The organism is Fodinibacter luteus (assembly GCF_039541575.1).
Taxonomy (GTDB): domain Bacteria; phylum Actinomycetota; class Actinomycetes; order Actinomycetales; family Dermatophilaceae; genus Fodinibacter; species Fodinibacter luteus.
Genome location: NZ_BAABGM010000020.1, coordinates 1 through 115,343 on the forward strand (window position 1 = coordinate 1; position 115,343 = coordinate 115,343).

Sequence of the window (115,343 nt, forward strand, 5' to 3'; positions counted from 1 at the left end):
CGCACGCCTGCGCGGCCAGGTCGTGGCCGAGCTCGGTGGCCTGCGCGCGCAGGGCGGCGATCCGTTCGCGGAGCGGGCTGGTCGACATACCCCATCATAACCGAACACATGTACGATCAGCAAGACACCGTCCACAGGCGATCTGGCGGGCAGCAGCCGTGCCGTGCCCACCCACCGGCCTCCGGGCATCCCGCTGACGGCACCCGGCCCGCACCGCCGCGAGCCGGACCACGCCAGGCCGGGCACGGTATCCGGGGGTTACACGCTCCCCACCCCCCGGCATCCGCAGCCGGACCACGCCAGCCCGGGCACGGCATCCGGCACGCCCGGCGACACGGACCCGCCGGTTGTCTGGCGTGGTCCGACCCGAGGGCGGAGAATCACGACGTGGCCCACACCCAGAACGCAGCGATCAACCTCCGCCTCGCCCAGCTCGGCCTTTCCCTCCCCGAGGGGTTCGAGGAGACCGAGTCGGCCCGCCTGGCCCGCCCCATCCTGGCCCGCCAGCGCGAGCTGAGCCGCCGGCTGTCCGACCGCCTGTGCGCGGCCGACGGGCGGATCCAGGCCTTCCTCGACGACTACCTCGCCGACACCGGCGAGTGCCCCCAGCTGCCGCGGCGCACCCTCGTGCTCGACGAGCCGGGGTTGGCCCGCGAGCTGTCCCTGCCCTTCGACGGCGACCGCTTCACCTCCCCGCGGCTCAGCAGCTACCGGCTCGCCAACGGCGTGCTGCACAACCCGGCCAACGACCGGCGCACGACCGCCGGGGTGTTCCACATCGCCGAGGGCGGGCTCCCCATCCCCGACGACAAGATCGCCGTTCCCAAGGCGGTCTTCGCACGGCTGCTCGCCCGCGCCTTCGAGCCGCCGGAGGTCGACATGGTGCTGCCGTACTCGGCGAACCAGCCGACGCCGGCCGCGTGCTTCGTCTCGCTCCACCTGCGCCCGCTCGTGTCCCCCGAGGTCCCGGGGTCGGTGCGCGAGAAGCGCATGGAGACCCGGTTCATCGTGCCCGGCGGAACCGTCGCCAACCTCGACTTCGTCGAGGGCATCTTCGGCAACGGCGGCGACCCCTACCTCCCCGAGAACGACGCGTCGCTCGCCCCCGAGACGTGGACCGGCCACACCGGGTGCGTCGTCCTCGCCCCCCACCTCACCCGCGTCACCAAGAAGGAGCTCGGGCTCCCCCACGTCGGCGAGGCGACCGACCGCCAGCAGCGCGACGGCATGTGCTGGGAGCAGGAGGACGAGCTCTACAACGGCGGGCGGGCCTTCAAGATCTGCGCACGCGACACCCGTGGCGTCATCGTCACCGTCATCGCCGACACCTACTTCGGCTACTGCAAGAAGGAGGTCAAGACCCAGATCTCTCACTCCGCCAACCTGTTCGGCAACGCCGAGGAGGAGCACTCGGGCGGCGCCCTCGTCTTCGCCAGCTACAACCTCGGCCAGGAGTACGCCGAGACCTCGGCCGGGGACGACTACAGCCTCGCCGACGTCCTCGCCCGTGACCCGCAGCGGTTCGCGCCCCAGCCCGAGGGGCACGCCCTCGACCTCGAGCAGCCGCACATCGTCCTCGTCCCGGCCAACCCGTCGTACTCGCTGCGCACGATGACCGTGTCCTGGTCCGACGGCGCCGGCGGCGGCGGCGAAGACCGCGGCGCCAGCGGAAGCGACCGCCGCTCGATCCCGCTGCGTGCCGACAAGGTCTACCTCAGCCCGAACGGCTACCGCGTCCGGGTCGCCCAGCAGCCCCACGACCGCTCCTCCTGGAGCCTCATCGGCACCGTGCCCACGGCGACCTCCTGCCACAAGCCTGCGACCGTGTCGGGGGGCGGTAAGTCGGAGATCTCCAAGGCGATCACCGACGCCTTCATCTTCGGCTCGGCGTTCGTCGCGGACTTCGACACCGACATGGATGCCGTCACCGCCATCCTCGACCGGGACTTCTCCCGCCGCTTCCTCGACCCGGCGCGGCACGGCACGGACCTGCGGCCGATCCTGTCCCCCGACCGCTCGGTCGGGTCGGTCATCAAGCTGCTCACGCCGTCGCGCTCGGAGTTCACCGCCGACTACAACGCCTGGCTCACGCGCATCCCCCCGTACGTCAAGGAGCTCGTCTACGTCGTCAAGCGCTCCTACCGCCCGGAGTGGGGCGACGACTGGCGCAGCCACTTCAGCGTCGTCGAGATCGACGGCCGGCAGGGCAACTCGCTGCGGCTCGACGGTGCCAAGGTGACCCTGTCGATGCTGCGCGTCGGCTACAACGTCGACGGGTCGTGGCGCCTGTTCAGCCTGCGCCACGACTTCTCCCCGGCCGTCAAGGTGCAGACCCAGGACGACATCACCGCCTCGACCGTCGTCCCCGGCAGCCAGCTCGGGCTCGACCCGGCGCGCTCGTACAAGCTCGTCGAGAACTGCGAGAACCTCCTCTTCCAGCGCCCCGACGACGCCATCCACCGCGGCTACGACACCCAGGCCGAACGCGACATCGCCACCCCCGGCACGTTCCTGTCCAACTTCGAGCCGCTCACCCGCGCGGATGCCGTCGCGATGCGTGACGACGCCGTCACCTTCACCGCGTTCAGCGACCCGATGGCTCAGCTGCTCAGCAGGTTCGCCGACACCCCCGAGGGCGAGGGGCCGGACTACGTCGTCAGCTCGGCCAACCCGCGGATCGTCGACGGTGCGCCGACGAAGAACCCCCGCTACCTCCAGCGGCGCCCCGACCGCACCGACGCCGCGGCGACGGCGGTCGCCGAGCTCTCCGAACGGCTCGCCCGTCGGATGCCGGCCGCCGCACCGTTGCCGCGCCCCGTCGACGTCGTCGCCGCCGGCCGGCGCAACAACCCGCCCGAGGGGTCGGTGCCGGCCCTGTGCTCGTACGGACCCCTGCACTACATGGAGCCACCCGAGCTGTTCATGGAGTTCATCTCGTCGATGACGGGCAAGTCGCCCTCGACGACGGGTGCGGGGTCCGAGGGCGCCCTCACCAAGGGCCCGTTCAACGCGATGCCCGCGATCATCGACCTCAACGCCTCCCTCCTGTCCTACGTGCTCACCGGGCACGACGGGTGGCTGTCCGCGGCCGGCTACGTCGGCCCGCACGTGCGCGTCGACCACGACTTCTCGCTCCTCGTCCCCGAGCTGTTCTCGCGGATGACGCCGGAGGAGCGCGACGCCCGCAACCTGCTCGCCGAGGGTGCCCTCGAGAAGCTCGACGACTTCGACCACGACGGCCGCCGGGTCGCGGCCAGCAGGCTCGGGTACCGGATGACAGAGAAGATGGCGACGAAGTACTTCGGCCGGATCTTCCTGCACCCCGACGTCGTCTTCACCCCGGAGATGCTGCGCCCCGAGCTGCAGGACGTCGGCGTCTTCGCCGAGTCGATCGCCACGATCGCCGCGACCCACGAGCGGGTGGCCCGGGCGTACTTCAAGGACGGCACCGTCGAGCTCGCGATCCCGCCGCTGCGCGCCCTCCTCGAGATCATGGCCGACGGGGTCACGACCGAGGGCTGGAGCCTGGACTCCCCCGAGTTCCGGGTCCTGTTCACCCGCGACGCCGTGCTCGCCGCCGACTGGTACGCCGCGCGCCTCGACGCCAAGCAGGCCGCCGCGAGCGCCCGGGCGGATGCCGGGCTCGCCGCGATCGAGAAGTTCGTCTCGACGCCGGGCAACGAGGAGCCCTCCGCCCGGCTCGGCATGGCCGCGCGGGTCGAGGCGGCCCGGGTCGAGGCGGAGCGGCTCGCCGCCCCGCAGTTCCGCGAGCAGCTCGTCGGAACGGCGGGCAGCACTCCGCTGTAGGCCCGTACGTGTCCCGCCCATCGTGTGGATGCTCGCGGGAGACGCGCTCCTCGGTGGCATCGGGTACTCGGCGTGGAGACCCGGCGCTCGGGCTCCCGAGCCCACCCCCGGCGGGTGACTGATTGTCGAACCCCTGCCGGGACCGCCCCTCACCCCGCTACCGTCGGCGGCACACCGTCCCCGCCGCGTCCACGCCCGGTGCGGCCCGCCGCTTGGAGGCTCGTCCATGACGACCCACGTGCTCGACGTCGCCCCGTCCCTGCGCCACCCCGTGGAGGTGCGGGTCGTCGACCTCGACGACCCGCTCGAGGGAGCCGAGGCGGTGAGCGTCCCCGTCACCGCCACCGGCGACGTGCCCGAGGTGCTCGGCGTCGACCGCGACGGGCTGGCCCGTGCCGGGTTCCGCCCGGTCGTCGGCTCGGCCCTGGCGTTCCCGGCCTCGGGCACCCCCGTCCTCGTCGCGGTGGGCGTCGGCGAGCTCGCCGACCTGACGACCGCGACGGTGCGCGACGCCGCGGCGGCGTTCGCCACCGCGGTGCCCTACGACGCCCACCTCGCGACCCGCGTGCCCCGCTCGGAGGGGATGACGACGGCAGAGTCGGCGGCGGCGATCGTCGAGGGCGTGCTCCTCGCCCGGTACCGGTTCAGCCTGCGCAGCACCGAGCCGGAGACCGTCGACGTCGCGTCCCTGACCCTCGTCGCCCCCGAGGGTGAGCGGGCCGCGGTCGAGGAGGGTGCCGCGCGAGGGCGGCTCATGGCCCGGGTGGGCATGCTCGGCCGGGACCTCGCCACCTGCCCGGCCGGCATGCTCACGGCCACCGCCATGGCCGACCTCGCCGTCGAGCTCGGACCCGACGCGGGCCTCGAGGTCGAGGTGTTCGACAAGGAGCAGCTGACCGAGATGGGCTGCGGAGGGCTGCTCGGCGTCAACCGCGGCAGCACCCAGCCGCCGAGGATGGTCCGGATGCGCTACACGCCCGAAGGGGAGCCGAGCGGACACCTGGCGCTCGTCGGCAAGGGCATCATGTACGACTCGGGCGGCATCAACCTCAAGCCGAGCGACGCGTCGCACTCGCAGATGAAGAACGACATGTCGGGGGCGGCCGCGATCCTCGCGGCGATGACCGCCCTGCGCGAGGTCGGTTGCCGGGCCCGCGTCACGGCGTACCTCATGTGCACCGACAACATGCCCTCCGGGTCCGCGATGCAGCTCGGCGACGTGCTCACCGCGCGCAACGGCAAGACCGTCGAGGTGATGAACACGGATGCCGAGGGCCGCCTCGTCATGATGGACGGGCTCTCGCTCTCCGTCGAGGACGGCGCCGACGTCATCGTCGACGTGGCGACGCTCACCGGAGCCTGCCTGCGCACCTTCGGCACCGAGGTCGCAGGAGTCATGGGCAACGACGCGGCGGTCGTCGCCCAGGTGCGCGCCGCGGGCGAGCGCACCGACGAGCCGGTCTGGGAGCTGCCGCTCGTGCGGGCCTACCGCTCCCAGCTCGACTCGACGGTCGCGGACATGACCAACCTCGGCGGGCCCAACGCCGGGTCGATCACCGCCGGCCTGTTCCTCGAGGAGTTCGTCGCCGGCACGCCGTGGGCGCACCTCGACATCGCCGGGACCGCCCAGGCGGAGTCCTCACGGCGCTGGGTGCAGAAGGGCCCGACCGGCTTCGCCTCCCGGCTGCTCGTCGAGCTCGCCACCTCGTTCACCGTCACCGGCAAGGGCTCGTGACCTGAGCGACCGGCGACCGGCGACCGGCGACGAGCGGCCCGCGGGGAGCGGGGCGACCGGTGACCCCCGGGGCGAGGGGCGACAGCCGGTGCCTACTGCTCGGTGAGCGTCAGGCCCGTCGTGTCGTCCCCGAGGGTGAGGGTGTCGCCGTCGACGTCGAGGGCCGGTGAGGAGGTGAGGAACGTCGACAGCCACTCGTCCTGGGCCATGAGGGCCTCGTCGCAGGCCATGAGCGTCGAGGCCATCGGGCCCTCGACCTCGAGCGTGTCGCCGTCCCACGTCGCCGCCCCGTTCAGCGTGTTGCACCCGCCCTGAGCCGAGATCCGCCCCTCCTCGAACTGGAGCGTGATCGTGCTGCCCTCGACGATGTCGTGCCCGCGGGCCTCGGTCGAGGCGTAGGTCTTGCCCGCGAGGTCGGCGGTTGCGCTCGAGCACGCCCCGAGGGCGAGGCCGGCGCCGAGGACGGCGAGCAGGGCGATGGTGCGGGTCGTCGGGCGCTGCGTCATGGGGCCTCCTCGTCGGTGCGCCTCACCCTAGTGCCGCCCCGGTTCGGGCCGCTCCGCGTCGGCCGGAACCCCGGGTGTCGGCGGGGCGTGGAAGGATCCGGGCGTTGCGATGACTGGAGGACGAGTTGCGATGACTGGAGGACGAGTTGGCTGACGTCGTGCTGTTCCACCACGTGCAGGGCCTCACCGAGGGCGTGCGGCGGCTCGCCGACGCGATGCGGGCCGGCGGGCACACCGTGCACACCCCCGACTTCTTCGGAGGGGCGACCTTCCCGAGCATCGACGAGGGCTTCGCGGCGGTCCGGGGCCGCGGCGAGGGGGCCCTCCACGCCTGGGCCGACGAGGTCGTCGCCGACCTGCCCGACGGCCTCGTCCTCGCGGGCGTCTCGCTCGGCGTCATGCCGGCGCAGCGGCTCGCCCAGACCCGGCCCGGCGCCCGCGGCGCCGTGCTGCTCGAGGCGTGCGCGCCACCCTCGGCGTTCGGTGGCGGCTGGCCGGCCGGCGTCCCGGTGCAGGTGCACGGCATGGAGCACGACCCCTTCTTCGGGCTCGAGGGCGACATCGAGGCCGCCCACGAGCTCGTCGCCGGGGCCGACGACGGCGAGCTGTTCGTCTACCCCGGTGACGTGCACCTGTTCACCGACTCCTCCCTGCCGTCCCACGACGCGGCCGCCACCGCGCAGGTCCTCGAGCGGGTGCTCGCCCTCCTCGCGAGGGTCTGACCGCCTCCGCCCTGAGCCGAGGCCACCCCCCTTCACCCGCCCGGGGTGATGGGGCAGGCAGGGCCGAGCCACCACCATCGGAAGCATGGCCGCACCCACGTCGCCGCAGGAGGCGCACCCGACCGGCGCCCTCGCCGAGTACGTCCCCGGCCTGGCGACGGTGAGGTCGTACGACCGGCGCTGGCTCGGCAAGGACGTCGTCGCCGGCCTCGTGCTGTCGGCCCTCCTCGTGCCGCAGGGCATGGCGTACGCCGAGCTCGCCGGGCTGCCGGCCGTCACGGGCCTGTACACCTCGATCCTCTGCCTCCTCGGCTACGCGGTCTTCGGCCCGTCGAGGGTGCTCGTCCTGGGACCCGACTCCTCGCTCGGCCCGATGATCGCGGCGACGATCACCCCCCTCGTGCTCGCGGGGGGCGACCCGGAACGGGCCATCGCGTACGCGTCGGTGCTCAGCCTCCTCGTCGGGCTCGTCATGGTGCTCGCCGGCACCGCGCACTTCGGGTTCGTCGCCGACCTGCTCTCGAAGCCGACCCAGATCGGGTACATGAACGGGCTCGCCCTGACGATCATCGTCGGCCAGCTGCCGAAGCTGCTCGGCTTCTCGGTCGACGCCGACGGCCTCATCGCCGAGGCCCGCGCGTTCGTCGAGGGGGTCGCCGACGGGGCGACCAACCCGACCGCGGCGCTGCTCGGCGTGGCCTCGCTCGCCGGCATCCTCGTGCTCTCGCGCGTCGTGCCCAAGCTGCCGGCGGTCCTCGTCGTCGTCGTCATCGCCTCGCTCACCGTCAACCTCCTCGACCTCACCGAGCGCGGGGTCGACACGATCGGCGTCATCCCGCAGGGCTTCCCGCCGCTCACCGTGCCGACCGTGCCGTGGGGCGACCTGCCCGCGCTGCTCCTCGGCGCGGTCGCGATCGCCGTCGTCGCCCTCGCCGACACGATGTCGACGGCGTCGTCGTTCGCCGCCCGCCGGGGCGACCGGGTGCGCGGCGACCAGGAGATGATCGGCATCGGCGCGGCGAACGTGCTCGCCGGGCTCTTCCAGGGCTTCCCGGTGAGCACGAGCGGGTCCCGCACGGCGGTGGCCGACCAGGCCGGGTCGAGGTCCCAGGTGACGGGGGTCGTCGGTGCGGTCGTCATCACCGTCGTCCTCGTGTTCGCGACCGGCGCGATGGAGTACGTGCCCCAACCGGTGCTCGGCGCGATCGTCATCGCCGCTGCGCTCTCCCTCGCCGACCTGCCGGCGACGCGCCGGCTCTGGCACCAGCGGCGCACCGAGTTCACCCTCTCGATCATCGCGCTGCTCGGCGTCGCGCTGCTCGGCGTGCTGCCCGGCATCCTCCTCGCGATCGCGCTGTCGATCCTCAACGTCTTCCGCCGGGTGTGGTGGCCCCACCAGGCCGAACTGGGCCGGGTCGACGGGCTGGACGGCCTGCACGACACCGACCAGTACCCGCACGCCGAGCTCATGCCCGGCCTCGTCGTGTTCCGCTTCGACGCCCCGCTCATCTTCGCGAACTCGCGGATGTTCGGGGATGCCGTACGCGCGATGGTCGAGGAGCAGCCGGACCTGCGGTGGGTGCTCGTCGCGGCCGAGCCGATGACCGACGTCGACACGACGGCGGCCGACATGCTCGTCGAGCTCGACGAGTGGCTCAACGCCCGGGGGGTCTCGCTGGCCTTCGCCGAGGTCAAGGACCCGGTGCGCGCCAAGCTCACGCGCTACGAGCTCGAGCGCACCATCGACCCGACCCACTTCTACCCGACCATCGACGAGGCGGTCGCCGCCTACGCCGCGCAGACCGGCGAGACCTGGCGACCGACGAAGGAGACCCCATGAGTGCCCACGAACCCACCACGGCCCCGGCTGGTCGGGCACCCGACGGGCCCCTCCCCACGCGCGAGCAACGGGTCGCCGCCTGGCTCGCCTTCCTCGCCCTCGCCGCAGGCCTGGCCTACCTCGCCGCCGTCACCCTGAACCGGCTCGACGTGCTGATCCTGTCCGTGCTCGCGCTCTCGGTGGCCGTCGTCGCGGCGTGGTTCGCCGTCTCGCGCCGGGGGACGGCCCGCATCGTGGCCGCCGTCGTCGTCGTGGCGGCCCTCGTCGCCCTCGCGCTCGCCCTCCTGCGCAGCCACAGCATCTGGGTGCTCATCGTCGGCGTCGCCCTCGCGAGCCTGTCGGCGGCCGCGGCGCGCCTGGCCCTCCGGCCGGCACGGCACGACCCCGCGGCCCGGGCCGGCAGCGAGGTGGCGCCGGCGGCCCGGCATGGGGTGCTCATCATGAACCCGTGGTCGGGCGGCGGCAAGGTCGAGCGGTTCGGCCTCGAGGCCCTGTGCCGCGAGCGCGGCATCGAGCCGATCGTCCTCGTGCCGGGGTCCGACCTCCTCGCCCTCGCCGAGGATGCCGTCCGACGCGGGGCCGACGTCATCGGCATGGCTGGGGGCGACGGGTCGCAGGCCCTCGTCGCGTCGGTGGCGAGCCGGGCCGGCATCCCGCTCGTCGTCATCCCGGCGGGCACGCGCAACCACTTCGCGCTCGACCTCGGCCTCGACCGCGCCGACGTCGTGGGCGCCCTCGACGCGTTCACCGACGGCGTCGACACCGTCATCGACCTCGCCGAGGTCAACGGGCGGGTGTTCGTCAACAACGCGTCGATGGGCGTCTACGCGCGGGTCGTGCAGTCCGACGAGTACCGCGACGCGAAGCTGCGCACGACCGCCGCGATGCTGCCCGACCTCCTCGGGCCGGGGGTCACCCCGCTCGACCTCGGCTTCCTCCTGCCGACCGGGGACCGGGCGACGACGGCCCAGCTCGTCCTCGTGTCCAACAACCCCTACCAGCTCTCGCACCTGCGGGGCGCCGCCCTGCGGCCCGACCTCGACCGCGGCGTGCTCGGGGTGGTCTCGGTGCTCATCGAGGGCGCCGCCGACGCGCAGCGGTTCGCCGCGCTCGAGGCCGCCGGCCAGGTGCGTCGCTTCCCCGGCTGGCACGAGTGGACGACGACGGCCTTCGAGGTGGAGTCGTCCGGCCCGGTCGAGGTCGGTGTCGACGGCGAGGCGCTCACGATGGACGCGCCGGTGCGCTTCACGATCCGTCCCGGCGCCCTCACGGTGCGCCTGCCTCGTGCGGCACTCGCCCGGGGGAAGGTCGCGCCGGCCGTGCACGTCGCGTCGGCGCCGACCCTGGCGGCCCTGTGGCACACCGCTCTCGGGCGACCGGTGGACCGGTGAGCACGGGCGGGCCGACGGGCGAGCCGGGGATGCCGGCCGCACCGGACGGGTCGGTGGCGCCCGCGGAGGAGCGGCTCGCGGAGCGCCTCGCGGGGCTGTCGGCCACCGAGCACCCCGTCGCCGTGCGCCTCGCCCCGGTGCTGCGCCGGCTCGGGCACTACGACCGGCTCGTCTACCGCGCCGTGGCACGCACGCACACCCCGGCCCTCGACGAGCCGCTGCGGCGCCTGTCGGACCTCGCGAACTTCAGCAAGCCCTGGTTCGCGGTCGCCGCCCTGCTCGCCGTGGCCGGGGGTCCGACCGGGCGCCGGGCTGCACTCACGGGCGTCGCCGCCATCGGCGCGGCATCCCTGGTCGTCAACCAGCCGATGAAGCAGCTCGGGGGGCGGTCACGGCCCGACCGGGTGCTGCACGAGGTCCCCCGGCCGCGGTGGGTCGAGATGCCGACCTCGACGTCGTTCCCGTCGGGGCACTCCGCCTCGGCGGCTGCGTTCGCGGTGTCGGTCGGTGACGTCGTGCCGGCGCTGCGCGTGCCGCTGCGGATCGCGGCCGGCACCGTGGCGTTCTCGCGGGTCCACACCGGGGTGCACTACCCCGGCGACGTCGCCGTCGGGGTGGTCACCGGCGCCCTGCTCGGACGGCTCGTCTCACGGGTCGGTGCCCGGATCGGCCGGGCCGAGGTCCGCGTCTAGGGTGGCGCGATGGGCGGGGACGGCATCCCGGAGACCGGGACCTGCGACCTGAGCACCCGCGGCCGGCGAACGGGCGAGCTGCGCCGGGTGGAGATCTGGTACGTCGTCGTCGATGATGAGGTCGTCGTGACGGGGACTCCCGGGCCGCGGCACTGGCTCGCCAACCTGCGCGGCGACGCGGACGCGGTGCTTCACCTGCGCGAGCCGCGTCGCGACGTGCCCGTGCGGGTGCGCGAGGTCACCGACGACGAGGAGCGCCGCCGGGTCGCCACCGTGGCGTGGCGGCTGCAGCCGTGGTACGCCGAGCAGGCGTACACCCTCGACGACTGGGTCCGCGGCTCGCCCATGGTCGTGCTGACCCCCCGCTGAGCCTCCCCGCCTGAACGGCCGGCCCCCGTGAGACGGCCGATCGGGCGAACCGCCAGACAGACGGCCGATCGGGCGAACCGCCAGACACGCAGTACTCCGGGCCCGGTGGCCCACCGTGCGGGGACAGGAACCCTGGGGCGACGCACTGCCTGTTGGGCGGCGCACTGCCTGCTCGGCGGCGCGCCCCTGGCATCCCCGAGGGGTGTCACCGTGACGAATGCCCCCAGGGTCCGACACCTTGGGCGATCGGCTCACGGGCCACCTGCGCCGCGGCCTCCTCGGCGGGACACACCGCAAGGTGGGTGAAGACCGCCGTCCGGGCGACGGTCACCACCCACCTTCGGTGGTTCGTCGCGGACCCCCATGAGAGGACTCTCATCGCCCAGAGGCAGACGTCGGCCGCCCCGGGGCAGACGATGGGTGCATGACGCGTCGTCTTGCCCTCGTCTGGGTCGTCGGGGCCGTGGTGGTCGTCCTCGCGCTGACGGCCCTGTCCGGCGCGGCCCGGGCCCGGCCGGACCTCGGGGCGTCACTCGACCTCGACCCCGCACCGACGGTGTCGTCGACGACGTCCCCCGACGGTGTCGATGCCACGGAGGACCCCACGCCCCCGCCGAGTGCCACGACCACACCGTCACCCACCTCGACCCCGGCCACCGCTGCCACGCCGAGCCGCACCAAGGTCGTCAGGCCGGCCGCCACCCCGGTCCCCCGAACCGCCACCGGGACCGGTGACGACGACGGTGCTCGGAGTACCGGCGGAGAGGACGACGACAGCGGCCGATCGACGGGAGGCGGCACTCCTCCTGCCGGTGGCGGTTCCGGTGGGTCCGGCGGCGACGACGACGGGGCGGCCGACGACGGGCCGGCCGACGACGGGGCGTCCGATGACGGGCCGGCCGACGACGGGGCGTCCGATGACGGCGATGACGACGACGGCGATGACGACGACGGGCCGGACGACGACGAACCCGACGACGACGGCGATGACGACTGACCGGCGACCGGGACGGATCCGGGTTCCGCGGCACCTGCGCTGGACCCATCTCACGGCGTCCGTGCGGGCCCGGCTCGTCGGCAGCGTCGCACTCCTCGCCGCCCTCGGGCTGCTCGGCGCCGGGACGGCCGCGCTCCTCGTGGAGCGCGAGCGCATCGAGGCCCGCGTCGAACGATCCCTCGCGCAGGAGGTGGGCGAGTTCACCGAGCTCGCGACGGCCGGCACCGACCCCCGCACGGGAGGCGCGTTCGCCGACGCGGAGGCGGTCATCACGGCATCCCTGGAGCGGAACGTGCCCGACGAGCACGAGACGCTGCTCGGGTACCTGCCCGGCCTGACGATCGTGCCGGTCGACGGGGGCGGGAGCCTCCAGGGCGACGACACCTTCCGTGCGCAGGTGACGAGCGCGACCACCCCGACCTACGGGGAGTACCAGTCCCCGGGGGACGGCCGGGTCGTCTACGCCGTCATGCCGTTCACCAAGGGCGGCGAGCGCAGCCACTTCGTCACGGCGTACTTCGTCGACCTCGAGATGGCCGAGCTGAGCGAGACGATCACGTCGTACGCCGCGGCGGCCGCCCTCGCCTGGGCCGCCCTCGTCGCCGCGGCCCTCGCGCTCGCCCGTCGCGTCCTGCGGCCCCTCGACGAGCTGCGGCGCACCGCCGAGACGATCACCGAGACCGACGTCTCACGCCGCATCGGCGCCACCGGGAACGACGAGGTCGCCGAGCTCGCGCACACCGTCGACGGGATGCTCGACCGGCTCGAGAAGGCGCTCGACGGCCAGCGGCGCATGCTCGACGACGCCGGCCACGAGCTGCGCACGCCGATCACCGTCATCCGCGGCCACCTCGAGCTCATGGACCCGGCGGACGTCGTCGACGTCACGGCCACCCGGTCGCTCGCGATCGACGAGCTCGACCGGATGGCCCGGCTCGTCGAGGACCTCGTCGTGCTCGCCAAGTCCCGTCGACCCGACTTCCTGCGCCGTGGGCCGCACCGCGTGGACACCGTCGTCACCGCGACCTTCGAGAAGGCGGTCGCACTGGCCCCCCGGCAGTGGGCCCTCGACCCCCTCGAGCCGGCCACCGCGTCGATCGACCCGGACCGCGTGACCCAGGCCCTGCTCCAGCTCGCGGACAACGCCGTCGCGGTCACGGGTGAGCACGACACCATCGCCTTCGGGTGCGCGGCCCTCCCCGACACCGTGCGGCTGTACGTGCGGGACACCGGCCCGGGCGTTCCGCCGGCCGACCGGCAGCGCATCTTCGAGCGCTTCGAGTCGGGCCGGGGCACGCGGGACGGGACCGGACTCGGGCTGGCGATCGTCGCGGCGATCGCGGCCGCGCACGGCGGCACGGTCGACGTCGCCTCGGCGACGTCCGGGGGTGGCGCCCTCTTCCTCCTCGACCTGCCGCGCCTGCCGGACGCCGACACGGCCCCTCCGACGGACGAGGAGTATGGTGCGCTTGCCGACCTGCTCGACCGGCATCGGGAGGAGGTGTACGGGTGAGCCGCATCCTCGTCGCCGAGGACGAGCCGCGCATCGCGTCGTTCGTCGCGAAGGGACTCGCGGCGAGCGGCCTCGTGCCGGAGGTCGCCGGCGACGGGCGCTCCGCGCTCGCCCTGGCCCTGACCGGCGACTACGACCTGCTCGTCCTCGACATCGGCCTTCCCGAGGTCGACGGCTTCGAGGTCCTGCGGCGGGTGCGGGAGTCGGGGAGCACGCTGCCGATCATCATCCTCACGGCCCGCGACTCCGCTGCCGACACCATCAACGGGCTGGAGAACGGGGCCGACGACTACATGCCGAAGCCGTTCAGCTTCGGCGAGCTGCTGGCTCGGATCAGGCTGCGGCTCAGGCCGGTCGGGGACTCGGGCGCCAACGTGCTCACCGTCGGCGGCGTGTCCCTCGACCTCCGGACGCGAAGGGTCCGGGCCGGCGGGCGCACCACCGACCTCAGCGCGCGCGAGTTCGTCCTGCTCGAGACCTTCCTCCGGCACCCCGGACAGGTGCTGACGCGTGAGCAGCTGCTCAGCCACGTCTGGGGTTACGACTTCGACCCGGGGTCGAACGTCGTCGACGTGTACGTCCGCTACCTACGGCGCAAGGTGGGCGCGCAGGCCATCGAGACCGTGCGCGGGATGGGGTACCGGCTGCGGGCGTGAGGAAGGGCGGCATCCGCAGGGATGGATGCCGCCCTCCCGCCCCGGGTCAGGTCACAGCCGGGCGCACTGGTCCTCCTTGTTTCCCTGGACGATGTTGCCGGAACCCACCGGCGCCGGGCGGTTCTCCTTGCACTGGAGGTTGCCGTCGACCCGGTTGCCGTAGAGGTACTTCGCGCCGCTCGTGTTCGTGAACAGCTGGATGTCGCCCGTGACGACGTCTCGGCGCAGGTCGAGCGCACCGCCCTGGGTGAGCTGGATGCTGCCGCCGACCCGCGAGTCGTGGACCCGCACGTACCGGTGGCCCTCGGCCTGGACGTTGCCGACGACGCGGATCCGGCTGGCGTACAACGTCGCACCGGTCTCCACCTTGAGCGTGCCCTTGACGAGGGTTCCGGTCAACGTGCAGGTCGCGCCGGCCGGGACACGGACGTTGTCGAGCGTCGTCGCTCCGATCGACCCCCGACAGGTGCGCTCCTCGGCCGACGCGGCCGGGGCTGACACGAGCACCGAGCCGAGGGCGGCGAGGGCGATGAGGGAGGCACGGGTTCTCAGGGACATGGTCGGCTCCTCGTTCGGGCCGGAGCTCGTCTCCGACTCTGCTCCCAAGGCTGGCGACCCGGGATTGGACGACGATGAGGTGAAGATGGCAGCTCTCTCACCCGGGCCGTGCCACCCGACGCGCCGGCACTGCTTTCCACGAGGGTCCGGCCCCCCGGCCGGTGCTGGTCCACGCCGGGCCCACGGTCCTACGCTGGGGGGCGACGTGGAGAGGAGCACGCATGGACACCGAGGGCGGCCGCACCGTGCTCATCCTCGAGGACGACCCCCTCATCGCCTCCTTCATGGCGAAGGCCCTCGGGAAGAAGGCCTACGACGTCGTGTGCGTCGACCGCGGCGCCGCCGCCCTCGAGCGCGTGTCCACGGGCGGCGTCGGCGTGCTCCTCCTCGACCTCGGGCTGCCCGACATGGACGGGTTGGAGGTGCTCCGCCGGCTGCGGTCGGCCGGGTCGACCCTTCCGGTCGTCGTCGTGACGTCTCGCAGCGACCCGGGCGACCGCGTCGAGGCGACCGCGCTGGGGGTGCACGGCTACATCGTCAAGCCGTTCCCCCTCGCCGACCTCGTCTCCGCCGTCGAGGGGTCGCTCGCCGGCCGCTGACGGTCGAGGTCGACGGGGAAGCGCACCTCGAAGCGGGCGCCGCGGCCCCCGCGGCCCGGGACCACCCGGGCGGTCCCCCCGTGCGCGTCGGCGATCGCCGCGACGATCGACAGCCCGAGCCCCGAGCTGCGACCTCCACGACCCCGGGCGAAGCGCTGGAAGATCCGCTCCTCGTCACCCGCGGCCACGCCGGCCCCGTCATCCTCCAGCCAGATGGTCGCGACACGCCCCTCGACGGCAGACCCCATCCACACCGTCGCAGCGCCGGGCGAGTGCTGGCACGCGTTCTCGGCGAGCTGCGTCACGGCCTGGGTGAGCCGTTGCGCGTCGGCGAGCACCGTCGCCCGCGCCGCCCCCTCCAGCTGCCACCCCCGCGCGCACAGCACCGACGTCTTGCGGAAGACCTCGTGGGTCCACTCCTCGAGGTCGAGTGGCCCGAGGGTGAGGAAGTCGGGACGTTCGGCCCGGGCCAGGGTGAGGAGGTCCTCGACCATGCGGTTCATCCGGTCGATCTCGTCGGTGATGAGCGTCGTCGTGGCGGCCCGCTCGTCCGGGTCGTCCTCGAGGTCGAGCAGCTCGAGGTGGCCGCGGATGACCGTGAGCGGGGCCCGCAGCTCGTGGCTCGCCTCGTCGAGGAACCGACGCTGGTTGGCGAACGCGGACTCCAGCCTGCCGATCATGTCGTTGAAGGCCATCGCGATCTGCGATGCCTCGTCCTGGCCCCGGACGGGAATGCGCTGGGTGAGTCCGGTCTCGGTGATGGACAGGGCGGTGTCCGCGAGCTGCCTCAACGGCCGCAGCACCCGTCCCGCCAGGGCGTACCCGATGAGGGTGGCGACGACGATGGTCGCAGCGAGGATGAACGCCTGCGTCGTCACGGCGTCGTCGATCTCCTCCCGCTCGGCGCGAGGGAAGTTCGCGGCGATGAAGTGCCCGTGCCGGTCGGCGGCGGCGATGGGGAGCACGACGTAGCTGATGTCGCCGTCCGGTGTCACGAGGGTCCCGGACCGCGGCTCGGTCTGGTCGAGCCAGAAGTCGATCGGGCCCGCGAGCCCCTCGACCGGCAGGGCCTGCGAGTCCGCCTCCGTCCGGTACGGCTCGCGGTCGATGAACGTCAGCAGGGTCTCCCCCTCGTCCGGGACCTCACGCGCGTAGTAGAGGTCGAAGACCGCCTCGAGGTCGTCACCGAACGGCTCGCCGGTCAGCGGGTCCGTCCCCGCGGCGAGCAGGCGGAACTCCTCGAGCTCGCGGGTCAGGGCCGTGCGGATCTCCACGTCGAGCCGTTCTGCGAGCACGTTGCGCAGCAGGACGAGGGAGACGGCGTAGGAGAACGCCAGGAGCACGGCCATCGCGGCAAGGATGCGCAGGCGCATGTTGCCGAACAGCCGCTGGGTGCGGACGAAGTCCCGCATGCCGTGAGGGTAGCGGCCCGACGGCCGGAACCGTCAGGTTCCCGGGACGAGTGGTCGGGGACCGGCCCCGCTCCCCGGGGGGGAACTCGGAGCGGGGCCAGTCGTCGTCGTGCGCACGGGCCGTCAGGGCGCGGGGGCGAAGCGCACGACGAGCTCTGGGGTCTGGTCTGCTCCGGCCTCCCTGCTGGAGAAGGACTGCTCGGCGTTCGCGCCCTCGGACGCGTCCCGCACGAGGAAGCCGGACCCGCCACCGTTGGAGTACATGGAGCGCACGATCGCGCCGACGCCCCACTCCCGCCACCCGGTGCCGGACGTCGTCGTCACGGCCGCGCCCGTGGTCGCGGGCTGGTTGGCCCACGAGGCCGACCCCTCGCTCCACGCGGATGCCGTGGCGAACGCCTGGAGCGTCCGGCCTGACGCCGCCGACCCGGCGTTGAGCCGCAGCGTCGCCGAGTCGACGACACACCCGGCCGGCACGGTGGGCAGCGGGAACGCGACGAGGGTGCGCACGTTCTGGCCGTTCTTGGACCGCACCTTGAGCGCCGAGTCGGTGCCCTTGGTCTGCGACGGGCTCGACTGGTCGACCCAGGTGTCGGCCGACGCGTCGACCGTCACCGTCGTGCACGAGGGAGCGGGCGTGCCGCCACCGCCACCGCCGCCGGCGCCACCGCCGCCACCGCCGCCGGTGCCACCGCCGCCGCCGCCCGAGCCGGCCGTCGCCCAGGTGATGACGAGCTGGGGCCGGTTGCTGCCGTTCTCACGGCTGCGGAACTGCTGCTCGTGGTCGTTGTTCTCGGAGGCGTCGCGGACGAGGAAGCCGTGTCCGCCACCGGCGGCGAGCATCCCCGAGACCTGGCCCTTGACCGCCCACTCCCGCCAGCCGGTCCCGGACGAGGTCGTCGCCGGGGTGCCGGTCGTCGACGGCTGGTTGGCCCAGGTGACCCCAGCCTCGGTCCAGGCGCCACCGACCTGGAAGGCCTGCAGCGTGCGGCCGGTGCGGGCGGATGCCGCGTTGAGCCGCAGCGTCGCCGTGTTGACCTCGCAGCCGGCCGGGACGGTCGGCATCTGGAAGCGCACGAGGGCTCGCAGGTTGCTGCCGGACTTCGACATCACCTTGAGCACCGAGTCCGTGCCCTTGTTCGAGGACGGACTGCCCTGGTCGATCCAGCTGTCCCCGGTGGCCGTCAGGGTGACCGGACCGGCGGTGCAGCTCGGTGGGGGCGCCTCGACCGTCCACGACCACCGGTAGGGGGTCGGGTCGGTGTTGCCGGCGGCGTCGGTGGCACGCACGTCGTACGTGTGCGCGCCGACCGCGAGTCCGCTGACGCTCGTCGGCGACGTGCAGGCCGCGAAGGCCGTGCCGTCGAGCGAGCACTCGAAGGTCGAGCCGGTCTCGTTCGCGCCGAACGCGAACGACGCCGTCGTGCTCGTCGTCGGGCCGGTCGGCCCCTCGGTGCCCGTGGTCTCGGGCGCCGAGGAGTCGGGCAGCGACACCGTCCACGTCGTCGTGGCGGGGCTGGCGTCGCGGTTCCCGGCCAGGTCGACCGCCCGCACCGCGAAGGTGTGCGAGCCGGCATCCAGCCCGGTGAGCGTGAGCGGCGAGGTGCACTCGGCGAAGGCCGCGCCGTCGAGCGCGCACTCGAAGGTGCCCGGCTCGTCCGCGGTGAACGCCAGCGTCGCGGACGCCGTGGTCGTCGTGCCGGTCGGCGCCTCGGTGAGCGTCGTGGCCGGTGCCACCGCCGGGGTGACGGTCCACTCCCACTCGGTCCACTGCGCCTGGACGTTGCCCGCCGCATCCGTGGCCCGCACCGCGAACACGTGGTCGCCCACCGTGAGGTCGGTGTACGTCTTCGGCGAGGTGCAGCCGACCTCGGAACCGTCGAGCCAGCAGGTGAACGTCGACCCGGGCTCGTCCGAGGTGAACTCGAACGTCGCCGTCGTCAGCTCGGTCGCCTCGTCCGGCCCGGCGGTGATGGTCGCCTCGGGCGGCCCGTCGACGGTCCAGGCGTGGCTGGCCGGCGTCGGGTCGGTGTTGCCCGCGGCGTCCACGGCGCGCACCTCGAGGAGATGGTCGCCCTCCGCCAGCGCGGACAGCTCGAGCGGGCTCGTGCACGGCTCGAAGGGGCCGCCGTCGAGCCGGCACGCGAACCCGGCACCGGGGTCGCCGGAGGAGAACGTGAGCGTGGCCGTCGTCGCCGTCGTGACCGCCGAAGGACCGGAGTCGATCGTCGTCTCGGGCGGCTCGGTGTCGACCGGCGCCCCGGTCACGGTCCAGACGTGCTGGGCCGGCGAGGGGTCCGTGAACCCGTCGGAGGTCCCGCGCACCGAGAAGGTGTGCTGGCCGTCGACGAGCCCGGTGACCTCGTGCGGCGAGGTGCACGGGGTCCACGACCCGGCATCCAGGGCACACTCGAACGTCGCACCGGCCACGCTCGCGGTGAACTCGAACGTCACCGCCGCACCCACCGACTCGGCCGGCGGGGTCACCGTCAGGCTCGTCTCGGGGGCCGCGAGGTACCGCCAGGTCGCCTCCGCGACGGCCCCGGTGTTGCCGGCGAGGTCCGTCGCGCGCACCGCGAGGGTGTGCGGGCCGGCATCCTCGACGACCACCTCGTGGGGCGACGAGCACACCTCGAAGGCGGCGCCGTCGAGAGCGCACTCGAACGTCGCGAACGGGTCGTTCGCCGTGAACCGGGCGGTGACCCCGGCGGCCGCCGTCGTCGCCGGCAGGGCCGTGATCGCCACGGCCGGCGCGATGTCGTCGGCGGCGTACGTGAACTCGAGCGTCGCCGGCGTCGGGTCGACGTTGTCCTCGGCGTCGATCGCCCGCACGTGGAAGGTGTGGGTGCCGGGCGCCAAGGGCTCGGGTTGGGCAGGGTTGGGGTAGGTCCACGGGCTCGTGCACGCGGCGAACGCGGCGTCGGCCGGGTCGTCGAGGCTGCACTCGAAGGTCAGCCCCTGGGGCGAGGTGACGTTGTCGGTGCCCGCGAACTCGAAGGTGGCCGCGCCCGTCGGGTCGGCGGGACCGCCGGTCACCTGGGTGTCGGGCGGCACGGTGTCGAGGCCGGAGACGATGGTCCAGTCGTACTGCGTGGCCTCGATCTGCTCGGCCCCCTCGGGGTCGATCGCGTAGACCTGGAACAGCCGGTCGCCCACGGCGAGACCTGTGTACGTCACGGGTGGCGTGCACTCCGTGAACGCCAGGCCGTCGATCGAGCACCGGAACGTGGCGTCGGCGACGTTGGCCTCGAAGGTGAAGGTCGCCGTCGTGTCGATCGTCTCGCCGCCGGTGGCGGGGTCGGTGCCCTCGGCGGGCACGAAGGCCGGGCCGCTCGTGACGGTCGCGAGGATCCCCGTGATGGTCCACGTGAAGGTGGCCGGAGTGAGGTCGGTGTTGCCCTCGGGGTCGGTGGCACGCACCCGGAAGGTGTGCGAGCCCACCTCGGTCTCCTCGAAGGAGTACTCCGCGGCGAACGCGCACGTCGTGAACACGGCGCCGTCGAGCGAGCACTCGTAGGTCACGTCCGGCTCGTTCGACGAGAACGTGAAGTACACGTCGAGCAGCGGGGACGCCGCCGGGGGCGCGAGGTCGATGAACGTGTCGGGTGCCGCGCCGGTCGGCAGGGCGACGTACGTCCAGGTGAAGGTCGCCGGCGTCGGGTCGACGATGCCGGTCTCGTCGATGGCGCGCACCTCGAAGGTGTGCTCACCGGGCTCGAGGTCGGTCAGCTGCCACGGGTTGTCGCAGTCGACGAAGTCGAGCTCGTCGGTGCTGTCGAGGCGGCACTGGAACCCCAGGGCCGACGTCGGCGTGGTGTTGTCGCTGCCGGTGAAGGTGAACTGGGCGTTGGCGCTGTTCGACGGGTCGCTCGGACGGTCCACGATCGTGGTGTCCGGAGCACCCGGGGCCGCGGTGACGGTGCACACGACGACGAGGCACTGGGCCGGCTCGGCGTTGCCCGAGGCCTCGTTCCCGCCACCGTCGACGGTTCCGTCGACGGCGAAGATGCCCCAGCCGTCGTTGAGCGTCACGACGTTGTCGGTCACCGTGTGCCCGGCGTCGGCGACGGCGATGCCGTCCCCGCTGTTGCCGGTGGCGACGTTGCCCTGCACGAGGTTGCCCTCGCCCGCCGGGGCCGCACCCGCGACCTCGATGCCCGAGCCGGAGCTGCCGCTCACGGTGTTCAGGCGCACGACGTTGTCGAACGACTCGCCCTCGAGCGAGATACCCGTGCCGGAGCTGCCGGCCACGGTGTTGCGCTCGATGGTGTTGCCGCTCGAGAGGGTGAGGCAGATGCCGCCCGCGTTGAAGCGCACGTCGTTGCTCGCCACGAGGGTGTTCGTCGCACCCTCGAGGCCGATGCCGCACCCGCCGGAGGTCGTCACGACGTTGGCGACGACGTCGTTGCCGTCGGACTCGGTGACGACGATGCCGTCGGAGCCGCTGTCGGCGACGTCGTTGCCGCGCACCGTGTTGTCGTCGGAGGCGAGGTCGAGCGAGACACCCGAGCCGCTGTTCGAGGACAGGGTGTTGTCGGTGATCGTGTTCCCGCTCGCCCCGACGAGGGCGATGCCGGACTGGCTGGCGCCGGTGACGGCCGTGCGGGTCACCGTGCTCGCGGTCGTGCCGTCGAGCAGGACGCCGTCACCGGGGACGAGGGTGAGCGTGGCGTCGTGCACCGTGGCGCCCGTCGTGCCGCCGGAGAGCTCGATCCCGACGGGGCTGGAGCCGACGTCGACGTGACGCACGACGGATCCCGTGGGACCGCCACGGATCGCGACACCCGACACCTGGTTCTCGGTGAGCGTCATCGCGTCGACGATGCCGTGCCCGCCGGCGAACAGGATGCCGTCGTCGAACTCGGTGATCGTGCCGCCGGTGACCGCGACCGAGTCGAAGCCGGTGTTGCGCACGCCCGCGCCGAGCCCGATGCCGTCGATCGTGTGGCCGTCGAGGTCGACGGTGATGGCGTCCGCGCCGATGACCAGCCCGTCTCCGGGGCAGTCGGCGAGGTCGTTGGTCACGCGCACGCTCGACGTGATCGTCTGGCCGCAGGAGACGCTGGTGGCCACCGGGGCCGCCGTGACGGTCCAGGTCCACGTGGCGGGCGTCGGGTCGGTGAGGCCGTCGGCGTCGGTCGCCGCCACCTCGAACACGTGGCCGCCCACCGCGAGACCGTCGAAGGTCACCGGGCTCGTGCACGCGGCATCCGACCCGTCGAGCGAGCAGGTGTACTCCACGCCCTCCTCGTCGCTCTCGAACGTGAAGGTGGCCTGGGTGCCGACCGTCGTCGGGTCGGGCCCGGTGAGGATCGTCGTCTCCGGGGCCTGGTCCGGCGCCGGCGCCTGGATCGTCCAGGCGTGCTGCGCCGGGGTCGGGTCGACGTTGCCCGACCAGTCGGTCGCGCGCACCTCGAAGACGTGCTCGCCCACGGTGAGCCCCGTGAAGGACGCCGGCGACGTGCAGGGTGCGAACCCTGCGGCGTCGGTGGAGTCGAGCCGGCACTCGAAGGTCACCGGGGTGGCGTTGTCGCTGCCCGTGAAGGTGATCGTCGCGGTCGTGCGGGTCGTCGGGTCACCGGGTCCGTCGATGACGGAGGTGTCCGGGGCCACGGTGTCGGAGGGGGCCCCGGCGCCGCCGTCGCAGGAGATGTTGAAGCACTGGATGACCAGGCCGGTCTCCGGGTCGATGCCGCCGCCCTCGTTGCCGGAGGCGCGGTTGCCGCCGCCGTCGACGTTCGTGCCCGCCACGGTGGCGAGGGCCGAGTAGATACCGTAGCCGCCGTTGTGGTTGGCCGAGTTGCGGGCGATCATGTGCCCCACGGCCGAGACGGTGATGCCGTCGGTCGCGTTGTCGTCGGCCGTGTTGCCGTCGATGAGGTTGCCCTCGCCGGCCGGTGCGGCCGCGCCGACCGAGATGCCGGCACCCTCGTTGGCGTTGGCCTCGTTCCCGAGGAAGACGTTGCGCAGCGAGCCGTCGCCGACCTCGATGCCGGTGCCGGCGGTCTCGCTGGCCAGGTTGGCCTCGATCCGGTTGCCCGACGAGCCGCCGAGCTCGATGCCGCCGGCGTTGAAGCGCAGGTCGTTGTCACGCACGAGCGCGCCGTCGGCCGACTCGAGCACGACACCGGCATCCGACATGTTGTGGACGGTGTTGCCGACGATGCGGGCGCCGTCGGACAGCTCGACGGCCACGCCGCCCTCGCTGTCGGTGAGCGTGTTCTCCTCGAGCACCGTCTGGTGCGAGCCCTCGGCCACGATGACCGCGGTGTCGGCGGCCTGGCTGACGGTGTTGCGCAGCAGGCGGTTGCCGACCGAGCCGACGAGCTCGACACCGGCGTCGCTGGACCCGCTGAGCGTGTTGTCCTCGATGGAGTTGTCGCCCGAGGCGAGGACGTGGATGCCCTGGCCGGTGTTGCCCGTCACCGTGTTGTGGTGGACGTGGGCCCGCTGGGTGCCGGCCTCGACGAGGATGCCGACCCCGTTGGCGGTGGTCAGGGTGTGGCGCACCGTGCTGCCGCCGGCGGCGTCGTCGGCGTTGGTGAGCGAGACGCCGGCGAGCTCGTTCATCCGCAGCTCCATGGCGTGCACGATGGCTCCGGACGTGCCCGACCCGAGCGCGACGCCGTGGTCGAACTCCTGCACGGACCCGCCGGTGACCGTCACGCGGTCGTGGCCGTCGACGCGGATGCCGGTGGCCAGGCCGGTGCCGTCGACGACGTGGCCGTCGAGGTCGATGGTGATGTCGCCAGCGCCGACGACGAGACCGTCGCCACCGCAGTCGGTGAGGTCGGCGGTCAGCACGATGCTCTCGGTGACGACCTGGCCACAGGTGGGTGCGGTCGGGACGGGGGCAGCGCCGACGGTCCACGACCACGTGGCGGGCGTGTCGTCCTCGTTGCCGGCCGCGTCGACCGCACGGACGTCGAAGGTGTGCTCGCCGGGCGCGACCGTGAGGGTCGTGGGCGAGGTGCAGGCGGCGTACTCCGCGCCGTCCAGGCGGCACTCGAACGTCACGTCGTCCTCGGGGCTGGAGAAGGCGAAGGTCGCCGAGGTGCCGACCGTGAGGGGGTCGGGGTGCTCGTCGAGGGTGGTCTCCGGCGCCGTGGTGTCGGCCGGCGGCTCCTCGACGGTCCAGGTCCGCGTCGCGGGCGAGGCGTCACGGTTGCCCGCCGCGTCGACGGCGCGCACGGCGAAGTCGTGCTCCCCGAGGGCGAGGTCGGTGAGGGTTCGTGGCGAGGTGCACGCCGTGAAGTCGCCGCCGTCGACCGAGCACTCGAAGGTCAGGTAGGGGCCTGGTGTCGCGTTGTCGTACCCGGCGAAGGCGAACGAGGCGTCCGAGGACGTGGAGGGGTCCGTGGGCCCGCTCGTGATCGTCGTGCTGGGAGCGATGGCGTCGGGTCCGGGCGGCGCGGACACCACGGTCCACGTGTGGACGTCCGGGGTCAGGTCGACGTTGTCCGAGGGGTCGATGGCCCGGACCTCGAAGGTGTGCTCGCCGCTCAGGAGGTACTGGTACGTGAACGGGCTGCCGCACGGGAGCCAGTTGTCGACGTCCACGGGCTGCGGGGGCTCCGGCGGGTCGCCGGGCTCCGGCGGCTCCGGGGGCTCCGGCTCGGGGTCCGGCGGGGCGTCGAGCCGGCACTCGAAGCGCATCGCCGTGACGGGGGCCTGGTCGTCGGTCGCCGTGAAGGCGAACGTGTGCGCAGCGAGGGCGGAGGAGCCGTTGGCCGGGGCCGAGGTGATGGCGGCATCCGGGGCGGTCGTGTCCGGGGCCACGGGCGCGGGGGCACTCCCCGGGTCACAGACGACCCCGGTGCACTGCTCGGGCTCGGCGTTGCCGCTCGCGAGGTTCCCGCCGCCGTCGATCGTGCCCGCGGCCGCGCTGATGCCCCATGCGCCGTTGTTGTAGGCCTCGTTCGCGGTCACGGTGTGGCCGGCGCCGTTGACGGCGATGCCGTCGCCGAGGTTGCCGGTCGCCTCGTTGGACTCGATCGTGTTGCCGTCGACCGGGTCGCCGTTGGCGTCGAGGACCTCGCCCTCGACACTGATGCCGGTGCCACCGGTGTGGTTCGTGAGGTTGTCGGCGACGAGGTTGCGGGCAGAGCTCTCCAGCGAGATGCCGTCGGCCTGGGTCTGGCGGGCGTCGTTGGCCCGGATGACGGCGTCGTTCGAACCGGCGAGCTGGATGCCGCCCGGGTTGTACCGGACGTCGTTGTCCTCGACGAGGGCGTCGTCGGACCCGCCGAGCCCGATGGCCGCCCCACCGGAGAGGTGGAGGGTGTTGCCGCGCACGGTGACGCCGTCGGAGTCGTCGACGGACACGCCGGAGTCGGACGTGCGGGTGGTCGTGTTGTCCTCGATGACGGTGCGGTGCGATCCGGCGGTGACGAGGATCGCGGCATCCCCGATGTCGGAGAGGAAGTTGCCCGACACGACGGTGTCGGTCGACGACTCGAGCGAGATGCCGCCGTCGCTGTCGAGCAGCGGGTCGCCGGTGTCACCGCTCACGGTGTTGTCGGCGATGGTGTGGTGGCTGGCGTCGAAGCCGTAGACGGCGCGGCCGAGGTTGCCGGAGAACGTGTTCTCGGCGATGGTCGAACCCTCGGACCCGCCGAGCAGCGTCACGCCGTCGCCGTTGAGGGTCATCGTGTTGCCGCGGACCGTGTTCCCGACCCGCCCGTTGTCGGCGTCGAAGAGCTCGACGCCGGCGGAGGTGTTCGAGCGCAAGGTCATGTCGGTGACGAGGTTGTGGGTGACACCCGCCATGAGCCGCACGCCGTACCCGAAGCCGGTCACCGTGCCGCCGCGGACGACGACGTTGGTGTGCCCGCTGTTGCGGATGCCGGCGAAGAAGCCCTGCTCGGCTCCGGGGTCGAGGACGAGCCCGCTGGAGATGGTGTGGCCGTCGAGGTCGACGACGAGGTTCGGGGCACCGACGACGAGGCCCTCACCCATGCACCCGACGAGGTCGTTGGCGACCCGGATGCTCTCGGTCACCACCTGGCCGCAGGTCACGGTGGTCGTGCCGACCGGCTCCGGGGGTGCCGGCGGCGTCGGGGTGCCGGCCGGCTCGAAGCGCAGCACGAGCTGGGGCGGGGTGGGCGGTTCGCGGACCGCCTCGCTGCTCACGAAGGTCTGCTCCGCGCCGGCGGCGTCCTCCTCGGCGGCGTCGCGGACGATCCACCCGTGGTTCGGTGTGCCGGAGGCGAAGGCCTCGACGTTCGCCGTGACGTCCAGCTCGCGGTAGCCGCTGCCCGACGTCGTCGTCGAGGGCAGCCCGGCACCGGCGGGCTGGGTGTTCCACGTCACGGTGTTCTCGACCCACGCGGTGGCCGCCGGGACGGCGAGCAGCACGCGGCCGTCGTCGCCCTCGCCGAAGAGCCGCAGCGTGGCGCTCTCCAGCTCACACGGTGGCAGGCCGCCGGGCAGGTCGAAGCGCACGAGCGAGCGGGCGTCGGCGCCGGGCGCGGCCGAGCGCACGGTCAAGGCCTCGAGGTTGCCGAGGTTGTCGAGCGGCGTTGCCTCGTCGACCGTCGCGTCGGCGGTGGCGGTCAGGGTCATGTTGGCGGCGTCGCAGTCGACGGGCGACCCGACGGTCCAGGTGTGGCTGGCCGGGCTGGGGTCGATGTTGTCGGCGGCGTCGGCGGCGCGCACCTCGAAGGTGTGCTCGCCGGGCGCGAGGTTGCTGTAGACCGCGGGGTTGGTGCACTCGAGCCAGGCGGCGGGGTCGAGCGTGTCGAGGCGGCACTCGAACTCCATGAACTCCACCGGCGTGGCGTTGTCGGTCGCCGAGAACGTGAACGTCGCCGCGGAGCTCGTGCTCGGGTCGGACGGCTTCTCGAGGATGGTCGTGTTCGGCGCGATGACGTCGGCGAAGCCGCCGAACTGGTGCACGAACGGGGTGGGGTCGACGTTGCCGGCCCGGTCGATGGCGCGGGCCTCGAACGTCCAGTAGCCGTCCTCGATGAGCGGCACCTGCCAGGGCTGCCCGCAGCCGACGAACTGCAGCTCGGGGGGCAGTGGCTGGGTCGGGTCCGGGGGGTCCGGCGGCTCGGTGGGGTCGCTCTCGAGGAGGCGGCACTCGTAGCGCAGGTCCTCCGTCGCCGTCACGTCGTCGGTGCCGGTGAACCGGAAGAGGGAGGTCGTCAGGGTGTCCTGGATCGGGCCGGCGACGAACTCCGTGTCGGGCGCGGTGTCGTCGGGTGCCGGGAACGGCCCTTCCGACTCGAAGGCGCCGGAGTCGCAGCGCTCGTTCTGCGGGCGGGCGACCCCGCGCTGGTCGGTGCTCGGACAGGGCGTGACACCGCCGTCGAGGGCGAGGCTCTCAGGGGTGAGGCCCATGGTCATGGTCGATCCACCGCGGTCGGCCACGGCGTCGAGGCCGGCGGTGGGGGCGTTGCTCCGGTCGAGGGGGCCGCGGAACCAGCACGAGTCGCCGTCCTCGAGGTTGCCCCCCTCGGACCCGACGGCGAAGGAGCAGTTCGGTCCGAGCTCGTTGTCGGACACGATGGTGTTGCGCAGGATGACGCCCGCGCTCGGCTGGATCGGCACGTTGGGCGAGCCGATCTCCCCACCGACGCCGCTGGCGATCGGGCTGCTGTTGTGGGCGATCGTCGTCGAGGTGACGACCACCGGCGCGTCAGCATCGACGTAGATCCCGCCGCCGCGCACCTGGGCGATGTTGCCGCTGATGGTGACGTTCTCGTAGAGCGCCTTGGCGTCGCCGAGGCTGTACACACCACCGCCGAGGCCGGTGTCGTCGCTCGTGCGCTGGAGGGCGCGGTTGTCCCAGATGAGCGTCTTCTCGATGCGGAGGGCCCCGTCGGCGGCGTTGGCGATGCCGCCACCGTTCTCGGCGGTGTTGCCGCTGATCGTCGTGTCGATGATCGTGAAGTTCCCGCTGCCGTTGCTCTCGATGCCGCCGCCGTCGGCGTCGGCCTCGTTCCCGGTGATGCTGAGGTTGCGCAGGGTCACGCGGGCGGCGGCGTTCTCGATGCCGGCGCCGGCGTGGGCGTGGTTGCCGCTCACCTGGGTGTCGCTCATGGTGACCGAGCCGTTGTTGTCGAGGTAGGCCCCACCGCCCTCGGCGGACGCCTCGTTGCCGGTGAACACGGCATCCGTCACGCTGAGCGAGCCCATGCCGCCGGCCGCGAGGCCACCACCCGAGCCGTCGGGCACCTCGCCGTCGACCTCTGCGCCGGCGCGGTTGCCCTCGAAGCGCGTGCCGGTCACCGAGACCGAAGCCTCGGTCGAGGTGAACAGCCCGCCGCCGTCGCCGTGGGTCGTGTTGTCGACGAAGGAGCCGTCGGTGACCGACAGGGTCGCCTTCGACGTCACCGAGGCGCCGCCACCGTGGGCGTCCGCGTGGTTGTCGGTGACCGTGGCGGCGCGCAGCTCGAGGTCGCCCTCGTGCTCGACGGAGATCCCGCCCCCGGATGCCGCCTCGTTGCCGCTGACGGTCGTGCGGGTCAGCGTCGCGCGGGCCGCGACCCCGTTCGGGTTGAGCTCGCCCGCGACGTACAGACCACCGCCGCCGCGACCGGTGTTGCCCGAGACCCTGGAGTCGACGAGGTGGAGGGCGCCCTGGACGTGGTGGATCCCGCCGCCCTCGCCCTGGCTGGCGCTGTCGGCGACGACGACGTCGGTGAACGTCACGGTGCCCGCGGACGCGTTGAGCACCGCGCCACCCTCTTCGGCGCTCCAGCCGTCGCGCAGGGACAGCCCGGTCAGGCTCACCGAGCCGGCCGTGTCCGTCAGCTCGAGGAGCCGGTCCATCCCGAGCTGCTCGGGTGGCGCGCCCTCGGGGACCGGCCCGCCGACGACCGAGGTCGTCCCGGACCCGGCGCCCACCACGACGAGGGGGGCGGTGACGTCGAGGTCGCCGGAGTCGGCCTCGTTGCCCCCCTCGGGGGGGCGCGTCAGGCGGTAGGTCCCGGCGGGCACCGTCACCGTGTCGACCACCGGGCTGGCGTTGGCCTCCTGCACCGCGGCCCGCAGCGTGCACGAGCCCGCGTCGGTGGCGCACAGCCCGTCGCCCGGTGACGCGTCGACGAGGTCCGCCGTCGAGGTGACGACGAAGGTCGTCGAGGCGTAGGACGCCAGCGGCGCGACGAGGAGCGACGCGGTGACCGCGGCGACGCCGACGAGCGCCGCGAGGGCGGTGCGTCGGCGCCTCCGGCGGGCGACCGCCCGGTCCCCGCCTGACGACGTGGACCTCGTGACCTGAGCCTGACGACCTTGAGCGTGACGACCGGACATCGCACCGCACCTTCCTCGGCGGTCACGCGCCCTGCACGCACGACCAGCAGTCCCAGAGTGGGTGCGTGGGGTCACGACTTCGTGAGGTGCGGGTGAAGGAACCTTTATGCGGGGTCGGCCGTGAAGCGGTACCCGGCCCCCCGCACGGTCTCGATGAGGTCGCCGCCGACCTTCTTGCGCAGGGCGTTGACGTACACGTTGACGAGGTTGGTCGACGGGTCGAAGTGGTACCCCCAGACCTGGGACAACAGCTGCTCCCGGCTCAGGACGTGCCCCGGGTGGCGCATGAAGGCCTCGAGGAGCACGAACTCGCGGTTCGTCAGCTCGACGAGGTGCCCGTTCACCCGCACCCGACGGGTCCGCAGGTCGAGGTGCACCCCACCGACGTCGATTCCCATCCCGTCATGGGATGACTTGTCCCGCAGACGCGTTCGGATTCGAGCGAGCAGCTCGTCGAAGGCGAAGGGCTTGCGCATGTAGTCGTCCGCACCGGCCTCGAGGCACATCGTGGCGTCGCGCTCGGTGAGCCCGGTGAGCACGATGACCGGCATCTGGCGCCCGGCCGACCTGATCGCCCGCAGCACCTGGAGCCCGTCGCCGCCGGGCAGGCCCATGTCGAGGATCACGAGGTCGACGTCCCCGGCGACGCCGAGGGCCTCCGCCTCCTGCGCGGTGTCGGCGACGACCGGGACGCACCCCGCAGCGCGCAGGCCCTTCTCGATGAAGGCGGCGATGCGGTGGTCGTCCTCGACGACGAGGATCCGGCTCATCCCGCGGGCCCCCCACCCGAGTCGGTCTCCGGCCCCTGGCCCGCGCCCGCGCCCGCGCCCTCGGGGGGAGGGTCACGGGGCACGACGATCGTGAACGTGGCACCCAGGCCGGGGAGACCCTCGACCATGACCCTCCCGCCGTGCGACTCGGCGACGAGCCGCACGATCGCCAGCCCGAGCCCGGCCCCCTGGTAGCGAGAGCGCGCGGCCTCTCCACGGACGTACGGCGCGAACAGGTCAACGTGGTCCGGCAACCCGATGCCCGTGTCCCGCACCCAGATCCGCCACTCTGAGTCCGTGGACGCACTGCCGATGGCCACGACGTCCCCGACATCGGTGTGCATCACCGCGTTGTGGACGAGGTTCATCACGGCCTCGGTGACCCGGTGCCTATCGGCCGTCACCGTGTCCTCGGCGGCGGCGTCGAGCCGCCACACGCGGTCCGCGGTGACGGCGGCCTTGGCCACCACCTCGTGGGTGAACAGGTCGAGCGCCATCGGCTCGGGCCGGAGGAAGTCGCGCTGCTCGGCGTCGGCGAGGATCTCGAGGTCGCCCACGAGGCGACTCATCCGCTCGAGCTCGTCGAGCACGAGCGCGATGGTGCGCTCGGCATCCGGTGCGCTGGGGTCGAGCAGCTCGAGGTGGCCCCGGCAGATGGCGAGCGGGTCGCGCATCTCGTGCCCGGCCGTGCGGACGAACTCGCGCTGGGCGTGCAGCACCGCCTCGAGCCGGTCGAGCATCCCGTTGAAGCTCTGCGCCATGTCGGCGGCCTCGCCGACGGTGGAGACGGCGACGCGGTGGTTCATGTCCGACTCCGAGATCGACCGAGCCGTCTCGGTCAGCTGGCGCACCGGTTCGAGGACGCGCCCCGCGACGGGCCACGCGATCGCCGTCGCGACCGCCAGGACCCCCAGCGACACGACCAGGCCCCACGTGCCGAGCTCCCGGATCTCGGCGAGCTCCGCCGAGGGCAGGCTCGTCACGACGAACAGGCCGTCCTCGCCGGCGATGGAGAAGGCGTGCGAGTTCCACCGCGCCGTCCCGTGCTCGGTCTCGTACGTCCCGGCCCCGTCCACGGGACGGAAGCCACCGAGGGACTGCGGCTGCCAGGCACCGAGCGCCTCCGCCGGCACCTGCTCCAGCGGGAACCGGGCCAGGTCGGTCCGGTGGACCTCGCCGTCGACGAACGTCACGACGGCCTCCCCGGGGCTCGCGACGTTGCGGCTGAGGTAGAGGTCGAAGAGCGCGGCGGCGGACGTCAGCTCCGAGCCGGTCCGCGGGTCGCGCCCGTCCTCGACGAGGGCCCTCAGCTCGAGCACCTCCTGCCGCAGGCTGGCGTCGACGCGCGACTCCAGCCGCAACGTCAGGACCTCGCCGACGGCGACCGACGAGGCCAACGTCGACAGCCCCACGAGGACGACGAACGAGAGCAGGATCCTGACCCTCGTGCTGCGCGCCGGCCCGAGCCACGCACGCCGCCGCCGAGCCGGCGCGCTCTCGGGTGCCCCGCCGGGCGACGCCGGCGAGGACGCGGTGCCCGGGCTCGGGGGCTGTCGGCTCCCGGCCCGGGCCGTGACTGATGATCTGAGGTGCACCCTGCGACACCCGCCAACCTGCCCGGCTGCACCGAGCCTCGACCTGTGGACGACGACGCGAACCGGTGGCCCGCACCCCGCTCGACCCGTCGTCCACCCTTCAGTTGTCTCCCCGATGGCCGCCCGTGCTGCCCGCGGCCGCGAGGACTCCCCCGAGTCTCACGCGAGGAGCGCGAGGCGTCCATAGTCTCTTCGGGTGATGTGGCGCGGCCCGACGGTGGGGTGATGGAGCGGCTTGGCACCCGGTGAGTCGTCGTTTCCGTGAACCGACCGACAGGCAGTACTCGTGGTCCGGCGCCCCAGCGTGCGTGGCGCGGCACCCCGCACCGGCGCACTGCCTGTCGGTCGGCGCGCCTGCGGGAAACTTCGATATTCCATGTTCTATTGAAGTATGCTCCCTGCATGGCCGCTGCCCGGACGACCGCCAGCCCACGGGGCCTCCCTTCGGTGCTGCCCCGGCGTGACGAGGAAACGGTCGTCCGGGTCCAGCCCGTCGAGCTCGGCGCCGCCGGCGCCGCCGGCGCCGCCGGCGCCGGCGCCGCCGAACCGATGGGCCCGAACGGGTGGGCGCGGGCGACCCAGGGCGTCGTGGAGGTCACCGCGTGACCGCCGTCCACCAGGACACGCCACGCCTGGGCCTGCGGGCCAACGTCGCCCAGTTCAGCCTGCTTGTCGGCGTCAACGCCCTCGTCGGGGGGATGCTGGGTCAGGAGCGCACCGTCGTGCCGCTGCTGGCGACCGAGGTCTTCGGCGTCCCCGGCTACACCGCGGCCCTGACGTTCATCGTCGCGTTCGGGCTCGCGAAGGCGGCGACGAACTACGTCGCCGGGACGCTGTCGGACCGGTTCGGGCGCAAGCCGGTGCTCGTGGCCGGGTGGCTGGTCGCGCTCCCGGTCCCGTTCCTGCTCATCTGGGCCCCGTCGTGGGGCTGGGTCGTGTTCGCGAACGTCCTGCTCGGCATCAGCCAGGGCCTGACCTGGTCGACGACCGTGGTGATGAAGATCGACCTCGTCGGCCCGGCGCGCCGCGGGCTGGCGATGGGGCTCAACGAGGCGGCCGGCTACGCGGCGGTCGCGCTGACCGCCCTGGCCACCGGGTACCTGGCCGCCGCGCACGGGCTGCGCCCGGCCCCGTTCTACCTCGGCATCGCCTTCGCCGGCCTCGGCCTGGGCATCTCCACGCTCTTCGTCAGGGAGACCCGCGAGCACGCCCGCCTCGAGGCCAGGAGCCACGTCGCCCGCGCGGACGGGCGGCACGACCACCTCGGTGACCACCTGGGCAACGGCGAGGTGTTCGTCCAGACCTCGTTCAAGGAGCCGGCTCTCTCCTCGGCGAGCCAGGCCGGTCTGGTCAACAACCTCAACGACGGCCTCGCCTGGGGCCTGTTCCCGGTGCTGTTCCTGTCGGCCGGGCTGTCCATCGAGCGGATCGGCCTGCTGGCCGCGATCTACCCGTTGGTCTGGGGGGTGGGCCAGCTCGTCACGGGCGGCCTGTCGGACCGGTGGGGACGCAAGTGGCTCATCGCCACCGGCATGGGCGTTCAGGCCCTCGGCCTCGCGATCATGGCCACGGCCGAGGGGTTCGGCTGGTGGGCGACGGCGGCGGTGCTGCTCGGCGCCGGAACCGCCATGGTCTACCCCACCCTGCTCGCCGCGATCGGCGACGTCGCCCACCCCGCCTGGCGGGCCCGGGCGGTGGGCACCTACCGGCTGTGGCGCGACGGCGGGTTCGCCGTCGGGGCCGTGCTCGCCGGCATCCTCGCCGACCTCTACGGGGTCCGCACGGCCATCGGGACCGTCGCGGCCCTGACCGCACTCTCCGGGGTCGTCGTCGCCGTGCGCATGTACGAGACCCGACACGACCCCGCCCACCCCGTGCCCACAGGAGACCCCCGATGAGCCGGCGCGACGCCAAGACCGCGCTGTACGAACAGTTCGCCCGAGCCGGCAAGGGCCTGGCCAACCCCAGACGGCTCGAGCTGCTCGACCTCCTCGCCCAGGGGGAGTACACCGTCGAGGCGCTGGCGACCACCGCCGGGCTCGGGCTGTCCACCGCGTCCATGCACCTGAGGGCCCTCAAGGATGCCGGGCTGGTCCGGGCCCGCCGTCAGGGCACCTTCGTGCACTACCGCCTCGCCGGCGACGACGTCGCCGCGCTCCTGGCCCTGCTGCGCACCGTCGCCACCACCCACCTCGCCGATGCCGACCGGGCCGCCGAAGGCTACCTTCGTGCATCTGCCACCGAGCGGTCGGATGCCGTGGCCCGCGACGAGCTCATCCGCCGGGTGCGTGCAGGTGATGTCCTCGTCCTCGACGTGCGACCCACCACGGAGTACGCCGCCGGGCACATCCCAGGCGCCGTGTCGGTGCCACTGGAGGAGCTGGAGCACCGACTCGGCGACCTCCCGCCGCACGTGGAGATCGTCGCCTACTGCCGCGGCGCCTACTGCGTGCTGGCCCACGACGCCGTGGACCAGCTCACCTCCACGGGCCGCACCGCCAGACGCCTGCACGAGGGGATGCTCGAGTGGCGCCTGGCCGGGCTGCCCGTGGACGCCGGTGTGGCATGAGCCGCGTGGTCGTCAACGGGTCCGCCTACGGTCTCGCATCCACGAGAACGGGCCCGGCATGACGACAGCATCAGCACACCCCGCACTGCGCGGGCGACCCGTCTACCTCGACCACAACGCCACCACCCCCATCGACCCGGCGGTGGTCGAGGCGATGACCCCGTACCTGACCCGCGAGTTCGGCAACCCGTCCTCGAGCCACACCTATGGGGCGGCAGCCCACGTCGGCCTCGAGGAGGCGCGCCGCCAGGTGGCGGGCCTCGTCTGCGCCCCGGCCGGGGCCGTGGTGTTCACCGGCAGCGGCACCGAGGCGGACGCCCTGGCCATCCGTGGCGCCGTCCTCGCCGCCCCGCCCGGGCGCCGCCGCCACGTCATCACCCAGGGCACCGAGCACCCCGCCGTCCTGGCCGCCTGCCGCGAGCTGGAGGATCTGCACGGTGTCGACGTGACCTACCTCGGCGTCGACCAGAACGGCCAGGTGGACGCCGCCGAGGTCGCCGCGGCCATCACCGCGCACACGGTGCTGGTGTCGGTCATGCACGCGAACAACGAGACCGGCACGATCCAGCCCATCGCCCGGATCGCGCGAGCCACGAGAAGCGCCGGTGTGCTGCTGCACGTCGACGCCGCCCAGTCCGCAGGCAAGATCGACATCGACGTGGACGCCCTCGGGGTCGACCTGCTCACCGTGGTGGGGCACAAGCTGTACGCCCCCAAGGGGATCGGTGCGCTCTACATCCGCCCCGGCGTCACCCTCCACCCGCTCATCGGCGGCGGAGGCCAGGAGCGCGGGCTGCGGGCGGGTACCGAGAACGTGGCGTACGCCGTCGGGTTCGGCGAGGCCGCCGCCCTGGCTGCCCGATCCCTGGCCGGTGGGGAGACGCAACGACTCCGGGGACTGCGCGACCGGTTCGAGCGCCGGATGGAAACCCTGCTCCCCGGCAGGGTGCACCTCAACGGTCACCCCACCCAGCGCCTGCCGAACACCGCGAACGTGCGGATCGACCGCGCACCCGCCCTGGCCCTGCTCGCCAACCTGACCGACGTCGTCGTCTCCGCCGGGTCGGCCTGCCACGCCGGACGCGACGAACCCTCCCCGGTCCTCACCGCCATGGGCCTGTCGGCCACGCAGGCCCTCGCCGCGATCCGCGTCTCGCTCGGCCGCTGGACCAGCCCCGACGAGGTCGACGACGCGAGCGCCCACATCGCGCACGCCGCCAGAGCGCGGTCGACCTGACGTCACCCCGGAGTGGCGGACACGCCACAGGAGCCGTGCGTTCAGACCGCTAGCTCCTCGAGCCGCTGTCGCGGGTTGAACCCAGCGGGGCCGGGTCGTCGCGCCTGCGCTTCCACACCAGGTCGGTTGCGGTCGCGAGCACGACGATGGCGACCAGTGCGACCGCGGTCGCCGGCTCGTCGGCGAGCGTCGTCCCGGCGAAGACGAGGAACGTCCCCAGCGTGGACACCAGGGCGACGGTGAGCACGACGACGTTGGCGCCGGTCTCGCCCCGGAGTCGGAAGTGCCCCAGCGTCACCATGGTGAAGACGAGGAGAGCCACGGCGCTCCCGATCGACGCGATCTTGTTGAGGTCGAACAGGACGATGAAGACCAGGGTGAAGCTCGTCAGGAGAAGCAGCCCGACGGGGGCCTTCCGCCGCCCGACCGTCCCACCCAGCGCCGGCGGGAACTGGCCGACCGACGCGAGGTGCCTGGTCATCCCCGCGGACGGGTACAGACCGGAGTTCGTGGCTCCCGCGGTGGAGAAGAGAGCCGTGATGACCATGAGGACGTACCCGAACTGGCCCAGGGTGGGCTTGGCGGCCTCCGCCAGGGCGGTGGGGCCGTAATCGACCACCTGGTCGGCGGTCAGGGTCCCGAACACGCCGAGGGAGACGCCGACATAGACGGTCGTGGCGATCCCCAGGGCGAGGTACATCGCCGTGGGCAGCTGCTTGGACGGGTTGGGAAGGTCCTTGGCGGTGAAGGTGATGACGCCGAACCCCAGGAAGGCGAAGAAGGTCAGTGCGACGCTGGCGATGATCTCGCGGAGCCCCGGGTAGCCCGACGGCGCGAGGAGGGCGGGGTCGAAGTTCGTCAGCGTGGAGATCACGAACACGGTGAGGATCGTCAGCACGACCTTGACGATGAGCGACTGCACCTTGGCGACCGCCGTGGACCCGACGACGTTGAGCGCTGCCATGACGAGGACGATGGCGATGGCGAACACCTTGGTCCAGGTCGGGTCGCTGTCGGTCAGGACCGAGCTCGCGTACCCGCCGAACGAGGACGCCACCATGGCCGTGACGATGGCCGCGGTCACGTAGAACAGCCAGCTGGTGATGCCGGTGACGTGGCCTTCGCCCAGCCCCTTGGCGAGGTAGTGGAGCAGGCCTCCTCCGGAGGGGTAGACGGACCCCAGCTTGGCGAAGGAGTACCCCTGAAGTCCGGCGATGGCGCCGGCGATGAGGAAGGAGAGCCACACGGCCGAACCGGCGACGGCTCCTGCGGCGCCGAGGAGCGCGAAGATGCCCGCGCCCACCATCGACCCGACGCCGATGAATGTTGCCTGGGTGACCGTCATGCGCTTGTCACCGGCTGGGGTGCTCATTGCTCATTCCCTCCTCGGCAGGGACTGGACGTCCTCGCGGCGATCAACGGTGGCCGGCATCCTCGGCGAGGCGTTCGAGGAGCAGCGCCTGGGCAACGACCATGCGCTCGATCTCATCGGGGTCGACGCTCTCGTCGGAGGCGTGGATGCGTGCGCAGGCGACGTCCTCGGGACCCCAGAGGATGAACTCCGCCTCGGGAGCGGCCTGTTGGAGGGTGCGCAGGAGCGGGATGGAGCCGCCGCACCCGGCCTCACCGGCGGGCTTGCCGAAGGCCTCCTCGAGCGCGGCCCGCGCCGCGGCGTACCCCGGACCGTCCGTGCTGCACCGGAACGGCGGCGCCTCCTTGGTGCGGCGCACCTCGACTCGCGCACCCCAGGGGGCGTGGGACTCCAGGTGGGCGACGAGGGCGTCGAGCTCGGCCGCGGGCTCGGCCCCGGGGACGATCCGCATCGAGATCTTGGCGCTCGCCTCCGGGATGAGGACGTTGGACGAGGTGGCGATGGGCGTCATGTCGATGCCGATCGCGTTGACCGAGGGCTGCGCCCAGAGCAGGTCACCGACCCGACCCGTGCCGGTGAGCCCGACCCCGTCGAGAACGTCCGCGCTGGCGCGGAAGTCGGCGGCGCTGAGGTCCTCGCCCTCCCACGCGCCGCGCGAGACGCCCTCGACCGCGACGTTTCCCTCGTCGTCGTGCAGGGTGGCGAGGAGCCGGGCCAGCGCCATCATGGCGTCGGGTGCCGGGCCGCCGAACACCCCCGAGTGCAGCGGGTGGTCCAGCGTGCGCACCGTCACCACGCAGGCGACGTCACCGCGCAGCGCGGTGGTGAGCACGGGCTCGCCGACGCGCAGGTTGCCCATGTCGCAGATGACGAACAGGTCGCAGGCGAACAGGTCGGGGTGCGCCTCGACGAAGGCCTCGAGGTTGCTCTCGGTCTCCTCCATCCCTTCCAGGATGAGCTTGACCGTGCAGGGCGGCTTGCCGTCGAACACGCGCATCATGCCCAGGTGGGTCACCAGGCCGCTGATGTCGTCGGCGGACCCGCGGCCGTAGATGCGGCCGTCGTCCTTGCGGGTCGGGGTGAACGGCTCGCTCGTCCAGCCCTGTTCCGGTGGGGCGGGCTGTACGTCGTAGTGCGCGTAGATGACGACGACCGGAGACCCCTCCGGGCCGGGGACCTCCCCGTAGATGGGCGGGTAGCCGGACGGGACGTCCATCAGCCGGGCGTCGGCGAACCCGACCTCACGGAACATCTCGAGGGTGCGCCGGGCCATCTGCTCCATCGGTTCGGCCGGGAAGCCGGGGAACGACACCGAGGGGATCGCCACGAGCTCCTCGAGGTCCGCGACGACACCCGGCATCAGCGCGGCGGCCTTCTGGGTGATCTCTGATGCCTGCATGACGGGCGCTGCCTTTCGTTCAGGTGCGAGGGCGGGAGAGGGGTCGTGACGGGTCGTCGGCGGTGGGTCAGAAGAAGAGCCCGCCGATGACCGCACCGACGGCGATCGTCGTGACCGACAGCACGAGCATCGGGACGAAGAAGCTGTGGTCGAGCAGCTTGGTGCCCAGCTTGGTCGTGCCCGTGAGGTCGAAGTTCGCTGCGGCGATCTGGGTGCCGTTGGCCGGCAGCGTGTAGACGCCGCCGAGGGCACCGGCCCACATCCCGGTGACGATGCCGGCGGGCAGACCGGCGGCGAGGCCGATCGGGACGATGGTGCGGGTGGCCGTCGACTGGCTGGTCGTGAGCGCGGCCACGAGGAACACCGCCAGGGCGAAGATGACAGGCCACGAGGTGACCCACTCGCCGATCGTGGAGATGATGTAGTCCTCGTGGGCGGCGATGAACGTCGAGGTCAGCCACGCGATCCCGAACAGGGCGATGGCTGAGATCATGCCGGCCTTGAACACGGACTGGTCGGGCACCGAGGCGACCTTGGGCTTGCCGATGAAGAGGATGAGAACGCCGACGACGAACATGAGCAGGACGATGGTCGTCGTCATGTCGACCGACACGGCCTCGCCGTCGACCTCGTAGGACGGGCGCAGGTCGGGGAAGATCCCGAAGACGACGATCGCGACGACGCCGAGGAGGAAGGCGATCGCTGAGTTGCGCCCGGGCTTGGTGTACGTCAGTGCAGCGGACGCCGACTCACCCGCGGCAGCCGCGGCTTGAGGTGGGGCGAGCTCGCCGGAGGCGATCATCGCCTGGACCTCGGCGTCGTCGTCGAGCTCCTTCCACATCCGGTTCACCACGAGCGAGGTCACGATGATGCCGACGACGCAGGCCGGGAACGTGATCGCGAGGATCTGCCCCAGCCCGAGGTCGTACGGAGCGACGTCGGTGAGGGTCAGCATGGCTGCCATGGCGGCGGAGACGGGGGAGGCGGCCAGGGCGATCCCGGACTGCACGACGGTGACCGTCATCGGGCGCGCGGGCCGGATGTTGTTCTTGTAGGACACGTCGTAGATGACGGGCAGCAGGGGGTAGATGATGTTGCTGGTCCCGGCGCCGACGGAGAACAGGAAGGCCGTCAGCGGGGCGATGAGGGTGATCTGCTTCGGGCGCTTCTCGATGACCTTGGCGGCCACCGCGACCATCCAGTCGATGCCGCCGGCGGCCTGCATCAGCGCGGCCGTGGTGACGACCGCGAGGATGATCGCCATCGCTGCGGCGGGGGGCTCGCCGGGAGCCTCGCCGAAGATGAAGACGAGCACGAAGGTGCCCAGGCCACCCCAGAGACCGACGCCCACACCTCCGGCTCTGGTACCCATGACGATGGCACCGAGCACGACGAGGGCCTCGAGGACGAAGCTGACGCTCATGGCACTTCCTTCCCTGCGGTGGGGACTGTTCGGCTCACCCGGCCGGACACTGGGTCTGAACCCTCTGGTCGAGCTGCGCGAACGCCGCGTCGAGCTCCTCCTGGGCGGCCTCGACCTGGGGGCCGAGGGTCGCCGCGGCCTCGTACGTCGCGACCGCCAGGGACTGCTTCACCTCGGCGGCTCGCTGTCGCACCGAGCTGATCGCCGTGTCCAGCCGGCCCTCGGACACCTGCTGCAGCTGGTCCAGCTGGTCGCTCACCGTGTCGGCACGCTCGCGCAGCTCGTCCACGGAGGCCTGGAAGTCCTCGGCGTTGTCGGTGGACAGGGGGGGCGCGGCGCGGAACTCCTCAGCGGCCGCCTTGACGTCGGCGTACTGGGCGCACAGGTCCTGGCCGGCAGGATCCGGGGCGCAGCCCGACACCAGGGCGATCACCATCGCGGCCGGGACGATCCTGAACCTTGTCGAGCGCCACATCGCTGTCTCCTTGTCCGTCTCGACTCTCGTCCCCGCGGTCGTGCCGGCTGATCACCCGGACCGGGTGATCACGACGCGGCGGCGCCCTCGGGCGGGAGGGTGACGATGGCGACCAGCGTCCGCGCGGCGAGGACCATGTCGTCGATGGCGATGTGTTCGCTCGTGGCGTGCTCGTCGACCATGCCGGTCGGGAGGGCGACGCACGGGATCCCCTTGGCGTTGAAGTAGTTCCCGTCGGTTCCTCCGCCGGACTTGCGGGGGATCACCTCGACCCCGAGCGACCGGAACGCTGCTGCCGCCTCGCGGTACGGCCGGGCGTCGGGCTCGATCTTGTACGTCCGGTAGATCTCCTCGGCGACGAAGTCGACGGTGGCGCCGCAGGCCCGTGCCGCGTCCTCGCACGCGGTCCGCATCGAGTCGAGCTGGCGGTCGAGCTTGACCTGGTCGTGGCTGCGGGCCATCCCCTCGAGCACGACGAGGTCAGGGATGATGTTGCGCGCCTGGCCGCCGGTGACGGTGCCGATGTTCGCGACCGTCTCCTCGTCGATCCGACCGAGCGTCATGGCGGCGATCGCCCGCGCTGCGGCCTGCACGGCGCTGATGCCCTTCTCCGGCTCGACGCCGGCGTGGGCCTTGCGGCCGTGGAAGGTGATGGTGAGGTAGACCGACGTCGGCGACCAGTAGGTCACCGACCCCATCGCGCCGGCCGTGTCGAGGACGAAGCCGTGGGTCGCGCGCAGCCGGCTGACGTCCAGGTGCCGCGACCCGACCAGCCCGCTCTCCTCCCCGACCGTGACCACGAACTCGATGGTCGGGAACGACCACCCGGGGTTTGCCCGCAGGAGCGTGAGGAGCTCGAGGCAGCCGGCGATCCCGGACTTGTCGTCGGCACCCAGGATCGTCGAGCCGTCGGTGCGGATCACCCCGTCGTCCCCGATGACCGGGATGATGCCCCGGTCGGTGCCGGCCGTGTCCATGTGCGTGGAGACGAGGATGGTCCCCTCGCGTGTCCCGGGAAACACGGCAACGATGTTGCCGATGTCGTCCCTCGTCGTCTCGCAGCCGAGCTCCTGGAACCGGTTCAGGAGGACCTGGCCGATCTCCTCCTCGTGACCGGTCGGGCTGTCGACCGCCACGAGGTCCAGGAAGGTGCGCAGCAGTCGGTCTCGGTCCACATCGGTCGCAGTCGCCATGGTCGTGCCTTCGCGCCGGCGAGGCCCCGGGGCCCGGTCGGGTGCGGAGTCCCTCGATGGCACCGACGCTAGCCCCGCGTCGCACTCGGTTCCTCACCCGGAATGGGCGAAGCTGCGATCCGAAGTCGCCCCGGTGACAGCCGAACTGGCACGCCAGCGGGTGGCTGCGGGTGGCGGCGAGTGGCGGTGGCGCGACCCCGATCAGCTGACGGGTTCGGGCGCGTCGCCGCCCGCCGGGTAGTCCTGCAGGGGCACGGCTCCCGCGGACCACGCCTGCATCACCGGGTCGACGATCCGCCAGGACTCCTCCGCCTCGTCGCCACGGATGAAGAGCATCGGGTCGTTGTCGAGCATCTCGCGGATCAGGTGGGCGTAGGCGGTGAGCGGCGGCGGCGGGGACACCGTCTCCAGCTGCCGTTGCTCCGCGGTCAGGTCCGGGCCGTTGAGGGTGGTGGACAGCCGCACGTAGGGCTCGGTGAGCCCCACCCGCAGCACGTTGGGCTCCACCCCGGGCCACTGGTCGGTGAGGTAGCGCGGCAGGGGACGGAAGTGGACCGCGATCTCCGCGGAGGGCTGCCGGAGCGCCTTCCCCGACCGGATCGTGAACGGCACGCCCGACCATCGCGGGTTGTGGACGTCCAGGGTCAGGGCTGCGTACGTCTCGGTCTCGCGGGCGGGGTCGACGCCCGGCTCGTCGACGTAGGAGGGGACCTCTCGCGAACCGATCGTGCCGGCGGTGTACCGGGCACGCACCGTCGTGCTGCGCATCGTCTCCGCCACCGGCGTGGCCACCGCCCGCAGTGCCTCCACCCGCACGGCCCGGAACGACTGCGCGTCCAGACGGGCCGGCTGCTCCATCATCACGAGCGCCATGACCTCCATGAGGTGGTTCTGGAGCATGTCCTTCATCGCGCCGGCTCGGTCGTAGTAGGACGCCCGGCCCTCCAGGGTGAGGTCCTCGAGCCAGCTGATGTCGACGCGCTCGATGTGTTCGGCGTTCCAGACCGGGGCGAAGACGCGGTTGAGGAACCGCAGCGAGTTGACCCGCCGGACGAGCTCGTTGCTCAGGAAGTGGTCGACCCTGAAGATCGTCGGGGCCGGGAGACGGATCCTCAGTGTCTCGTTGAGCCCGCGCGCCGACGCCAGGTCGGTGCCGAAGGGCTTCTCGACGGCGAGGGCGTCGCCGGCACCCAGGCCCGCCGTCGCCAGTGCGGACAGCACCGAGTCCAGGAGCACCGGTGGCAGCGCCAGGTAGACCAGCGTGTGGGGGTGCTCCGACCCGAGGACCCTGCTGACGTCGGCCGCCGACGTGACGTCCGCGGGCTGGAAGGTCAGCATCTGCACCACGCGCTCGCGCGTGCTCGCTGACACGTGGCTGTGCTCACGCAGACCGGCCTCGATGTGCTCACGGAAGTCATCGGTGGTCCAGTCGACGTTCGAGGCGCCGACGATGGCCAGTCCCGGGGGGAGCGCGCCCTCCTCGGCGAGCTGCGCGACCGCGGGCAGCAGCAGCCGGCTCGTGAGGTCGCCGGAGGCTCCGAAGAGCACCATCCGCTGGATCATGAAGGACCACCTTCCTCGTTGGGCGTGGAGGCCGCGGGCCCAGCCCCGTATCGGGCCGCGGGCGCTCCCGTGACGCCGGGACGGCAGGTGAAGACCGCCCCGGCCAGGGGCTGGGTGGCACGGGCTTCTGGTTCGAGGTCGAACCACGACGTCGTGATGTAGAGGTCCTCGCCGTCGGACCCCCCGAAGGCCACCGAGGTCGGGTTGCTCGTCGGGACGGTGACCAGCCCGTCGAGGATGCCGTCGGGCCGGTACCGGTGCACCGCACCGGCACGCCCGCAGGCCACCCAGAGCATCCCCTCGTCGTCGACGGTCATGCCGTCGGGCCAGAACCCGTCGGCCCTGAGGTCGACGAACCGGCGGCGGTCGCTCAGCGCACCGGTGGCGGGGTCCAGGTCGAACACGTCGACCCGGAACAGCGCCGTGTCCGCGAGGTACATGCGGCCGCGGGCCTCGTCGAACGCCGGCCCGTTGGAGATCGTCAGGCCGTCGACGGCGCAGGAGACGGTCCCCGAGTCGATGACGTACAGCGCGGCGTTCCCGGGTCGCTTGTCGAACGCCATGGTGCCGAGCCAGCACCGTCCGTGGGAGTCGATCGTCACGTCGTTGGCGCGGTTCTCGGGCTTGTTCTGCTCGACGACCGCGACCCGTAGCGTCGTGCGGCCGGTGTCGGGGTCGAGTACGGCCAAGCCGTCCGGGGCGGCGACCACGGGTCGGCCCTGCACGTCCAGGACGATCCCGCCCGGCTGCCACGGTGTCCTCCACGCCGTGTCACGTCCCGTCGCCGGGTCTGAGCAGTGGACCGCCTGGCCGGTGATGTCGACCCACCAGAGGCGGGCGGTCCGGGAGTCCCAGATCGGCCCCTCCGCGTGCTCCGCACCCACGTCGACGGCGACCTCGACCGGCACGTCACCCGCGGCATCCATCGTCGGTCCGTTCGTCGTCCAGCGCGGGGCCCGCGCCCCGCGCCTCCTGAGTCTGGGTCGGCCTGCCCACCGTCGCATCACCCTCTCCGGGGGACGCGAGGCGTCGGCGGCGGGCGTAGCAATGACCCATCGGCCCGGTCGCGGCACGCCCTCCACCCACGGACGAGGGAGCCGTCACCGGGCTCGACGGGCCGGCAACGCCTCCCGGTCCCACCCACCCGTCTCGCGAAGGAGAACAACCGTGAAGGTCATCATCGTCGGCGGGGTCGCGGGGGGCGCCTCGTGCGCCGCGCGGCTGCGCCGGCTGGACGAGCACGCCGAGATCGTCATGGTGGAGCGGGGCCCCTACGTCTCCTTCGCCAACTGCGGGCTGCCCTACCACGTGGGCGGCGTGATCGAGCACGAGTCCGATCTGCTCGTCGCCAACGAGCAGGTGTTCCGAGGGCACTTCGCCGTCGACTGCCGCACCGGGTGCGAGGCCGTCGGTGTGGACCCGGTCGCCAAGACCGTGCAGCTGCGTGACGTCGCCAGCGGCGCGGTGACGGCTGAGTCGTACGACACCCTGGTGCTCGCACCGGGCGCGGCCTCGGTGCGCCCGCCGATCCCCGGGATCGACCTGCCGGGCGTCTTCTCGGTGCGCACCGTGCCGGACGCGCGCGAGATCCGCGAGTGGATCGAGCGCGGCACGAGCTTCCTCGCCGGCATGGACCGGTACTCCGGCTTCCAGACCGTGCGGCCGAAGCGCCACGCGGTCGTCGTCGGCGGTGGCTTCATCGGCCTCGAGATGGCCGAGAACCTCGTCCACCGTGACTTCGACGTGACGGTCATCGAGCTGGCCGACCAGCTGCTGGCGCCCTTGGACGCCGAGTACGGAAACCTCGTGAAGGACTTCCTCGAGATGCACGGTGTGCACGTGGTCGTCGGTGACGGCGTGGCGTCGTTCAGCCAGCAGGACGACGAGTCCCTCGTCGTCAGCACCCGTTCGGGCCGCGAGCTCCCGGCGGACGTCGTCATCGTCGCGCTCGGGGTGCGGCCGGAGACCACGCTGGCGACCATGGCCGGCCTCGAGATCGGTGAGCGCGGCGGCATCAAGGTCGACGACCAGATGCGCACGAGCGACCCCTCGATCTTCGCCGTCGGCGACGCCGTCGAGGTGCGCGACTTCGTCACCGGCGAGCAGAGCCTCATCGCACTCGCCGGGCCGGCGAACCGGCAGGCCCGCATCGCGGCCGACGTCATCGCCGGGCGGGACGCCCACTTCCGGGGCACCCAGGGGACGTCGATCATCCAGCTCTTCGGGGCGGCCGCGGCGTGGACCGGGGCCAGCGAGAAGTCGCTGCGCCGGGTGGGCGACGACGACTACGAGCGGGTGTACCTCTACCCGAACTCGCACGCCGGCTACTACCCGGGTGCCAAGCCGATCGCCATGAAGGTGCTGTTCCGCACGTCCGACGGCCGGCTCCTCGGCGCCCAGGCCATCGGGGAGGACGGGGTCGACAAGCGCATCGGAGACCTGGCCCTCGCGATCCAGCTCGGTGCGACGGTCTACGACCTCGAGGAGGCGGAGCTGTGCTACGCGCCGCCGTTCGGCAGCGCCAAGGACCCCGTCAACTTCGCGGGGATGGTGGCGGCCGGTGTCCTGCGCGGGGACATGCCGGTCAGTCACTGGGACTCCGGAGGGGACGCCTTCCTGCTCGATGTCCGCGAGCCGGTCGAGCTGGCGGTGGAGCAGGTCCCGGGCGCCGTCAACATCCCCCTCGGCCAGCTGAGGTCACGCCTGGACGAGCTCCCGCGGGACCGTGAGATCCGCGTCATCTGCCGCTCGGGTCAGCGGGCCTACACCGCGACCCGGTGCCTGCAGCAGAACGGCTTCGATGCCAGCGTGCTGTCCGGAGGGATGCTGTCCCGAGTCCTCTGGCCGACACCGTGACCGCGGACGTACCCAGCCCGGGCGCTCCGTCGCAGGCGCCGACAGCCGAGCACGCCCGGCTCGCCGAGGCGACGGGACGCGCCGAGGCCGACCTGTTCAGCGCGAACCCCTGGTACGAGTGGGGTCCGTACCTGAGCGAGCGGGCCTGGGGCACGGTGCGGGAGGACTACTCCGCGGACGGCGACGCCTGGAGGTCGTTCCCGCACGACCACGCGCGGTCGCGGGCCTACCGCTGGAACGAGGACGGGATGGCGGGGATCTCAGACATCCGCCACGAGCTGTGCCTCGCGCTGGCGCTGTGGAACGGCCGGGACCCGATCCTCAAGGAGCGGATGTTCGGGCTCACCGGCCCGGAGGGCAACCACGGCGAGGACGCCAAGGAGTACTGGTGGTACCTCGACGCCCTGCCCAGCCATGCGCTGCTGCGCTGGCGCTACCACTATCCGCAGGACGAGTTCCCCTACGAACGGCTCCTCCACCACGGCAGGGGCCTGCACGACCCGGAGCTCGAGCTGCTCGACACCGGCGTCTTCGACGGCGACCGCTACTGGTCCGTCGACGTCACCTACGCGAAGGAAACCCCCACCGAGGTCCTCATGCGCATCGTGCTCGAGAACCACGGCGTCGACGAGGCGACCCTCGAGGTGCTGCCCACGATGTGGTTCCGCAACACCTGGTCCTGGGACCGGGCGGCGGCCCGACCGCGCATCGAACGGGACGGCACCTCCCTGCTCGTGGTGGACCACGCCCTCGCCGGCTACCGGCTGGATGCCGCTCCCGGCCCGGGCGGCACGCCGCCACAGGCGCTGTTCTGCGAGAACGAGACCAACCTGCCCCGCGTCTTCGGCGCACCCCCGAGCACCCCGTTCCCGAAGGACGGGATCAACGACCACGTCGTCTCCGGTGCCCCCACGGTCAACCCGGACGAGACCGGGACCAAGGCGGCGCTGCGCTACCGCGTCACCGTCCCCGGCGGCGGGACCGCCGAGCTGCGGCTGCGCCTCCACAGGCCCCCACCCGACCGCGCGGTGGACCCGCAGTGGGCGGGTGCGGCGTTCGAGTCCGTGGTCGCCGCCCGCGAGGCCGACGCGGACGAGTTCTACTCCCGCCTCGCGCCGGACGGCACGTCCGCGGAGCGCCTGCAGGTCCTGCGCCAGGCGAGCGCCGGGCTGGTGTGGAGCAAGCAGATCTACCCCTACGACGTGGCCCGGTGGCTCGACGGCGACCCCGGTCAGCCGCAGCCTCCGGCGGCACGGCGCCGGGGGCGCAACGCGTCCTGGCGACACCTGGACTCCTTCGACGTCCTCGCGATGCCCGACCCGTGGGAGTACCCCTGGTTCGCCGCCTGGGACCTCGGCTTCCACGCCATCGCCTGGGCTCACCTCGATCCGGCGTTTGCCAAGTACCAGATGCTCGTCCTGCTCCGGGAGTGGTTCCAGCACCCCAACGGTGCGCTCCCGGCATACGAGTGGAACTTCGACGACGTGAACCCGCCCGTCCACGTCATGGCCGCGCTGCGGGTCTTCCTCATCGACGGTGGCACCGACCGTGACTTCCTCGAGCGGGTGTTCCAGAAGCTCCTCGTCAACTTCACGTGGTGGCTCAACCGCCAGGATGCCGACGGGAACAACGTCTTCGGCGGGGGGTTCCTCGGGCTGGACAACATCAGTCCCATCGACCGCTCGAACCTTCCCGAGGGGTGTCACCTGGAGCAGGCGGACGGGACGGCCTGGATGGCCTACTACGCACTGTCGATGCTGGTCATCGCCGTCGAGCTCGCCCGGGAGAACGAGGTGTACGACGACATGGTCGTCAAGTTCCTCGAGCAGTTCCTCCAGATCGGGCGCGCCCTGGACAAGCAGGGCCTGTTCGACACCGAGGACGCCTTCTTCTACGACCGGCTGGTCCTCCCCTCGGGCGAGTCGACGGCGGTGAGGGTGCGCACCATCGCCGGGCTCATCCCGCTGCTACCCGCCACCGGCCTGCCCAGGCCGCAGGCCGAGCTCCTCGAGCGGCTCGGGAAGGGGTTCGCCCGCATCCGTGAGCGGTGGGTGGGCGAGGGCGGCAGCCTGGTCGGCCGGGTCCGCGACCTCGACGGCCACGAGAGCCTGCTGGTCTCCGTGCTCCCTCCCGACGGGATCCGCACGGCGCTCCGGGAGTTCCTCGACGAGGACGCTTTCCTCTCCCCGCACGGCCTGAGGGCCCTGTCGAAGCGCTATCACGGGATGCCGTACACCCTGGAGGGTGTGGGCGGGGCCACGATCGACTACCAGCCCGCCGAGTCCACCACTGCCATGTTCGGGGGCAACTCGAACTGGCGTGGACCCGTCTGGCTCCCGGTGAACTACGTGGCCGTGCGCCAGTTCGTGCGCCTGCAGCGCTTCCTCGGGGACGACTTCACCCTGGAGTACCCCACCGGCTCGGGCAACCGGCTCACCTTCGGCGAGGTGGCACAGGACCTCGCCGACCGCATCCTCGCCATCTGGCTGCCCGACGACCAGGGCCGACGTCCCGTCTTCGGCGGTGTCCGGCGGATGCAGGAGGACCCGGCCTGGAAGGACAACCTGCTGTTCTTCGAGTACTTCCACGGTGACAACGGCGCGGGCCTCGGAGCCAGCCACCAGACCGGGTGGACGGCCCTGGTCGTCGACCTGATCCTCGACCCGCCGGGCGCCGCCGCGACCCCCCGACCTCGACGTCCCCGCCATCCCTGACCCCCGGCATCCTCACCGCCGGGCTGATCTCGGTCTGCACGGAGTCCCGGATTGCCGCACTGCCGCGGTTAGGGTCGACAACCTTGGTGACAAAGGGGTCGCCGAGTGTCGAGAGGAGCGTCATGTCGTTCAGAACTCGTGGGGTGGGTGCCGTCATCGCGGCCGGTGCCCTGGTCGCAGCGGTGGGGTCTGTGTCCCCGACCGCGGCGGCGCCCAACAACAATTCCGTCGCGAAGCTGACGAAGGCGGTCACCCTCGAGGGGGTGGTCGACCACCTCGAAGCCTTCCAGGCGATCGCCGACGAGTACGGCGATCGCGCGGCAGGCCGGGACGGGTACAAGGCGTCCGTCGACTACGTGGTGGCCGAGCTGCGCGCCGCCGGGTACACCCCTGTCGTCCAGGAGTTCGAGTTCCCGTACTTCGAGGAGAACTCCGAGCTCGTGCGTGACGACCCGGCCACGAGCTGGGTCGACGGGCGGGACTTCCTCCGGGCCCAGTTCCCGACGGGTGTTCCGGAGGGGACTGCCACAGGCGTGGTCGTTCCGGTGGACTTCGCGGACCCGCCCGTGCCGGACATGCCAGCGGGCGCGGGCGGCACCAGCGGGTGCACCGCGGACGACTTCGCGGGCTTCCCCGAGGGCGCGATCGCGCTGGTCCAGCGTGGCGGCTGCGGCTTCGCGGTGAAGGCGCTCAACGCGCAGGCCGCCGGGGCCAGTGCCGTGATCGTCGCCAATGACGGGCGGACCGGCCTGGTCGGCATGATCGGCGACGCGGCGGGTCTCGAGATCCCGGCCATCTTCGTGACCACTCAGGTGGGGCTCGACCTCGCCAGCACGCCCGACGCCACGGTGACGGTGACGGTCGACTTCGCGGCCGAGACCCGAGTCACCTGGAACGTGCTCGCCGAGACCGCGACCGGCAACGACGCCAACACGGTCATGGCCGGGGCCCACCTCGACAGCGTGCAGGACGGCGCCGGTATCAACGACAACGGCTCCGGCAGCGCCGCGCTGTTGGAGACGGCCATCCAGATGTCGAAGGTCAAGCCGAACAACACGGTGCGGTTCGCCTGGTGGGGTGCGGAGGAGGAAGGCCTGCTGGGATCCGAGTACTACGTCGAGAACCTGGCCGACACCGCCCTCGACGACATCGCGCTGTACCTGAACTTCGACATGATCGCTTCGCCGAACTACTTCTTCGGCGTCTACGACGGGGACAACTCCGGAGGGACGGCACCTGCCGGATTCATCCCTGCGGGTTCGGCCCAGATCGAGGACGTGTTCGAGAGGTACTACACGAGCATCGGCCAGCCCTACCAGGACTCGGAGTTCTCGGGTCGTTCGGACTACGGACCGTTCATCGCCGTCGGGATTCCCGCCGGTGGGCTCTTCACCGGGGCCGAAGGCGAGAAGACCGCCGCTGAGGCGGCGCTGTACGGCGGGGTACCGGGTGCCTCGTACGACCCGTGCTACCACCAGCCGTGTGACAACCTCACCGGCGCGGGACAGGACGCCGAGCTGTACGCGGCGCTCGAGGAGGACTACGACCTCGTCGGCAACGTGAACGCGTTCGCCCTCGACGTCAACTCCGATGCCGTTGCGGCGTCGATCATCACGTTCGCGTTCGACACCTCGACCGTGAACGACGTCAGTGCGCCGGGCAGGTCGCACGGGGCCGGCAAGAGCCTGGATGCGATGAAGAACAAGCTCACCAGGTAGCCGCGACGCCACGCAGAGGCGATGCCGACTCGGCCGGTCACGAGCAGTCGTGACCGGCCGAGTCCGGTCTCAAGGGAGGACGTTGAGCCCGAAAGACCGCAGCTCATGGCCGTTGGTCCGTGGGCGTCGCGCGGGACGTCCAGGTCAGCGTCACTTCGGTCCGGCGCCACGCCCGTCCAGCCGACGTCGGCGTGTCGCCGCCAGTCGTCGTCTCGTCGGTGCGGCCGGCCTGGGTGCTCTCCATCGACGTGCGGCACGGTCGGGCGCCGGGGGCGTTCCATGGCACCGATGGGCTATTCCCCGGCGCCTCGACGAGGGCTACCGTGTGGAAGATGCCCATGACGAGTCGTCGGTCGGCCGACGACCTCGAGGCAGCGCAACGGCGATCGCGTGGCTGACTGGTCGGCCACGGGCGGATGGACCGCTTCCATGGAGGACGCCGGATCTGGAGGAGAAGCCGTGAGTGAGAACAGCACGTGGAGTCTGGACGATCTGGTGGGCACCTACTGCCGGGCGTGGAGCGAGCCCGACGCCGCTGCGCGACAGCGACTGCTGGACGAGGCGTGGGACGAGGACGGCACCTACACGGACCCGTTGGCCGACGTGGCCGGACGCGGTGCCTTGCACGCGCACATCGGTGCCTCGTTCGCGGACTTCCCGGGGATGGTCATCGCAGCGACGAGCGCCGTGGACGCCCACCACGACAAGGGCCGTTTCAGCTGGCAGCTCACCATGCCGGACGGGTCGGTCCCGCTGGCAGGTACCGACTTCGTCCAGGTCACGACCGACGGGAAGATCGGCAGCATCGTGGGCTTCTTAGGCCCGTTGCCCGCGAAGGCGTAGTCCGCTACTCGGGCTCTGCGCCGGTGAGGAGGTGGGCGACGACCTCGGCCGCGGTGTACCCGGTGGCGCCGGCCCGCCGCTGACCGAGCATGGTCACGACCGGGGCGAGGTCCCCACCGGCCGTGACCAGGGCCGGCTCGACGGCGCCCTTGGGCCTTCGCTGCGCCAGGCCGGCCCCGGCGAGGAGCGCGTTGCACAGGCAGACCCGGCCCTCGCGGTTCGCCTCCCGGCCACCCTTGCGCAGGTAGGCCTTCTGGGGCTCGGCGGGGCAGCGGAAGTCCACCTCGCCGTCCGGGCGCCGGTAGGCCGACCGGAGCACGCCGAGGTCGCACACCGGTTGTCGTGCGGCCGCGACCTCGCGGTCGGTCAGTGTCCCGGGGAGCTCGGCCACGCGGAAGGGGAAGCCGGTCGGCGAGACCCGCCAGTCGGCCCGGACGACGAGGTCACCGCGGAGTGCGTCCTCGCGGACCCGGGCCTTGATGTCCTCGGCGAACCCGGACTCGTCGCTGTACGCGAACACGGTCCCGGCCTGGATGCCCGCCGCACCCGAGGCGAGGGCGGCTCGCAGCCCGCTCGGCGTGGCCTGTCCGCCCGCGACCCACACCGGCAGTCCGAGGGCGACGACCGAGGCGATGTCGACCTCGTCGCGCTCGCCGTAGACGGGTTGGCCGAGGCCGTCGAGGGCACGGGGCCCGCGAGGTGGGGCGTTGTGCCCGCCGGCGGTGGGGCCCTCGACCACGAAACCGTCGGGACGCGTGGCCGGGTCGGCGACCAGGCCGCTCGCGAGGTCGTTCGAGGCGATGATCGCCACCACGAGCGGGACAGGCAGCGCGGCGACCCCGGGCACCACCGAACGGGGGCGGAAGAGCACCTCGGTCGGCCCGTCGGCGACCCTGCTGCCCATGACCTTGATGGCGAGGCGGACGTCCTCGCCGGTGGCCAGCCCGCGCACGAGCGCGGGGATGTCAGCGGGGTTGCCCGCGCCGACGAGGACGACGTCCACGCCGGCCAGCAGGGCTCCGAAGCAGGCCGCCGGCAGGGGCAGGTCGATCTTGTGCAGGTAGTTGACGCCGACCAGCCCCTCATGACCCTCCTTGGCCAGGAAGACCTCGACGAAGTTGGCGGCGACGGTGAGCTCGAGCAGCTTCTCACCGGAGGCGACGGTGTGCCGAGGCACCGGGCGGTACGCCTCTCCCGGCGCGATCCCGCCCTCGACGAAGTAGGCGGCGAGGATCCACTCGGCGACCCGAGGCACCGGGAAGGCGGCCAGCGCGCGCCGAACGTGCCCACCGGTGTCGCCGTCCTGGAGCCGGCGGGCGCAGACGACGTCGAGCGCCGTGCCCGAGACCACGCCGAGCTGGCCGACCGAGGCGACGGCGCGGGCCAGCGGCCACCCGGAGACGGCCACACCCATCCCGCCCTGGATGACCCGGGGCGGCGCCCCGCGCCACCTCGCGTCACGGGTCGCTGGGAAGGTCTCGGTCGGCGCTCTGGTGATGGACACGGGCGTGACGGTCATGGCGGTCGGCTCTCTCGCACGATGTGGTCAACCTCCACCCTGCGCCGCGGCCGCCGCGGCCGATAGGGGCGGTCGAGGGCACTTGAGGCGTACGTTTTGGCACGTGGTGACAAACAAGCGAAGTGGCCGTCCGTGGGCGGCGATCGACCCGTCGATCGCGTCGACGCTGCGGCCCACCCTCCCGGCCCTCGTCGAGGACACCCTCGAGCACATCGACCAGGAGCTGCCGAGCCTGGGAAAGGACCTAGCCGGCCAGTACGGGGTCGCCCTGCGTCGCGGGATCGTGCGGGCCCTGGAGCGTTTCCTCAGCCTCCTCGGCCGGGAGGTCGACGCCCTCGACCCCGCCCTCACCGAGCTCTACGGCTCGTTCGGGGCGCGGGAGGACCACCACGGACGGTCCCTCGAGACGCTGCTCACGGCATACCGGGTCGGCGCCCGGGGCGCCTGGGTGCACTTCTCCGGGGCTGCCGTCACGGCGCGGGTTCCCACCGACCAGGTGATCCGGCTCGCGGAGGCGATCTTCGCCTACGTCGACGAGCTGTCGGCCGCCAGCACGCTGGGGTTCACCCGGGCGCAGGTGCGTCGCGCGGGGCACCGCGACCTGGCTCGCCGGCAGCTCGCGCAGGCGATCCTCGACGGGGAGGCGGCGACCTCGGCGCCGCGGGTCAACGACCTCGCGGGCGACGCGGGCTGGCCGCTGCCGGACCGCCTCGCCGTCGCGATCTGGCGACCGCCCGGGGACGTCGAGGCCTCGCGCGGACAGGCGGCGCCGCACCCGGAGGTCCTGTTCGTGTCCTCCGAGGACGAGGTGCGCGCCCTCGTGCCCGACGTCGTGCTGCGCGACCGGCGTGCGCGGGCGCGGCTGGTGCCCCCCGGGGTCACCGTGTCGGTCGGCACGGTGCGCCCGCCCGAGGAGGCGCCGATCTCCCTGGCCCACGCCCGCGCCATCGCCACCCTCGTCGACGAGGGAGTGCTCGACGGGAACGGCCTCGTCGCCGCCGCGGAGCACCTCGCGACGCTGGTCGTCCACGCCGACCGGCGGCTGCTCGCCGACCTGCGCGGCCAGGTGCTCGCGCCGCTCGAGGAGGTGACCGCCGCCCGCCGCCCGGTCATGGCCACCACCCTCTGCTCGTGGCTGGCTCACCACGGTGACCGCGTGGCGACGTCGAGCGACCTCGGGGTGCACCCCCAGACGGTGAGCTACCGGATGGCCGAGCTCCGCAGGCTGTTCGGCACCGCGCTGGAGGACCCCCACGACCGCTTCGCCCTCCTCCTGGCCCTCCAGGGCCCGAGCGGCTGGACCCCGGCCGCTGCCGGGTGATGTCGCCCGAGGGGCAGCGTCGTCACCCGTGAGGTGTCAGGAACCACACAGCTGCGCCTGGCTCACCGCAGGCGAGCGAGATCCCGTCGGACGTAGCGCAGGTGCGCCCACTCCTCCTCCAGGATCACCCGAACGCAGTCACCGACGCTGGGACGCCAGTCACCGCCCCAGGGGTCCTCGCGCTCCTCCGCGAGCAGATCCGCGGTGACCGTGGAGAGGAAGTCGGTCAGCTGCTGCTGTCGCTCCGTACGCACCGCGAGGATCTCGTCGTAGGCCGGCGGGTCGGCCCGGAAGATCGACGTGTCGAAGCCCATCTCGTCGGCTCCGGTGAAGACCTGGCCGATCTCGTGGAACGGCTGCGGCATCCGCAGGACCGCTCCGCGCAGCCAGGCGTCGGTCGCCAGGACGAGGTGGCGCAGGGTCTGCGCCATGGACCACTCGTCCTCGACGTGCGCGTCCACCAGGCCCGGCGGCGTGCCCTCCACCGTGCTCTGCCACGCGGCCTGCACCGCGACCCAGCCCTCGCGCAGCCCTTCGGGGGTGCGCGCCTTCTGCAGCTCGCGGCCCGGGAACTGCCGGTTGAGCTCGGCCTCCACCAGCGGCACCACGTCGACCCCGTTCACGACGAGGCTGCCGAAGAACAGGTCGTGGCTGTCGATGTCGAGGCCGTTCACGTCGACGCTGCGCATCGTCACACCGCTGACGTCGGAGAAGCGCACGGTGGCCCCCTTGAAGCTGGCCCTGACGAAGGTCGCGCCCTCGAACTGCTTCGTGCCTGAGTAGGTCGTCATCGCTCCATCATCACCGCCGCGGGGGACAGGCGTGGGCGACAGGTGCGCGCCCCTCGAGTCACGCAAGGGGGGTGCGGGGCGCAGCGCGAGCCGCTACAACTTGACGGTGACCGACCTCTGGACCGACCCCGAGTGGCTTGCCGGTGCCCAGGCGTGGGTCGATGAGCAGACCGCCGCGCTCGGGCTGGAGCGCACCGGCGACGCCGAGCAGCCGCACGTCCGGGTCTGGTCGACCGTGCTCAGGGTCCCGACGACCACCGGGCCGGTGTGGTTCAAGGCCAACCACGGTCCCCTCCGGCACGAAGCGGCACTGGTGACGCTGCTCGCCGACCGCGTCCCCGACCGGGTCGAGCCGCTCCTGGCCGCCGACCTCGACCGCGGCTGGATGCTCATGCGCGACGCGGGGCAGCGGATGCGTGAGCTGGTCGTTGTCGAGGCGAGCCTGGAGCGGTGGCACCCCGTCCTGGACTCGGTGGCGCGGATCAGCATCGCGATGGAGGACGACGTCGACGCCCTCCTCGCGATGGGTGTCCCCGACCTGCGGCTGGCCACCCTGCCGGCGCGCTACGCCGCGCTCGTGGAGGAGGTCGACGCCGCGCCTCCCTTCCGCGCCGCGACCGGCCGGGTGGCCGAGCTGTGCGAGCGGCTCGCGGCCTACGGCATCCGTGACTCCGTGCAGCACGACGACCTGCACGACGGGCAGGTCTTCGTGCGCGCAGGTCGCCACTGGGTCGTCGACTGGGGCGACGCCTGTGTCTCCCACCCGTTCTTCGTGCTGGCCGTCGCGCTGGAGGGGCAGATCGCCTTTGGCCTGGACGACGTGGAGAGCTCCGTGGACACCGGACCGTTCCGCGACTCGTTCCTCGCGCCCTATGCGGCCGCCCACCCCGACCTCTCGCACGCCGACCTGGTGGAGGCCTCGCGCCTGGCGACCCGGCTGGGCTGGGCGGCCCGAGCGGTCAACGGGCATCTCCCCGCCGACCCGGAGAGCACCCGGCGGCGGCTGGAGATGTTCCTCGACGGCCGGGTGGGGCACTGAGGCGGTGGACGGGGAAGCGCGGTCGTTCGCTACGGCTGCGGAACCGAGGGGTTGCGCGCGCCTGGCCCACGAAGCAGAGTGTCTCTCTCGACCAGCGTCCACCGTCGACTCGGCCCGCGGCGGCTGAGAGGAGGGGTTCCTTGCCCGAGCTCGAGCTGGTGGACCTGGACAAGTCCTACGGCGAGATCCATGCACTGCGCGACATGAGCCTCACGGTCGGGTCCGGCGAGATCTTCGGCTTCGTCGGATCGAACGGCGCCGGCAAGACCACGGCGATGCGGATCGCTGTGGGGGTGCTTGCCGCGGATGCCGGCACGGTCCGGTGGGCGGGGCAGCCGGTCGGCCTCGCGGTGAGCAGCCGGATCGGCTACATGCCCGAGGAACGCGGCCTCTACCCCCGCATGCGGGTGGGCAGCCAGCTCCGCTATCTCGCCAGGCTGCACGGCAGGAGCCCGGCCCAGGCCGAGGAGGCGGTGCAGCGCTGGACGCACGTCCTCGGCATCTCGAGCCGTCTGGACGACGAGGTCCAGAAGCTGTCGTTGGGTAACCAGCAGCGGGTGCAGCTGTGCGCGGCGCTCGTCTTCGAGCCGGACATTCTCATCCTCGACGAACCGTTCTCCGGGCTGGACCCCGTCGCCGTCGACGTGATGAGCCAGGTGCTCCGGGAGCGAGCCGATGCCGGTGTCCCAGTGCTGTTCTCCTCGCACCAGCTCGACCTCGTCGAGCGGCTCTGTGACCGTGTCGGCATCATCAAGGACGGCTCGATGGTCGCCGTCGGGTCGATCGACGAGCTGCGAGGCCGCGGCGGGCTCCGGTGGCAGGTCGAGGGCCCTGCCGCGGACACGGGTTGGCCGGAGAGAGTGCCCGGGGCTCGCGTCCTCAGCAGCCGGGGGTCACTCACCGTCGTCGAGGTGGACCGACCGGGCCAGGCGGACGACGCGGGCCAGGAGCTGCTGCAGGCCGCACTGGCGGTCGGCCCGGTCGATGCGTTCGGTCCGGTCCGGCCGCACCTCGTCGAGCTGTACCGGCACGCGGTCAGCGACTCCGGCGGTCCGCCCACGGGCGACCGAGTCGACGAGGGCGCGCGTCGATGAGCGCGCTCGAGACGATCCGCCTCGTCGCGGGCCGCGAGATCAGCACCCGCGTCCGGTCCAGGTCCTTCCTGTGGACCACGGGTCTGCTCGTCGCGGCGATCGTGGCTGGCGGCGTCATCCTGGACCTCGCCCTCGGGTCCTCCTCGGCCGCGAGCGTCGCGGTGACCCCGCGTACCCAGCCGCTGGCGCAGCCCCTGCAGGACATCGCCCGCGCGAACGACGAGACCGTCAGGGTCATCCAGGTGGACGACGATGCCGCTGCGCAGGCCGCCGTCGCGGACGAGGATGCCGACGCAGCGCTGACCGGGGGCCCGACGGACTTCACCGTCGTCGTGCGAACCCAGCCCGACCCCGAGCAGTACGCGATGCTGACGGTGCTGCGTCAGCAAGCCGCACTCCGGGCCGCCGTCGCCGACCTCGGAGGCGACCCGGCGCAGGTGGCCGAGCAGCTGGCCTCGGCCACCGTGAAGATCCGGACCCTCGATCCGGAGCCAGAGCGCGACGGTGGGCAGATCGCGGCAGGCTACGTGGCCGGCATCCTGCTGTTCCTGGCCCTTCAGACGACCGCACAGCTCGTCTCGCAAGGCGTCGTCGAGGAGAAGTCCACCCGGGTCGTCGAGCTGTTGCTCAGCACCATCCGGCCCTGGCAGCTCATGACCGGAAAGGTGCTCGGCATCGGGGTCATCGGCCTGCTCCAGGTGGTCGCCGTCATCGTCGCCGCGGCCGGCACCGCCCTGGCCCTGGGGCTGCTCGACACCAGCAGCCTCGACCTGGGCGCCACCATCGCCTGGGCGCTGGTGTGGTTCGTCGTCGGGTTCATCACGTACTCGTTGGCCCTGGCGGCCCTGGCCTCGCTCGTCTCCCGGCAGGAGGACGTCGCCTCGGTCACCGCACCGGTGCTCGTGATCATGGCCATCCCCTACGTCATCGGGATCAGCATCGCCCCGTGGAACCCGACGAGCCCGGTCGTCGTGGCACTGAGCTACATCCCGTTCGCCGCACCCATGGTCATGCCGATGCGGATCGCGCTCGGGGCCGTCGAGAACTGGGAGATCATCCTGTCCCTCGCGCTCTCCCTCGTCGTGATCCCCGTGCTCGTCTGGGGTGCCGGACGGATCTACTCCAACGCAGTGCTCCGCACCGGGGCCCGGGTCCGCCTGCGTGACGCGCTGCGCGTGGGCTGACGGTCAGGGTCCACCGCGCCGGCCGGGGTCGCGGCCGGAGGAATGGACGACCAAGGCCACTCCGATGCCGGTTCGCGTCGCGGCGTCGCGGCGCCGCGGGCCGTGGCGTCAGGCGCACCGTGACGCCTCGCGACTCAGGCGAGCGCCGCGAGCGCCGCGGTGTCCCGCCCCCCACGCTCCAGTCCGGCCATCGAGCCGTCGACGTCAGGGGCGATGGGCGCGAAGCGGGACGTGAAGAACCGCAGCGTCGGCGACTCGTAGACGAACTCGAGCCCCCCGATGTCCCGCCGCCGCTCGTGCACACGGATCACCGAGTCCGCCACGACGTCCATGTGGGAGTTGGTGTAGACCCGCCGCGGGATGGTGAGGCGGACGAGCTCCAGCTTCGGGTGGCGGTTGCGGCCCTGGTCGTCCCGCCCCGCGGAGACGATGCCGCGCTCCATGGCTCGCACCCCGGAGTCGAGGTAGATCTCGGCCGCCAGGCTCTGGGCGGGGAGCTCGTCCTGGGACAGGTGGTCGAGGAAGGCGGCGGCGTCGAGGAACACCGCATGGCCCCCGGTGGGACGGACGATCGGCACCCCCGCTGCGCTGAGTCGCTCGCCCAGGTACGCGACCTGGCCGATGCGGTGGGTCAGGTAGTCGTCGTCGAGCGCCTCGTGCAGACCGACCGCCATCGCATCGAGGTCGCGACCGGCGAGCCCGCCGTAGGTGGGCATGCCCTCGTACACGACGACGAGCTCACGAGCCTTGAGCAGGATCCGCTCGTCGCGCATGGCGAGGAAGCCGCCGATGTTGACGAGGCAGTCCTTCTTGCCCGACATCGTGAGTCCGTCGACGTGGGAGAGCATCTCCCTGGCGATGGAGGCGCTCGAGCGGTCGGCGTAGCCGGGCTCGCGGTGCTTGATGAACCAGGCGTTCTCGGCCAGGCGCGTCGCGTCGGACCACAGGATGATCCCGTGCCGGTCGCACACCTCGCGGACGGCTCGCAGGTTCTCCATCGACACGGGCTGCCCGCCGGCCATGTTGACCGTGACGGCGACGTTGACGTACGCGATGTTCTCGGCGCCCACCTTCGCGACGAGGGCCTCGAGCTTGCCGATGTCGATGTTGCCCTTGAACGGGTGCAGGGAGCCGGGGTCGTGGGCCTCGTCGATGATGACGTCGTGGAAGGTGCCCCCGGCGAGCTCCTGGTGCAGGCGGGTCGTGGTGAAGTACATGTTCCCCGGCACGTGCTGGCCGGGCCGGATGAGGATCTTCGAGATGAGGTGCTCCGCTCCCCGGCCCTGGTGGGTCGGGCACACGTAGGGGAAGCCGTAGTTGTCGCGCACGGCCGCCACGAGGTGGTCGAAGGACCGGGCTCCCGCGTAGGCCTCGTCGCCGAGCATCAGGGCGCTCCACTGCCGGTCACTCATCGCCGACGTGCCCGAGTCGGTGAGGAGGTCGATGTAGACGTCGTCGCTGCGGAGCAGGAAGGTGTTGTACCCCGCTGCCCGGATGGCCTCTTCACGCTGGGCACGAGTGGTCAGCGTGATGGGCTCGACCATCTTGATCCGGTAGGGCTCCGCGATTGCAGCCATGGTGGTCCTCTCTCGACGGGACAGCCGCCGACGTGTCTTCCCTGTGCACATCAGCCTGTCCTTCCGCATCGAGCCGTGCAATCCGTCCACTTCTAGTGACTCACTGTGTACACAATGGGGGTCCAGGTTGGCAGCTGGCTGGGCAGGATGAGTGATTCAGGAGGCCAGGCCGGAGTCGGGACCACCGTGCCAGAGCCCCGGGGCGCGCACGAGCGTGCTGACCCATACTGCGAGCCATGGACCCGCGCCCGGAGACCGCTCCCCAGCCACGGGCGACGAGCGCCGTCGTGGTCACCGCGGAGTCGGGGCACCGGTCCCGCTCACTCCAGCCGACCGTGCTGCGGCGGGTGGGCGGCGTGACTCTGCTCGACCGCACGGTCAAGGTGCTGTGCGAGGCAGGAGTGACCCGGATCGTGGTGGTGTCCGGCTACCGGAGCGAGGACGTGGCGGCGACCATCCACTCCCACCGCCTCCCGGTCGAGCTGGTCGTCAACCCGGACTGGCAGCGGGGCACGTCGACCTCGGTGCTGGCGGGCCTCCGGCAGGTCGACGAGGACCGCTGCCTGGTCGTCATGGGCGACCACGTGTTCGAGGCCGACGACGTCCGGCGACTGATGGCCGCACCGGGTCGCAACGTGCTGGCCGTCGACCGTGACCCACAGCGCCAGGTCGGCGGCCTGGGAGGGGTGCCCCCCGTTCGGGTGCGGACCGCGGCCGACGGCCGACTGCTCGAGCTGTCAGCCGACCTCAAGGAGTACGCCGCGGTCGACGCCGGCCTGAGCTCCGTGCACGTCGCCGACGTCCTGGCCGCGACCGCCGGCGCACCGGCGATGCCGTGGGCCGCCGTGCGGCGGCGGATGCTCGACCACGGGTTCGAGATGACCACCTGTGACTTCACCGGGCTCTGGGCGGCCGTCGACACACCCGGTGGGGTGCGGGCCCTGGAGCGGGCGATGTGGCACCGGTACGGGCCCAAGCCGACCGACCAGATCATCGCCCGGACCGTCAACCGGCGCATCTCGGGACCCCTGACCCGCCAGCTGCTGCGGACCGGGCTCAGCCCGCAGGTGGCGACGTTGCTCGCCTTTTCCACCACGCTTATCGCGTCCGGCCTGATCGCGGTGGGCGACCGGTGGGCGATGGCCGCGGGCGGGCTCGGCGTCCTGCTCGGCTCCGCCCTCGACGGCGTCGACGGCGAGCTCGCACGAGTCAGCGGCCGGGCCTCGCGCCGCGGCGCCGCGCTGGACACGCTGCTGGACCGCTATGCCGACCTCGCCGTCGTCGTCGGCCTCGTCATCGGCGCCGGCCACACCGAGACCGCGTGGGCCTGGGGGTTCGCCGCGGCGTGCGGCTGCCTGCTGATCCCCTACATCCACGCGGTGGGCCGGGACACCGGCGTGCGGTTGCTCTTCCGGCGCGAGGTCCGGCTGCTGATCTTCGCCCTGGCGGCGATCGGCGGCCTACCGCTGTGGGGGCTGGCTGTCGTCGCCATCGCGGCCAACCTCGACACGGCGCGCGGCGTGGTGCTGCTCCTGCGCGCGATGCACACCTGACACCCGCGGACCTGACCTCAAGGGCGACATCGCCTCCATCACGCATGAGTCCGGTGATGCAGAGGGCGCGACACCACGCGCCCTCTGCATCACCTGTGGCCAGATCGACCGCACGAGTGAGCAGAACATGCCCGGGAACGAGGGCGATGCCGCGCGTGTCCTGCTCATTCGATGGCCTCGAGCTCATCGGCACGTGCGCGAACATCGAGGTGCGTCACTGCGTCACTGCCGCGAGACGGCATCCTGTCCGCGGCAGAACTGGGTGGTCGCCTCACGCCGAGACAGCGCCTCTCGGGCTTCGGACCTCATGGCGTCGTCGCGACTCGGTAGCGTGCAGGGCATGCCCATCAAGCTCGATAACGTCGGCATCGCCGTGCGGGATCTCGACGCGGCGATCGACTTCTTCACCGACCTGGGGCTGACCGTTCTGGGGCGTGACACGATCAGTGGCGAATGGGCCGACACCGCGGTTGGCCTCGACGGCAACCACGTCAACATCGCCATGCTCCAGACGCCGGACGGCACCGGTCGCCTCGAGCTCTTCGAGTACATCCACCCCGACGCCCTCGAGACCGAACCCACCCGACCGAACGAGATCGGCATGCACCGGGTCGCCTTCTCGGTCGACAACCTCGAGGTGGCCCTCGAGGTCGCCGCAGCGCACGGCTGCTACCCGCTTCGCGGCGTGGCGAGCTACGGCGACGTGTACAAGCTGACCTATGTCCGCGGTCCCAGCGGCATCATCGTGATGCTCGCGCAAGAGCTCAGGAAGGGCTGACCGCCGGTCTCCCACGCCGGCGCCCTCCTGATCGTCCTCTCTGCGGAAGGTCAGGCCAGGAACGCGCCCCGCGACTGGCCGACGTGTCCGTCTCCACGCCGCCGAGGTCGGTGCCGCCAGAGTTCGGGCGGTGGCGGTGCGCTGGCATCACGTTCTTCGTACCCTGTGGGGCATGGGGGTTCTCGACATGGTCGCCGGTCGCCCCGTGGGCACCCCACACGACGAGGCGCTGGCCCACGCTGGGCACGGTGTCGCGATCTACTGGCGTCCGGGGTGTCCGTACACCGCCCGGCTCCGCATCGCCGTCCGGGCGCACCGACAACAGGCCCGCTGGGTCAACATCTGGGAGGACCAGGCAGGTCGGGCCTTCGTCGCGAGTGTCAACGGCGGGGACGAGACCGTTCCGACGGTCGTCATCGACGGCGTGCCGCACACCAACCCCGAACCGGCGCTCGTCAAGGCGGCCCTGTCGAGGTGACACGACCGCAGCGTCGGCGGTCGACCACTGTGCGGCACTGGGCCGCCGGTCGTTTCACACTTGACACCGCGGGCCATCGCGGCGTCGAAGATGGCGCTGGCCTCATCGTTCGATCGGTGGCAGTCCCAGACTGACGAGCCGTGCACGGCCTCGAACACCGGCTCGGGGTTCTGACCGCGTCAGGCAGGTGCTGCCAGGTCGCCAGCGTCCATGGCGCAGGCATCATCATCATGGCCCCCCAGTCCGAGCCCTCGAGGCCTTTCAACGCGCCCGGTCACTGCTGGGCGACGAGTTGGGCGTGGGACCCGGGCCCGGAGTTGCCGGCCGTGGAGGCCAAGGTGCTGGCCCAGGACCCGTCGCTCATGGCTGCCGCGCCGACCAGGATGCCCACCTGCCCGCGGAAGGGCCTGTCGACGTACGAACCCGGTGATGCGCCACCACTGGGGCCTGGCTGGACACTCGGGCGTACTGGACACCGACGACGCTGGCGGCCGCGATGGACACGGCGATCAGGTCGAGAACGAGATTGCGCCGGCGGTGCCCGGCGCCGGGACGTCCGGGAGCATCCGTCGTGGGGAACGACTGGGGTCCCCCGCTGAAGGACGGCGCTTCACGTGCTGGGACGTTCGTCATGGATCCTCCTCGGGCTCCCCGCGGCCGATCCGCGGCGTTGCATCCACGGTCGGGACACCGGGTTGCAGATCGCTGACGGCACTGTTGTCGCGCGGTTGCGACGGCCAGGTCACCTCCACGGCGCCAGCAGCTGGACCGTGGGCACGCCGCCCGACCGTTCACGTCCCGACGCGCCGTGGATGCGGCAGACGCCGGCTCCGACCGCCGTCGAAGGCTGCAGCGGTAGGCCATCGAGTGAGCAGGACACGCGCGGCGTCGCTCTCGATCACGGGCATGTTCTGCTCACTCGTGTGGTCGATCCGGCCACAGGTGATGCAGAGGGCGCGGCCTGTCGCGCGGCGTGCATCACCGGACTCAGCCCTGATGCAGGCAGAACGTCCGCTCCTGCCTTCAGCCCGGTCCGGCGATGGCGCCCCACGCCGTCGACCCGATCGACAGCTGGAGCTCCGCCCACCCGAGGACGTCCGCTGCTCAGCTGACCGCTCACGCCCTCGGTGTCACCCCAAGACGACCCGGGCACCCCGGCGCCAGTCCTGGGGCCCGGTGGGGCCGGACCGCCACCAGGCACTCCGGATGCCGGCACGAGTAAGCCCCCGACAGCGTTTCCGCTGGCCGGGGGCCCGTCGTCTGTCTCAACACAGAGCGCGCCCGAAGGGATTCGAACCCCTAACCTTCTGATCCGTAGGCACGCCAGAGGCCCGAATCGACACGAATGCTGATGACTCGACCCGACACCCAGGACGACGTTTTCGCAGGTCAGGTGCCTTGTGACGGCTCAGGTCGGCATCCGGCGCATTGTTACGGTTTCGACACCAAAACTGATTTTTGGAGCCAATTTTGGGGCCCATGGCTGGCGGTCGCGGCGGCAGAATATTGGACTCAGGAGGACCGGTCGATGGCCGCCCTCACCGCTTCGACCATCACGGGCAGGTCGCGATCGACGGTGCTGCGCACGATCGCCGGCTCGACCAGGAGGTAGCCGTGGGCGATGCGGTTGCGCATCCCCCACATCTGGCTCCAGACGTCACCGAACAGCGCCTCGCGGTCAGCGGCGCTGAGCCCGGACAGCGCCTCGATCCCTGCCGAGAGACGCATGCAGATCGCGTCGATCGTCTTCTGGTCGGACAGGTCGCCCGATCCGTAGTCGGCCACGACCTCGAAGTGAGCCATCGCCTCCTGGAGCATCTGCTTCGGCTGGCGGCGTCTCACAACGGCACCGCCTCGGCCAGAGCCCGGTCACGCAGTGCAGGGCGAAGGGAGCTCTCGGGAACCAGGTCGACAGGCACCCCGACGGCAGCCGCCACTTGGTCCTCGAGTCGGCCCAGCTCCATCAGGCTGAGCGGTCGCCCCATGACGAACAGCAGGTCAACGTCCGACCCTTCGTCGTCCTCACCGCGCGCTACCGACCCGAACACCCGCACATCCCTGCCGCCGGCTTCCGCGACGGCCCGCAGGATCTCGGCGCGTGCCGCCCGCAGCCGCCGCGCCAAGGGCGTCGTGCCGTGGAACCTCAGCAACCGAGACACCTCTGGCTGGCTTCGCCCGATCTCGGCGGCAATCTGGGCCTGCGTCATCCCAGCGGCGGCCGCCTCGCGCACCGCCCGCACCAGCTCATCCCTGGCGCGGCGCACGGCGGCATCGCTCTCCCGTGCAACTTCAGCCAGCCTCACGTCCATGGCGCAACTATAGCAAGTGCTATTCGTCCCTTGAGAGACAGCGCCCATCGTTCACCAGAAGCGTCCGCCCTTGCTGATGGAGGCTCATCCCAAACGAGGGTGTAGGCGGGGTCTGAAGCCGCCGGTCTCGAGTAGGGATCTGGCGATGTAGTTGGTGAGGTTGCGGAAGCCGAGGGCTGAGCCGCGTAGGTGCTCGAGCCGTCCGTTGAGCGCTTCGGTGGGTCCGTTGCTGGTGCCGGGGCGGTCGAAGTAGGCCAGCACGTCGACGGCTCGCTGGTTCAGGGTCCGGCCGAGGCGCCGCAGCTCGACCAGGGCGGCGGGCACGCCTTTCCGAAGGCAGTCGATGACCGCTGTCATTGCTGCGCGGGCTTGGCCCCGATCGGGGTCGCGGTACGCGGCGATCATTCGCTGGTAGATGCCCCAGGTGGCCTCGACCTCTACGTGCCCGGCGTCGGCGAACAAGACCATCAGCCGTTCGCGTTGGCGGTCGGTAAGCAGGTCATCACCGGTGTGCAGGGTCCGCCTGGCCCGGTACAACGGGTCCCCGGAGTGGCCGCGGTGGCCGAGCAGCTCCTGCTGGACCCGGCGCCGGCACCGGTCCAGGGCGTCCCCGGCCAAGCGCACGACGTGGAAGGGGTCCATCACCGCGACCGCGTCGGGCAGTTCCTCGGCGGCGGCGGTCTTGAACCCGGTGAACCCGTCCATGGCCACGACCTGCACCGCGTCGCGCCACGCCTGCGGTCGATCCGCGAGCCAGGTCTTGAACGCCGCCTTGGAACGGCCGGCGACCATGTCCAGCAGGCGTGCCGGGCCGGTGCCGTCGCGGATTGGGGTGAGGTCGATGATGACGGTGACGTACTTGTCACCCTTGCTGGTGTGCCGCCACACGTGCTCGTCGACCCCGAGCACCGCGACCCCGTCGAACCGGGCCGGGTCGCCGATCAGGACCCGGCGCCCCTCGGCCAGGACCGCGTCGTTGGCGGTGTCCCACGCGACCGCGAGCCCCTCCGCGACCCGCGCGACGGTCAGGTGCGCCACCACCAGGGCCTGAAGCGCCCACGCCAACCCGGACCGGGAGATCTTCGCCCGCGGCTCCGCAGCCTTGCTCAGGTCCTGACGCCACACCCGCCCGCACCCGCTGCACCGGTACCGGCGCACCGTGACCAGCAGCGTCGTCGGGCGCCACCCGAACGGCTCGTGAGCCAGGGCTCGCACCACCGTGTCCCGCGCGAACCCCTGCTCCCCGCAGCGATGGCACCAGTCATCGGGCTCCACGACTCGGCAAGCCAACACCGCCCGATCAGGCTCAACCCGTTGACCGACCACGACGAGGCCGAGCTCGTCCAAGCCAGCGAAGGTCGTCAGGTCAGGGCAGTCGAAGGTAGCGTCGCGCACGTCGAGGTCTTCCAGGTGGATGGCGTAGGAACCTCCATCCTCGGGAGACCTCGACACCTATCCAGTCAGCGACGCGCCCACCTCACCTACACCCTCGTTTGGGAAGAGCCCTGATGGACCCGCGTCTCTCCGCCCACAAGGACGCGGCATCAAGCCAGGGTCGATATGGCTACCAACTCTGAATGCTCCTCATCAGTGAGACCCCACCTGACCACAGTCAGGTCGGAGGTGACCCTCGAGCCCGGCTTCCGGACTAGGCGTCGCCGACAAGGAACGCCGGGGATTTCGGTCGGCGGGCTGCGAGGGTGTCCGGACGTGCGCCTGCTGGACCCGCCCGGGGCCTTGGGCCAAGTCTGTCCGGCGGAACGTCCATCTCGCGAGACGGACCCTCCCGCGTCGCGGACTCCCCGAGGTGTGTCGGAGGTTCTGGTTAGGCTTCGTTGAAGGCTCGGCGCCTCGCTCTCGCTCCCTTGGCGGCAGGTGATACCTGCCGTCGCGGTGACTGCCGATCCGACCCGTTCCCACCGATGTGAAGGGTTCCGTGGTGTCCATCCCGCAGATGCGGAAGTTCCTGAAGGTGCTCACTCCTGACGAGTGGAGCGACGTGCTCGAGTGCAGCCACTCGTTCGCGGCTTTGGTTCGGGGGGGCGCCAAGATGGACGGCGTGGACGCGGCCGCTGTCCGTCAGTGGGTCCTTCTCCCGCGTCGATCCGACAAGCTCCTGGAGTTCGCTGTGATGGGCACGGCGGGTGAGCTGCTGCCCGACGGGTGGGACCTCGCGCAGGGCCTGCCGGCGGAGCTGGAGGACGTCCGCACCTGGGTTGAGGGGGTTGCCTCCTCCCACGGATCAGGTCCCGCGAAAGTCTGCCTCCTTGCAGCGAAGGAGTCGAGCGCAGCGCCGATGTCGGCGCGCGACCTCGATGGCCTTCGTCGGCTGATCGTGTCGACCCCGCGGCGGTTGGCGGAACCCGCCCCCGCGGTGGAAGACGAACCCGATGCGGGCGAGGGGTCGGCGGTGGCTGCTGAGGGCGCGGAGGAGCCCACTGACGCGGACGACCCGCCGGAGGAGTTCGAACCGGACATGGCCCCAGCGAATCCCACAGGCCGGGGGGAGACCCGCGGGGCGGACGCCGACCTCGATGACCTCGACGTCCGCCTCGCCAACCTGACGCGCCTGGCTGCCGCTGCGGCGACCCTGATGAGGGAGGAAGCGGCCGGCGTGGAACTGGGCAGGGCGCTCGGCGACACGCTCGGTCCGGTCCTCGAGGAGTACGGGTCCCACCGGGCTGTCGTTCTCGGCGACGTCGGCGCGCTGGCGGACGGGCTCGCTCTTTCGGACCTTGCCTCGTCCCGCACCGCGGTTGCGGCCGAACGGGACCGGCGGGAGCAGGGCAGGCAGGCGGCCGAGCAGGAGAGCCGCGAACGGTCCGAGCGCGCGGCGACGCTCCTCGCCAACGTCGAGCAGCTGGACTTGCTGCTGGCGACGGCGGATCCCGCGGTCGCGCCGGGGCTGACGGTGGCCCGGGAGTCCGCGCTCTCGGAGCTGAGGACTCTCGGGATGGTGCCGGAGACCGCGCCGGGTCCAGCGGACGAGCAGCACGCCAGCACAAGCCCGGGGGATGTCACCGTCGAGGTGGCGGAGGGCGCCGGGGCGGACACGGAACCGTCGGTAGCGGTCACGGCGGGGGCCCCGGCCGAGAGCGGCACCGTGGACGGCTGCTCAGCGATCACACCAATAGAGCAGCATGGCGACCGAGGCTCGGCGCCGGCCGGGCACGAGGAGCAGGCGCACACCCAGCGCGGGCAGGCCCCGCCGGATCAGGGAACCGAGGCCCTGTCAGCCCCCCGGGCGGACAGGGCCGCCCGACCGGAGCCGACGGAGAACGACCCGCAGCGTGACCCGGACGTGGATCCGGGTGCGGAACGAGTTGGGTCCGCGGACGCGCGACCCGAGCGTGAGCGCCCCAGCGGGGAGCCGGAGCCGGTCCGACCGGCGGACGGCACCGGAGCGGGCCTCGACACCACGCCCGTGGCGGCACTGGTGGCCGCGTCACAACCCCTTGCTGCGGCACTGCTGGTGCGCGCTTCGCGCAGCGAGCAGCTTCTCGCCGACGCGCTGCTGTTCAACGGCGCAGCTTTCGCGAGCGGGCCCGACGGTATCTCCCCGACGGAGGCCGTGCACGCGGGCGCAGAACTCGACGCCGACGCACTCGTCGACGACAGGGCAGCGGCCGTGGCGACCATCACCGCGGCCGCCCGTACTGCCCTCGCCGCGGGGTGGGCGCCCGGTCACCTCCTAGACGGGCTCCTGGGCTCCGTGCACCTCGAGTCCGAGTGGCACGAATTCCTCTCGCACGTCGCCAAGCTGACCCACCAGGGATACGTGCACCGCCCGACCGCGGCCCCGGACCGGGCCACGCCGGTGCGCGAGGAGTTCGCCGACCGAGCCCGGGCCTCGCTGCACGAGCTCGAGTCGGCGACGACCAAGTACCACCGGGCCACTCGGGTGCTGCACTACCTCGCCCGGAATGACCAGCCGCTGGGTGCCGCGCTCGCGGCGTTGGCCGCGTGGTCGGAGGGAGACGACGCCGCCATCCACGACGTGCGGCGGCTGAGTTCCGAGCTGCGAAACGCCCGCTCCCGGCAACGAATCGTCAACCTCGCCGACGAGCACGTCTCGACGCCCCAGCAACGGCGCAACGACATCGTCGCCGGAGCCGCCAACCAGCTGAACGCCAGGATCGACGAGGTGGCCAGCCTCCTCACCGCCGGCCTCGATGCCAATCTGCGTCCGCACGCCGGTGCCGCGGACGAGGGGACCCGACACCAGCTCGTGGCGCAGGCGCGTGCCCTGCCCCAAGCGGTCGCCGCTTCGCTGGAGTCAGCGCTCCTAGAGGCACTGCGACGGTGGGTCGTCGAGCCGAGCGTCGACTGGCCCGAGAAGGGCGTGACCCTCGAGGACCTGCAGCGGGCGGCCTCACTGCCGCTGACCTTCGTTCCACGGGGGCCGGACCAGCAACCGGACCTGGGTGCAGTGGCGTGGTCGGACGTCGCAAGCGCCCTGCTGGACCCGCCGACGGCAGAGGCGCTCGTCGAGTCCTACGCGGAGTCCGGCAACCTCGCGGCGGCGGCCGAGGCCGCGGGGTCCCGGCCAGGCCTTGGAGAGCGCCTGGTGGACCAGCGGTCAAACTGGCGGGCCCGGCTCTCGGGGATGGTCCGCGAAGCGGAGTCCGGGTTGGCTCGGGCGCGCGCCGACAGCGCGGTCGCGGACGAGGACGTCTCGCGGCTGGAGGGAGCCCTGGCGTCACTGGCCGCGTACGACGGCGAGCGGTTCGACCTGCAGGTGGAAAAGGTACACGCGGTCTTGACCACTGTCGCAGGTCGGCTCGAGGAGGAGGCGGGGCGGTTGCGTGCCCGGCTGGCGGACCTCACTGGCCCGGCGGCAGACGCCACGGCGCGCGTCTCAGCACTGATCGACGCTGGGGACCTGGCCACCGCGCGCGAGTACCTGTTCCAGCTTGAGAGCGGCGCAGGCATCACGGAGCCACAGGACGACACCGAACGGCACCTCGAGGTGTTCGCCGCGGCGGTTGCAGACCTCCCGTCGGACGCCAGGGCGGACCAGGTCTACGAAGAGCTGCGCGACGGTGACGAGGACGAGCTCGCCCGTGAGGGGCTCCAGTCCTGGGCAAGCCTCGTCCTCAACCCCCTGCGCTCATCCAAGATGCACCTCCCGGGCTTGCTGGGACTGATCGGCCTTGACACGGACCTGAGCCGGGTCACGGATGTGAGCTCGGCCGGCATCCGGAACGCGAAGGTGTTCCGGGTGAAGGCCCAGCCACGTGACGGTTCGGTAGTACCCGGATTGGGCAGCCGCGCGGCCGGCCAGTACCACGTGACCGTCCTGTCGCCGCAGCGGCTCGACCCCGAGCAGGCGCTGAGCCTGGTCCCGGAGGCCCGGCGTGACGAAGCGAACCTCATCCTCGTCCCGCAGGTGCTCACCGAGCACGAGCGTCGCCACTTCCTGCGTGCCAGCCGTCGCCTCGCGGTGAGGGCACTGGTCGTGGACGCCGCCTGCGTGGGGTACGTGGCGGCTGTTGCGCCCGGCTCGTTCCGCACGCTCCAGCAGATCACCCTGCCGTACGCGACGTACACCCACTACACGCCCTTCGTGGCGGGGGACGTACCGGAGGAAGTCTTCGTCGGACGCAGTGACGAGGCCAGGCAGATCATCGACCCCGCCGGCAGCCTATTCGTTTACGGCGGAAGGCAGCTCGGGAAGTCGGCGCTGCTGCGTCACATCAGCCGGACTGTCTCAGACGGCGGCGGCAGGAAGGCCGTCTACGTCGACCTCAAGGCCAAGATGATCGGCGAGGCCCACGACCCCGCACACCTGTGGCAGGTCCTGCTCGAAGAATTCCAGCGAGAGGGCATCATCGGACCCCGGGTGGCGAGCGGCACCGCCAAGGTGGTGGTGGAGCAGACCCAGAAGTGGCTGCGGGAGGACGAGACACGTCGCCTGCTGCTGCTGCTCGACGAGGCCGATCTGTTCCTCGAGAGCGAGGCACGTGAGCGCCGGGAGGGCAACCGGTCGGTGAGGTTCCCGAACGTGAGTCCGCTCAAGGATCTGATGGAGAGCACCAACCGGCGCTTCAAGCCGGTGTTCGCGGGCCTGCACCAGGTCCAGCGGTTCCACGAGATCTCGAACACGCCGCTGGCCCATGGTGGTCGTGACATCTTGGTCGGGCCCCTCGACCGCAGGGCAGCGCTGGACCTGGTCGAGAAACCCTTCTCGGCTCTGGGGTACCGGTTCGAGTCGCGTGACCTGGTCTCGCGCTTGCTCGCCTTCACCAACTACCAGGCGAGTCTGGTGCAGATCGTCTGCGACCACCTCGCCACGCGCATGGCAGGGCGCGACCCGGCTCCCGGCCAGCCTCCGGTGACGATCACCAGCGCCGACGTGGACCTCGTCACGCAGGACCGCGAGGTCAGGCAGCAGCTCGCGGAGCGCTTCCGGCTCACCATCAGGCTGGAGGACCGGTACGCGGTGATCGCGCTCGTGGTGGCGATGCTCAGTTTCGAGGACGCCTTCACATCGGCCTACGACGCCTCCGAGGTCTACGACTGGTGCCGGGGCTACTGGCCGGTCGGCTTCGGTGACATGACTGCTCGCGAGTTCGGGCTGTACCTGGAGGAGATGGCCGGCCTGGGCGTCCTGGTCCGGCGCGCGGATGGCCGCGTGTCGGTCCGCTCGCCAAATGTCGTTTCGATGTTGGGGAGCAGGGCCGACCTCGAGCAGCAGCTGGACGAGGGCGGCTTCGAGCTCCCCCACGACTACAACCCCCGGGCGGCTCGCCGTACCGTACGCACCAGCCGTGGGGAGCTCCGCAGTCCACTGACCGAGCAGGACCTGCAGATCGTCGTCCCACAGTCCGGTGGATCCGCGGGCCTGCACCTCGTGGTGGGCAGCCGCGCCCTGGGCGTCCAGGACGTGCCGGAAGTCCTCGAGGCGGTCGCGCGCGAACGTGAACGGAGAACCGTCCGGGTCGCCGGTGACGACTTTGCGGGCTGGGTTACGTCCAGCGGTGCCGGGCCCCGACGTGAGCGTGACGTGCTGCCTGTGGTGGACGGCACGCAACTCCCCCCCGGCCCCCTCGAGCAGCTGCTCGAGCTCGCACACCGGACGGTGGCCAGGCGGGCCGGCCAGTCGGTGGTGGTGGTCGCCGGCCCTCGAGCGGAGGGGCTCATCGCCGCCTGGCTGGCCCGGTTGGCGAGTGTGACAGTTCTGGAGCGGTGGAATGACGAGGCGCTGCGCTCAATCAGCGACAGCGTCCTCGTCGACCCGCGCAGCCGGGCCGAGGTCCTCGCCGTCACCAGCGGGTGGCCCGAGCTGGTGGACGAGGTCCTACGACGGGTGGCGGCCGGGGCGTCTCTTGACACCGTCGTCGAGGACGTGGGTTCCATACCGAGGACCTCGGCGGCCGCTACGGCGTTCCTCGAGTCCGTCGGCGTGGACACAGTCCCCGATGCTTTGCGGCGGTGGGTGAACCTGGCGTCCCCGGGAGAGGCCGTGAACCCTGCCGACCTCCAGCGCCTCTTCGAGGACGTCTCCGACGGCGTCTTCATCGAGCTGGCCGACCGTCTCGCCGCCCTACATGTCGTGACCGGCGCTCCGTCCGCGCTGGTGCTCGACCCGGTCGTCCACCGCGCCGTGAGGCACCTCGCCGATGACGGCCGATGACCTCCTCGAGCTTCCCGGGCCTAAGGCGTTCGTGGATCGAGCTTGCGCCGACCTGGAGGCAGGCCGAAGTGTCTTGCTCGTCTTTCCGCGGTTCGCCATCGCCTCCGGCCTCGCAGACCACGTCCTCGACGCAGTCGCGACGAGTGCCGGTGCCCGCTGCGTGGACACCGGCGAGGCCCACCTCGCGACACGCGTGGCGGAGGCGATGGACCGGCTGCACGAGTGGCGACCGGGCAGCGACCCGTGGTGGGACCTGGCGCACTGGCCCGCGCTGCGGGGCCAGTGCGCAGCCGTGCGGTCATGGGAGGACGCGGTTGGCGACCCCGTCACCCGGTGGGAGGCGCTGACGCACGAGAGCGGACGCGAACCTCGGGAGAGGTTCCGTCTCCTCGTCGGGGTCGGCCTGGACGACCTCGAGGGCTCACCCTTGGACCGTACGCCCTCCCTCCACGTGTCCGTGCGCTGGTGGTGGGGCGTCGTCGACCGCCTGGACACCGAGCTGTACCTGAGCGGGCGGGACCCGGACCCGCTCGCCCACGCAGAGGCGGTGGAGGTCACCGCGTGGGCGCTGGAGGGGAGCTGCGGCGGAGGGACGGACGGGCACGCGTTAGCCACCGGGCTGCCCCGGGCGGTGCGTGAGCACGACCGCACCCCACGGACTCACCGGCAGGCTCCTCCACCGGAGATCCGCCCGCACTGGGACCTCGGGCTGGTCGAGCTCTGGGACGGCCGCTACCGCCCGGTGGCTGCCGCCGACCCGGAAGGCGAGGAACGTCGGGTTCTTCGATGGCGAGCGCAGGTGCGGCTCCTGTTCCCCTACCTCGAGGAACATCGCGTGCGCATCCTGCGAGAGTTCCTCCCCAAGGCGCTCACCGTCGGAGTCGCCCCCGGTTTCGGCGACGTCTGGGAGCTAGGCGACATGTTCGGGCAGGGGAGACGCGTCGGGTTGTCACTGGCCACCTACGACCACCTGAAGGTCGCACGCGACGTGCGCAACGACCTCGCGCACGGGCGGCCCGCAGAACCGCGACAGGTTGAGTTGCTACGCGAGAAGATCCCGCTCTGAGGCGGTGATCGCCTCGGTCGAGGGAGGGATGCGCTTGCGCTGGGTTCCCCAACCTCCACGGCGATCGCTCCCGATGTCCCCTGTGGGCGTGTGAAGCCCTTGCGCAGTTCCGCGAAGTCCGGCTCGGGGATGACGGAGAGGGGCGCCCCCTGACGTGGATGCGACGCATGTCCGTGCTCAGGTCCCCACCTTGCTGCTGTCGACGACGCCGACTTCAATTGCCGCGCCCAGTTCGGCGGTCCGTGTGAGCAACTCCTCGAGGAGCCGTGGGTACTCGGGGGTTGCGCGTTCCCCCGCGGCCATCCGAGCCCCACGCGCTTTCGTTCCGTCGAACATCGGGCACCTGGCTTCGCCGGTCGTCGGGTTGCCCGAGGATGCGCCGCTTCAGCGACGTGTCCAGTGTCTCCGCCAAGCGGGACGCCGACATCCAGCCCTCCAGACTGGGCAGGTCCCGGTCCACCCAGCGGCATCGCTCGGGCGGCTTGACCCCGAAGAGCAACGCTTGTGGGGGCGCGTCTCTCGATCACGCGGTGGAGGTCGATCGTGAGCGAGCGGAGGCGAATCTGGCCGTCCACCCGGAAGATAAGGGCGAGTTCGAGCTCGACGATCGGTCCCGGAGGCTCGACGCCGTCTGCAGTGGTGAGGTAGGACGTGGGCTCGTCCGGGCGGGTGGCCGCCGGCACGCTTCGCACGCTGACCGAGGATACGGCCGACGCCCTGACCCCGACCATGGCGGCCCGGGCCCCCGCAGACTTCCAGGGCCGGTCGTGGCGACCCCAACCCTCGTCTGGGCATAGCGAAGTATCCCGCCGCCGGGCGGCCGTCCAGAGGCTGACGACAGCGCCGAAGCGAGGCGGCATGTGCCGTCACCGTCGCGACCCCGTGTTGCAGCCGGTGCTCGGTCCCCGCCGATCAGCAACCTGCGACGCTCCTATGCTTTGTCAAGCAGCTGGCGGCCCACTTTCGAGTAGGCGGTAGAGGTCGCGGGCGACGTAGCGTGCCAGGCAGCGTTTGATCTCCCGGCTGGTCTTGCCTTCGGCAGTGCGTCGAGCGACATAGTCGCGGGTGGTCTGCTGGTACTGGATCCGGCTGCGGACCACGGTGTGTAGTGCGGTGTTGAGCTGGCGGTCGCCGTAGCGCGGTTGAGCCGATAGCGGGTGGTGACCTGGCCACTGTTCGCCGGGATCGGTGCCACGCCGGCGAGCATCGCGAACGCCGCCTCGGAGTGGACACGACCGGGGTGGGACCAGGCGCACAAGACCGTCGCGGCCACGATGGGTCCGACGCCGAACTCCTCGAGCAGGTCAGGGCGCCAGCTGCGGATGATGGCCACCATCGCCTTCTGCAGCTCGCGCGCCTCCTTCAGCATCGCGTGTGCGCGACGAGCCAAGGTCCGCAGCGCCACCACGGTGTTGGTCGTCTCGGTGTCCCAGGAAGCGTGCACTCGCAGGTTCGCTGCGGTGGTGAGCATCGCGGCAAGCTTCTGGCCGCGGAACCTGGCCCGGATCGGTTCGGGTGCTGCGATGACCAGGCTGAAGACCTGCTGCTGGGCCTCGGTGGAGGCATTGATCGCGGAGCGGCGTGCAGCCAAGAGCACTGACAGTGCTTGGCGTTCGCCTCCGGTTCGGGGGTTCCCCAGCCGTGGTCGAGCCATCGCTTCACGCGCGGCTCGGATCGCATCGAGTGGATCGGACTTCGCGCCGTTGCGTCGCGCGGCCCGCTTCGGGCGGTCCAGCTCGATGACGAGCTCCGACATCTGGAGCAGGTGACGGCTCAGACCAGCGCCGTGGCCGCCGGTCCCTTCGATCGCCCAGGCCCGCAACATCGGGTGATTGTTGGCGAACTCCACCAGTTCGCCATAGCCCTGGGCTGTGGCCTCGACGGTGATCTCGTCCAGGACACCAACCCGTGGCAGCATCGACCACGGCCGCGGAGTGGGTGTGGACGTGGGTGTCGACGCCGATGACGACATCGACCACCTCACGTAGATCGGTCAGACTGGTCATGCGTTCTCTCCTTCGCCGGACGGGACGTGGTTCCGGTCCGGGACGGAGGCTCGGCAGGACTGTGATGAGACACATCCGGCGCCGCTAACGCCAGGTGGTCAAGCTCCTGATCAGGCCAGCTCCTCCAACCCGCGGCCGGGGCCGGTGACCACGAGCGGACAAGTCGCAGCAAGGCACAGTGGCCAGTCTCTCCGGGGGTCACGCTCGCGGTCACCAACCACAGCCCAGCACCTTCAGGCTGCGTTGGCGATCCTCACAGTCTCTCCGCCGGGTGTTCATCCGCCCAAGGCGCGGGCGAGGAGTTGGTGGCGTGAGGTGGAGTCGGTCTTTGCCAGCAGTGCCTTGAGGTGGTCCTCGGTGGTGGAGTGCGCGATGACCAGCTCGTCGGCGATGGCGCGGGTGTCCATGCCGTGCAGGGCAAGGTGGAGCACCTCGCTCTGTCGGGGGCTGAGCTGGTGGGCGCGGGCGAACAGGTCCGCCCGCTCGGTGGTGGTCGAGGGGCCGATGGACACTGCGATGCGGGCTTCGAGCCGCTCGGCCCGGACGCTGGCCCACCTGCTTGCTCCGAGGTGCACGCGGGCCCAGGGATCACCGGGCCAGATGCCGTCTTCGTGGGCGAGCAGGGCCGCGACCACGTTGTAGGCGGCGGCCGGCACCGGCGGGCCCGGCTCTGTGGGCGGGAGCAGACGCATCAGGGCGTGCCCGGCGCCGGAGGTCACCGAGCGAACCTGAAGGTCGTCGTCGAGCAGGACCACCCCGGACTCCAACCGCGTGGGGGGAGCGTCAGGAACGGTGAACGTGCGCGCCACCGCCATCCTCAGTGAGGCTGTCAGCACGGGGGGCAGCCCTGCGAGCCGGTCACGCTCGGGATCGGTGAAACCGGCGGAACAGCGCCACAACTCCAGGAACCCCCACCGTCCCCACCGGTCCTGCAACGTCATGGACGCCGTATCGGTGACCCCGAGCTCCGCCAGGACCGTGCGCCACTGGGTGACGCCGGCGGTGCTGTAGCGGCGCCGGATCACAGCGGGCAGGTCACCGGGGGCGACCATGGGGACGGTGGCGTGCGGGGAGGTGACGATGCCGGTGGCGGGGTCGGTCATGGCAAACACGTGGGCGTCGAAACCCACCCGGGCGGCGATCAGGTCGAGCTGAGCGGTGCGAAGCGCCCGGTCCGTCAGCCCTTCGCCGTCCAGTGCGCTCAGCCGCTCGGCGAGGTCCACCCTTGCAGCGTAGGACCGGCGAGGTCGCGAACAGATCCCCGAGATCGGGGATGGAGGGCGCGCGCCCCGGTCTGGACGATGGTGGCCATGACAGCGACCCTGCACATCGAACACCCGGTCCGCGACTTCGACGCCTGGAAGCGGGTCTTCGACAGCTTCCACGACTTCCGGGTCGAACACGACGTCCGCTCCGTCCGGGTCGGCCGCAAGGTCGACGCCGCGTCGCACGTGGCGATCGACCTGGTCTTCGACAGCCAGGACGCGGCCGCGGCCTTCCATCGCGTCCTGCAGGAGCAGGTGTGGAGCCGGCAGCAAGCCACCGATCTGCTGGCCGGGGGCCCCTCAGCGGTCATCCACAACCTGGTGGAGGACACCACCAACTCGCCCTGACAAGGTGGCCGCCCGTGCCTGGCCCGCACCCTGACGAATGCCCGATCGCCCTGCCGGTCTCAGGGCCAAGGCTGGTGCGTCATTTCGCCGCGTTTCGCTCGGCCGTAGCCCCGGTGCCGAATGCGTTCGCGACGCGTCTGTCCTCGCGCACCGTGGTCGGTACCCTGCGGGCATGAACCCGCGATTGCGAAAGACAGTCACAAGCAACGTGTTCTGGCTCGCCTTCCTCATCATCGTCGGGCTCTTCGTGCTGGATGGTTCCGAGCGCACCAGTTGGTTCCTGGTGTGGGTCCCGCTTGCTGTGCTCATATCGGTGCTCATGGACTACTTCGTGTGGAACCGCTCGGGACGCGACCAGCGACTTCAGCAGGACCGCGACCGACCGCGCTACGGGGAGTGACCTTTCAGGGTCGACCTTCAGCCGTTCGCGACTTGCGTCTCTGCGCCGCCTATTCGTCCCACCGATCTGCGGCAGTTCCGGACACTCCCCCGGCCACCACTGCGAAGAGACGCACCGTGCCGACTTTGGCGAGGATCGTCCTGCGGATTGCTGGATTCCGGGCAGACGCGGTGGGAAGGGTCACTGGGAGCGGAGCCCGGCGTCGCGGGCCTTTGCGATGGCCTCTGCGCGAGATGCTGCGCCGATCTTTGCCATCACGTTGGAGACGTGGTTGCGCACGGTCTTGAGGCTGAGCACGAAGTAGTCGGCGATGTAGGTGTTCCCGCGGCCTTGGGCCATCAGCACGAGGATTTCGTGTTCGCGCCGGGTCAGTTGCGGGAAGGTTGACGTGTCGCTGGACCTGCCTCCGCTGGCGACGTGTTCGGTGATCTGCTCCACCACGCTGGCCGAGAAGTAGCCGGCTCCGGACGCCACCGTGTGCACCGCGCGGACGATCTCCTCGGCGTCGGCGTTCTTGACTATGTAACCGCGTGCGCCTGCTCGTAGTGCTGCGTACACCGTCGCGTCGTCCTCGTATGAGGTGAGCATGAGGATGTGGCAGTGCGGCGCTTGTTCGAGGATGCGCGGGACGAGGGAGACTCCGTTGCCGTCGGGGAGGCCGATGTCGAGGATCACCACGTCGGGGCGTTGCTCGGTCACGAGGGCGAGGGCCTGTTCGCCGGTCTCCGCCGACCCGACGACAGTGATGTCCTGGCCCAGTTGGAGCGTTGCGGTGAGACCAGCCCGGAACATCGGATGGTCCTCGACCAGGACCAGCCTGGTGTGCGCTGTCACGGGACGGCCTGGATCGGGAGGTCGGCGACGACGCGTGTGCCGCCGCCGTCGGCGAGCCCCAGTCGTAGCAGTCCGCCCAGGTCCGCGGCGCGGGCGTGCATCGACTGGATGCCGACTCCTGGGATCGGCTGAGCTGGTAGCCCGGCCCCGTCGTCCTCGACCGTGAGATGCAGCTGGCCGTCGGCTGTCACGGCCACCGCGCACCGGCGGGCGTAGGCGTGGCGCGCAGAGTTGCTCATAGCCTCCAACGCAATCCGGTATGCCGCGGTCTCGACGGCGGTCGGCAGCGGCGGCAGCCCATCGGCGGCAACGGTCACCGTGAACTCGCCCGGTCGGCTCAGTGCCCGTCCGCGTTCTTCGAGCGCCCCGACCAGTCCGAGCTCCTCGAGCCCCGGCGGTCGTAGGTCGTCGAGGATTCGGCGGACGTCGGCCCAGGACGTGCCCGCCTCGGTCTGCGCGGTTTGAAGCAGTATGTCGGCCGTGTCGGGGTCCGAACGCAGTATCCGTCGAGCGGCGGTCAGCGCCAGGGTGAGACCGGCCAACGCTGGACCCAGGCCGTCGTGTAGGTCGCGCCGGAGTCGGGCGCGTTCCGCCTCGCGGCCCAGGACGAGCCGTTCACGTGAGAGGGTGAGTTCGCCGATGTACCCCGCGGCGGCCACGGCCGCTCCGGCCTGGTCGGCGACCTGGCGGATCAGTCGTCGGTCCAGCCGGCCCAGTGTCCGTTCTCCTCGGCGGGACTGGACGAGCAGGTGCCCCGGCACGCCGCCGGCGTACGACAGGTCGAAGCGCTCGACCGGCGAGGACGCGTCTCTCACGCCCTGCTCAGCGGCCCGGGTGTAGGTGCCGTCCTGCTCAACGTCTAGGGCCACCCAGGGCAGCCTCAAGGACTCGCGCAGCACGTGCACGATCCGATCGGGCACATCCTCTGGTGAGGCCTGGGCCAAGTGCTGGCTGAGGGTGCGCAGGACCGCGAGTGGGTCCCCGCGCGTGCCGTACACGGCACGGGCCACCATGGCCTGCAGGCCACGGTAGGCAGGCAGAATCACAAACGCGACGAGCACAGCGGGGACCAGCACCGCCGGCAGCGAGCCGCCCGGAACGCCAAATGCGGCGGCGACTGCCAGCACGCCAGCGACATAGATGACCGCAATCACGAGCGTGCTCATGGCCGCCACCAGCAGCCGGCTCAGGACCAAACTGATGCCGAACAGGTGGTGCCGCAGCACGGCGTACCCGATCGCTGCAGGCAGCGCGGCGACAACCACCGGGAAGACGATCGGAGCCAGCTTCTCGAGGCCGGGAAGGACCAGCGACAGCGGCGCCACGACCACGTACGTGGACACGATGAACAGCGCGGCGACGGCGAACGTGGCAACTTCGCCGCGGACCTCGCGGTCGCGGACCGCGCGCACGCCCAACCGGACCGCAGCGACCGCCGCTGTGCCGATGAGCACCACGCCGCAGACGGCGCTAAGGACAGCGACGACGGGATGGAACCCGTCGTCCGGGCTGTCCACCAAGGCCGTGACCGCGAGTACCGCGACGGCAGCGACCTGGGCGTGGAACACCCGGCACCATCGACCTTCGGGCACGCCGTCCGGGAACACCATGATGAGCAGGGGAAGCAGGGGAAGGCTCAGTGCCCAGAGTGCGTTGCCGAGGCGGGCGCTGTCATAGCCGAGTGGGCGGTCGCCCCACACGGCCAGGAGAAGACTCCCCAGCACCAGGCCCGTCACCTGCCCGCCGACGTAGACGGCCAGGATCACCGTCACGGGGTGTCGGGGCAAATGCCAGAGGAGCACGACGGCGACCGGCACGACGAAGACGAACAGGGCGACGATCGGGGACCAGCCCGCGTGCTCCTGCGGGATCGACCCGTCAGCGTGGAGGGCCAGGTTCAGGGCCAGCGAGCCCAGGCAGTACACGCCGAAGCCCGACGCGAGGATCCTGGACCTGCTCAATTGCCTCACCCTCAACCAACCGCAACCTCCGACGCTACAGACACCACCCGCCACCTGTCTGCCTTCGCCGCGATCCCGCTTGGGGGAGGACCTCTCGAATGTGGAGAGTGCCCCGCGGCGCCGAGAGGCCTTGCGGCTGCACCCACGACCAGTCAATGCGCCAGCGAGGGTCGCTTGCTGTCACTCGACTCTCGGGACAACGGCGACGATCGCGGTCCCCGTGATCGAATCCTGTCCGTCGGCCGCGTAGATGGAGCAGACGTGTTGCGCCTGGCCCTGGCGAGCCGGCGGGTTCTTGGGAAACACGAAGTGCGAGGTCTCGCCGCCGAGGATCAGGGTGATGTCTCCCGAGACGATCGTGACCTGAACACCTCCGTCCCTGCCGCCGTCCGGGCTGAGCCACTTGACCTGTGGGTTGCCTCCCCAAGGGCTGTACAGCGCCTCGAAGACCCCGAGGCCCTCGCAGGTCCAGGTCTGTGCCCGTGAGTAAATGCGCTCGCTGGGGGGAACGTCTGCGTGGGCTGTCGGCGCCACGACTAACACGGCTGCGACACCCGTCACGGCGCCGGCCCCTGCAAGCGCCCGGGACACCAGTGTCTTTGGCATGCGGTTCATGAGCTGCTCCCTAATCCAGCTGGAATGTGACGACTCCAGCCAACCGACCGGGCGCGCCCAAGTCATGAGGTCCGCGTCCCGACTTCTTGGGCGCGAAAACCGGGAACACGACCGATGGTTGACTCCAGTCGAGTTCCTCGCCGGAGTAGCACAGCTGCATCACCTGTCAGCCGCCCACAACCGAGCCGACCGCAAATGGCCCTCGCCCCCCGGGCCCGTCCCCGGCCCTGGCAATCGTGCTCAAGCCGCACTCAGTTTGGGGGCCACTCCTGACACGGTCGACCAAGCGCCGCGCCTCGGCCCCACTGCCACGTCCGACCATCGGCATGAGCGCGAACATCGAGGTGCGTCGCTTCGCCGCGAGATCCGTGGTGGGGCTATGAGCCTGCCTGCTCCGGCCAGCCACCGTAGGGCACGGTGAGGATCTCCAGGACGTGCCCGTCGGGGTTCAGCCAGTACAACCCGCGGCCGCCGTCTTTGGTGTTCACCTGCTGCGGCATGGCCCGTTCGGGGTCGGCCCAGTACGAGATGCCGCGATCGAGGATTCGGCGGTGGATCTGGTCGAACGTGCGCTCGTCGACAGGAATGCGTAGTGCTGGGGGTGCACCGGGCCTTCCGCGAGGAAGTCCAAGGAAACATCGTTCGCCACCTCAAGCACGGAGAACGGCCCGAAGCTCGTCGGGGCCGGGAGCCCCAGGACATCGGCGAGGAACGACGCCGAGGCCTGCTGGTCGCGGCAGCAAACCATCGTGTGGTTGAGTCTCACCGACATCCGGGCCTCCTCCGTTGGATCCTGCAGGGTGCGTCCCGTCGGGGATGCCGCCGAAGAACGCCTCGAGTGAAGCGTAGATTCGGCCGACTCCTCGAGCATGGCTCGCGCCGGATTGGTTGACTCTGCGCCGCGGCGTTTCGTTCCTGCGCACAGGTCGCGTCTCATCGCCGCATGCAGTCCTTCGCTTGACGGCCTGAAGTTTGCGGCGGATGGAAGGCACTGGTGGGGTTTCGCCAGTGGGCCTAGGAACGCTGGTAGCCGAGGAAGACGCATCCCGTGGCGGATTGTGTGGCCTTCGTTAGGTCCAGGCGCCGCAGGTCGATGGCGTCGGTGAAAAGTCGCCGTCCATGCCCGGCCAAGGTGGGCACTATGACGAGCTCGAGCCGGTCGATGAGGTCGTCGGCGAGGAGGCTCTGAGCGAGCCGGATGCTTCCGTGAATGCCGATATCGCCGCCGTTGCTCCCCTTAAGTCGCGCGACGTAGGGCACCAGGGCGTCGTCGACGATCCTGGTCTGAGCCCACGGGGATGTCGGCGTGCTGGAACTGAAGACGTGCTTGAGTGTGCGGTTGATGAAGTCAGCAAAGGGCTGGACGTCCGAGGTCGGCCAGTAGTCCACCCAGTAGTCGTAGGTGCCGCGTCCGAGGAGGATGTCGTCCTGGGTTCGGATCACCTCGGCAAGGTTGGTGAACACATCTTCGTCTGCCTCGAACATCCAGTCACCGGGCTCTTCGGCCACACCATCGAGGGAAACGAGGGTGTAGAGGACCACGTCGCGCATGAAGACTCCTGATGGCCGAGGCACGGTTTGGACGCCAACTGTCGCAATGTCGACCACAGCGGTCAATGCGGCCTTGCTGTTTCAGTCACGGGGGACGCCTCCGACCCTCGAACGACGTTTCGTTCCACTACGGGTCCATGGGCCAGTTAAGGACAAGCGCTCGGCTCGTTTGCGACTCGCAGGCCCGAAGATGCCGCCACTGCTACCAGCGCGGTCGGGAATGCCCTGCGTCACAACGCCTGTCCTTGCGGCATCGCTGGTCATGCACAGCAGCTCGCGGGGACTTCTCGGGTCTCCATCCGGCCCTTGATTCGCGGTTGGCGCTGCACGCCTGCACCGGCTCAGGCCGGCGCCGCACGCCCCGCCACGCGATCCGAAGAACGGGCGGAGAACACCGCGAGGGCGGTGCTGGCGAAGGCTGCCAGGGTGACGGGGCCAACCAGCTCGGGGCTGACCGGCCCGCTGACGGCAAACAGGAACTGAAAGCCCGGGACCAGCATCAGGAAGCTGGCCACGGCCAGGACCAACGGCCACGGCCACAGTCGGGCTGCCAGGTTCGTGGCGCGGCCACCTGGCGTTGCCCAGGTGTGGTCCACTCGCGTGGCCAGCAGTCCGGCCACCAGGCCGATGATCGGCGGTCCGAACCCACCCCCGCAGATCAGCTGCAGGACTGAGAGCGCCACCAACCCCGCACCCCAGCGGGGGTGGTGCGCCCCCCAGATGGTCCAGGCGCCGATGGCCACGGAGATGAGCACCGCCAGGACCCCGGTGACGAGCAGGTTGGGCACGAGCGTGAGCGCGGGTTCCCCACCGAGGGCGTCGAACGCCGCGGCGTCGGGCCAGGACCGGAACACCAGGCCCGGCGGCGCCTCGGTTCCCTGCTCGATCGCGCCGAGCCCGTGCTCTACCCCCACGGCCGCGCAGAGCAGGCCCAACGCGGTGACCGTAGTCCGGGTCGCGGACGCGCCGGACCGCATCCCTGGAATCACGCGAGCGCGTTGGTCCGAACCGGCCTTCATCGGTGGCTGCGATGTCTGTACGACCGACACACGGGGCCGATCGGCCGCCTTCAATGACATGATCCACGCTCCCTCGGAGGGGCGGACCGCGCGCACGTTCGTCGGCGGTGCCAGACCCGCCTCCACATCCACGCTAATACCGGCTTGGACCGTCGAGAACCCGGCGGCGCCGTGACGAGCGACACGACGGCGTCGTCGCCCCAAGCCTTTCCGATTCCCGCGCCTGCGTCTCTACGCCGCCTCAGCGCGAGCTACCTCAGGACGCAGGCAAGGCTTTTGCGAGAGTGCGGTGGATCTCGGCGATGGTGTCGGCGGTCAGTGGGCCTTCTGCTTGGAGCTTGGGGTACAGCTTCTTGGGCCACAGGGCGTGGACGTCGCGGGTGGTGAAGTTCCCGCCGAGCAAGGGCCAGTCTGCTTCGACGAAGCACAGGACGCCGTGCACCGGCACGCCGGGCTCGAGGAACCCCCGAACGACGTCGACCTGCTTGAGTACCCCGTCGACGAGCTTGGTGCAGTCCCGTGAGCCGATCATGAGCCGTTCGACGCGAGGCCGGAAGAGCCCTCCGTCGATCTTTAGGTGCGGGCGGCCGCGGTACTTCTTGGCGTCGATGACGAACACGCCGGTGGGGGTCACGGCCAGGTGGTCGATGTTGGCCTTGCTCCGGGGCATGCGACGGTCGTGCAGCATCCGGACGGTCTCCGACGCGAGCCGGTTCAAACCGCCGCCAAGCCTCTCCTCGCCGAGTGCGCCGGTGTTCCATGCGGTCGTGGACTGCGGGTCGTCGGAGACTGCGAGGATCAAGCCGCCGAGCTTGGGATGCTTGGCCCGGATGCGTTCCTCACGCGCCGCTTTGCGGCGGTCGAACTCGCGACGCGCGGACGCTCCCGCCGTTCCAGAATCAACAACCTCAGGATTCGGCTCCTCCTCGCCGGGACCGGCATCAGGTGTGCTCACCTCATGGCTGACACAACGCACCGTCCTGGTCGCCCGTTCGTACATCGCCTCGGCCCTCGCCGGAAGCTCTAACCCACACACCCGGCACGTACCGGCATAGCGCAAGCGCATGCGCTTCTCGTCGACTCCCCCATCCACGAGTGACACCGTAAATCGCTTTCCCGTTCGATGCAGGGAGCTTGCGCCATTTCGCCACTGAACGGCTAGCTGTCGGGAATGGCGCGGGCGACGATTGAGCGCAGCGTCGACAAGTCGACTGGCCCGCGGTTGGCTGGCTGATGGCACTCCCCGTACCTGCTCCAAGCCATCACTCGGAGGAGGGTGGTGCTGATCGCGGCGACATAGAAGGCGCCGTCATTAATGCTCATGCGGAGTTGTCGTCCGCCCTTGTAGGCACCCTCGGTTCGGTGGTCACTCACTCGCAGCAGGGCGCTCCCTTCCGAGTGCGTGATACCCGACAGCGTCTTCCACGTCGTCTGGAACCCGAGAGTCAGCATCGCATCGTCGGGTACCAACTTGCCGAGCTCCCCCTCGACCACGACTCGGAACGGGGTGGGGCTGATCTTGCGACCCTTCCAATCCTTCGTGCGGTAGCGCAGCCCCAGCTGGTCAGCCTCCGCTTGGTAGATCCGCGTGTTGTCCCGCCCGCTTTCGCGACTGGCCACTACGACGTCGTCGGGCACACCGAGACTTCGGAGCAGGTCAGGGCTGCGAAGGGTCACATTGCGGTACTTCCTCGCCGCTTCATCGTCGAGCCACTCCAACTGCACGCCACGACGCCGCCGTTCTTGGCTGTCTTCAGGCTTAAGGAGCCACAGAGCTCGGAACGCCGCCTCAAACGAGGGCCGCAGCAGGTTCCACGGGACCGTCGGAGTGGCCCCGAACGTGCCAAGAAGGCTTACGAGCGCGCCATGGTTCTCTTCGGCAATGCCGAGGTACCGCTCAGCGGCGGCGTAGACACGGTGCGCACCGACCCGATCCTCATCAAGGGAACGGGCGCATAGCAGCCGGCGATCCCAATCGGACTCGGCTTGTCGAGCCACCTCACGTACTTGGTCGCATTGCGCCCATCTGTCCCGCAAGTCCCCCAAGTCCAGCGTGCCTTCTGGTGTGCCCGGCTCATCCATTTGTTGATGGTGCCATTCGGGTAGGACAGCTCGGCCCAACAGACCTTGAGGAGAAGCACTAGCCGAGACCGCGACGCTTCAAGCGCTCACGAGCATCGCAGCTTGCTCACAGGATCTTGACCTGCGTCTAATCGCCGCCTAGCGCCGCGGGCTGGCACGCGTTCCGCTCGACCCTGAGGCAGCGTCCTACGGTCATAGCATCCCTAGTTTCCGCGCGTTGCGCTAGGCGTCACCCGTGGAGTCCGGGAAAGTTCTCCACGTGGAAGCATTCGAATCCTTCGTCGCGCTTGCCCTCGAAGCAGAGGACTTCGTCGTCTCTGAAGCGGTCAAGTACCCGGTCAAGCTTCAAACGAAACGAGTGAGCCACCCGGAGTACCAAACCCACTGGTACGAGGTCGACTTGGTGGGCGCCAGGGCAGACCGCTTGGTACTTGCATCAGTGAAGTCGTTCTTCGGATCGGCTGGTGTGCGAGGGGATGAGGTGAAGGGGAATTCGAAGAAGGCGAGTGGGAACGCGAAGTTCCAGCTCCTGAACCGGCCTGAAGTTCGGGACCCTGTTCTGGCTGGGCTGGCGTCCCGCTTTGGATACTCCACGAACCAAGTGGAGCTTCGGTTGTACGTGGGCTCCTGGGCCAATTCTCAGTCGGGCGCTGACGAGAAGCTCGCCCGCGAGTGGTGCGCGGAACAGCAGGTCGGCAGCGGTCCCATCCAAGTGTTTGACTTGAACGACGTCGTCCCTGTGGCGCTCCAGCTCGCGAAGTCAAAGACGTATCGGAACAATCCTGCGCTTGTCGCCATCAAGGTCCTTGGTGCCGCGGGAGCCCTGGCCGGCAACTGAGCCCGGCCTGTCGCTGACACTACTTGGCCGTGCGCCCGCGGCTCTATTGCTGGGCGTCGATCAACGACGCCGCATACGAGCATCCAGCTACGGCTCACGCCTTGGGCACTGCGTCACATCGCCGCAAGTTCCGCGTTGTGTCGCGAGCGGGGCGTCCCACTCCACGCGTTGGACATCACTCGTGCTCAGGCCAGGGCACCTGCTGTGTGGGCCCTCAGTCATCCACGATGTCGCCCCGGTAGGTCAGCCAGTGCCTTGCCGGCGCTGCGCCCGGCTGGTCATGTGCCCTGCTCGCCCCGGTCGAGCCACGGCGACGATCGATGAACACCGCCAAGACTGAGAAGGCGGCGACGATCCCGAGGATCCAAAACCAGATCTCCACCAACCGCTCCCTCCGCTGGCAGCACCGCTGCGAGCTCTATTGAGTGTCCGCCCGAGCATGGCCGAGGTCCAGACCCTCTCCCGGTCCCATCTTGCGACTGCGCTGAGCGCCAGGCTTCAGCCCGCGTCTCTATGGCAAACGGCAGTACGTCAGGAGCTGCCGGTTGGAGCTTTGCCCGGCTCGCACGCGATCGGACCCAATTCCACCTTTCACCAAGGGGTGGCTCTCACAGGCACTATCGGCGACCGAGTCAAACGCTAGCGGAACCCGGTGGCGCCTCCACGCGCCACGGAACCGGGTGCCCGATCCCGGAAGCTTGATGAACGGACGGACTGAGTGCGCTCGGCTCAACAGCCGTGGTCGGCCTCGATCTCCGAGGGCAGCCCGAGTTCGGGCTCCTATTGGCCGGCAGGCCGGCGGCCTCAGACTCCGATGATGCGGAACTCGTTACCGTCCGGATCGGCGAACTCGACGCCCCCTGCGACGTCGGCGAGGCGGGTCGCCCCGAGCGACGTCAGCCTCGCGATCTCGGTCTCGAGGTCAGCGGCGGCCAAGTCGAACCGTTGGCGGTTCCGCCCCTGTTTGCGAGCCACAGGCGGCCCGCCCCATGCCAGCTTGGTGCCGCCGACCGGCGACTGGATCGCGGTTTCCTGCCCTTGGTCCCACACCAGTGGCCATTCGAGAACCTGGTGCCAGAAGACCCCCACCGCTCGAGAACCGTCGCAGGCGACCTCGCCGAGTGGACCACAGCCGGCGAGGAAGCCGTAGCCAGCCTCGATCACGCAGAACTCGTTGTCGCCCGGATCGCTCAGCACGACGTGCCCCTCCTCGGGCAGCTGGCCGACATCGAGGTGGTACCCGCCGATGCTCAGAGCCTTCTCGACCATGGCCCGCTGCCCTTCGGGACCGGAGCTGGTGAGGTGCAGATGTAGCCGGTTGCGCCCGACCTTCTGGGTGGACGCCGCCACGAAGCGCAAACCGGCCTGCCTGTCGTCCCCCGGAAGCAGCACGCCTTCGTCCTCGTCCACCACCTCCCGTTCGAGCAGCTCAGCCCAGAACCGGGCCACCGCTGCCGGCCCCCGAGCGTCGAACGCAACGGCAACGAGACGTGTAGGCACCTTCTCCACGCTAGCCGCGACCCGGCGCGTGAGCACCTGGTTTCCTGTGGCAGCGGACGGCTACCTGGCGCTTCCACACCGCGCGGCTGACTCGGTTCGCATCTGGCACGTCTACCGCCCGGCTGTCGTCATGGCCTCAGTCGCGGGTGGCGAGGTAGACCAGGAACGAGTCTTCGGCCGTTGCAGGCAGGTTGTTGTACTGCCCGCGAACCTCAACGCCGGTGAAGCCAGCCCGCTCGAGCATGAAGACCAGCTCGGCGCAGAAGTACAGGTTGCAGGTGAGCTGGTAGCTCTCCTGGGCGATAAGCGCACCCTCGCGCCACCGGTAGGCGCGGATCTGCCACGCCTCCTGCTGGCGCAGCGGGTCCAGGTCGAGCAGGCGTGACTCCAAGGCGTACTCGTCACCATCGGACGCGAGCCGGCGGGCGCCGGGAGGCCGGGACGGCTCCGGGAGACCATCCCGTCGCCCGGACGGCCACAGACCCCAGTGCGTCGCGTCGGAGTAGGGGACCTCGTTGTCCAGGACGAGGCGTCCGCCGGGCTCGAGGTGCTCGTACAAGCGGCGCAACGCCTGCTCATCTTGCTCCCTGCTCGACCCGAGCCCGAACCCACCACAGACGAAGATCGTCCGGTATCGCCGGCGCAGGTTGAGCTCGTGCATCGCCTGGCAGGTCACGGTCGGCGACGCACCCACGGCACTGGCCGCCTCCCGGCAGAGCTGCACCATGTCCGGTGAGGCGTCGCACCCGTCAACGTCCAGCCCGGCTGCGACGTAGGGCACGAGCAGGCGACCAGCGCCGCAGGCGACGTCGAGTGCTGGCTGCCCCGCCTGGACGAACTGCCGGAAGTACTCGATCTCCGGTCCGGTGGTGCGGAACAGTGACCACCAACGGGCGACCAACCCGTGATGCCAGCTCTGCGCCTCGACGGGTGTCACCGCTCGACTCTAGCCATCGGCAGGTCACCCTGCTTCGTCACAACGGGCTCTCACCGTGTGAGTCACTTGCCCGCGAGCAAGCGGCCCGTCGGTGCGGTAACCGGACCGGATGAGCGACGCCTACCGCCGCACGACGGGACGAGCCACCGTCTCATCGCCAGTGCCAATCGGGTGACTCGCCCAGGGACCCGTAATCCAACCCGCCTATCCCCAAACGCCGCGGTACATGTTCTTCGGCGGGGCTTCATAGCCCGCCTTGTCCTCGCCACAGCGCGCGCACGTCTGGTAGTCGCCCTTCGGTCCTTCGACCTCAGGATTGTGTCGGGACTCCCAGCGATGACGGCGGATCAAGCAACGAATGTCACGCATGGCGCACCTCCTCAGCGACCCACGAGGCCATGATCCACCCGATGCGAAGATCCCGCTATGGCCCATGGGTACCAGGCAGACTGCGCCCTGTGGGGTGCAGTCGCTTGCCAGGTCCGGTGAGCGAAGCCAGCGACGGTCAGGTTGTGGGCGGGATGGAGCCCTCAGAGGACGCGCTCGACCGGGAGGCGTCGGGCACGGGTCTCCGCCAGCCTGACGGGCCTCTCGCCCGGGATGCGTCAAGTAGCCGCCTGCCGGAGCGATACCACGCACGTCGCGAGACGATCGCTCCTGAAGCGTGACTCACGTCCCCGAGCGGCACCAGGGGTCGGGCTAACGGTCGTGGTGACCGGTCGCTCGAGGGTTTCTCCCGCGACGAGACCAAGGAGGCGATCCTCGCGCGCGGGGGCAAGGCGTCCGGGTCGGTGTCCAGGAAGACCGACTACGTCGTCGTCGGCGCGAATGCCGGGTCGAAGGAGGACAAGGCCCGCGAGCTCGGCCTGCCCATCCTCGACGAGGCCGGCTTCCGGCGGCTACTCGAGACCGGTCGGGCCGACTGAGGGGCGCAGTTGGCTTACACCTAGATCAGTGGGCGCGAGTGGTTGGCCATCCACCCTTGACCCTCAGGCCGCCCTTCGAGATAAGGTCCACGACACTCTGAGGGGACAGGACACGTTCGTCTAAAGTCTGCGTGCCGGCGCCCAGCAGGGCGAAGAGCCGCCACGCCGGTACCTGCCCAGCGGCAGCATCGGTAGCTCGCTGCGCCTGTGACGGCTGTAGGTGCACTGCGGCGAGTCGGCGGGTCATGTAGCCCTTGACCTCGACTTGGAGCTCATCGCCGTGCGCATCAATGAACAGCAGGTCGAATCCGGCCAGCGGTACATGCTGGAACTCCCCGTGCTTCACATAGCCGTTCACGTCAGCCCATACTTCGGCTGCACGCTCGGCTTCGCGTTCACGGATGCGACGGACCCCGTTCCGCACGACGGCGTCGTAGCGCAGCTTGAAATTGAGGCGGTTCCCGGTGTCGCTGGCCCGGAGCCTTGCCGCAAGGCGGGCGGTGTCGGTTTCGGCCAGCGCCTCGGGCGGGATGCCGCATACCGAGATCAACTCGGGTACGTCATCCCACTCCACAAATGACAGGCCGAAGCCGATAGGGCCTTGCCGGCCAGGGAGCTGCTGACCGGCGCGAAGGCTCTGTACGCGAAGACGACCTTGGCGGCGGGCGATGGACCTGGGCACCGGATAGGTGAACTTCGTCAGGGGGATCAGGCAGGCGGCCCGTTCTCTACGACCAGTCTGCGCGTCCTCCCACGAGGCAGTCATCCCAATGGCGCAGACGCCGACGAGGTCACCGCCGTTCCCGGTCGGATTGGTGCGCTGACAGATGACAAGGTCGCCGGTGGCGACCTCTGAGATGGCAGGTCGCCCGCGGGGCGTATCAACGGTGGAGAGCCACCAGCCCTCACGAGGCGCGGCCTCGGGATGCTGCCACGGGAACTTACTGTCGTCGGCGATGTCCGGGACGTCGAAGTCGGGATCGGCGGGGTTGTATCGGGCGATCCACAGGCGCCGGTCAACTTCCACCACGGCCGGGTTCGCCGGTTGCGGAGCCTCGAATGGGATCGTGGGGGCGGGATAGGGGGCCGCCCCACCGCCGTACCAGCCGGCTTGACCAAAGGCGCCCTCAATGGCACTCATCGTCCCTTGCATACGGCTGGCCAGCAGGTGCAAGACCTCGTCGAACGTCCAACGGCCACCCTGACCCAAGATGTCGCCCAGCTCCCAGTCGAGATTGGCCGGGCTGCTCACGGAGGCACCGTCCTCGCCCTAGGCAGGTGCTTGCCCGTCCTTATCGAGGGTGAGCGCGTCGTCTCAGTCCCCATAGTGCGCCCCTTTCGCCCACAGCGGGAGCTCCGATGATCCAGACCGTGTCAACGTAGTCCGGCCGTGCGCAATGGCTCACAACGCCGCAAATGAACTTGGCACCTCAGCCGGGCCAGCGCACGTCTTGCTGTAATCAGCCTGCCGGCCACTACGGTGATGGCAGGCCCTCGCGACGACACGCCGGCAGGGAGGTCGTCGACGTCGCTGCACGCATTACTCGTTGGCTGGAGGAACGACCGTGACCGTCCTGGAGTCCTTCTCACTCAATGGCCGCACCGCCCTGGTAACCGGAGCCACGCGAGGCCTCGGGCGGGCGTTCGCCCGCGGGCTGGCGGAGGCGGGAGCCGATGTCGTCATCCATGGGCGCGACGCGGCGGCGGCCGACGAGGTGCGCAGTGAGGTGGAGTCGCTGGGCCGCGCCGCCCACGTGGTGCTCGGCGACCTGACCAGCCGGTCGTCGGTCGACGAGATCGTGCGCGAGTCGCTCTCCCGGGCTGGGCAGGTCGACGTGCTCGTCAACAACGCCGGCGCGTGCGTGCACCGGCCGGCCCTCGAGGTGAGCGACGACGACTGGGACCACGTGATCGACACGAACCTCACGGCGCTGTGGCGGATGTCCCAAGCAGTCGGCGCGCATATGGTCGAGCGCCAGAGGGGCAGCATCGTCAACATCGGGTCGATGTCGGCGTTCATCGTCAACAGGCCGCAGTGGCAGCCGGCGTACAACGCCTCGAAGGCAGCCGTGCACCACCTCACGAAGTCGTTGGCCGCGGAGTGGGCGCCGTCGGGTGTGCGGGTCAACGCCGTTGCGCCCGGGTACGTCAAGACGGACATGTCGCCGGTCGACGACCCACAGTTCCGCAGGTACTGGATCGAGGACGCACCGCAGCAGCGGTATGCGATGCCCGACGAGATCAGCCCCGCGGTGGTGTTCCTGGCGTCGGACGCTGCGAGCTTCGTGACCGGGACTGTCCTAATCATTGACGGCGGCTACACCGCGTTCTGAGTCGGCAGTTCGCGGACTCTCCCGTGTGACGTCGGGCGAGCACTCCAGGACCGCGATGATGTGTGGACGCCCGACGGTAGTGCCCTGCAGGGATGAGCGCCCGCAGACGCCTGACGGGCGTCAGGCGATCGGCGCTCAGGCGATCGGCGCTCAGGCGACTGCTGTTGGGGTCACAGCCCGAGCCGGGAAGCGACGTTGTCTCGTAGGAGGTTCTCCCGGTGCTAGATGCCCTGGAGAGCCGGCAAAACCAACGCGGATCGATGTGCGTCTTCGCGCCGCCAGCCGGGCGCGGCGGTGTGGCCCCACCCGGACTCTGGAGTGTGCCCGCTTGGTATGCCGAACGTCTGCGTCAGCGTGCGCGCCCGGGATTGGCGGACCCGGGCCATCGGGCGGGGCTGGGTGCGACGTCTGCTGGACGCGTGGATGGGTCCGGTGGACGGAGGCGGCTTCGGGTGCTGCGGGGTGAGGCTGGACGTGCCCATCGACGACACACGCAGCACAGGAGAGATCGTGTTCATTGCCATTGTTGACTTCTCGACGACCGCCACCGACCGCGTCCGCGCCCTCGGCCAGCTCGAGGGCGAGCGGGCGCAGGTCCGCTCGATGCGGGGCAACATCGCCTTCCGCGTCTACGCCTCGCGCGAGGACGACCGAACCGTGACGGTGGTGCACGAGTGGGCCGACCCAGGCTCGTTCGCCGCCTACCTCGCGTCAGAGGCGTTCGCCCGGTCCAATGCGGTGCTGCGACCGATGGTCACGGACGGGCCGGTCAGTCGTCGCTTCCGCGCCGAACTGGTCGAGTCCGTCGCCTGACTGGATCGGCGTCCCTACGATCGGTGTGTGGGAGCCGACCCGTGACCCGCGAGGCGTTCGCGTTCACCAGGTCCTTCGCGCCGGCCGAGCCGACCGAGCTGGTCGTCGACCGGCACTACCTGTTGTACGCCTCGTCCGGGGCCCTGCGGCTGGAGGCGGAGGGCCAGCGGTGGCTGTTGCCCCCGGCCCGGGCGGCGCTGTTGCGCGCCGGTCGCCCGGTCCTGGTCGCGATACCGCACACGGCGACGACGGCTTCGGTGCTCTTTCACGTCGACTTCGTGCCACCACCGGTGCGCGACCTCGCGGTCTTCGACCTCGACCCCCTGGCCCGCGCGCTGGTCGCGGAGTGCGGCGGGTGGCCCGAGGCTGACGATCCGTTGCCTGCCTACCCCCGCGCCATGTTCACCGCCCTTGCCGCCGTGGCGTGGCGACTGGCCGAGCATCCCAGCCCGGTCGTCGTGCCGGCAGGTCGGTCGGCTGAGGTGCGCACCGCACTGCGGCTCACCGAGGAACGCCTTGGTGACGAGGTCCGCTTCGAGGACATCGCGGGCGCGGTCGGGCTCGTGCCACGGTCGCTGGCACGCCGGTTCGACGCCGAGCTCGGGATGTCCTGGCGCGCCGTCCTGCGCCGGATGCGGGTGCTGCAAGCGATCGAGCATCTCGCGGCGGGTGACACCCCAGTCACGACCATCGCCCACGAGGTCGGCTACGGCTCACTGTCGGCGTTCAACGCCGCCTTCCGCGAGCTGACGGGCGCGACGCCATCGCACTACCGCACCACGTTCACCGGCTAACCGCCGAAACGTGGCACCCCGACAGGATCAAGGCACATGCGTCCCTGCGGCGCCTGTTGGCGAGGTCCGCTCTGAGCCGTGGCGCCCCGCGGTTGGCGAGGATGCGGCCGCCGCTTGCCGACGTCATTCCCGCGCGTTGTCGCGGTGGGAGACGGCGCAGGTCCCGAGTGCCGCGGGAGTTCGGTGCTGCCTCCCTGCCGCCTGCGCTGCATTGCCGCCAAGCGACCTCGCCGGACGACGACCGTCGCTCAGGCCGCCCCAGTCGGCGAGGTCCCACAGCGGTGCGTCAGTGGTGACGGCATCGCGCGCACGGCGATGTCCGCCTACCTTCACTTCACCCTCCCTGCGCCGGGCACGCCCTCTGCGCCCTCAAATGACCCCAGCTCGTGCGCGCCCACCCCTACCCCCGAAACCCCACCACTCCCTGGGACTCATACCCCGACGGTGCATGGCCGCATACTCGAGCCGGCGATGTCGTCCCCACCAAGAAGTCCGAGATCTCATGGCCCACACACCTCATGCACCTCAGGGTTCCGCTATATCGTTGTTACGACTAAAATGCGCACCGAATAGCCGGAAGGGACGTTGCGATGAACGCCGAGTCCGCGGAGCCGTTGCAGCCCTCCGGGGCCTCCTCGACAACCGGGGTCCGGCCCTCGCCCAGGGTGCCAGGCCAGGTCGTCATGTGCGGTTGGTGCGGCGCGGAGGTGACCGTTCCGACCCGCGGCCGCGTCCCCAAGTGGTGCTCGAGCACCTGCCGGCACCGGGCGTGGGAGCAGGCCCGGGCTGCCGCATCCGGACGTGCGGCCGTCACCGTGGTGGACCGCGTGGTGGAGACGGTGCGCACCCAGACAGTGGTCCAGCATCACCGCACGACGGTGCCCGTCGCGGTCCACCCCGCGAGTGCGCGTGAGTGGGCGCGGCTGCTCGAGGAACTCGCCGCAAAGCTCGACTCGGGGCGGGTCTACGACCGGGACATGCCGGTGCTGATCCCGGCGGCCAACGCGCTGATCGACGCCCTTCAGCGACGGATCCAGCAGCGCTGACGAGCGCGCCAACTGTCAGCCGGGCAGCTGATGGCTCCCGGTCAGGTCCGCCGAGGCGCCGTCCCACAGGGCCGCTCCCATGCGCCGAGCCGCTTCGTGGCGCAGCTCGTCGACGGCGTGGACGTAGCGCTGGGCGGTGGCCATCTCGGTCCAGCCCATGATCGCCATCACGGTGCGGATGTCGACGCCCTGGAGGAGCAGGAGCGTGGCTGCGGTGTGCCGGGCGTCGTGCAGGCGCACCTCGCGCACGCCGGCGTCACGCAGGACCTGCTTCCAGTCGCGGTAGTCGGCATGCGGGTCGATGAGAGCGCCCCAGTCGGTGGAGAAGACGAGGTCGTGGGTGTGGTCCCAGACGTTGGCCCGCTCGAGCTTGAGCCGCAGCTGGGCGGCCCGGTGGGCGCGCAGTTCGGCCACGAGCGGCGGCGGCAGCGCCACCGAGCGCCGTGACGAGCGGGTCTTCGGCTCGACCAGCACCAGTCCCCCGTCGCGTCGCTGAGGACACTCCGCGCCACGGAGGTGGCCACACGCCGGCTCGGCCCGCCGTCGAGGGCTGCAGCCGTGGCTCCAGGTGCGTCGCTGCACGGCACGCCGTACCCGCAGCACGCCGGCGTCGAGGTCGACGTCGTCCCACATCAACCCGAGCGCCTCGCCCTGGCGCAGCCCCAGGGACAGCGCGACCGACCAGCGTGCTCCATTCAGCCGTCCCCGCGCCGCCTTCAGGATGGCCCGGCACTCGTCCGCGGTCAGCGGTTCGATCTCGGTGCGCTCCACCCGCGGCGGCCGGGCCAGGGCGGCGGGGTTGGTCACCAGCCGCTGGCGCCTCACGGCCTCGTTGAGGCTGGAGCGCAGGACGCGGTGCACGCCGTGCACGACGTGGGTCGACCGGCCGTCGTCCATCAGCTGGCGGTAGAGCCGCTCGAGGGTCTCGGGGCGCAGCTCGGTCAGCCGCGCGGCTCCGAGGGTCGGGATGACGTGCACGCGCAGGTGGCTGGCGTACCCCGAGCGGGTCTTCCACCGCACCGAGAGCGGCAGGATCTCCTCGAGCCAGTGCTCCAGCCACTGCTCGAGCGTGATGGCGTCGAGCAGCCACGGCTGCTGCCCGCTGTCGCGGGCGTTCTCCAGCTCGCGCACGGCGGCGTCGAGCTCGCGCTTGGTCGCCCGGCTGAGGTGCCGGCGGTCGCGCTCCCCGTCCAGGCGGCGCCCGACGGTGACCCGGGCGTGCCACCGGCCGTCGGCGCCGCGGTACCTGGTCGAGGCGCTGTCAGCAGTGCTGGCGCGGGGCCTACCGCGCATCGCGCCTATCCCGCGTCGGCGTCGCGCATCGACGCGACGAACCGGTCGAGCTCGGCCCGCTCGACCCGCACGGAACGGCCGAGGTGGACCGTGCGCAGCCGGCGGTCCGAGATTTGGCGCTCGACACTGCGGCGGGTCCAGCGCAGCTGGGTCGCGACCTCGTTGAGGTTGAGCAGGAGGGTGGGCTGTGGGTGCGGTGTGGTGTCCATGACCCCCAAAGGCCCCGAACGGGCGCCCCGTGGCCACATCCGACCCAAATCGTTGTCCTCACGACCCCAGTGTCACCCCAGGCGACCCGAGCACCCCGGCGCGAATTTTGGGGCCCATTTTGGGGCCCAGACCCCCGTCAGGAGCCGTCCGGATGCCGGGCACGAGTAAGCCCCCGGCAGCGTTTCCGCTGGCCGGGGGCCCGTCGTCTGTCTCAACACAGAGCGCGCCCGAAGGGATTCGAACCCCTAACCTTCTGATCCGTAGTCAGATGCTCTATCCGTTGAGCTACGGGCGCCCGTCGCGCTCGCGCGCAACGAGTGAGCAGACTACCGGAGCCGCGCCCGCACGAAGAAATCGCCGGATGCCGGGTGGCGGCCCGCTGCCGTGGCCGGCCGAGCCGCTGCAACGGCCTGCGTCCGCGTGACCTGCCCTTTCAGCCCGGCTGCAAGAACTTCCACCCGTCACGAGCGCTTGTGAGGAGCCTCATAGGGTGCAAGCGCTTCCGCGGTGGCTACCCCTTGGTACCCGGGCCTACCGTTGAGGGCAGAGGCTCCCAGCGGTGGGCGCCCGAGCCGCCGCCCGAGCGGGCTCGAGGGCACGCGACGGGTGTGGCTACCCAGTGAGCAGGACCGGCGGAAGGACCACCATGACCACGCAGGCAGAGCGCACGAAAGGCACGAGTCACGCAGGCCTCCAGGCCTGGGTCGACGAAGTCGCTGCACTCACGACCCCCGACGCGATCCACTGGGTCGACGGGTCCGAGGCGGAGTGGGACCGCCTGACGACGCTGCTCGTCGAGGGCGGCACCTTCACCCGCCTCAACCCCGACAAGAAGCCGAACAGCTTCCACGCGGCATCCGACCCCAGCGACGTCGCCCGCGTCGAGGACCGCACCTACATCTGCTCCGAGAAGGAGGAGGACGCCGGCTTCACGAACAACTGGAAGGCGCCGGCCGAGATGAAGGCGATCATGACCGACCTCTACAGGGGGTCGATGGCGGGTCGCACGATGTACGTCATCCCGTTCGTCATGGGGCACATCGAAGCCGACGTCCCGATGTTCGGTGTCGAGATCACCGACTCCGCCTACGTCGTCGTGTCGATGCGGATCATGGCGCGCATCGGCGCCGAGGTGCTCGCGGCCATCGAGGCCAAGCCCGACGCCTCGGTCGTCAAGGGCCTGCACTCCGTGGGTTACCCGCTCACCGACGGCAAGGCCGACGTCAAGTGGCCGTGCAACGACACCAAGTACATCGCGCACTTCCCCGAGACCCGCGAGATCTGGTCCTACGGCTCCGGTTACGGCGGCAACGCCCTGCTCGGCAAGAAGTGCTACGCGCTGCGCATCGCCTCGGCGATGGCCCGTGACGAGGGCTGGATGGCCGAGCACATGCTCATCCTCAAGCTCATCTCTCCGAAGGGCTCGGTGCACTACGTCGCCGGCGCCTTCCCCAGCGCCTGCGGCAAGACCAACCTCGCGATGATCGAGCCCGCCCTGGACGGCTGGGAAGCCGAGATGGTGGGCGACGACATCGCCTGGATGCGCTTCGGCGCGGACGGCCGGCTCTACGCCATCAACCCCGAGTTCGGCCTGTTCGGTGTGGCCCCCGGCACCGGCATGCACTCCAACCCCAACGCGATGGTCACGGTGGACAAGGGCAACTCCATCTTCACCAACGTCGCCCTGACCGACGAGGGTGACGTGTGGTGGGAGGGCATGACCAAGGCCAAGCCGCACCACCTGATCGACTGGAAGGGCAATGACTGGACCCCCGAGTCCGACACTCCCTCCAGCCACCCGAACAGCCGCTTCTGCACGCCGGCCAAGCAGTGCCCGATGATCGCGCCCGAGTACGACGAGCCCAACGGCGTGCCGATCGACGCCATCCTCTTCGGCGGCCGCCGCGGGACCACCGTGCCCCTCGTCTACGAGTCGCGCGACTGGGCCCACGGTGTCTTCGTCGGCGCGACGCTGTCGTCGGAGACCACCGCAGCAGCCACCGGCGCCGTCGGCGTCGTCCGCCGCGACCCGATGGCGATGCTGCCCTTCATCGGCTACAACGCCGGTGACTACGTCAACCACTGGCTCGAGATCGGCAAGCAGGCCGACGAGTCGAAGCTGCCGAAGATCTACCAGGTCAACTGGTTCCGCAAGGACGACGAGGACGGCTCCTTCCTCTGGCCCGGCTTCGGCGACAACGCCCGCGTCCTGAAGTGGATCGTCGAGCGCCTCGAGGGCACCGCCGAGGCCGTCGAGACCCCGGTCGGCCTCGTGCCCACCCCGGCCGCCATCGACGCCACCGGCCTCGACATGACCGAGGAGCAGGTGGCCAAGGCCCTCGCCGTCAACGTCGGCGAGTGGCGCGACCAGGAGCTGCCGCTCATCGAGGAGTGGTTCGCCTCCTTCGGCGACAAGCTCCCCACCCAGCTCGCCGACGAGCTGGCCACGCTCAAGGCGCGCCTCGAGAGCGCCTGACAGACGGTCCCCGCCGGACCACGAGGGCCCCACCGACCATGGTCGGTGGGGCCCTTGTCATGGATGCCGTGGCACCCGTCGGTGCCGCGCCCGCCACCGGGTGCCGGGCCGGGCCGGGCCGGGCCGCCTCGACCCGGCACCTCCTCCCCGGCGGTCGCTCACAGGAAGCGCACAGCGAACGCACGGACCGGCCCCAGTGCCGCAACCCAGACTGGGCACCATGACGACGACCCGGCCCGAAAGCGCCCCCGCCCTCCGGCGTCCCGACGGCTCCCCCGTCCGGGTGCTCGTCGTCGACGACGAGCCCAACCTCACCGAGCTGCTGTCGATGGCGCTGCGCTACGAGGGGTGGGAGGTGCGTGCCGCGGCGAACGGCCTCGCGGCGGTGCGGTCGGCCAAGGAGTTCGGCCCGGACGTCGTCGTCCTCGACATGATGCTCCCCGACGTCGACGGGCTCGAGGTGCTGCGTCGGATGCGCCGGGACGACCCGAACGTGCCCGTGCTGTTCCTCACCGCGAAGGATGCCGTCGAGGACCGCGTCGCCGGCCTCACCGCCGGTGGCGACGACTACGTCACCAAGCCCTTCAGCCTCGAGGAGGTCGTCGCCCGGCTGCGCGCCCTCATGCGGCGCACGACCGTCGCGGCCGACGAGGGCGGCTCGCTGCTCGTCGTCGGCGACCTCACGATGGACGAGGACAGCCACGAGGTGACTCGCGCCGGCGTGCCCGTGCACCTCACCGCCACCGAGTTCGAGCTGCTGCGCTACCTCATGCGCAACCCCAGGCGGGTGCTCAGCAAGGCGCAGATCCTCGACCGCGTGTGGAACTACGACTTCGGGGGCCAGGCCAACGTCGTCGAGCTCTACGTCTCCTACCTGCGCAAGAAGATCGACGCAGGACGGTCGCCGATGATCCACACGATGCGCGGCGTGGGCTACGTGCTCAAGCCGGGCGACTGACGGGGGCGGCGCCCGTGCCGGGGATGCCGCTCCCCCCCTCCCGCTGGACCCTGCGGGCCCAGCTGCTCGCCTCCGTCCTCGCCCTCCTCACCGTCGTCATGCTCGCGACCGGGGCGCTCACGGTGCTCGAGACGCGTCGCTACCTCGAGGCCGGGCTCGTCACGGACCTCCGGGGCGCCGCCGGCCGGGTCGACGAGCGCCGCGGTCTCCGAGACGGAGACGGCGAGGGCGACGGCGACCGGCGCGTGGCCCCCGAGCGGCGCGGCCCGATCGCGGCGCCCGGTGGCGGCGACGTCCTCGTGCTCGGCCTGACCCCCGCGGGAGCCGTCGCGACGACGGCATCCGGCGTCGAGCTCAACGCGGTCGTCAACGAGTCGGGGGCCGACGACACCCTCGACGCCGGCCAGGTGGCCGCGGTCGCGGCCGCCGCGACGGGCACGCGCCCGACACGGGTCGAGGTCGGGGGCGACGTCGGCACGTACCTCACGACGACCGAGGTGCTGCCGGGGGGGTCGCGGCTCGTCGTCGGGGTGTCGACGGAGCAGGTCGACGAGCTGCTCGCGAAGCTGCTCGCGGTCGTCGCCGGGGGGACCGCGATCGGGCTCGTCCTCGTCGGGGTGGGTGGCACGGTTCTCATCCGCCGCAGCCTCGCGCCGCTCGACCGGGTCGCCGCCACCGCGCGCCGGGTCTCGGCCCTCAAGCTCGACTCCGGGCAGGTGGCCCTCGCCGAGCGGGTGCCGGCGCAGGATGCCGACGAGCGCACCGAGGTCGGCCAGGTGGGCCTCGCGCTCAACACGATGCTCGACAACGTCGAGTCCGCGCTGCACGCCCGCCAGGAGAGCGAGACCCAGGTGCGCCAGTTCGTCGCGGACGCGAGCCACGAGCTGCGGACCCCGCTCGCGTCGATCCGCGGCTACGCCGAGCTGACCCGACGGGAGACCGACCCGGTGCCCGAGACGGTGACCCACGCCATCGGTCGCGTCGAGTCGGAGGCGCTGCGGATGCAGGTGCTCGTCGAGGACCTCCTCCTCCTCGCCCGGCTCGACGCCGGCCGCCCGCTCGAGCGCGACCGGGTCGACCTGTCGCTCCTCGCGGTGAACGCGGTGAGCGACGCCCACGCCGCCGCGCCCGACCACGCGTGGGAGCTCGACCTCCCCGAGGAGCCGGTCGAGGTGTCCGGCGACGAGGCGCGGCTGCACCAGGTCCTCGCGAACCTGCTCGCCAACGCGCGCACCCACACCCCGCCCGGCACCCGCGTCGTCACCCGGGTGCGTCCCGAGGGCCCGCTCGTGCGGCTGTCGGTGCGCGACGACGGGCCGGGCGTGCCCGAGGCGCTGCAGCCCTCGGTGTTCGAGCGCTTCACCCGCGGCGACGACTCCCGCAACCGGGCGAACGGGTCGACCGGGCTCGGGCTGAGCATCGTCGCGGCCGTCGGGCAGGCCCACGGGGGGCGCGTCGAGGTGTCGAGCCGCCCCGGTGACACGACCTTCTCGGTGCTCCTGCCCGCGACCTGAACCCGACTTCTTGCAGATCACCCACACCGACGGGGCCGGTAGGCACCCCGATGCGTGGGTGACGTGCAAGGAGTCGCTACAGCGGCAGGGTGTAGGCGACGAGCTGGACTCCCGCGACCGGCGACCAGTCGCGCTCGGGGAGGCGGGTGAACCCGAGCCGCTCGTAGAGCCGGTGGGCGGCGTGCATCGACGTCGACGACGACAGCACGAGCGCCCCGAACCCCCGCGCCCGTGCGAGCTCGATCGTGTGCCGCGTCAGCGCCTCCCCGATGCCCTCCCCACCGGCCGCCGGGGCGACGGCGAGCGTGCGGATCTCGGCCTCGTCGTCGAGGGCCACCTCGCGCAGGCGCGACCCCGGCCCGACGAAGGTCACCGTGCCGACGACCCCGCGCTCGTCGACGGCGACCCACAGCTCGGCCTCGGCATCGCGGTGGGCCGCGTCCCCGAGGAACTCGAGGTACGGCGCGTCGGCCGGGATGACCCCGCCGCCGACGTACGCGTCGACCGTGAGCCGCCCGACGGCATCCAGCTCGTCGGGCAGCACGCGCCGGATCGTGGGCGGGCTCATGGGCGGGATTCTGGCAGGTCGGATGCCGGGTGCCGGCACCGCCAGCCCGCGCACCGGCCCGCTTTGCCCGGCGGGCGCCCGGGCGGTTACCCTGTGCGACGTTGGAGGCGTCGCCTAGTCCGGTCTATGGCGCCGCACTGCTAATGCGGTTTGGGCTAACCGCCCATCGAGGGTTCAAATCCCTCCGCCTCCGCTCCGACGAAGACGCCTCGCGGCCGCGGGGCGTCTTCGCGTTCCCCGGTCACGAGCAGATGTCGTCGTCGGCGCTGCGGGTCGTGATCGTCGGGCTCGGGGACCCGCCGGGGGACGCGCTCGGCGACCCACCGGTCGACGCGCTCGGGGATGCGCTCGGCGCACTCGTCGTGGAGCTCGGGGACGGGGCGGTCGACGTGGTGCCCGGCGTCGGCTGCGCGCCGAGCACGCCGTCCTCGCGCAGCGTCTCCCAGAGCGCCTCGGCCTCGGGGGCCCACGCGACCCGGTTCGGGTCGGCCTCGTACTCCTGCACGGGCACGGTGACGAACTGGACGTTCCCGATGCCGATGTCCTTGACGCTCGTCGCGAGGTCCCGCATCGTCCCGGTGCCGAACTCGGGGTCCGTCGTCAGCGAGCGGGTCGCGGCGTCGAGGAAGGCGAAGAGCCGGTCGGGACGCAGGAGCAGCGACGTGCGCGTCGCCTCCTGGACGACCGAGGACAGGAACGCCTGCTGGCGCTCGATCCGGCCGAGGTCGGAGCCGTCGCCGAGGGTCTGGCGGGCCCGGACGTAGCCCAGGGCCTGCTCACCGTCGAGCACGTGCCGGCCCGCGGCGAGGGTGAGCTTGGCCTTGGGGTCGTCGATCGGCTCGTTCGTGCACACCGGCACCCCGCCGAGCGCGTCGACCATGTCGCGGAAACCGCGGAAGTCGACGACGGCGAAGTGGTTGACGAACAGGCCGGTGGCGCCCTCGAGCGTGGCGATGAGGCACGCCGGGCCCCCGACGGTGAACAGCGAGTTCCACTGCTGGTCGACCCACTCCTCCCGGGGCGCGGCGGCGTCGCACTCCCGGGGCGCCGGCACCATCGAGTCGCGCGGCACCGACACGACGGTCACGTGCTCGCGGTCGGCCGAGACGTGTGCGACGAGGGTGGTGTCGGAGCGGGCCCCCTCGGTGAGCGACTCACCCGCCACGTCCTGCCCCTCACGGGTGTCGGAGCCGATGAGCAGGATGTTGAGCGGCCCCTCGGCGACGGCGGGGCGGTCGCCGAGGTCGTCGCTGACGTCGAGCCGGTCGATGTTGCCCTCGAGCCGCCACCAGACGAGGCCCAGGACGGCGACGAGCACGACGCCGAGCACCCCGAGGCCGGCGACGAGCCGTCGCCTGCGGCTGGGGCGGGGCGGGGTGACCGGGTCCTCGGGCACACGCTGCTCCTTGGTGGTCCGCCGCCGCACACCGGACGCGTGCACGACTCGTCGAGTCTAGGTGCGCGGACCGGGTGGGCGCCGCGTCCGTCCCCCGTAGTTGACTGGGGCCATGAGGTCCCGAGTCGCGCTCGCCGTCGCCGTCGTCCTCGCCGTCGCCCTCGCGGCCGGAGGCGTCTGGTGGTGGCGTCAGCACGAGGCCGACCGCGACGCCGCGGCCCGTGCGGCGCTCACCGCCTATGCGGCAGCCTGGGCGACGAAGGACCTCGACGGCATCCCGTTCGTCGACGAGGAGACGAGGGCGGGCTTCGGCCCGGCCGTCGAGGGTCTGGGGGGCGCGCCCGTCGAGGTGAGCGCCGAAGGGCCGGCCCGCGACGGCGACAGCGCCACCGCCGACCTCGCGGTGCGCTGGACGCTCCCCGGCGGCGTGCCGTGGTCGTACGCCGTGCCCGCACGGGTCGTCGAGTCCGAGGGCCGGTGGCTCGTCGCGACCCCGGAGCAGGGCTCGCCCTGGCACCCGCAGCTCCCGGCGGGCGAGACCCTCGAGCTCGAGCGCACGAGCGGCCAGCGTGGTGACCTCCTCGACCGGTCCGGCCGGCCGCTCATGCCGCTCTCGACGGTCCACGAGGTCGCCATCGACCCGGTCAACGCGACGCCGGCACAGGCGGCCGCGCTCGAGCCGGTCGTCGACGCCGAGGCGGGCTCGCTCACCGCGGCCCTCGCCCGCGCGATCGCGTCGGGGTCGAGGGCGCCGATCCCCGTCATCACCTACCGCGACTCCGACTGGGAGCCCCGGCGCGAGCGGATCGAGGCACTGGCCCCGGGAGTCATCGCGCCGACGTCGCAGCAGCCGCTGGCCCGCACCCGCACCTTCGGGCAGCCGTTGCTCGGCAGTGTCGGCGAGGTGACCGCCGAGATGGTTCAGGAGGGCGGCGGCCGCTATGTCGCCGGCGACCGGGCGGGCACCGGTGGGCTCCAGGGGCAGTACGACGAACGCCTCGCCGGGGCGAGCGGCATCCGGGTCGCGACGAGCGGTGGGACGACGTTGTTCGAGCAGGAGGCCACCGACGGCGAGGACGTGCGCACCACCCTCGACCCACGGGTGCAGGAGGCCGCCGAGAAGGCGCTCGCCGACGCCGATCTGACGGTGCCGGGCGCCCTCGTCGCGGTGGACGTCCCGAGTGGCGAGGTGCTCGCCTCGGCCAACACCCCGACGACCGGGTTCGACCGGGCGATCACCGGGCGCTACCCCCCGGGTTCGACGTTCAAGGTGGCCACCGCCTACGCCTACCTGACACGCGGCATCACGACGCCGACCTCGAAGGTGCCCTGCCCGGAGTCGGTCACCGTCGACGGGCGCGAGTTCCGCAACTACGCCGGAGAGTCGGTGGGCGGCACCCCGACGTTCTTCCAGGACTTCACGGTGTCGTGCAACACCGCCTTCGTCGGGTTGTCCGACGAGCTCGCCCCCGACGACCTCACGACGGCAGCCCGCACCCTGGGGATCGGGGCGGGGTGGGCCGACACCCTCGGCGTCGCCGATGCGTTCGACGGCAGCGTGCCCGAGACCACGGGTGGCACCGACGCGGCCGCTGCCTCGATCGGCCAGGGCCGGGTCGAGGTCTCGCCGCTCTCCCTCGCGGTGATGTCGGGCAGCGTCGGCCGTGGGACGTTCGTCGCCCCGGTGCTCGTCGACGACGGTCGGCAGCCTCGGCCGAGCCCGATCGACGGGGGCGCGGTCGCCCGGCTGCGGGCGATGATGGCCTCGGTCGTCGCGAGCGGCACCGGCACCGAGCTGCGTGGCGCTCCGGGCGGCCCGGTGCGTGGCAAGACCGGGTCCGCCGAGCACGGCAGCGACCCCGACGCCGAGCCGCGCGTGTGGTTCACCGGCTACCAGGGCGACGTGGCGTTCGCGGTGCTCGTCGAGGAGGGCAAGAGCGGCGGCTCGGTCGCGGCCCCCATCGCGCGCGACTTCCTCACGGCCCTCGCGGCGAACGCCTCGCCCTGAGGGCCCCGCCCGGCGACCGGGACAGCGGAGCGCCCCGCCCGGCATCCGGACGGGGCCCTCGCGAGGACTCGGGGGACCCGGGTCAGATGGGGCGGACCTGGTCGGCCTGCGGGCCCTTGGGACCCTGCGTGACCTCGAACTCGACCCGCTGGGCCTCCTCGAGGCTGCGGTAGCCCTGGGTGTCGATGGCGGAGTAGTGAACGAACACGTCGGGGCCGCCGCCGTCCTGGGCGATGAAACCGAAGCCCTTCTCAGCGTTGAACCACTTCACGGTGCCCTGTGCCATATCGGGGGTAACTCTTTCTGTGTGTAGCACGCGGCCGGAACACGTCGTACCGACCGTGGATGCGAACTCCAGTCCCCTTGTGGCGCGTTGGTGTTCGACCTGCGAGGAAGTGCTGATGCTGCAACCGACAGCGAAACTAGCACGCACGGAGGTTACTCGCGCGTCACCCGGGGCGCCGTTCACCCACCGGGACACGCCACGGCGGCTCAGACGGGGGGTGCCTTGACCGCGAGGACGGCGCACCCGGCGTCGAGCAGCACCTGCTGCGCCGTCGAGCCGGTGATGAGCTTGCCGAGCGGGTTGCGCCGTCGCAGCCCGATGACGAGGAGGGTGGCCCCGACCTCGTCGGCCGTGGCGAGCAGCTCGTCGGCGGGTGCCAGGCCGCGGGTCGGCTGGCGGATCTCGTGCTCGATGCCCCGCGCCGTGAGCTGGGCCTCGAGGGCGTCGAGGTCCTGCGGGGCGGCGAACGAGGGGTCGGTGTAGTCCCCGTGGTGCCCGGTGTTCACGACGACGAGCCGCGACCCGCGCAGCTCGGCCTCCGCGATGGCCGTCTCGACGGCGGCCAGGCCCTCGGGGCGGGGGATGTAGCCCACGACGATGGTCATCGGCGGCCTCTCGGGTCGGATCGGGTCGGATCGGGTCGGGTGGTGGACGGGACGCCGCACCTGGTCGTCCGTCAGGTGCGGCGTCCCGCGCTCGTCAGGGCGAGGGCCGCGTCGCAGTGGTCACGACGTCAGCGTCCTCGCGCCGGTCATGATGGCGACGCCCTCGCCCATGTCGTGGGACTGCGGGGTGATGACCCCGGCGCAGCCGCCGAGCCGCTGGATGTGGATGCGGTCGGCGGCCTCCCAGACGTGGGGCATGTTGTGGCTGATGAGGATGATGGCCAGGCCGCTGTCGCGCAGCTGCTTGACCATGTCGAGGACCATGCCCGACTCCTTGACGCCCAAGGCCGCGGTCGGCTCGTCGAGCACGACGACCTTGCTGCCGAACGCCGCGGCGCGCGCCACCGCCACCGCCTGCCGCTGGCCTCCGGAGAGGGTCTCGACGGCCTGACCCATGTTCTGGATCGTCTGGATGCCGAGCTTCTCGACCGCCTCGCCCGCCCGCTGCTTCATGCCCTTCTTGTCGAGCATCCGCAGCACCGACCCGAGCGGACCGGGGCGGCGCTCCTCGCGGGCGAGGTAGAGGTTGCTCGCGATGTCGAGGGCGGGGATGACGGCCAGCTGCTGGTAGACCGTCTCGATGCCGGCCTCACGGGCGTCCTGCGGCCGCTTGAAGCTGACCGGGGCGCCGTCGAGGAAGACGTCGCCCGAGTCCGGGGTGTAGGCCCCCGTGATGCACTTGATGAGGGTGGACTTGCCGGCACCGTTGTCGCCGATGACGGCGAGCACCTCGCCCCGGTAGAGGTCGAGGTTGACCCCGTCGAGGCCGACGACGCGGCCGAAGGTGATGACGAGGTTGCGGGCCGACAGGATCGGCTCGGCGTCGTAGACGGCCCGCTTCTCCTCGGGGATGTGGTCGATGGACAGCGGGAGCCGCTCGATGGTGCTCATGCCTTGACCTTCCGGATCCACTGGTCGACCGAGACGGCGACGATGACGAGCACGCCGATGGCGAAGAGGCGCCACTGCTGGTCGACGCCGGCGAGCGAGAGCCCGAGGGTGAACGACCCGACGATGAGCGCGCCGAGGAGGCTCCCGATGAGCCCGCCGCGGCCGCCGAACAGGCTCGTGCCGCCGATGACGACGGCGGTGATGCTGTCGAGGTTGGCGTCCGGGATGCCGTTCGCCGTCGCCGAGCCGGCACGGCCGATCTGGATCCACGCGGCGAAGCCGTAGATGAGCCCGGCCACCGTGTAGACGCTGAGCAGGATCCGCTTGCTCGCCACGCCCGACAGGCGGGCCGACTCCGCGTCGTCACCCACCGCGAAGATGTGGCGGCCCCAGGCCGTCTGGGTGAGCGCGAACCCGACGATGCAGTACAGCGCCAGGACCATGAGCACACCCACGGTGACCCGGAACGGGCCGACCGAGAACGACTCACCGGTGACGTTGATGATGTCCGGCAGCCGGTTGTTCTGGATGCTGGAGCCACCGGAGTACAGCAGCGCGATCGCGGTGAAGATCGACAGCGTTCCCAGGGTCACGATGAACGGCGGGAGCCCCACGCGGGTCACGAGGAACCCGTTGAGGAAGCCGGCCCCCACCGCCAGCGCGATGCCGATGAGGATCGCGAGGAGCCCGGGCACGCCCTGGTCGGCGGCCAGGCTCGCCATGACCATCATCGCGAGGATCGTGATGGCGCCGACCGACAGGTCGATGCCCGCGGTGAGGATGACGAGGGTCTGGCCGATCGCGAGGCACGCGACGACCGCGACCTGCTGGAGCAGGAGCGACTGCGCGTTGGGCGACGCGAACCGCGGGTTGAGGATCGAGAAGATCACGAACGTCAGCACGAGCAGGAAGAGCGGACTCAGCCAGGGGTGGCCGTGCAGCAGGTGCTGGATCTTCTGGACGGGGCTCTGCCGCCGCCGAGCGAACTCGGCGGCGGCAGCCGATGTGGACGACGACATCAGGGTCAGCCCCAGCAGATCTTCAGGGCCTCGTCGGAGGTGATGCTCTCGACGCCCTCCGCGGGCTTGTCGGTGACGAGCGCGACACCGGTGTTGAAGAAGTCCAGGCCCTCGGTGGTCGTCGGCTTCTCACCGCCACGCGCGATCTTGGCGATGGCCTCCATGCCGAGCGTGGCCATCTTGAGCGGGTACTGCTGGGCGGTGGCGCCGATGGTGCCGTCCTTGACGGAGTTGACGCCGGCGCAGCCGCCGTCGACCGAGACGACGAGCGCGTCGGTGATGCCGGCCGCCTTGAGCGCGGCGGCCGCGCCGACCGCAGCGGGCTCGTTGATCGTGTAGACGACGTTGATGCCGTCGTTCTTGGTCAGGCAGGTCTCCATCGCGGTGCGCCCGCCGTCCTCGGCACCGTTGCTCGGCTCGTTGCACACGATCGTGTAGCTGCCGCCCTTGCCACCGGTGTAGGAGCCGGTCGGGGCCTCGTCGCCGTTCTTCTTCGGGTCGGCGACGTCGATGCCCATGCCCTCGAGGAAGCCCTGGTCGCGGTCGTAGTCGACCGAGACGATCTTGTCGTTGAACAGGTCGAGCAGCGCGATCGTCGCCGGCTGGCCGTCGAGGGTCGTGGCCGCCCACTCGCCGATGAGCTGGCCGGCGAGCCGGTTGTCGGTGGCGAAGGTGATGTCGACCGTGTCCGGGGGGTCCGGCGGGGTGTCGAGGGCGATGACGAACAGGCCGGCGTCGCGGGCCTTCTTGATGGCGTCGTTGACGCCGGTCGACATCGGGGTGATGAGGATGCCCTTGTCACCGCGGACGACGGCCTGCTCGATGGCGGCGATCTGGCCGGCGTCGTCACCCTCCTGCTTGCCGGAGGCGATGGTGAGGTCGACGCCGTTCTTCTCGGCGTCGGCCTGGGCGCCCTTCTGCATCGCGACGAAGAACGGGTTGCTCGAGTCCTTGGTGATGAGCGAGACGCCGATGGGGTCCTCGCCGCCGGCGTCGTCGGACCCGCTGTCGTCGGACCCGCAGGCGGTGGCGGCGAACGCGAGCCCGACGATGCCGGCGCCCGCGAGCAGCCTGCGCGCCGTGCGCGAGGTGGTGGTGTGACGGAACTGCATGGGCGAACTCTCCTTCGAGTCGTGACCGCGGGTGCCCGCGGGTGACAACGTTGTCAGGGAGTTGTCTAACGCGTGGTTGCGCTCACGTCAACTCATGCACTACACATCGTGATGTGAACGTGACATCGTTGTCAGGCCCGAGCCCCCCGGTCCGGCCGGCATCCGGCAGGGGTTCTCGGGCCACGATGCGCGACGTCGCCGCGCTCGCCGGGGTGAGCCTGAAGACGGTGTCCCGGGTCGTCAACGGCGAGCCGGGGGTCTCCCCCGACGTGCGCGACCGGGTCCGGGCCGCCGTCGGCCGGCTCGACTACCGCCCGAACCTCGCGGCGAGCAACCTGCGCCGCACCGGGGCACGCACCGGGCTCGTCGGCGCGCTCGTCCAGGACCTGTCGAACTCGTTCTCCGCCGGCCTGCTGCGGGCCCTCGAGGATGCCGCGCGCCGTCGCAGCACCGCCGTGCTCGCCGCGAGCCTCGACGAGGAGGCCGAGCGCGAGGAGGCGCTCGTCCATGACCTCGTGACCCGGCGGGTCGACGGCCTCGTGCTCATGCCCGCGAGCGAGCGCCAGGACTACCTCGTCGCCGAGCTGCGCACGGGCACGCCCGCCGTGTTCGTCGACCGCCCCCCGCGCGGCGTCGACGCCGACTCGGTGCGGGTCGACAACGTCGAGGGCTCCAGGGCCGCCACCGAACACCTCCTCGACCTCGGGCACCGCCGGGTCGCGGCCCTGCTCGACATCGAGACGATCCCGACGGCCGAGGAGCGCCGGGCCGGCTTCACCGCCGCGTTCACGGCCCGCGGGCTGCGCCCCGACCCCCGGCTCGTCGTGCCGAACCTGCGCTCCACCGACGAGGCGACCGAGGTGATGCACGCGCTCCTCGCCCTCGACGACCCGCCGACCGCCGTCTTCACCGGTCGCAACATCCTCTCGGCGGGAGCGGTGAGGGCCCTGGCCGAGCGTGGGCTGAGACGCGAGGTGGCCCTCGTCGGGTTCGACGACTTCCCCCTCGCCGACCTGCTCGACCCGCCACTGACCGTCATCCGCCAGGACGTGCAGCGCATCGGCGCGACGGTGGCCGACCTGCTCTTCGAGCGCATCGACGGCGACACGAGCCCGCCCCGGCACGTCGTCATCGAGCCGACCCTCGTCGCCCGCGGCTCGGGCGAGATCCCGCCCCCACCGCGCACCCGCTGAGGCCACCGCTGACGGAGGCGTGGCGGAGGGCGTGGGACTCCGCGGCTCGCTCGTCCCTCGCCAGCTGTCTCCCCGTCATCCTGCGCCCTCCGCCGGTCCGCGGTCGCAGGCTCCCGCGGAGCCGGCGGAGGGCGTGGGATTCGAACCCACGATGACGTTGCCGCCATAGCGGTTTTCAAGACCGCCGCACTAGGCCACTATGCGAGCCCTCCTGGCCCGGGCGTGCCGGGCAGGCACAAGGGTATGCCGGTCACCGACCGGGCACGGACGGCATCCCACGGCCTTCCGGCAGGTAGGGTCGGAGGCCGACGAAAGGAGCCACCCATGGCGAAGCTGTCCTTCATCGCGGGCCTGGCCGCCGGCTACGTCCTCGGCTCGCGGGCGGGCCGACAGCGCTACGAGCAGATCCGGCGCACCTCGGGCAAGGTGTGGAACTCCGGTCCTGTGCAGAAGCAGGTCGCGAGCGCCAAGGAGGTCGCGCGCACGAAGGCGGCCCCGGTCGTCGCCGACATGGTCGCCGATGCCGCGCGCGCCACGGGCGAGAAGCTGCGCTCGAGCCGCACGGTGAGCGCGCAGACCATCGAGCCGTCCGAGGCGACGGACACCGGACCAGCCGCGAACGACGGCCAGGCGTCGAACGGCGCACCGACGTCCCCCGGCACCACGGGGTCGAACGGCACGGCCCAGGCGAGTCCGGCCGACCCGTGGGCCACGGCCACGTCGCGCACCGACGGCGCCGCCTGAGCCCCTCCACCCGGGCGGAACGCGTCGGGGCGACGACCCCTGCGCATCGGAGCTCCATCGCGGGACACACCCGGCCGCGCCGGACCGTGGCGCCCCCTGTGGCACCCTGGTCCGGCACGGCCGGTTCCCCGTGTGCTGAACCGTCGTCCCGGCTCCGGCCACTGCAGCCGCGCCGGGACGCCCCTCGGGCCCGACGACCGGGGGCCCGCCCCTGAAATCGGGACCACCGGGCGCCGTGCCCCATGGTGAGGGTCCGACACCGATGAGGAGTGCGTACCCGCCGCCCTGATACACCCCCGTCCGGACTTTCTCCGCAGCGCACCAGGACGGGGTCTCGCCGAGGTATCACGCAGGCCGCCCAGTGCTCCTGTTCAGCGTCGATGATCATCACTACGCTGAGCCACCGGGGCACCCACCCTCGGCTCGGGCGCGGAGGAGCAGCACATGACTGACTTGACCCCTGACGACGAGGCGGGTGGTGGCCGGCTCCCGGGCCCGCGAGACGACGTCCCACCCCTGTTCGCCGTTCCCACGACCGCGCTCCGCCGCTTCCGGGCGACCGTGCTCGACCCCGGCACCGCCGAGCAGTTCGGGGACGAGCCCCCACCGAGACCGGTGGCGTACATCCCCCACCGGCTGCTCGTCCCCGGCATCAGCGACGCGCAGCTCGAGGGCCCGCTCGCCCTGCTGCGCGACCTCGGTCAGGAGATGGAGTTCGACGTCACCGTGCGCCGCAGCCGCTTCGCCGACCTCGCCGAGGAGCTCGGCTACACCGATGCCCTCGGGGGGATCTCGCACAGCGTCGTCGAGCTGACCCCTTGGCCCGACCGCTTCGGGCCGCCGCTCGAGGCGTGGAGCGTGCTCCAGCGGGCGCGACGCCAGTTCGGGCGCGACGCGGTCGCCACCTGGGGCCTCGACCACGTCCTCATGGCGACCGGGTACATGGGCGGCGTCGGCTACATGGGCGGCGTCGGCTACATGGGCGGCGTCGGCTACATGGGCGGCGTCGGCTACATGGGCGGCGTGGGGTACATGGGCGGCGTCGGCGTCCCGGGCACGGCATCCGGTCGCGGACCCGTCACGCTCACCATGGACCCTCCCGCACCGACGGGCAGTCCGTCGCCCGTCGTCGCCATCCTCGACACGGGCCTCGGCGAGCACCCCTGGTTCGACGGCTCCCCGCTCGTCGACCGTGACCCGTCGCTGAACGGCATCCCCCTCGGCCTGCGGTTCCCGCGGGACGCCGACCCCGAGGGCACCGGCGTCAGCGTCGACCTCGTCAACCGCGCGCTCGACCCGATGGCCGGTCACGGCACCTTCGTCGCGGGAGTCGTGCGCCAGCACAGTGCCGACGCCCGGATCGTCGCGGTCCCCGTGATGTACGGCGACGGCGCGGCCGACGAGGCCGACGTCGTCGAGGCCCTCAACGGCCTCGCCATCTGGCACTGGTCCGCCGTCGACCGCACGCGCGAGGGCGACCCCGTCGACGTCGTCAACCTCTCGCTCGGTTACTACCACGAGTCCGCCGACCCGGTCCGCGACGAGGGCGCCCTCTTCGGCATCCTGCGCCGCCTCGCCCGTGACGGGGTCGCGGTCATCGCGGCGGCCGGCAACGGCGGCACCGCGGAGCGCTTCTGGCCGGCCGCCCTGGCCGGCGAGGGCGTCGACGGCGTACCGATCACGAGCGTGGGCGCGACGAACCCCACGGGCGACGCCGTGGCCCTGTTCTCGAACACCGGGTCGTGGGTGCGCACGTACGAACGCGGCGTCGCCGTCGTCAGCACCATGCCGGTGACGCTCCAGGGGTCGCTGCGTGCGGAGGTCGCCGTGGCGGCCACCCCGGGCGAACCGCCCCGGGCGACACCGGACCCCGACTCCTACCGCAGCGGGTTCGGCCTGTGGAGCGGCACGTCGTTCGCGTGCCCGTGCTCCGTCGGCAGGGTGGCCACGGTGCTCTCGCGCTCCTCGGCCGCCGCGAGCCCTGAGAGCCGTGTCGAGCGGGTGTCCGCGGCGGTCGCCGAGGTCATCGAACACGCAGCGAAGAGGCTGTCGTGATGCACACGGATGCCGGCGCGGACAGTCTGGCGGTCCGCGCGGCCAACGCCTTCCGTGCCTTCCGCGACGGCGACCCGTCGGGCATGTCGACCCTCGTCGACGAGGTGACGCCCCTGCTGTGGCACGTCGCCCGCCAGCAGGGACTGACGCGCCAGGCCGGCGAGGACGTCGTCCAGAACACCTGGCTCAAGCTCGTCGAGCACGCGCCGTCCATCGCCGACCCCCAGTCGGTGCTCAAGTGGCTCATCACGACGACCAAGCGCGACGCGTGGTCCTCCTCGAGCCGTGGGCACCGGGAGGAGCCCTCCTCCTACGCCGACGTCCGCGAGCAGGAGAGCGACGCGTCGAGCCCCTCACCCGAGGACACCATCCTCGCCGACACCGACGACCGGCTCGTGTGGCACCACTTCGCCACCCTCCCGGAGCGGTGCAAGGCCCTGCTGCGCGCCATCGCGTTCGCGGAGAAGCCCGACTACGCCAGCGTGGCCCAGGCCCTGGGCATGCCGGTCGGCAGCATCGGCCCCACGCGAGGGCGCTGCCTGGCCAAGCTCCGCCTCGCGCTGACCAGCGACCCCCGATGGGAGATGCCCTCATGAATGCCAGCCCCGATCGGGAGACGACCCTTGCCGCCCAGCCGCTAGATGCCGTCGACCTCCACCTGCTCGACACCCTCCGCCACCTCCACGAGGACCTCGATCCCGTCCCGGGCGAGCTCGCCGACCGCGTCAAGTTCGCGATGACCGTCGCCGCCCTCGAGGCCGAGGTGGCCCAGATCGTCTCGAGCGCCACCCTCGAGACGGTGCGGGGCACCGACTACGACCGGGCCGACACGGTCACCTTCGCGAGCGACGGCCTGAGCGTCATGGTGAGCATCGAGCACGGTGCGACGACGCGGGTCGACATCGTCGGCTGGGTGAGCGAGACCGGCGTCGAGGTCGAGCTGCGCGAGCGCGGGCGAACCCGCACGGCCGTCGTCGACGAGGAGGGGCGGTTCACCTTCTCCGGCGTCGAGCGTGGTCTGGTGAACTTCGTGCTGCGGCGGGGCGCGGACTCGGGCAGCCCGCCGATCATCACGCCCGCCATCGAGCTCTGAGGAGACCCCATCGAGCCGGACCCGCTCCCCCGGGCCGAGGCCCTGCTCACCGCCGCCCGCCAGGCCAACGAGGTGGGTCGGTTCGACGAGGCCGCGGCCTGGCTCGACGACGCCCTGGCCGGGCTGGCGGCCTCCGGCGACCCCGGGGCCGAGTGGCTGGCCACCCGCATCCTCATCACCCGCTCGTGGTCCGAGCTCGAGGTCCGTGGGCTGGGGTCGGCGCTCGAGATGCTCGCGGATGCCCGGGCCCGGGCACACCGCATCGGCGACCCCCTGCTCGTCGCCCTGACCTGCATCCAGGAGGGCACGCTGCACGGCCGGGTCGGTGACTGGGGCTCGTGCCTGGCGGCCCTGCAGCGGGTGGGGGCCGACGAGTCGTCGCTCGACCCCGCCCAGCAGTGGGCGCTCCACCTCAACCTCGGCCAGAGCCACCTCGGCCTGGGCCACACGACGGAGGCGGCCACCGAGTTCGAGCAGGCGCGCGACATCGCCGCCGAGCACGGCCTCGTCGACCAGGAGTTCAAGGCGCGCCACAACCGTGCCGTCGTGGCGTTCGTCGACGGCGACCTCCCCCGGGCCCTGCTGCTCATGCGCGAGGCCGACGCGATGGACGCCGCCGTCGCCCGGGACCGCGCGCGCCTGGACCACGCCGAGGTGCTCCTCGAGGCCGGGCTCGTCGACCGCGCCCGCTCGGCCCTCGAGGACGCCCTGGCTGGGGCCCGGTCCGGGGGTCACCGCCTCGAGGAGGGGGAGATCGACCTGCGGCTGGCCCGCTGCGACCTGCTCGTCAACGACCTCGACGGCGCGCGGGCCCACATCCGGGCCGCGACCGCTGCGTTCCGCACCCGTCAGGCCGAGGAGCTCGTCGCGGAGGCCGAGATCATCCGCGCGACGATCGACGTCGCCGCCGGTCACGACGTCCAGAGCGTCGTCACGACGCTCTCCCGGACCCTGGATCGACCGGGCGCCCGTCCCGCCGCGCATCGCGCGGCCGTGCGGCTCGACGCCGAGGCCCGGCTCCTGCTCGGTGACGTGGGCGGCGCCGAGCGACGCCTCGCCACCCTCGACGGCGCCGACCGCGACTCGCTCGGGGCCCGCCTCCACGAGACCCTCGTGCGGGCCCGGCTCGACCTCGCCCGCGGGAGGCCCGCAGAGGCGGAGCGCCGCATCGTCACGGGAAACCGCCTCATCGCCGCCCACCAGTTCCAGTCCTCGAGTCTCGACGTGCGGGCCGCGCTCGCCCTGCACGGTCGACGGCTCGCGATCTTCGACGCGGAGCGGGCCGTCGCGGTGGGTGACGTCGACGGCATCCTCACGAGCGTGGAGCGGTGGCGCGCGATCTCGCACCGGATCAACCCGGTGACGACGGCGACCGACCCGGAGGTCGCGACCCTGACCCGCGAGCTACGGCGGCTGCGGCAGCTCGCCGCGGACGACGGCGACTCCGGCGGTGACCTGACGGCG

The 115,343-nt window shown here is 71.4% G+C and carries 86 protein-coding genes, 3 tRNA genes and 1 pseudogene (1 of these 90 running past the window's edge); 47 read left to right on the forward strand and 43 right to left on the reverse strand.

Annotation, left to right across the window (positions count from 1 at the left end; genetic code table 11):
• The first annotated feature begins 387 nt into the window (after nucleotides 1-387).
• Both ABD899_RS14845 and ABD899_RS14850 read left to right on the forward strand, forming a co-directional pair.
• On the forward strand, nucleotides 388-3,807 hold the full coding sequence (locus ABD899_RS14845; protein ID WP_345207389.1) for a PPi-type phosphoenolpyruvate carboxykinase family protein: 3,420 nt from the start codon (nucleotides 388-390) through the stop codon (nucleotides 3,805-3,807).
• Between the two features lie 226 nt (nucleotides 3,808-4,033).
• Nucleotides 4,034-5,542: a leucyl aminopeptidase family protein gene (locus ABD899_RS14850; RefSeq protein WP_345207391.1), complete on the forward strand. Its 1,509-nt coding sequence runs from the start codon at nucleotides 4,034-4,036 to the stop codon at nucleotides 5,540-5,542.
• 92 nt (nucleotides 5,543-5,634) lie between these two features.
• On the opposite strand, the gene ABD899_RS14855 is transcribed toward ABD899_RS14850, so the two are convergent.
• Nucleotides 5,635-6,048 carry an META domain-containing protein gene (locus ABD899_RS14855; RefSeq protein WP_345207392.1) on the reverse strand — a complete coding sequence of 138 codons (414 nt, stop codon included), beginning with the start codon at nucleotides 6,046-6,048 and terminating at the stop codon, nucleotides 5,635-5,637.
• Nucleotides 6,049-6,194: 146 nt separating this feature from the next.
• Here ABD899_RS14855 and ABD899_RS14860 point away from each other — a divergent pair, with 146 nt between their 5' ends.
• From ABD899_RS14860 to ABD899_RS14895, 8 genes are all read left to right on the forward strand, one after another.
• Nucleotides 6,195-6,770, forward strand: coding sequence for a dienelactone hydrolase family protein (locus tag ABD899_RS14860; protein WP_345207394.1), 576 nt, complete (start codon nucleotides 6,195-6,197; stop codon nucleotides 6,768-6,770).
• 85 nt (nucleotides 6,771-6,855) lie between these two features.
• The gene (locus ABD899_RS14865) at nucleotides 6,856-8,610 is read left to right on the forward strand and encodes a SulP family inorganic anion transporter (RefSeq protein WP_345207396.1); all 1,755 of its coding nucleotides are present in this window, start codon (nucleotides 6,856-6,858) and stop codon (nucleotides 8,608-8,610) included.
• Complete coding sequence (locus tag ABD899_RS14870; protein ID WP_345207398.1) at nucleotides 8,607-10,001, forward strand: diacylglycerol/lipid kinase family protein; 1,395 nt, start codon at nucleotides 8,607-8,609, stop codon at nucleotides 9,999-10,001. Before ABD899_RS14865 ends, ABD899_RS14870 begins: the two co-directional genes overlap by 4 nt.
• 29 nt (nucleotides 10,002-10,030) lie before the next feature.
• Nucleotides 10,031-10,693, forward strand: a complete 663-nt coding sequence (locus tag ABD899_RS14875; protein WP_345207400.1) for a phosphatase PAP2 family protein — start codon at nucleotides 10,031-10,033, stop codon at nucleotides 10,691-10,693.
• 9 nt (nucleotides 10,694-10,702) lie between these two features.
• A complete protein-coding gene (locus ABD899_RS14880) occupies nucleotides 10,703-11,062 on the forward strand; it encodes a nitroreductase/quinone reductase family protein (protein WP_345207402.1) in 360 nt (119 codons plus the stop codon).
• 424 nt (nucleotides 11,063-11,486) lie between these two features.
• Entirely contained in the window at nucleotides 11,487-12,059 is a 573-nt protein-coding gene (locus ABD899_RS14885; RefSeq protein ID WP_345207404.1) for a hypothetical protein, read from the forward strand.
• The gene (locus ABD899_RS14890; protein ID WP_345207406.1) at nucleotides 11,989-13,572 is read left to right on the forward strand and encodes a sensor histidine kinase; all 1,584 of its coding nucleotides are present in this window, start codon (nucleotides 11,989-11,991) and stop codon (nucleotides 13,570-13,572) included. The genes ABD899_RS14885 and ABD899_RS14890 overlap by 71 nt, the downstream gene beginning before the upstream one ends.
• Nucleotides 13,569-14,228 (forward strand): response regulator transcription factor, encoded by a 660-nt coding sequence (locus ABD899_RS14895; RefSeq protein ID WP_345207408.1) that lies wholly within the window; start codon nucleotides 13,569-13,571, stop codon nucleotides 14,226-14,228. Before ABD899_RS14890 ends, ABD899_RS14895 begins: the two co-directional genes overlap by 4 nt.
• 51 nt (nucleotides 14,229-14,279) lie before the next feature.
• Here the strand turns inward: ABD899_RS14895 and ABD899_RS14900 are convergent, their stop codons facing one another.
• A complete protein-coding gene (locus ABD899_RS14900; protein ID WP_345207410.1) occupies nucleotides 14,280-14,786 on the reverse strand; it encodes a hypothetical protein in 507 nt (168 codons plus the stop codon).
• 221 nt (nucleotides 14,787-15,007) lie between these two features.
• Between ABD899_RS14900 and ABD899_RS14905 the strand changes: the two genes are divergently transcribed.
• Entirely contained in the window at nucleotides 15,008-15,385 is a 378-nt protein-coding gene (locus tag ABD899_RS14905; RefSeq protein ID WP_345207412.1) for a response regulator transcription factor, read from the forward strand.
• On the opposite strand, the gene ABD899_RS14910 is transcribed toward ABD899_RS14905, so the two are convergent.
• The 4 genes from ABD899_RS14910 to ABD899_RS14925 form a co-directional block, all read right to left on the reverse strand.
• On the reverse strand, nucleotides 15,316-16,797 hold the full coding sequence (locus ABD899_RS14910) for a sensor histidine kinase (RefSeq protein ID WP_345207414.1): 1,482 nt from the start codon (nucleotides 16,795-16,797) through the stop codon (nucleotides 15,316-15,318). The two genes, ABD899_RS14905 and ABD899_RS14910, sit on opposite strands and share 70 nt — an antisense overlap.
• A 123-nt stretch (nucleotides 16,798-16,920) precedes the next feature.
• On the reverse strand, nucleotides 16,921-29,058 hold the full coding sequence (locus ABD899_RS14915; RefSeq protein ID WP_345207416.1) for a right-handed parallel beta-helix repeat-containing protein: 12,138 nt from the start codon (nucleotides 29,056-29,058) through the stop codon (nucleotides 16,921-16,923).
• 104 nt (nucleotides 29,059-29,162) lie between these two features.
• The gene (locus ABD899_RS14920; protein ID WP_345207418.1) at nucleotides 29,163-29,828 is read right to left on the reverse strand and encodes a response regulator transcription factor; all 666 of its coding nucleotides are present in this window, start codon (nucleotides 29,826-29,828) and stop codon (nucleotides 29,163-29,165) included.
• Nucleotides 29,825-31,423 carry a sensor histidine kinase gene (locus ABD899_RS14925; protein WP_345207420.1) on the reverse strand — a complete coding sequence of 533 codons (1,599 nt, stop codon included), beginning with the start codon at nucleotides 31,421-31,423 and terminating at the stop codon, nucleotides 29,825-29,827. The genes ABD899_RS14920 and ABD899_RS14925 overlap by 4 nt, the downstream gene beginning before the upstream one ends.
• A gap of 402 nt (nucleotides 31,424-31,825) precedes the next feature.
• On the opposite strand from ABD899_RS14925, the gene ABD899_RS14930 reads away from it, so the two are divergent.
• The 4 genes from ABD899_RS14930 to ABD899_RS14945 are packed head-to-tail and all read left to right on the forward strand — an operon-like array spanning nucleotide 31,826 to nucleotide 35,229.
• The gene (locus ABD899_RS14930) at nucleotides 31,826-32,029 is read left to right on the forward strand and encodes a hypothetical protein (RefSeq protein ID WP_345207422.1); all 204 of its coding nucleotides are present in this window, start codon (nucleotides 31,826-31,828) and stop codon (nucleotides 32,027-32,029) included.
• Nucleotides 32,026-33,321, forward strand: coding sequence for an MFS transporter (locus ABD899_RS14935; RefSeq protein WP_345207424.1), 1,296 nt, complete (start codon nucleotides 32,026-32,028; stop codon nucleotides 33,319-33,321). The genes ABD899_RS14930 and ABD899_RS14935 overlap by 4 nt, the downstream gene beginning before the upstream one ends.
• Nucleotides 33,318-33,992 (forward strand): ArsR/SmtB family transcription factor, encoded by a 675-nt coding sequence (locus tag ABD899_RS14940; RefSeq protein WP_345207426.1) that lies wholly within the window; start codon nucleotides 33,318-33,320, stop codon nucleotides 33,990-33,992. Before ABD899_RS14935 ends, ABD899_RS14940 begins: the two co-directional genes overlap by 4 nt.
• A 58-nt stretch (nucleotides 33,993-34,050) precedes the next feature.
• The gene (locus ABD899_RS14945) at nucleotides 34,051-35,229 is read left to right on the forward strand and encodes a cysteine desulfurase family protein (protein WP_345207428.1); all 1,179 of its coding nucleotides are present in this window, start codon (nucleotides 34,051-34,053) and stop codon (nucleotides 35,227-35,229) included.
• Between the two features lie 49 nt (nucleotides 35,230-35,278).
• On the opposite strand, the gene ABD899_RS14950 is transcribed toward ABD899_RS14945, so the two are convergent.
• The 7 genes from ABD899_RS14950 to ABD899_RS14980 form a co-directional block, all read right to left on the reverse strand.
• On the reverse strand, nucleotides 35,279-36,601 hold the full coding sequence (locus ABD899_RS14950) for an APC family permease (protein ID WP_345207430.1): 1,323 nt from the start codon (nucleotides 36,599-36,601) through the stop codon (nucleotides 35,279-35,281).
• Between the two features lie 43 nt (nucleotides 36,602-36,644).
• Nucleotides 36,645-38,000: a M20/M25/M40 family metallo-hydrolase gene (locus tag ABD899_RS14955; RefSeq protein ID WP_345207432.1), complete on the reverse strand. Its 1,356-nt coding sequence runs from the start codon at nucleotides 37,998-38,000 to the stop codon at nucleotides 36,645-36,647.
• 67 nt (nucleotides 38,001-38,067) lie between these two features.
• On the reverse strand, nucleotides 38,068-39,423 hold the full coding sequence (locus ABD899_RS14960; protein WP_345207434.1) for an anaerobic C4-dicarboxylate transporter family protein: 1,356 nt from the start codon (nucleotides 39,421-39,423) through the stop codon (nucleotides 38,068-38,070).
• Between the two features lie 34 nt (nucleotides 39,424-39,457).
• The gene (locus tag ABD899_RS14965) at nucleotides 39,458-39,898 is read right to left on the reverse strand and encodes a hypothetical protein (protein ID WP_345207436.1); all 441 of its coding nucleotides are present in this window, start codon (nucleotides 39,896-39,898) and stop codon (nucleotides 39,458-39,460) included.
• Nucleotides 39,899-39,966: 68 nt separating this feature from the next.
• Nucleotides 39,967-41,091: a M20/M25/M40 family metallo-hydrolase gene (locus tag ABD899_RS14970; RefSeq protein ID WP_345207438.1), complete on the reverse strand. Its 1,125-nt coding sequence runs from the start codon at nucleotides 41,089-41,091 to the stop codon at nucleotides 39,967-39,969.
• Nucleotides 41,092-41,292: 201 nt separating this feature from the next.
• Entirely contained in the window at nucleotides 41,293-42,654 is a 1,362-nt protein-coding gene (locus ABD899_RS14975) for a glucose-6-phosphate dehydrogenase (protein ID WP_345207440.1), read from the reverse strand.
• Nucleotides 42,651-43,580 (reverse strand): SMP-30/gluconolactonase/LRE family protein, encoded by a 930-nt coding sequence (locus tag ABD899_RS14980; RefSeq protein ID WP_345207442.1) that lies wholly within the window; start codon nucleotides 43,578-43,580, stop codon nucleotides 42,651-42,653. Before ABD899_RS14980 ends, ABD899_RS14975 begins: the two co-directional genes overlap by 4 nt.
• A gap of 241 nt (nucleotides 43,581-43,821) precedes the next feature.
• Between ABD899_RS14980 and ABD899_RS14985 the strand changes: the two genes are divergently transcribed.
• The 4 genes from ABD899_RS14985 to ABD899_RS15000 all read left to right on the forward strand — a co-directional run bounded on the left by ABD899_RS14985 (nucleotide 43,822) and on the right by ABD899_RS15000 (nucleotide 50,785).
• On the forward strand, nucleotides 43,822-45,510 hold the full coding sequence (locus tag ABD899_RS14985) for an FAD-dependent oxidoreductase (protein ID WP_345207444.1): 1,689 nt from the start codon (nucleotides 43,822-43,824) through the stop codon (nucleotides 45,508-45,510).
• The gene (locus tag ABD899_RS14990) at nucleotides 45,507-48,224 is read left to right on the forward strand and encodes an MGH1-like glycoside hydrolase domain-containing protein (RefSeq protein WP_345207446.1); all 2,718 of its coding nucleotides are present in this window, start codon (nucleotides 45,507-45,509) and stop codon (nucleotides 48,222-48,224) included. Before ABD899_RS14985 ends, ABD899_RS14990 begins: the two co-directional genes overlap by 4 nt.
• Before the next feature lie 122 nt (nucleotides 48,225-48,346).
• Complete coding sequence (locus ABD899_RS14995; RefSeq protein ID WP_345207448.1) at nucleotides 48,347-49,942, forward strand: M28 family peptidase; 1,596 nt, start codon at nucleotides 48,347-48,349, stop codon at nucleotides 49,940-49,942.
• A 459-nt stretch (nucleotides 49,943-50,401) separates the two neighbouring features.
• Complete coding sequence (locus ABD899_RS15000; RefSeq protein WP_345207450.1) at nucleotides 50,402-50,785, forward strand: nuclear transport factor 2 family protein; 384 nt, start codon at nucleotides 50,402-50,404, stop codon at nucleotides 50,783-50,785.
• A 4-nt stretch (nucleotides 50,786-50,789) separates the two neighbouring features.
• On the opposite strand, the gene ABD899_RS15005 is transcribed toward ABD899_RS15000, so the two are convergent.
• A complete protein-coding gene (locus tag ABD899_RS15005) occupies nucleotides 50,790-52,289 on the reverse strand; it encodes a nitronate monooxygenase (RefSeq protein ID WP_345207452.1) in 1,500 nt (499 codons plus the stop codon).
• 118 nt (nucleotides 52,290-52,407) lie between these two features.
• On the opposite strand from ABD899_RS15005, the gene ABD899_RS15010 reads away from it, so the two are divergent.
• Nucleotides 52,408-53,625 carry a PucR family transcriptional regulator gene (locus tag ABD899_RS15010; protein WP_345207454.1) on the forward strand — a complete coding sequence of 406 codons (1,218 nt, stop codon included), beginning with the start codon at nucleotides 52,408-52,410 and terminating at the stop codon, nucleotides 53,623-53,625.
• A gap of 62 nt (nucleotides 53,626-53,687) precedes the next feature.
• Here the strand turns inward: ABD899_RS15010 and ABD899_RS15015 are convergent, their stop codons facing one another.
• Nucleotides 53,688-54,416, reverse strand: a complete 729-nt coding sequence (locus tag ABD899_RS15015; protein WP_345207456.1) for a DinB family protein — start codon at nucleotides 54,414-54,416, stop codon at nucleotides 53,688-53,690.
• Nucleotides 54,417-54,522: 106 nt separating this feature from the next.
• Here ABD899_RS15015 and ABD899_RS15020 point away from each other — a divergent pair, with 106 nt between their 5' ends.
• The 3 genes from ABD899_RS15020 (at nucleotide 54,523) to ABD899_RS15030 (ending at nucleotide 57,733) form a co-directional block, all read left to right on the forward strand.
• A complete protein-coding gene (locus tag ABD899_RS15020) occupies nucleotides 54,523-55,455 on the forward strand; it encodes a phosphotransferase family protein (RefSeq protein ID WP_345207458.1) in 933 nt (310 codons plus the stop codon).
• Nucleotides 55,456-55,595: 140 nt separating this feature from the next.
• A complete protein-coding gene (locus ABD899_RS15025) occupies nucleotides 55,596-56,549 on the forward strand; it encodes an ABC transporter ATP-binding protein (protein WP_345207460.1) in 954 nt (317 codons plus the stop codon).
• Nucleotides 56,546-57,733, forward strand: a complete 1,188-nt coding sequence (locus ABD899_RS15030; RefSeq protein WP_345207462.1) for an ABC transporter permease — start codon at nucleotides 56,546-56,548, stop codon at nucleotides 57,731-57,733. The genes ABD899_RS15025 and ABD899_RS15030 overlap by 4 nt, the downstream gene beginning before the upstream one ends.
• 134 nt (nucleotides 57,734-57,867) lie before the next feature.
• Here ABD899_RS15030 and ABD899_RS15035 read toward each other — a convergent pair whose 3' ends face one another.
• Nucleotides 57,868-59,310: a tyrosine phenol-lyase gene (locus ABD899_RS15035; RefSeq protein WP_345207464.1), complete on the reverse strand. Its 1,443-nt coding sequence runs from the start codon at nucleotides 59,308-59,310 to the stop codon at nucleotides 57,868-57,870.
• 236 nt (nucleotides 59,311-59,546) lie between these two features.
• Between ABD899_RS15035 and ABD899_RS15040 the strand changes: the two genes are divergently transcribed.
• The 3 genes from ABD899_RS15040 to ABD899_RS15050 all read left to right on the forward strand — a co-directional run bounded on the left by ABD899_RS15040 (nucleotide 59,547) and on the right by ABD899_RS15050 (nucleotide 62,119).
• On the forward strand, nucleotides 59,547-60,863 hold the full coding sequence (locus tag ABD899_RS15040; RefSeq protein ID WP_345207466.1) for an NTP transferase domain-containing protein: 1,317 nt from the start codon (nucleotides 59,547-59,549) through the stop codon (nucleotides 60,861-60,863).
• Nucleotides 60,864-61,203: 340 nt separating this feature from the next.
• Entirely contained in the window at nucleotides 61,204-61,641 is a 438-nt protein-coding gene (locus ABD899_RS15045; protein WP_345207468.1) for a VOC family protein, read from the forward strand.
• A 172-nt stretch (nucleotides 61,642-61,813) separates the two neighbouring features.
• Nucleotides 61,814-62,119: a glutaredoxin domain-containing protein gene (locus tag ABD899_RS15050; RefSeq protein WP_345207470.1), complete on the forward strand. Its 306-nt coding sequence runs from the start codon at nucleotides 61,814-61,816 to the stop codon at nucleotides 62,117-62,119.
• A 1,512-nt stretch (nucleotides 62,120-63,631) separates the two neighbouring features.
• Here the strand turns inward: ABD899_RS15050 and ABD899_RS15055 are convergent.
• The 3 genes from ABD899_RS15055 to ABD899_RS15065 all read right to left on the reverse strand — a co-directional run bounded on the left by ABD899_RS15055 (nucleotide 63,632) and on the right by ABD899_RS15065 (nucleotide 65,823).
• Nucleotides 63,632-63,961 (reverse strand): HepT-like ribonuclease domain-containing protein, encoded by a 330-nt coding sequence (locus ABD899_RS15055; protein WP_345207472.1) that lies wholly within the window; start codon nucleotides 63,959-63,961, stop codon nucleotides 63,632-63,634.
• Nucleotides 63,958-64,428 carry a nucleotidyltransferase family protein gene (locus tag ABD899_RS15060; protein ID WP_345207475.1) on the reverse strand — a complete coding sequence of 157 codons (471 nt, stop codon included), beginning with the start codon at nucleotides 64,426-64,428 and terminating at the stop codon, nucleotides 63,958-63,960. The genes ABD899_RS15055 and ABD899_RS15060 overlap by 4 nt, the downstream gene beginning before the upstream one ends.
• 84 nt (nucleotides 64,429-64,512) lie before the next feature.
• Nucleotides 64,513-65,823 carry an ISL3 family transposase gene (locus tag ABD899_RS15065; protein ID WP_345207477.1) on the reverse strand — a complete coding sequence of 437 codons (1,311 nt, stop codon included), beginning with the start codon at nucleotides 65,821-65,823 and terminating at the stop codon, nucleotides 64,513-64,515.
• A 544-nt stretch (nucleotides 65,824-66,367) separates the two neighbouring features.
• Here ABD899_RS15065 and ABD899_RS15070 point away from each other — a divergent pair.
• Both ABD899_RS15070 and ABD899_RS15075 read left to right on the forward strand, forming a co-directional pair.
• A complete protein-coding gene (locus ABD899_RS15070) occupies nucleotides 66,368-72,064 on the forward strand; it encodes an AAA family ATPase (protein ID WP_345207479.1) in 5,697 nt (1,898 codons plus the stop codon).
• 73 nt (nucleotides 72,065-72,137) lie between these two features.
• The gene (locus ABD899_RS15075; protein ID WP_345207481.1) at nucleotides 72,138-73,130 is read left to right on the forward strand and encodes a hypothetical protein; all 993 of its coding nucleotides are present in this window, start codon (nucleotides 72,138-72,140) and stop codon (nucleotides 73,128-73,130) included.
• Between the two features lie 931 nt (nucleotides 73,131-74,061).
• On the opposite strand, the gene ABD899_RS15080 is transcribed toward ABD899_RS15075, so the two are convergent.
• Nucleotides 74,062-75,102: a transposase gene (locus tag ABD899_RS15080; protein ID WP_345207482.1), complete on the reverse strand. Its 1,041-nt coding sequence runs from the start codon at nucleotides 75,100-75,102 to the stop codon at nucleotides 74,062-74,064.
• Between the two features lie 309 nt (nucleotides 75,103-75,411).
• Complete coding sequence (locus ABD899_RS15085) at nucleotides 75,412-76,359, reverse strand: response regulator transcription factor (RefSeq protein WP_345207484.1); 948 nt, start codon at nucleotides 76,357-76,359, stop codon at nucleotides 75,412-75,414.
• Between the two features lie 87 nt (nucleotides 76,360-76,446).
• Here ABD899_RS15085 and ABD899_RS15090 point away from each other — a divergent pair, with 87 nt between their 5' ends.
• The gene (locus tag ABD899_RS15090; protein WP_345207486.1) at nucleotides 76,447-76,749 is read left to right on the forward strand and encodes a hypothetical protein; all 303 of its coding nucleotides are present in this window, start codon (nucleotides 76,447-76,449) and stop codon (nucleotides 76,747-76,749) included.
• A gap of 172 nt (nucleotides 76,750-76,921) precedes the next feature.
• Nucleotides 76,922-77,149, forward strand: coding sequence for a hypothetical protein (locus ABD899_RS15095; RefSeq protein WP_345207488.1), 228 nt, complete (start codon nucleotides 76,922-76,924; stop codon nucleotides 77,147-77,149).
• 180 nt (nucleotides 77,150-77,329) lie between these two features.
• Here ABD899_RS15095 and ABD899_RS15100 read toward each other — a convergent pair whose 3' ends face one another.
• The 7 genes from ABD899_RS15100 to ABD899_RS15130 all read right to left on the reverse strand — a co-directional run bounded on the left by ABD899_RS15100 (nucleotide 77,330) and on the right by ABD899_RS15130 (nucleotide 85,211).
• Complete coding sequence (locus tag ABD899_RS15100) at nucleotides 77,330-77,983, reverse strand: response regulator transcription factor (protein WP_345207490.1); 654 nt, start codon at nucleotides 77,981-77,983, stop codon at nucleotides 77,330-77,332.
• A complete protein-coding gene (locus ABD899_RS15105; RefSeq protein ID WP_345207492.1) occupies nucleotides 77,980-79,944 on the reverse strand; it encodes a sensor histidine kinase in 1,965 nt (654 codons plus the stop codon). The genes ABD899_RS15100 and ABD899_RS15105 overlap by 4 nt, the downstream gene beginning before the upstream one ends.
• A 180-nt stretch (nucleotides 79,945-80,124) precedes the next feature.
• Nucleotides 80,125-80,559 (reverse strand): hypothetical protein, encoded by a 435-nt coding sequence (locus ABD899_RS15110; protein WP_345207494.1) that lies wholly within the window; start codon nucleotides 80,557-80,559, stop codon nucleotides 80,125-80,127.
• Between the two features lie 1,014 nt (nucleotides 80,560-81,573).
• On the reverse strand, nucleotides 81,574-82,110 hold the full coding sequence (locus ABD899_RS15115) for a dihydrofolate reductase family protein (RefSeq protein ID WP_345207496.1): 537 nt from the start codon (nucleotides 82,108-82,110) through the stop codon (nucleotides 81,574-81,576).
• Nucleotides 82,111-82,451: 341 nt separating this feature from the next.
• Nucleotides 82,452-83,045 (reverse strand): hypothetical protein, encoded by a 594-nt coding sequence (locus ABD899_RS15120; RefSeq protein WP_345207498.1) that lies wholly within the window; start codon nucleotides 83,043-83,045, stop codon nucleotides 82,452-82,454.
• Between the two features lie 340 nt (nucleotides 83,046-83,385).
• Nucleotides 83,386-84,222: a nuclease-related domain-containing protein gene (locus ABD899_RS15125; protein WP_345207500.1), complete on the reverse strand. Its 837-nt coding sequence runs from the start codon at nucleotides 84,220-84,222 to the stop codon at nucleotides 83,386-83,388.
• Nucleotides 84,223-84,287: 65 nt separating this feature from the next.
• A complete protein-coding gene (locus tag ABD899_RS15130; protein WP_345207502.1) occupies nucleotides 84,288-85,211 on the reverse strand; it encodes a hypothetical protein in 924 nt (307 codons plus the stop codon).
• A gap of 235 nt (nucleotides 85,212-85,446) precedes the next feature.
• Here ABD899_RS15130 and ABD899_RS15135 point away from each other — a divergent pair, with 235 nt between their 5' ends.
• Nucleotides 85,447-86,049, forward strand: coding sequence for a hypothetical protein (locus tag ABD899_RS15135; protein ID WP_345207504.1), 603 nt, complete (start codon nucleotides 85,447-85,449; stop codon nucleotides 86,047-86,049).
• Nucleotides 86,050-86,263: 214 nt separating this feature from the next.
• Here ABD899_RS15135 and ABD899_RS15140 read toward each other — a convergent pair whose 3' ends face one another.
• From ABD899_RS15140 to ABD899_RS15150, 3 genes are all read right to left on the reverse strand, one after another.
• Nucleotides 86,264-86,431, reverse strand: coding sequence for a hypothetical protein (locus ABD899_RS15140; protein ID WP_345207506.1), 168 nt, complete (start codon nucleotides 86,429-86,431; stop codon nucleotides 86,264-86,266).
• Nucleotides 86,432-86,853: 422 nt separating this feature from the next.
• Nucleotides 86,854-87,585 (reverse strand): VOC family protein, encoded by a 732-nt coding sequence (locus ABD899_RS15145; protein WP_345207508.1) that lies wholly within the window; start codon nucleotides 87,583-87,585, stop codon nucleotides 86,854-86,856.
• A gap of 100 nt (nucleotides 87,586-87,685) precedes the next feature.
• Nucleotides 87,686-88,486, reverse strand: a complete 801-nt coding sequence (locus tag ABD899_RS15150; RefSeq protein WP_345207510.1) for a class I SAM-dependent methyltransferase — start codon at nucleotides 88,484-88,486, stop codon at nucleotides 87,686-87,688.
• 696 nt (nucleotides 88,487-89,182) lie between these two features.
• On the opposite strand from ABD899_RS15150, the pseudogene ABD899_RS15155 reads away from it, so the two are divergent.
• A pseudogene (locus tag ABD899_RS15155) lies at nucleotides 89,183-89,412 on the forward strand (BRCT domain-containing protein); the annotation flags it as partial.
• Nucleotides 89,413-89,437: 25 nt separating this feature from the next.
• Here ABD899_RS15155 and ABD899_RS15160 read toward each other — a convergent pair.
• A complete protein-coding gene (locus ABD899_RS15160) occupies nucleotides 89,438-90,664 on the reverse strand; it encodes a hypothetical protein (RefSeq protein ID WP_345207511.1) in 1,227 nt (408 codons plus the stop codon).
• Between the two features lie 313 nt (nucleotides 90,665-90,977).
• Here ABD899_RS15160 and ABD899_RS15165 point away from each other — a divergent pair, with 313 nt between their 5' ends.
• From ABD899_RS15165 to ABD899_RS15180, 4 genes are all read left to right on the forward strand, one after another.
• The gene (locus tag ABD899_RS15165) at nucleotides 90,978-91,745 is read left to right on the forward strand and encodes an SDR family NAD(P)-dependent oxidoreductase (RefSeq protein ID WP_345207512.1); all 768 of its coding nucleotides are present in this window, start codon (nucleotides 90,978-90,980) and stop codon (nucleotides 91,743-91,745) included.
• Nucleotides 91,746-92,255: 510 nt separating this feature from the next.
• Entirely contained in the window at nucleotides 92,256-92,558 is a 303-nt protein-coding gene (locus ABD899_RS15170) for a putative quinol monooxygenase (RefSeq protein WP_345207514.1), read from the forward strand.
• Between the two features lie 41 nt (nucleotides 92,559-92,599).
• A complete protein-coding gene (locus ABD899_RS15175; protein WP_345207516.1) occupies nucleotides 92,600-93,352 on the forward strand; it encodes a helix-turn-helix transcriptional regulator in 753 nt (250 codons plus the stop codon).
• A gap of 830 nt (nucleotides 93,353-94,182) precedes the next feature.
• A complete protein-coding gene (locus ABD899_RS15180; RefSeq protein WP_345207517.1) occupies nucleotides 94,183-94,398 on the forward strand; it encodes a hypothetical protein in 216 nt (71 codons plus the stop codon).
• A gap of 15 nt (nucleotides 94,399-94,413) precedes the next feature.
• Here ABD899_RS15180 and ABD899_RS15185 read toward each other — a convergent pair whose 3' ends face one another.
• The 3 genes from ABD899_RS15185 to ABD899_RS15195 form a co-directional block, all read right to left on the reverse strand.
• The gene (locus ABD899_RS15185) at nucleotides 94,414-95,691 is read right to left on the reverse strand and encodes a tyrosine-type recombinase/integrase (protein WP_345207519.1); all 1,278 of its coding nucleotides are present in this window, start codon (nucleotides 95,689-95,691) and stop codon (nucleotides 94,414-94,416) included.
• Nucleotides 95,692-95,696: 5 nt separating this feature from the next.
• Nucleotides 95,697-95,900, reverse strand: a complete 204-nt coding sequence (locus ABD899_RS15190; protein WP_345207521.1) for a helix-turn-helix domain-containing protein — start codon at nucleotides 95,898-95,900, stop codon at nucleotides 95,697-95,699.
• Between the two features lie 223 nt (nucleotides 95,901-96,123).
• Nucleotides 96,124-96,196 (reverse strand) — tRNA-Arg (locus ABD899_RS15195).
• A 351-nt stretch (nucleotides 96,197-96,547) separates the two neighbouring features.
• Between ABD899_RS15195 and ABD899_RS15200 the strand changes: the two genes are divergently transcribed.
• The 3 genes from ABD899_RS15200 to ABD899_RS15210 all read left to right on the forward strand — a co-directional run bounded on the left by ABD899_RS15200 (nucleotide 96,548) and on the right by ABD899_RS15210 (nucleotide 100,849).
• Complete coding sequence (locus tag ABD899_RS15200) at nucleotides 96,548-98,377, forward strand: phosphoenolpyruvate carboxykinase (GTP) (protein WP_345207523.1); 1,830 nt, start codon at nucleotides 96,548-96,550, stop codon at nucleotides 98,375-98,377.
• 220 nt (nucleotides 98,378-98,597) lie between these two features.
• Nucleotides 98,598-99,335: a response regulator transcription factor gene (locus tag ABD899_RS15205; protein WP_345207525.1), complete on the forward strand. Its 738-nt coding sequence runs from the start codon at nucleotides 98,598-98,600 to the stop codon at nucleotides 99,333-99,335.
• A gap of 23 nt (nucleotides 99,336-99,358) precedes the next feature.
• The gene (locus tag ABD899_RS15210; RefSeq protein WP_345207527.1) at nucleotides 99,359-100,849 is read left to right on the forward strand and encodes a sensor histidine kinase; all 1,491 of its coding nucleotides are present in this window, start codon (nucleotides 99,359-99,361) and stop codon (nucleotides 100,847-100,849) included.
• Between the two features lie 76 nt (nucleotides 100,850-100,925).
• Here ABD899_RS15210 and ABD899_RS15215 read toward each other — a convergent pair whose 3' ends face one another.
• Nucleotides 100,926-101,417 (reverse strand): GNAT family N-acetyltransferase, encoded by a 492-nt coding sequence (locus tag ABD899_RS15215; protein ID WP_345207529.1) that lies wholly within the window; start codon nucleotides 101,415-101,417, stop codon nucleotides 100,926-100,928.
• 103 nt (nucleotides 101,418-101,520) lie between these two features.
• On the opposite strand from ABD899_RS15215, the gene ABD899_RS15220 reads away from it, so the two are divergent.
• Nucleotides 101,521-101,610, forward strand: a tRNA-Ser gene (locus tag ABD899_RS15220).
• Between the two features lie 48 nt (nucleotides 101,611-101,658).
• Here ABD899_RS15220 and ABD899_RS15225 read toward each other — a convergent pair.
• Nucleotides 101,659-102,813 carry an LCP family protein gene (locus tag ABD899_RS15225; RefSeq protein ID WP_345207531.1) on the reverse strand — a complete coding sequence of 385 codons (1,155 nt, stop codon included), beginning with the start codon at nucleotides 102,811-102,813 and terminating at the stop codon, nucleotides 101,659-101,661.
• A gap of 112 nt (nucleotides 102,814-102,925) precedes the next feature.
• Between ABD899_RS15225 and ABD899_RS15230 the strand changes: the two genes are divergently transcribed.
• Nucleotides 102,926-104,821: a penicillin-binding transpeptidase domain-containing protein gene (locus ABD899_RS15230; protein WP_345207533.1), complete on the forward strand. Its 1,896-nt coding sequence runs from the start codon at nucleotides 102,926-102,928 to the stop codon at nucleotides 104,819-104,821.
• Between the two features lie 82 nt (nucleotides 104,822-104,903).
• Here ABD899_RS15230 and ABD899_RS15235 read toward each other — a convergent pair whose 3' ends face one another.
• From ABD899_RS15235 to ABD899_RS15255, 5 genes are all read right to left on the reverse strand, one after another.
• The gene (locus tag ABD899_RS15235; protein WP_345207535.1) at nucleotides 104,904-105,107 is read right to left on the reverse strand and encodes a cold-shock protein; all 204 of its coding nucleotides are present in this window, start codon (nucleotides 105,105-105,107) and stop codon (nucleotides 104,904-104,906) included.
• A 206-nt stretch (nucleotides 105,108-105,313) separates the two neighbouring features.
• The gene (locus tag ABD899_RS15240; RefSeq protein WP_345207537.1) at nucleotides 105,314-105,712 is read right to left on the reverse strand and encodes a universal stress protein; all 399 of its coding nucleotides are present in this window, start codon (nucleotides 105,710-105,712) and stop codon (nucleotides 105,314-105,316) included.
• A gap of 120 nt (nucleotides 105,713-105,832) precedes the next feature.
• The gene (locus ABD899_RS15245; RefSeq protein ID WP_345207539.1) at nucleotides 105,833-106,663 is read right to left on the reverse strand and encodes an ATP-binding cassette domain-containing protein; all 831 of its coding nucleotides are present in this window, start codon (nucleotides 106,661-106,663) and stop codon (nucleotides 105,833-105,835) included.
• Nucleotides 106,660-107,682: an ABC transporter permease gene (locus ABD899_RS15250; RefSeq protein WP_345207541.1), complete on the reverse strand. Its 1,023-nt coding sequence runs from the start codon at nucleotides 107,680-107,682 to the stop codon at nucleotides 106,660-106,662. Before ABD899_RS15250 ends, ABD899_RS15245 begins: the two co-directional genes overlap by 4 nt.
• 5 nt (nucleotides 107,683-107,687) lie before the next feature.
• Nucleotides 107,688-108,794, reverse strand: a complete 1,107-nt coding sequence (locus tag ABD899_RS15255) for a substrate-binding domain-containing protein (protein WP_345207543.1) — start codon at nucleotides 108,792-108,794, stop codon at nucleotides 107,688-107,690.
• Nucleotides 108,795-108,907: 113 nt separating this feature from the next.
• On the opposite strand from ABD899_RS15255, the gene ABD899_RS15260 reads away from it, so the two are divergent.
• Nucleotides 108,908-109,987, forward strand: coding sequence for a LacI family DNA-binding transcriptional regulator (locus ABD899_RS15260; protein ID WP_345207545.1), 1,080 nt, complete (start codon nucleotides 108,908-108,910; stop codon nucleotides 109,985-109,987).
• A gap of 125 nt (nucleotides 109,988-110,112) precedes the next feature.
• On the opposite strand, the gene ABD899_RS15265 is transcribed toward ABD899_RS15260, so the two are convergent.
• Nucleotides 110,113-110,199 (reverse strand) — tRNA-Ser (locus ABD899_RS15265).
• 112 nt (nucleotides 110,200-110,311) lie between these two features.
• On the opposite strand from ABD899_RS15265, the gene ABD899_RS15270 reads away from it, so the two are divergent.
• The 5 genes from ABD899_RS15270 to ABD899_RS15290 all read left to right on the forward strand — a co-directional run.
• Nucleotides 110,312-110,731, forward strand: coding sequence for a protoporphyrinogen oxidase (locus ABD899_RS15270; RefSeq protein ID WP_345207547.1), 420 nt, complete (start codon nucleotides 110,312-110,314; stop codon nucleotides 110,729-110,731).
• A gap of 444 nt (nucleotides 110,732-111,175) precedes the next feature.
• The gene (locus tag ABD899_RS15275) at nucleotides 111,176-112,786 is read left to right on the forward strand and encodes a S8 family serine peptidase (protein ID WP_345207549.1); all 1,611 of its coding nucleotides are present in this window, start codon (nucleotides 111,176-111,178) and stop codon (nucleotides 112,784-112,786) included.
• A complete protein-coding gene (locus ABD899_RS15280) occupies nucleotides 112,786-113,382 on the forward strand; it encodes an RNA polymerase sigma factor (RefSeq protein ID WP_345207551.1) in 597 nt (198 codons plus the stop codon). Before ABD899_RS15275 ends, ABD899_RS15280 begins: the two co-directional genes overlap by 1 nt.
• Nucleotides 113,379-113,879: a carboxypeptidase regulatory-like domain-containing protein gene (locus ABD899_RS15285; RefSeq protein WP_345207553.1), complete on the forward strand. Its 501-nt coding sequence runs from the start codon at nucleotides 113,379-113,381 to the stop codon at nucleotides 113,877-113,879. The genes ABD899_RS15280 and ABD899_RS15285 overlap by 4 nt, the downstream gene beginning before the upstream one ends.
• A 72-nt stretch (nucleotides 113,880-113,951) precedes the next feature.
• Nucleotides 113,952-115,343, forward strand: partial view of a CHAT domain-containing protein gene (locus ABD899_RS15290; RefSeq protein ID WP_345207555.1) — the 5' portion only. 1,065 nt of this gene lie beyond the right edge of the window; the window shows 1,392 of its 2,457 coding nt (coding positions 1-1,392); the start codon lies at nucleotides 113,952-113,954; its stop codon lies off the right edge, out of view.

What these genes read in the sequence shown, in the direction of transcription:
- ABD899_RS15185 (WP_345207519.1), bottom strand. Translation starts at nt 95,691, where the DNA reads ATGCGCGGTAGGCCCCGCGCCAGCACTGCTGACAGCGCCTCGACCAGG.
- ABD899_RS14875 (WP_345207400.1), top strand. Translation starts at nt 10,031, where the DNA reads ATGCCGGCCGCACCGGACGGGTCGGTGGCGCCCGCGGAGGAGCGGCTC.
- ABD899_RS15015 (WP_345207456.1), bottom strand. Translation starts at nt 54,416, where the DNA reads ATGACGACCTACTCAGGCACGAAGCAGTTCGAGGGCGCGACCTTCGTC.
- ABD899_RS15090 (WP_345207486.1), top strand. Translation starts at nt 76,447, where the DNA reads ATGACAGCGACCCTGCACATCGAACACCCGGTCCGCGACTTCGACGCC.
- ABD899_RS15095 (WP_345207488.1), top strand. Translation starts at nt 76,922, where the DNA reads ATGAACCCGCGATTGCGAAAGACAGTCACAAGCAACGTGTTCTGGCTC.
- ABD899_RS14940 (WP_345207426.1), top strand. Translation starts at nt 33,318, where the DNA reads ATGAGCCGGCGCGACGCCAAGACCGCGCTGTACGAACAGTTCGCCCGA.
- ABD899_RS15255 (WP_345207543.1), bottom strand. Translation starts at nt 108,794, where the DNA reads ATGCAGTTCCGTCACACCACCACCTCGCGCACGGCGCGCAGGCTGCTC.
- ABD899_RS14890 (WP_345207406.1), top strand. Translation starts at nt 11,989, where the DNA reads ATGACGACGACGGCGATGACGACGACGGGCCGGACGACGACGAACCCG.
- ABD899_RS14870 (WP_345207398.1), top strand. Translation starts at nt 8,607, where the DNA reads ATGAGTGCCCACGAACCCACCACGGCCCCGGCTGGTCGGGCACCCGAC.
- ABD899_RS14910 (WP_345207414.1), bottom strand. Translation starts at nt 16,797, where the DNA reads ATGCGGGACTTCGTCCGCACCCAGCGGCTGTTCGGCAACATGCGCCTG.
- ABD899_RS15045 (WP_345207468.1), top strand. Translation starts at nt 61,204, where the DNA reads ATGCCCATCAAGCTCGATAACGTCGGCATCGCCGTGCGGGATCTCGAC.
- ABD899_RS15115 (WP_345207496.1), bottom strand. Translation starts at nt 82,110, where the DNA reads ATGCGCGACGTGGTCCTCTACACCCTCGTTTCCCTCGATGGTGTGGCC.
- ABD899_RS14850 (WP_345207391.1), top strand. Translation starts at nt 4,034, where the DNA reads ATGACGACCCACGTGCTCGACGTCGCCCCGTCCCTGCGCCACCCCGTG.
- ABD899_RS15250 (WP_345207541.1), bottom strand. Translation starts at nt 107,682, where the DNA reads ATGTCGTCGTCCACATCGGCTGCCGCCGCCGAGTTCGCTCGGCGGCGG.
- ABD899_RS15030 (WP_345207462.1), top strand. Translation starts at nt 56,546, where the DNA reads ATGAGCGCGCTCGAGACGATCCGCCTCGTCGCGGGCCGCGAGATCAGC.
- ABD899_RS15050 (WP_345207470.1), top strand. Translation starts at nt 61,814, where the DNA reads ATGGGGGTTCTCGACATGGTCGCCGGTCGCCCCGTGGGCACCCCACAC.
- ABD899_RS15215 (WP_345207529.1), bottom strand. Translation starts at nt 101,417, where the DNA reads ATGAGCCCGCCCACGATCCGGCGCGTGCTGCCCGACGAGCTGGATGCC.
- ABD899_RS14950 (WP_345207430.1), bottom strand. Translation starts at nt 36,601, where the DNA reads ATGAGCACCCCAGCCGGTGACAAGCGCATGACGGTCACCCAGGCAACA.
- ABD899_RS15060 (WP_345207475.1), bottom strand. Translation starts at nt 64,428, where the DNA reads ATGGACGTGAGGCTGGCTGAAGTTGCACGGGAGAGCGATGCCGCCGTG.
- ABD899_RS14920 (WP_345207418.1), bottom strand. Translation starts at nt 29,828, where the DNA reads ATGAGCCGGATCCTCGTCGTCGAGGACGACCACCGCATCGCCGCCTTC.
- ABD899_RS15240 (WP_345207537.1), bottom strand. Translation starts at nt 105,712, where the DNA reads ATGACCATCGTCGTGGGCTACATCCCCCGCCCCGAGGGCCTGGCCGCC.
- ABD899_RS14880 (WP_345207402.1), top strand. Translation starts at nt 10,703, where the DNA reads ATGGGCGGGGACGGCATCCCGGAGACCGGGACCTGCGACCTGAGCACC.
- ABD899_RS15245 (WP_345207539.1), bottom strand. Translation starts at nt 106,663, where the DNA reads ATGAGCACCATCGAGCGGCTCCCGCTGTCCATCGACCACATCCCCGAG.
- ABD899_RS15275 (WP_345207549.1), top strand. Translation starts at nt 111,176, where the DNA reads ATGACTGACTTGACCCCTGACGACGAGGCGGGTGGTGGCCGGCTCCCG.
- ABD899_RS14855 (WP_345207392.1), bottom strand. Translation starts at nt 6,048, where the DNA reads ATGACGCAGCGCCCGACGACCCGCACCATCGCCCTGCTCGCCGTCCTC.
- ABD899_RS14965 (WP_345207436.1), bottom strand. Translation starts at nt 39,898, where the DNA reads ATGTGGCGCTCGACAAGGTTCAGGATCGTCCCGGCCGCGATGGTGATC.
- ABD899_RS14975 (WP_345207440.1), bottom strand. Translation starts at nt 42,654, where the DNA reads ATGATCCAGCGGATGGTGCTCTTCGGAGCCTCCGGCGACCTCACGAGC.
- ABD899_RS14995 (WP_345207448.1), top strand. Translation starts at nt 48,347, where the DNA reads ATGTCGTTCAGAACTCGTGGGGTGGGTGCCGTCATCGCGGCCGGTGCC.
- ABD899_RS15035 (WP_345207464.1), bottom strand. Translation starts at nt 59,310, where the DNA reads ATGGCTGCAATCGCGGAGCCCTACCGGATCAAGATGGTCGAGCCCATC.
- ABD899_RS15285 (WP_345207553.1), top strand. Translation starts at nt 113,379, where the DNA reads ATGAATGCCAGCCCCGATCGGGAGACGACCCTTGCCGCCCAGCCGCTA.
- ABD899_RS14955 (WP_345207432.1), bottom strand. Translation starts at nt 38,000, where the DNA reads ATGCAGGCATCAGAGATCACCCAGAAGGCCGCCGCGCTGATGCCGGGT.
- ABD899_RS14900 (WP_345207410.1), bottom strand. Translation starts at nt 14,786, where the DNA reads ATGTCCCTGAGAACCCGTGCCTCCCTCATCGCCCTCGCCGCCCTCGGC.
- ABD899_RS14930 (WP_345207422.1), top strand. Translation starts at nt 31,826, where the DNA reads ATGGCCGCTGCCCGGACGACCGCCAGCCCACGGGGCCTCCCTTCGGTG.
- ABD899_RS15230 (WP_345207533.1), top strand. Translation starts at nt 102,926, where the DNA reads ATGAGGTCCCGAGTCGCGCTCGCCGTCGCCGTCGTCCTCGCCGTCGCC.
- ABD899_RS15210 (WP_345207527.1), top strand. Translation starts at nt 99,359, where the DNA reads ATGCCGCTCCCCCCCTCCCGCTGGACCCTGCGGGCCCAGCTGCTCGCC.
- ABD899_RS14960 (WP_345207434.1), bottom strand. Translation starts at nt 39,423, where the DNA reads ATGAGCGTCAGCTTCGTCCTCGAGGCCCTCGTCGTGCTCGGTGCCATC.
- ABD899_RS15190 (WP_345207521.1), bottom strand. Translation starts at nt 95,900, where the DNA reads ATGGACACCACACCGCACCCACAGCCCACCCTCCTGCTCAACCTCAAC.
- ABD899_RS15110 (WP_345207494.1), bottom strand. Translation starts at nt 80,559, where the DNA reads ATGAACCGCATGCCAAAGACACTGGTGTCCCGGGCGCTTGCAGGGGCC.
- ABD899_RS14905 (WP_345207412.1), top strand. Translation starts at nt 15,008, where the DNA reads ATGGACACCGAGGGCGGCCGCACCGTGCTCATCCTCGAGGACGACCCC.
- ABD899_RS14915 (WP_345207416.1), bottom strand. Translation starts at nt 29,058, where the DNA reads ATGTCCGGTCGTCACGCTCAAGGTCGTCAGGCTCAGGTCACGAGGTCC.
- ABD899_RS14970 (WP_345207438.1), bottom strand. Translation starts at nt 41,091, where the DNA reads ATGGCGACTGCGACCGATGTGGACCGAGACCGACTGCTGCGCACCTTC.
- ABD899_RS14945 (WP_345207428.1), top strand. Translation starts at nt 34,051, where the DNA reads ATGACGACAGCATCAGCACACCCCGCACTGCGCGGGCGACCCGTCTAC.
- ABD899_RS15080 (WP_345207482.1), bottom strand. Translation starts at nt 75,102, where the DNA reads ATGTCGTCATCGGCGTCGACACCCACGTCCACACCCACTCCGCGGCCG.
- ABD899_RS15270 (WP_345207547.1), top strand. Translation starts at nt 110,312, where the DNA reads ATGGCGAAGCTGTCCTTCATCGCGGGCCTGGCCGCCGGCTACGTCCTC.
- ABD899_RS15235 (WP_345207535.1), bottom strand. Translation starts at nt 105,107, where the DNA reads ATGGCACAGGGCACCGTGAAGTGGTTCAACGCTGAGAAGGGCTTCGGT.
- ABD899_RS14980 (WP_345207442.1), bottom strand. Translation starts at nt 43,580, where the DNA reads ATGGATGCCGCGGGTGACGTGCCGGTCGAGGTCGCCGTCGACGTGGGT.
- ABD899_RS15130 (WP_345207502.1), bottom strand. Translation starts at nt 85,211, where the DNA reads ATGGATGAGCCGGGCACACCAGAAGGCACGCTGGACTTGGGGGACTTG.
- ABD899_RS15200 (WP_345207523.1), top strand. Translation starts at nt 96,548, where the DNA reads ATGACCACGCAGGCAGAGCGCACGAAAGGCACGAGTCACGCAGGCCTC.
- ABD899_RS15280 (WP_345207551.1), top strand. Translation starts at nt 112,786, where the DNA reads ATGCACACGGATGCCGGCGCGGACAGTCTGGCGGTCCGCGCGGCCAAC.
- ABD899_RS15040 (WP_345207466.1), top strand. Translation starts at nt 59,547, where the DNA reads ATGGACCCGCGCCCGGAGACCGCTCCCCAGCCACGGGCGACGAGCGCC.
- ABD899_RS14865 (WP_345207396.1), top strand. Translation starts at nt 6,856, where the DNA reads ATGGCCGCACCCACGTCGCCGCAGGAGGCGCACCCGACCGGCGCCCTC.
- ABD899_RS15205 (WP_345207525.1), top strand. Translation starts at nt 98,598, where the DNA reads ATGACGACGACCCGGCCCGAAAGCGCCCCCGCCCTCCGGCGTCCCGAC.
- ABD899_RS14885 (WP_345207404.1), top strand. Translation starts at nt 11,487, where the DNA reads ATGACGCGTCGTCTTGCCCTCGTCTGGGTCGTCGGGGCCGTGGTGGTC.